The sequence below is a fragment of the Leptolyngbya sp. NIES-2104 genome, from assembly GCF_001485215.1.
Classification (GTDB): Bacteria; Cyanobacteriota; Cyanobacteriia; order Leptolyngbyales; family Leptolyngbyaceae; genus Leptolyngbya.
Genome location: NZ_BBWW01000001.1, coordinates 4587150 through 4697518 on the forward strand (window position 1 = coordinate 4587150; position 110369 = coordinate 4697518).

Consider the following 110369-nt stretch of genomic DNA (forward strand, 5'->3'; position numbering starts at 1 on the left):
ATCGAAGTTTTTTACAAAAAGACAAGGTATAACTTTGCGTTTATATCAGTCGCAGCAGAAGATATGCCTTTAGGGAGAGGAGCGTTTAGAGCGTTTAGATGAAGCCTAAACGTGCTAAGAGTAGTGATTCAGTTTGTAGCAATTTTTATGCGTTCTCAAGTTATTTTTACGGCATCTCCCGAATTTGCTCAAGTTGCACTAAATGAGATTCAGACGCTCGATCGACAATCAAAACTAATTCAGTGGCTCGATTCAGGTATCGGACTGATTGAGCTAGATACACCATTTTCTAATCTCGCGGCTCAAATCTCGATGATCAAAGCAGCATTCATTCGGCACATTTGCCCGGTGATGGAAACAGTCGCGATCGAGAACCTACAAAGCGCGATCGCGGCTCAGATTGCTTTGTTTGATCGAGCTTCAACACTCTCTGTTCAAATCCGCTCAAACACTAAGGATATCAATCGTTCTGAACTGAGAAATCTGCTCGTTGATGATCTGATTGCAGCAGGCTTAAAGGTAGAAGCAAAAGATCCAGCGCAAATCATCTCTATCTTTTGCACTAAAGAAATTGCTTATCTCGGATTTTCTCACGCCGTTGAAAATCTCAGTAATTGGGCAGGTGGAATGCACCGATTTGCTCATGAAGCAGATCAAATCTCTAGAGCCGAATTTAAGCTACTAGAAGCGATCGGTGTTTTCAATCTGCAACTTCCAGCAGAAGGACTCGCGCTCGATCTCGGTGCTAGTCCCGGTGGTTGGACAAGAGTACTGAGAAACCGAGGACTCTCTGTAGTTGCAGTTGATCCGGGTGATTTAGCAGAATCATTGCAATCTGATTCAAACATTACGCATTCTCGGCAGCTTGTACAGCAATACTTACCGAATTGTCGCGATCGCTTTGACTTAATCGTCAACGACATGCGAATGGCTCCGGTCGATTCTGCAAAAAATATGATTGCTGCTAGTTCAGTGCTAAAAGAAAATGGGCTTGCAATCATGACGCTGAAACTACCCAGTAAAGGGGTGAAGACTGTGATCGATCGTACGACCGCGCTACTCGAAAATAACTACGAAGTGATTGGTATCAGAAACCTATTTCACAATCGCCAAGAAGTTACAGTCTCGCTGGCAAAGTCAGAATAAACGCGGTTTGCCCTGATTTAGCTTCATCGAGTCTCAAATCGCCTTGATGAGCGCGAACAATCTCACGAGTGAGACTCAATCCTAATCCGATTCCTTCGACCTTGCGAGTTCGAGCCGGATCGCCCCGGTGGAACCGATCGAAAATACGATCGCGATCCTCAACTAGAATCCCTTTAGAAGCATTTGCAACTTTGATCTGAACCATTAAACCGACTAACCGAGCATCAATCTCAATCCAGCCGTCAGCTAAATTGTATTTGATTGCATTGCTAAAGAGATTTTGTAGAACTTGATGCAGTAAATCTCGATCGCCGTGCACCCACAACCCTGGAACAATATTCGCTTACAATCAGATGTGGTGCAAGTAGATTAATGTCTTCTAGCATTTCGACCAATAGCTTAGAAACATCTACCTCAACCCGATACAAGCTCATCTGTCCACCATCAGCAAGCGAGAGTAACAAGAGCTTTCGCATAATGCTACCAAGCCGCCGAACCAGAACAGTACACATTCAGAGGTAGATGATGAGTCTTCATCTTGCTGCTCTCGGCTTGTTCACTCACTTAAATTTAAAACCATGAGCACTCTAAATTGTCTAATGAGTCGGCGAAATACACTAAAATTTTTTGGATCAACTACGATCGCGCTTCTTGTGGGCTGTCTCCCTAAGAGAACTACCGTTGCACAAAATACCGTGGCACCATCTTCGGGCTGTGTTGTACGACCAGAACAAACCGAAGGACCTTACTTTGTCGATGAAAAGCTCAATCGCTCAGATATTCGATCAGATAGCAAAAGTGGCGCTATCAAAGCGGGAGTTCCCCTTCAGTTAAAACTACGAGTGACACAGGTTAGCGATCGCAGTTGTACCCCGATTCAGGGCGCGATCGTGGATATTTGGCACTGTGATGCTACAGGGGCTTACTCGGATGTCAGCGATCGACGCTCCGATACCACCGGACAAAACTTTTTACGCGGCTACCAAACAACAGATAGCAATGGAACCGTTGAATTTCTCACCATCTATCCAGGTTGGTATCAAGGTCGAACGGTGCACATCCATTTCAAAGTTCGCAATGCTAATCAAGAGTTCACGTCACAACTGTACTTTGATGATGTGCTGACCGATCAAGTTCAAGCGCAGTCTCCCTACACAAGCAAAGAACAGCGAACTGTAAGAAACGATCGAGACGGCATTTTTCAAGATGGGGGTAGTCAATTGCTGCTATCTCCAACGAAAACAAATCAAGGCTACGTTGCAACCTTTGAAATTGGTTTACAGGCAGCTTAAATCGATCGACTGAAATCTAAAAAGAAACCTCCCAACGCTGACGGGGCGTGGGAGGTTGTTTAAGATATTCAATTGCCGCGGTGAATATCGATTTCGGAAAAACTCTTATGCCTGACGTGAGTAGTACTCAACGACTAGCAGTTCATTAATTTGCAGCGCAACCCATTCACGATCGATCACACTATTCACTTTTCCGGTCATCTTGTTCTTATCGAACTCCAAATGACTCGGTAAGTTGGACAGCCCCGGATATTGCAGATTCGCCTCGACTAACTTGCGAGAACGATCGCGATCGCGCACTGCAACCACATCTCCCGGACGACAGTTGTAGCTCGGAATGTCCACAACTTTGCCATTGACAGTCACATGACCATGATTCACTAACTGACGAGCACCCGGAATTGTCGGAGCCATTCCCAACCGAAACACGGTATTATCTAACCGCATTTCCAACAGTTGGAGCAGTACTTGTCCGGTCGAACCTGCTGCACGACGTGCTTTTCTGACATACCGAAGCAATTGTTTTTCGCTCACGCCATAGTTGAATCGCAATTTTTGCTTTTCTTCTAGACGTACCGCATATTCTGAGCGTTTTTTGCGGGCTTGTCCGTGTTGTCCCGGCGGATAAGCACGACGGGCGGATTTGCGGGTGAGTCCGGGCAATTCTCCCAGACGACGGGTGATTCTGAGGCGTGGTCCTCGATATCGCGACATTGAACGTTCCTCGTTGAACTCGAAGATTTAAACAACTTTTCTAGTATAGTACCTAGTCGGTGAAGCCGATAAGCCGGAATTTATTTTTCTCATAACTTCTTGGTGTTAAACTCGGATTCACCGGAATTAGAAATGTCGTATGTCTGAACTGAACGATAGCGAAAAAATCGAAATTCTTATTGATCAAGTGGGTCGCATGACCGAGAACATCACTGAACTGCGGATGGGAATGCAGGCGAGTGTCATCGATCTAAGAGAGAGTGTTGCTGAACTGCGATCGGGTACGCGGGAGAGTATGGCTGAACTGCGAGAAGGTGTCGCTGAATTGCGAGAAGGTGTCGCTGAGTTGCGAAGCAGCGTAACTGAACTGCGAGAAGGTGTGGCAGAATTGCGAGAAGGCATCGCTGAACTGCGGGAAAGCGTCGATCGAGGTTTTGAAGAAGTACGATCGGGTTTTGATGAATTACGATCGCTCGTCACAACCGGATTTTCTGAACTTAAAGCCGTATCCGAACGGCAAGAACGTAATATTGATCGATTAGTCGGCATCGTTGAAACGCTGATTCAAGCTCGATCGAACTAACCCTTCAATAACGTCACTAAATGCACAAGTTCTGGCAAAATCAACTTCTCTACAGCGAGTTTCACTGCATTAGATGAGCCGGGAAGCGAAAAAATTAACTTACCCGAATACACACCCGCGATCGCTCTTGATGCCATTGCCCTCGATCCAATTTCGGCATAGCTCAGAGATCTAAAGATCTCTCCAAATCCAGGCAGTGTCTTCTCAAGTAATTGTTCGATCGCGTCGTAAGTGGTATCTCTCGGTGCGATTCCAGTTCCACCGCTGAGAATAATTGCCTCGACATCAATTTCTAACTGCGATCGAATTTGATCCGGTTCATCGGGCACGATCGCGTAATGGGCGATCGTATGTCCCGATTGTTCTAAAAGGTGCTGAATCAGTTGCCCGCTGCGATCGGTGTCTCTTGTGCGCGTGTCGCTGATGGTAATGACAGCACAAGAAACGGAAATTTGTCGATCGTCAGGATGAGGTTGCACTAGGACTTTGTAAACCCAAGACCGTTTGATTCTGCGTAGCGATCCATAAACCGCATAAAGCGATCCCAATCTTCGACCGATTTCATGATGTACAACGCTTCAAGCGCCGCAGGTTGACCATTGATAAATTTGGCTTTTACTTCGCGAGAGATCAGTTCGCCTTCTTCATCGATCATGTACATTCCAGTGATGCTATCGGTATTTTCAGCTTCTAATGCTTTGGGTTTATCAAAGATAAAGGTTGCGGTTCCGTTTGTGCCGTCTTTTGAGCGCGTTAGACGAACATCGGGAATCGCTTCTTCGGTAATGCCTCTTGAGAATTGGATTTCAGCCATGATGTGCGATCGATGAGTGGTTTTTGGATTCGATCTATTCTCCCATCTTTGCTGAACTTAACAAAATTTTCAGTCTCGCGATTTGAGTTTTAACCACGATCGAATTTCTTTCAAGACCCAAGCCTGCTCGAAATCAGTGAGTTCTTCGCCAAACTGATGCAGTCGATATCCGGTGCGATACGGACCGGAAGTAATCGTAATCAGTCCATTCGCGTCGCGGCGAACTTCTCGGATGTCGCGAGTGATTCCGGTCATGCGGTTACTCATTGCATTGAATCGCTGCGTTTCGACGATGAATTCTCGGTGATCGAATTTCACGTAAGTCCGCTGAAATCTAGGATTGATAAACATAAAAAAGACGATCAAGCCTAAAATCAAAATCCAGATTGCAGAACTGAGTGCATTCATAATCAGCATTATCACGAACATCGGAACCGCGAACATAAGAATTGGTAATGCCACACCTGCCATCATCAGCCCAAGAATTTCTGAGCGAGGGTCATCGTCTTGAGCATGTTTAGGAATGACGATTTCTAGACGTTTTTTCGATCGCTGTAATTGAACCCGCGTATTTTTCGGACGTTCAACGGGTGGAAAAGCGATCGGAGGTTCTGAATTTAAGCGATCGAGTGCTTCAATTGCAGATTGAAATCGCTGTTCTAAATCAGGGTGAGTGAGCCGATCAATCCAATCTGCCAACGCTGGAGAGATGGTCACGAGATTACGCCATTGAATGCGGAGTTGTCGCTGGGGTAAATCTGCTGGACACACTCCAGTTAATAAATGAATTAATGATGTGCCCAACGCATAGAGATCAGAAGCAGGAACCGCCCGCCCGCCAAATTGTTCGATCGGCGTATAGCCATAAGTTCCAACCACCGTAAACGTTGTGCCTTCAACATTCGGGCGATCTTGAACGGCTCCGAAATCAACGAGATAGATCTGTTGATCAGCTCCCAAAATTAGATTGCTTGGTTTGATATCTCGGTGCAGAACGGCTGGATTGAGACTGTGCAGATCGCGCAAAATCGTTAGGACTTCGATCGCAATTCTTCGCACTTCGGTTTCTGAAAATCGCTTGCCGTCTTGGATTAATTGTTTTAGCGAAGTTCCGGGAATGTAGTCTTGAACTAAACCGAACCAGAGAATGCGATCGTCGATCGAAAACGAGTCTCGACATTTAGGAATTCGTAGATGATCCAACTGTCGTAAGATTTGAGACTCACGCTCGAAGAGTTTGAGATCGTCCCACTGCGATTGTTCTCCGAATGCTAAGAGCTTCAGTACCACAGGTTCAGAGTTGGCGGAAAGATCGGCAGCAAGCCAAGTTTGTCGTCCGGCTCCGTGACCTAACTTTTCTTTGAGTTGATAGCGATCGTACAGTATTTCACCCGCACTCAGCATCGATTCCAGGCTCCCTAATCGGCTTATAGCGATCTTCGCTCCCGATCATAGCGATTCCATCTTTTCTTTAGCTGAAAGTGGGAAGTTTGATCACAAACTCAGTCCCCTGTGGCGAAACTTCGTAACAATCAATCGCTCCTTGATGCTGTTCCACAATGGTTTGGTAAGAGATCGCTAATCCCATTCCCGTCCCTTTTCCGACTGGCTTCGTGGTGAAAAAGGGATCAAAAATCCGCGATCGCACATTGGATGTAATTCCAGTTCCAGTATCTCGAATTCGGACTTCTACTTGGTCGGTGTGTTGTTGGGTGTGAATCTCGATTGTCCGATGTTCAACGCCTTCGAGTGCCTCGATCGCATTCGTGATCAAATTCATCCACACTTGATTGAGTTGCCCTGCATAACATTGAATCGGTGCAACAGTGTCATAGTGCTTGGTGACTGTGATCTTTTGCGACTTGATTCGATGCTGTAGCAGTGTGAGCGTTTGCTCAATTCCTTCATGTAGATCAACCGTTTTCAAATCCGCTTCATCGAGTCGAGAAAACGATCGTAGCGATTGTACGATCGATTGAATCCGAGTAGTTCCGGTTCGCATCGAGGCAAAAACACTATCGATATCATTAATTAGGAACGTGAGATCGATTTCGTCGATCGTGTGTTGAATTTCAGCGGCGGGTGACGGGTAGTGTTTCTGATAAAGCCGAATTAATCCGATTAGATCTTGCGTGTAAGTATTCGCATAACTCAAGTTTCCATGAATAAAATTGACTGGATTGTTGATTTCGTGAGCAATTCCAGCAACAAGCTGCCCCAAACCTGACATTTTTTCGCTTTGAATCAGTTGGGTCTGTGTTTGATTTAAGCGCAATAACGTCGTTTCTAGCTCCTGATTTCTTTGCACCAGTTCTGCGGTTCGCTCGGTCACATGATGTTCTAATTCTTCATTCGCTTGCTCTAGAACTTGTTTCGCACGTTTTAGATCAGTGATGTCGGTGGCAATTCCTCCAATGCCAAAGGCTCCCAGATCATCGAACAGCGGAAATTTAACCACGATCGAGGTTCGGATTTCGCCGCCACGCGGTTCTAATTCCTCGATCTGAATTGGAACGCCTGCCGCTAATGCGGCTCGATCGGCGGTTTGAAATGATTTTGCCGTTTCAGCATCAAACAAATCAAGGTCAGTCTTGCCCAAATCGCGTTCTCGATCGAAGTTGAATCGCTGAACGAATTCTCGATTCAGTAAAATATAGCTTCCGTTTGTGTTTCTATATTCTTTAACGAAGATACTAGCGTTTGTATGATCAATAATGTTTTTCAGTAGATCTTGATTCTGCTGCAATTTTGCGACTTGGCTCGACAGAGAATCGATTAATTTCTCGCGTGATTTTCGTAGATCCAGTTCAATTTGCTTATGTTTTGTAATATCAACAATAATTCCGCAAAAAGTCGCCTTATTCTGATGAATTTCGGTTAGCTCTGCTGAGATTTGAATCCATTTCGAGTCTGATTCGATTCGTCCTTCAAACTGCCAATCAATCGCACGATCGACTGCTTTTTTCAAAGACCAGCGAAAGCGATCCGCATCTCTTGGATCAATTCGATCCACGAACGCTTCAAACGTTGAGCCAAAATCGCGATCGCTAATGTAATCAAGCTGGTAATCGCTCTCGATCGCGCTTAACTGGAAAATAACACTGGGAACTTTTGCCGCGATCGCTGGAATATCAATTTCTATATTTGGATTAAAATTCATGCGAGACAGGGAACCTTAAAAACACCTCTATCGTTCCCTGAAAGTTTTGCGCTACCACCATTTTCGGGGGTGATTTAGCCAGCGATTTTGCTTTGGTGGCAGTGTAGAAATTCCCCGACCTCTAAGAAATGTCCAAGTTGTTTCATCCACGATTCCAGTTGATCGTAAGCGCGATCGTTCTTGAAAATCTCGCACCGCTGCTTCGGTTTCTTCATCGAATTGACGGCTGCGACTAATCGTATAACCGTGTACTAATAACAAGCCTTGAAGTTCACAGACATCCGCGCCCCAATATCCCAGCTTCAGCGATCGTGTTCCAGGTTGCACCAGAGAAGTCAACGCCATCCAAGTTTTTTCACCCACCACTCCATCGATTCTCAATCCCTGCTGATGTTGAAAAGCTTTCACGGCAGCTTCAGTATATCGATCGAAGTCTCCGTTCAGTCTCACCTCAAATCCATGCGCTCGTAAAAGTTCTTGCAATTCCATGACTCTGCCGCCTTGATCCCACGGATAAAGTGTTAATAAATCAGACGGTTCTAGATTCATGTCGAGATCCCTTCAGCGCATTGTTTCTAGTATGAATCGAGAAAAACACTTTCGATTGTTTGTCATGCAACATTCTTGAGTCGTTGTTGTCGCCAGAACAATCCAAACCAAGCCGACAGCATCATCGTTAGCCCGATCGCACAAACACCCGTCCATTGTGCCCGATTCCAAGCAGATGTCGCTAAATATGATCCCAGCGCACCCCCCACAAAGTAAAGCATGATGTACAGCGCATTCAACCGACTATGAAACTCAGCAGGCAATCGATAAATCGTCGCTTGATTAGAAATCTGCGTAGTCTGCACACCCAAATCTAAAAGGATCACACCCAAAATTAAGCCCAATAGCTGTTTGCCAAAGATCCAGAACACCAAAAACGAAGTCGTTGTCATCAGAATTCCGAGCTTTACAGTAAAGCCTGGACTCCGACGATCGGCAATTTTTCCCACGATCGGAGCAGCTAATGCGCCCACGACTCCGATTAATCCAAACAACCCAGCAATATCACTACCATATTGATACGGCGGCTGAGCTAAGAAGAACACAAGCGTGCTCCAGAATACGCTAAACGCCCCGAATGACATCGCCCCAATCCAGGATGAAGCTTGCAGTGTAGGCTCTCGTTTTAGTCGCTCAAACATCGATCGTAACAATGCTGGGTAAGCCATTTTCAAGCTCGACTGATAGCGCGGGAGTTGTTTAGAAAGCACGATCGCAAGTAAAACCATGACTCCACTGCCGAGCCAGTACATCGCTTGCCAGCCCAGTCGCGCTCCCACAAATCCACTCACCGTCCGCGCTACCAAAATGCCGATAAACAATCCGCTCATCACCATTCCAACCACTTTTCCACGTTGGGCTGGCTCACACAATTGAGCCGCAAATGGAACCAAAATCTGAGCCGATACCGCACTGATCCCGATCGCAAAACTCGCCACACTCATCCACACCAAATTCGTCGCCACTGCTGCCAGTAGTGATGAAATCGCACTACAAATCGTCATCGTCACGATCAACCGTCGCCGCTCTAATCGATCGCCCAACGGCACAATCAATAAAACCCCGATCGCATATCCCACCTGCGTCAACATCGGAATCGCGCCCACCTCAGCGGCTGACACTCCAAACTGTTGAGCAATCTTCGCTAAAAGCGGCTGATTGTAATACAAATTTGCGACCGATGCCCCCGACGCGATCGCCATCATCCAAACCAACGAAGCCCGCATAGTTTCAAACTCCGAACAATGTTGAGGGTTATAGCAGAATTGTGCAGACTGCGCCTGTATCGATCGTGCAAAAAATTAGTGAACTATCCTGGAGAATGAGAGTCACCCTGTAAAGAATCAGGGGAAAGATCAAAAAACTCGATTGAGTCTAAGCTATCCCCGTTAAACTGATTTGTGTCCCGAACCCCTTTGTTTTGCCGAGGAGAATGCGCTCATGGCTCACGCGCCAATGACTATTACAACGATTAATCCGATTCAGTTTGGTACCGATGGCTGGCGCGGCGTGATTGCTGCTGATTTTACGTTCGATCGCGTGATGCAAGTTGCCCCGATCGCGGCTCAAGTTTTATCTGAAGTGTATGGTGCAGAAACCGGAAGCAACACCGTGATCGTGGGCTACGATCGCCGTTTCTTATCCGAAGAATTTGCCCGCACTGCCGCAGAATCGATTCGCAAAATCGGCTTTGATATTCTGTTTTCTGAAAGTTTTGCCCCGACTCCCGCCTTTAGTTGGGCAGCGAAGAAACTGAATGCGTTAGGCGCGATCGTCATTACGGCAAGTCACAATCCTGGTAACTATTCAGGTTTGAAAGTGAAGAGCGCTCATGGGGGATCAGTTCCACCCGAAGTCACGAAAAAGATCGAAGCACTGCTTGCAAAGAACGAACCTACTCCTGAAAAGACACCCGGAACTTTCAGCGTGTTTGATCCCTGGGAAAGTTACTGTGAAGGACTGCGATCGCTCGTCGATACCACTGCAATTAAGAGCGCGATCGAGCAAGGGAAAATTACGGTTTTCGCAGATGTCATGCACGGTGCAGCCGCAACTGGATTAGCACGATTGATCGGAACTGAGATTCATGAATTAAACAGCGATCGCGATCCCTTGTTTGAGGGGGGAGCACCGGAGCCGTTACCGAAGTATCTCCCGAAAATTCTGCACACGATCGCGAACTTTGATGGGAATAGTCTTGCAGTGGGATTAGTGTTCGATGGGGATGCCGATCGAGTGGGTGCTGTCGATGCGAAAGGCAATTTCCTCAGCTCTCAAATTCTGATCCCGATCCTGCTCGAACATTTAGTCGGTAAAGGATTTAGCGGCGAATTTGTCAAAACGGTGAGCGGTTCGGATCTGATGCCTTTGGTCGCGAAACTCTACGGATTGCCTGTGTATGAAACCCCGATCGGGTACAAATACATTGCCGATCGCATGCTCGAAACCAAAGTGTTACTCGGTGGCGAAGAATCGGGCGGAATCGGTTACGGGCATCACATTCCAGAGCGCGATGCGTTACTGTCTGCCTTGTATGTGCTTGAAACTGTTGTGCAGACGGGAACGGATTTAGGTGAACTGTATCGACGACTGCAAGAGAAAGCTGGATTTATAGCGGAATACGATCGGATTGATCTTCCGCTTGCCAGTATGGAAGTTCGCGCCAAATTGTTAGAGCAATTGAAAACTCAACCGCCACAAACGATCGCTGGAAAAGCGGTTGTCAGTTGCCAAACCGATGACGGTTACAAATTCCGATTAGAAGATCAAAGCTGGTTATTAATTCGTTTTAGTGGAACTGAACCTGTGCTGCGATTGTATTGTGAAGCGGCATCGATCGAGCAAGTTCACCAAACCCTGAATTGGGCGAAGGACTGGGCGAGCTAGCGCGATCGTAACATCACGAAGACCGTGGGATCGATCTCGAAATCCCCGTAGAGACGCGATTAATCGCGTCTCTACAACGCCATCAAATCAAACTAACCGACTTGAACCTGGTTTGTGTCTACCGATGCCGCTCCATTTACGCCGCTGGCAACCTGCACCATCTTGGTCAGAACATCCTGACTCGGAACACTGCCCTTGAGCACCACCGTTGTTCCCAACTGTGCCACCCACAGCGTATTCACATCATCCAACTGCGGATCTTGGTCGAATGCCAATGCCACACGTTTTGCTAAACCGCTCTGATCATACTGTCCATCCAATCCCACCCGTTCAGGCGGAATTGTGTCACCGACTTGAGCTTCAGGGGGAGCAGATGCCACCGCATTAGGAGCAGGCTGTCCACTCACCGCCTGTTCAGGGTTTGCAGGCTTTTCTTGCCCAAAAAGTCTTTGTAACCAACCCATAACAATTCTGACTCCAAATATCACTCTACACAGACAATTGAGCGATCGAGTCTCAAAAATGTCCATCGCTCTAGAGAAGGATTAGACCCTGATCGCATCCGTTTTTCACCTTATCGATAAAATTCTTCGGCTTCAAGATATTTCAGAAATTCTTTCGTTCCTGGGTGGACAAGACGGAACGATCGTTGCACGATAGAAAGATCAAATGTTACTCAACATACAGCAATGAAGCACACGCTGTCGGTTTTAGTCGAAGATGAAGCCGGGGTTCTGACTCGGATTGCCGGGTTGTTCGCCCGTCGGGGTTTCAATATCGAAAGTTTGGCGGTGGGACCTGCTGAACAAATGGGCGTTTCGCGGATCACGATGGTCGTTCCGGGTGACGATCGCATTATCGAGCAGCTCACGAAGCAACTCTACAAGCTGATTAATGTGATCAAAGTTCAGGACATTACCGAAGTGCCTTGTGTCGAACGGGAACTGATGTTGCTGAAGGTGAATGCGGGAAGTTCTACGCGATCGGAGATTGTGGAACTGGCGCAGATTTTTCGGGCGCGGGTGGTGGATGTTGCTGAGGATTCACTGACGCTGGAAGTGGTGGGCGATCCGGGGAAAATGGTCGCGATCGTTCAGGTGCTGCAAAAATTCGGACTGCGAGAAATTGCGCGGACGGGTAAGATCGCGCTGAGTCGTGAATCGGGTGTGAATACGGAATTTCTTAAATCGTTAGAAGCGAAAGTTTAGAGGGTGACTCTTGGCGGAGGGGGTTAACACACCCCCTTTGAATGAATCCACGATCGAACACTTTCAAACTCAGTGCAAGATTGATCAATTCTGTGTTGCAGCAAGCTGATTCTGCACAGGTTTTCTCAACGCCTCAGCGACTAGGTGAATCGATCGCGAATCCGTCACCATCCAAGCATGAAGCGGCACCGGGATTTGGATCGATTCGCCCACAGGTAAAACAGAACTTTTTGCAGGTACGATAATGCCGTCGAGCGGTGTCCAAATCGACGTGAAATTAATTCGATCGAGCATTCTCACATCTCGATTCAGGTCGTTCAAAAATTCACTGTTCGGGCGCATTTGCACACAGCCTGGACGCTGAGAAAGATAAGCCGCGATCGTGCCATTATGCGGCGCTGAGATGCTGACGAATCGCTGAACGCGACTGATGCCCTCTAACCGCTGCACATAGTAGCGACTGACTAATCCACCCATACTAAAGCCAACCAAATCGAAGGGCTGACCCGCAGGTAATGTCAGTTCGATAAAGTCAGCCAACTGTTGGGCTAATTGGTCAAGGTGACAATCGCCATTCGCCGGAAGCAAATCTAATCCGTACGTCTGCCATCCCATCCGGTCAAGCTGTCCGGTCATTGTTTTGAACAGCGAAAAGGTATCAGTGATGCCATGAACTAACACAACGGGATTGAGAGGCATAGGAGCAGAGAAAAAACTTTCCTCTAAGCTACTGTCTTTTGCGCGAATTGGCACAGCGAAACAGACAGCCGATCGAATGTCCTATTCGGCAATTTCGTCTTGCGATCGCTCTGTTCCATTGCGGCGTTTTGATTTCGGAATCGATTCAGGATCGCGAACCGAGGGCGGCTCTTTCAAAATGGCAATCAAACCTGAAAATCCTGTTTCTAAATTGGTACTATTGAGCAACTGAACCACCGAAGTTGAGCCAATCTCTTCGATCAGCGCAATGATTTCTGCTTTCATGCGATTTTCGAGTTCTGCCCGAAACTTTTCTGCTACCTCTGATCGTCCAGATTCTACTAGGAATCGTTCAGCCGGAGTTGAAATTTGTTCGAGTACGATCGCAAGTTTTTCATCGAAAAATTGACAGGTTACTTTTTCAGGACGCTGCCCAGTTCGCTCTCGATAAAGCGCCTGAAGTCTTTGTCCAATCGTGCGTTCAATCTGTCCACGGGTTGGATTGTCATTTGTCATGTTAATCGATGAATCCATTAAAATTTAGTTAAATGATTTTCGGAAAAGAATTTAATCTAATGTCAGAGTAAAAACTTTGAACCTGTTTCTCCTCTATCGACAGAAAGGATTTTGAGGTAGGGCGATGAGTACGATGACCCGTTATTTCTGCAAGTTGAGAGTGTTTTATGTTGATTCGATCGTGGTTGAAAGTTGGTTTAATCTCTAGTGGATTGTGGTTTGTAGCTCCTGCGATTTTGCCGATTCAAGCCGCACCGTTTCAAGTCGCTCAAGCCCCAAAACAAACGGCTGAGTCTCAGGTGAATCAAGGGTTAGTTTTCATTCAGCAAGGCAAGCTCAACGAAGCGATCGCGGCTTTTCGTCAAGCCATTCGGATCAATCCGAAGTTAGCGGCGGCTCACTACAATCTCGGTTTAGCGCTTCGACAAGCCGGGCAATTACAGCCATCTGCGGATGCGTTCTATCAAGCCACGAAAGCCGATCCGAATTTTGCCTTAGCATATGCGAATTTGGGTGCGGCACTGTTAGAAGGCGGTAACGCTAAACAGGCGCGGGACTATCTGACACGAGCGATCGAGCTTGATCCACGTTCAGGAGTTGCACAGTACAATCTCGGTTTGGTACTGATGCAGGAAAAGAACTATGGTGGAGCCGCTCAAGCGTTTCAGAAAGCTGCAAATCTGAGCGCGAATGCACCAGAACCATTGTTTCAATTAGGGCAGGCTTATCAGCAGCAAAGAAAACCCAAGGAAGCGATCGCAGCCTTTCAACAAGCAATCCAGCGAAATCCGAACTATGTGGAAGCGCATTATAGTTTGGGGTTGATGGAATACTATCAAGACAATCTCGATCGAGCGTTGAATGCCTTTCGTCGATCGACTCAAATCAATCCAAAGTTTGCAAATGGTTATTACGCAGCGGGTTTGGCATTTGTGCGACAAGGGAAAACTGCCGATGCAGAACGGGTATTGAAATATGCCAAGGATCTGTTCGCGGCGCAAGGAAATTCCGCTTGGGCGCAGAAAACCGAACAGCAATTGCAGCAGATTGAACGGATTGGACAAAGACAACTGCGATCGCCGTTACGGTGATGGTTGATCGATCGCGGAAATGGTGTAGAGACGCGATTAATTGCGTCTCTACGGGAGAAATCGAACATTACCCAAATCGTCGGAATTACACTGAATCATTGTGGGGTGGGCATCCTGCCCGCCACCGGGGGTCAGGCAAGATGCCAGCCCCACAGTTATTGCAACCGGAATTACAATCGCGATGCCCGCAACGCCGCCCCAATTAATCCCACCTGCGGATTTAACACAATCTGAACAGGCACCCGTTCCATCAACGATCGCATTCTTCCTTTCAGCGCAAACGCCCTGAGAAAACTACCTTCTTCCATCAGCGGCAAAATCTTCGCAGCAATGCCACCTGCAATATACAACCCACCATACGGCAGCAATTTCAGCGCTAAATTTCCGGCTTCTGTCCCGTACGCTTCCACAAAGAGCGCCATCGTTTGCTGAGACAATCGATCGCGATTCTCCAATGCTGCCTGAGAAATCACAGCAGCAGGATCAGCCGTCTTTTCACTCTTCCCGATTTCCGATTCCCAAACGTTCATCAGTTGAGCAATCTCTGGAGACTCCGGCGCAAAATTGCGATCGCGCAAAAACTGATAAATTGCCACAATGCCTTGCCCAGAAACCACTCGCTCGGCTGAAATTCGCTCTATGTTCAGCTTTTCTAGAAGATAATGCGACAGTTGAAACTCTAATTCGGTTCTAGCAGCAAAATCAACGTGTCCGCCTTCAGAACCATACACCTGATACTCTTTGCCGTTGTGAATCAGATAACCTTGTCCTAATCCGGTTCCCGCTCCAATTACCGCGATCGGGGCATTCTTTTCCGGCTTGCCTGCCTGCAATGTGTGAAGATCCGATTCTTCTAGCGCTAAGATGCCGTATCCGATCGCTTCAAAGTCATTAATCAGCGAAACTTGCGAAATCGATAACTGTTCCGATAAGCGATCAGTTTCCAATGTCCAGCCGATATTCGTCACTTTACTGGTATTGTTTACGACTGGACCTGCAATCCCAAAGCAAGCTTTTTCTGGTTGAAACGTCTTTCCCGTTTCCGCCTGAGCTTCCTTGAGAAACGTCTTCACCATCGGCACCAGATCTGGAAATTCATGGCTCGAATACCGCTTTTCAAATAGACTACTCCGAGCCGTTTCTGTGTGATCAGCATCCGCTTCGACCAATCGTAAAATCGTTTTCGTCCCGCCAATATCTCCAGCCAGTAATTGCGACATCCTTTATCCTCCGAATTCTTAGCTAATCTACTCGCCATCCCAATACAATTGCAATTGGAGCATAGATAGATAAAACCGATGGCTATTTCTTCGATCGCAGATCTCAGAAAGGATTACACCAAAGAAACCCTCAACGAATCTGAGGTTGATCCGAATCCGTTTGTACAGTTTCGGCGCTGGTTCGATCAAGCGGTGAATGCAGAACTCCCCGAACCGAACGCGATGACGGTAGCAACCGCTTCTAAAGATGGCATTCCGGCTGCACGAATTGTTTTACTCAAAGCGCTAGACGATCGCGGTTTTACCTTTTTCACCAACTACAACAGCGCGAAAGGCAAAGAACTCGAAGCCAATCCCCAAGCAGCATTAGTGTTTCTCTGGACAGAACTTGAACGCCAAGTCCGGATCGTTGGCACCGTCGAAAAAATCACATCTGAAGAATCGGATGGGTACTTCTTCAGCCGCCCTCACAATAGTCGCTTAGGGGCTTGGGCATCGAATCAGAGCGAAGTGATTCCGAACCGCGATGTATTAGAGCAAAATCTAGCGGCGTTGAAACTTGAGTATGAGAATCAAGAAGTACCGCGACCGTCGCACTGGGGAGGATTTCGGGTGATTCCGCGTGAGATTGAATTTTGGCAAGGTCGATCAAGTCGATTACACGATCGATTACGCTACCGATTTCAAAATGGTGCTTGGATCATCGATCGACTTTCCCCGTAGGAGGTAACACAATGGAACTGACACTGCCCCTCAAGATGAATCTGGAGCACGTCCATCTGACCGATGAGCAATTTTTTCAGCTCTGCATGGACAATCCCGAATTGGTTCTCGAACGTAACGCTAAAGGAGTCTTAATTGTCATGTCACCTGTTGGAGGAGGAAGTGGAAAGCGAGAGGCAGACTACATCACAGATTTAAATATTTGGAATCGTCGAACGAATCTTGGGGAAGTGTTCAGTTCTTCAACATTGTTTAAGTTACCAAATGGAGGCGATCGCTCTCCCGACGCGGCTTGGGTTGAACGGTCTCGATGGCGATCGCTCAGTTCCGAACAGCGTCAGAAATTTCCACCGATTGCGCCTGATTTTGTGATTGAACTGCGCTCCCGAACCGATAAACTCACTGACCTCCAGGAAAAAATGGAGGAATATCTAGTAAGTGGGGTTCGTTTGGGTTGGTTATTCAATCCGCAAGATCAACAAGTCGAAATCTATCGACAAGGACAAGCAAAAGAAGTCCGATCGCTACCCACATTTCTGTCCGGCGAATCCGTTTTACCTGGGTTTGAATTGCAGGTTGATTTGTTTACAGACGATTGATTTTTGAATTCACGATTCGTTATCTTTGAGAGCAACGTTTGTCCTGGATGCCAAAGATGTCGATCGATCTTCTCGTCTTCAGTGTGACCGTTGATCCGACTGCGATCGCGGGTGCGTGTCTTTGGGCATTGGCGCTGTATCTGGGTTTTTCACCGATTAGCGACTGGACGATCGAGCAACTGAGCCGCTGGTTTAATTTTGCTGAACGATCGCTGTATTCGTCGATCGAGGAATTTGAAAGAACGCGATCGGCAAGAGAATCTCAAAACGCTTTCTACGCCTCGATTTTGAGCATCTTCCCATTTCTGGGTGTGGGAGCCGTGTGCAATTTTGGAGTCGAACTCGGTTTGGGGAGAAGTTGGGCGATTAGTATGGGAGTGCTTGCCTGTATTGGGTGCGGCGTGTATGAATTAGGTCGCCGCGACGGGCAGAACTCTTAACTTAAGATCGTCAAGGCGGCGAGAGTCCGGGATAATGTTTCTGGAGAGTACCCCCTTGATTATGAAGTTTCGCTCGTTTCTCAACATTGTTGCTGCGATCGCTGGTGTCTTATTCGTGGTCGCCACGATCGGGTTTAGCTGGGTTTTTTCTCAGAGTCCACTCGGTTTGCTCAAAGGTAGCCCGAAAAGTACACCGACCGCTGCCATGTTTGTTCCAAAGCAAGCTCCAGTGATGGCTTCATTGTTGGTGAATCCCGATCGATTAGAGAGTTTGCGGCAAGTCGTGGCAAAACCGGGCGATCGAGCCGCTACCCGTCAGGAATTTGAGCAATTTACTCAAGGCGTTTTAGGCAGTTCGGAATTGAATTATCGCCGGGATGTGCAGCCGTGGTTGGGCGATGAAATAACCGCAGCCGTAACGACGTTGGATATCGATCGAGAAGAATCGAACGGGAAAGAGGCAGGATATTTGCTGGCATTAGCAACAAAAGACACGGAGCGATCGAGAGAATTTCTCCAAGTGTTTTGGCAAAAACGCGCCATTACGGGAACCGATTTAGCTTTTGAAGATTACAAAGGCACCAAGATTATCTACGGTAAGGTTGAATCGGATTCTGTCCCGATCACGGTTGCGAGTGCGATCGTGGGTCGCCAATATGTGCTGTTTGCCAATAGTCCGAAGGTACTCCGAAACGCGATTAACAACGTACAAGCAGCGGAACTCAATTTAGAAAATTCGAGTGATTATCAAACTGCGATCGCATCGCTCGATCAAGGACGAATCGGAGTGATTTTCGCCAATCTTCCAGCATTGGCAGAATTGAACGGGAAAGAAATTACGGATACCGCTTCGAGTGCAGCGATCGCGCTTGGTTTAGATCGCAAAGGTTTAATTGCAGAAACCGCGATTATCCGAGCAGGAACCGACGCGAATTTATCAAAACAATCTCTAGAGGCGCTGAAGTATATTCCGGCGGTTACACCGATTTCTGCATCAGGTGTGAATCTCGATCGCTTGTGGTCGGGTTTATCGAGTGATGGAACGATCTCGAAATGGGTCAATTCCCCGATCGAATCGCTCGGCAAACGTTGGAATCTCAACTTGCCACAAGACATTTTTAATTGGGTGAAAGGTGAGTATGCACTAGCGCTCATTCCCGGCAATACATTGGATTGGGTATTTGTGGCAGATAAAACCGCAGATCCGGGAGCAGAAAGCGCGATCGCTCATCTCGACGAACTCGGCAAAGCACAGGGCATCACCGCTGGAATCATTCAGATTGGCGATCAGCCTGTTTCTGTGTGGACAAAACTTGATTCAGCCAATGCGGACAAGAAAATCGATGCGGAAGTGGTTGGCGTGCATACCACGATCGGGAAATACGAAATTTTCACGACTTCCATGGATACGATGAAAGCGGTGCTGAATGCGAAGAAGGATGTCCTGGCGAATAGTAAATCGTTTGAAAGTGCGATCGCAGCGTTACAAAAAGAAAATGCTGGATATTTGTATCTGGATTGGAAGACGGCGCAACCGATTTTAGAGAAGCAATACCCGATTTTGAAAGTCGCAGAATTGGCAGGAGAACCAATTTTTGAGCATTTGAGATTGCTGACGATTAGCAATTATGGCAATCGATCTGGAGTTCAACGCGGCGGTGTTTTTGTGCGATTGAGTTAGTTCGATCGTGATAGATAATTGTGTGCGCTGCGTTGCTTGGTGTTTCGCCCCCTAAATCCCCCATTCTGGGGGACTTTGAAGTAGAAAAATCTCTTTAACTTTGGGAAACTTTCACACTCAAAGTCCCTCACTTGTGGGGGATTTAGGGGGCAGAAGCTGCAAACAACGAAGCGAAAAAATTCAACACAATCCAAACAAGCGAAGCAGAAACCCCGATCGAGATTTCTGCTTCGCTTCAATACAGAAACTTTTCTGTCAGAAAACCTAGTACAGGTCTTCCTCTTGGTGAGTCAAGATCGTGCAGTCCGAAGTGGGATAAGCCACACAGGTCAGCACATAACCTGCTTGGATTTGATCATCATCCAAGAAAGACTGGTCAGATTGATCGACAGTTCCTTCGGTGATCTTGCCAGCACAAGTCGAGCAAGCACCCGCACGACAGGAGTAAGGCAGATCCAGACCTTGCTCTTCAGCCGCATCTAAAATGTACTCATCATCGGGAACATCGATCGTGGTGTTCAGCCCTTCAGCTTCGTTGATTAACGTGACCTTAAAAGTAGGCATTCGGTGATCCTCTCTAGTAATAGCAGCGGCAGGATTGCCGGAAAATTTGGGACTTAAGTTTTCTCAATCAGTCTTGAGTCCCTTAAGTTCTTTTCAATTCTGATACTACGGGAAAACTCAACCGTTAAACCCGCCATTTGACCGGATCGGTGAACGCGATTCCTAATAAATCACCATCATTTAATCTACTTATACTTATAGGACGATCGATTGGAGACAATCGAGGGTTACAATCCGTTACCCCGATTATTTGTAATAGCTGAGCGTTGCAAATCTATCGGTAGCATCGATCAAGGCAGTGAGAATTCCCGTTTCCATCATCGAGTGCCCCGCATCCGGAACGATAATGAATTCCGCATCAGGAAGTGCTTTATGCAAGTCCCAAGCCGAAGTCATCGGACAAACGACATCGTATCGCCCCTGAACAATTACCGTTGGAATGTGCCGAATGCGATCGCAGTTTCTCAACAGTTGATCATCGGTTTCAAAAAAGCCCCGATTCATAAAGTAGTGACACTCAATTCGTGCAAACGCATCCGCGAATTCATCTTGGGAAAACTTGCTTTGCAAATCTGGATCGACGATTAATCGGCTAGTACTGCCTTCCCAAACTGACCAAGCTTTTGCAGCGATCGCTCTTATTTCCGCATCGTCACTGGTCAATCTTCGATAGTAAGCTGACACTAAATCATCGCGTTCTTCAACGGGAATCGGTGCTAAATACTGCTCCCAAGCATCCGGGAAAATCCAGCTTGCTCCTTCTTGATAAAACCAGAGAATTTCTTTGCGTCGTAATAGGAAGATGCCGCGCAGAACGAGTCCTAAACAGCGATCGGGATGGGTTTGACTATACGAGAGCGATAAAGTGCTGCCCCAACTCCCTCCGAAGACGACCCAGCGATCGATTTGGAGATGCGATCGTAATTTCTCAGTATCACTCACTAAATCCCAGGTTGTGTTCTCTCTAAGTTCAGCATGGGGTGTACTTTTCCCGGCTCCGCGCTGATCGAAGAGAATAATCCGCCATTTTTCAGGATCGAAATACTGTCGGTAGGTTGTAATCGTACCGCCACCGGGTCCACCATGCAGAAAGACAACAGGCTGACCGTTTGGATTGCCGCTTTGCTCATAGTAGATCGTGTGCAAATCGGAGACGGGGAGCATTCCAGATTGGTAGGGTTCGATCGCAGGATAAAGATGACGCATGAGAAGAGATGGGCTAACTAACTGTAGACCATGATAGTTTCCTGCAAGTCTTAGCTTCTATGCGCTCTAAAATTCCGGTTGGATTTTTGTTTTTGACCAGTATTGTGTTTATTGGATTTGGCGATCAGGTTTTGCCGCCTGAGATTGGGCGGTATAGTTTTCAGGTGCGAAGCTCGATCGATCAATGGTTGGTGAATGCGGTTCCGAATTGGCAACCGAAGACGAATCCGTATCGGAGAACCGAGGACGCGATTCAGGACACGAAACAATCGAAGTGAACGATCACGGCAACCAGGGATATTTGCGAAAATCAGGCTTGCGTTTTTCCAAAAATGCCTGTTTGCCCTCAGACCCTTCCTCGGTCATGTAATACAGCATCGTGGCATTTCCAGCGAGTTCCTGTAGTCCAACCTGTCCATCACAATCAGCATTCAATGCCGCTTTGAGACAGCGAATCGCGATCGGGCTTTTCTCTAAAATTTCTTGCGCCCACTGAATGCCTTCTGCTTCGAGTTGATCCACGGGCACAACGGTATTCACCAGTCCCATCTCTAAGGCTTCCTGAGCGTTGTACTGACGGCAGAGATACCAAATCTCACGCGCTTTCTTTTGTCCCACAATCCGCGCCATATAACTCGCACCAAATCCACCATCGAAGCTGCCGACTTTCGGTCCGGTTTGTCCAAAAATTGCATTATCCGCCGCGATCGTCAAATCACACAGTAAATGCAAGACATGACCACCCCCGATCGCATATCCCGCCACCAGCGCAATAATCGCTTTCGGCATTGATCGGATGAATCGCTGCAAATCCAATACATTTAATCTAGGAACGCCTGCTTCATCGACGTATCCAGCGTGACCCCGAACACTTTGATCGCCTCCAGAGCAGAACGCATATTTTCCATCGGTATGAGGTCCGGCACCTGTGAATAGCACAACTCCGATGCGGCTATCTTCCCGCGCATTTGCGAACGCATCATAGAGTTCTACGATCGTTTTCGGGCGAAAGGCATTCCGCTTGTGGGGACGATTGATCGTGATTTTAGCGATGCCATCGGCTTTGTGATAAAGAATATCTTCGTAGTCTTTAACGCTCGTCCAGTCTGTTGTCATAGTGAATTTGCAAAGTGTTTTAAGTTCGTTTTTCGCCAGTTGGCATCTGAGATGCGATCGGTCTTCAATTCCAGCACTCGGATGCCCTGATCGGGAAGTAAGTGAATGCGATTGCGTAATTGCTCCCAAGTTTCGATGATTTCATGTTTGACCTCGTATGTTTGACAAAGTTTGGCAAAATCAATGTTTTGCGGAGTGGCGAAGAATTCTTCAAACGGCGGATCGAAAGGCGCGATCGGTAACATACCAAAAATTCCGCCACCGTTGTTATTAATCAGAACGATGGTGAGATGTCCTTGAAAATGCGATCGAATCAAGAATCCATTCGTGTCATGTAACAGCGCTAAATCTCCGGTCAACATCACCGCTTTCTGATGATGCGCGATTCCTAAAGCGGTTGAAAGTGTGCCATCAATTCCATTTGCACCGCGATTAAAAAACGGTCGAATGTTCAAATCATTCGGTTTCCAGAAATACTCGGCATCGCGCACAGGCATACTGCTAGAGATGAATAGCGGCGTTTCAGGCGGCAGGAATTGCGACAATATCCAAGCCGTTTTGCCTTCAAACAATGCGGTTTCTTGGATAAAAGCTTGATCGATCGTCTGTCGCATATTCGATTCTGCATTGAGCCAATCTTTGAGAAAGTCAGACGGCAGCAGTGTGAGAAATGAATCGATCGATTCAACTGCGATCGGAATATGCACGGTTTTGCCATGAATCGGATCAAGACTGCGATCGCTTGGATCGATCACAAATTGCAGCGGTTGAGTCGCATCCAACCACAAGCGAACTTCTTTACTGGTCGGCATTTCTCCGATTCGCAAAACAATCTCCGGCGCAAGTTTCTTAGCAAGCTCTTTGTTTCTTAAAATCGTGTCATAGGTTGAAATCAAATAAGGATTGAGACTGGCATAATTTCGCAGAGGAGAAAGGGCTTCCGCTAGAACGGGTAAAGAGAGCGATCGAGATAATTGCGCGATCGCTTCACAATATCGTTTCGGATCTTTCGGCTGTGCAACTCCTGCAATGATGACTCCTCGACGATCCTCAAATGAGGAGAATAATCGACTCACGGCAAGCTGTTGATCAATCGCCCAACCGGATACACCGAAATGCTCAAAGAAATCGTCCGGCAACTGATCGGGCATTCCCGATTGTTCGATCGGAGCTAACGGCTCCCGAAAGGGAAGATTCAAATGCACAACTCCTGGAATCGGATATTGTGTCTGCTGCATTGCGTTCATCATTGTCTGGCGCAAATATCGCAGCATTGATAATTCCGTTGAAGGAATCGCAATTTCACTGTAGAAATTCACATACGAGCCGAATAGTTTTTGTTGATCGATCGCTTGTCCCGCATTGCAATTTCTCAGTTCCGGTGGACGATCTGCGGTCAGAATTAACAACGACACTCGACTCTCACGCGCTTCCACCACGGCAGGAAAAAAATTTGCGCCCGCTGATCCAGACGTGCAAACTAAAACCACAGGATTATGAGTTCTTCGGGCAATTCCGAGCGCAAAAAAGGAAGCTGATCGCTCATCTAAAACGGGAATCGCTTCGATCTGAGGATGACGCGCAAAGGCAACCGTCAACGGAGTCGATCGAGAACCGGGACACACGATCGCCGTTCTCAATCCCGATCGTGCTAATGTCTCAACCAGCACCGAAGCCCAAAGCGTATTCACATTGCGAAAATCTAAATTCATTGCAGCGATTGAACAAACATTTGATGTTCAGGAGATTGAATTCCTGCCTGAACGGTTTCTAAAACTGCAATCATGTCGCCGTTTAGGATAGCAGCGACATTTAGCCACAATCCTGGAAAAACTTGCGATCGAATGATGCCCGTTTCATCCAGTGATAGAGTTTGATATTCGCCCTCTACAAGTTGAAACCAATCTAAACGACGCTCATAAGATTGCCAGATAATATATTCCTGCACACCATTACGGCGGTAGACTCGTTTTTTTGTTCCTGTATCGATCGCAACGCTACTCGCGGCAACTTCAATCACTAGCTCAGGAGCGCCCGTCAAATAATCATCACTATCAATTATCACGCGCCCACCCCGATTTTGCTCAAGAAACAACACGAGATCTGGCTGTGGTTCGTTGTCTAAATCTAAGCGAACTGTCGGATTATCACCGAGCCGAACTCCAGGCGTAAATGCTTTGTAAATCGATAACACCGCATTCAGATTACTATGAGGTTCCGCATGAGATTCAAAGCGTAACGCTGCTGCCACGTAAACCACTCCTTCGATCAATTCAGCTTTTTTAATGTGAGGTGAGGCAGTATATCGACGCTCAAACTCTGGACGAGATAAACGATCGCCGTTCTCCAAAGGTGGAATTTTGCTCAAAAAAGTGTTCATACGATGGCATTCAGTAAAGCTTTCAGTTTGAGTTGAACTTCAGCGAATTCCTTCTCTGGATCTGATCCTGACACAATTCCCGCGCCTGCGAAGAGTCGAGCACGATTTCCTTGCAGAATTGCCGATCGTATTCCTACCGCAAATTCGCCGTTCCCTTGAGCGTCGATCCACCCAATCGGAGCCGCATACCACGATCGCTCAAACGCTTCAAACGATCGCAGATGTTCACAGGCGATCAATTTTGGGGCACCCGCAACCGCAGGAGTCGGATGAAGTTCTGCAACCGCATCGAGTAGATGTAAATTCGATTTGATTGTGGCTCGAATGGGAGTTTGTAAGTGCTGAATATTTGGAAGTTGTAGCAGTCTGGGCGGTGAAAACTGCGGCGTTAAGTTCAGATTTCTTAAGTGTTGAGCGATCGAATCCACGACGACTTGATGTTCGTGTTTTTCTTTCTGACCGTTGAGCAAAGTTGCTGCAAGTCGAGCATCTTCGGAGCGGGTTTTGCCACGGGGAACTGATCCCGCTAAGGCTTCGGTGAATAAGCGATCGTGTTGGATTTTGACAAGTCTTTCTGGACTCGCACCGATAAAGGTCGCATTTTTGCCATTACTCGCAGAGAAAACATAACAGTTGGGATAGCGCGATCGTAGATTGCTCAATGATGAAACGAGATTAAACGGTAACGGTGAGGTGACATCTAACGCATCCGCTAAAACGATTTTATTAAAATGCTGCTGTTGAATGAGTTTTAATGCTGCGGTGACAGATTTTTGATAATGACCGGAATGTGAAACGGATTGCTGTTTGAAAAAAGGTTTTGGGGAATCGATTGCTAAGCGAATCACATTGTGTTTAATCGATCGAATTTTCTGAACTGTTCTTAAAGTCTCGTTTACTGCGGTTTTTAGATCGGTGTCATTTAAGATTTTTAAGTTTGCGACGATCGTCGATCGATTCTCAATTCGAGAAATTTGCCACGATGGAAGAAAGGCACGAGCAGCGGGAAATTGCGAATCGGTTGTGCGATCGAAAAAAGCAAAGTTGCAAAAAAAATGCGCTCCAGAGAAGTCAGTATCGCGTCCAAGGTGATGAGTTTTAGCGAGTGCGGTTTCAATCGATTGTTTGAGATCGACAAAGCGATCGCGACCTTCAGCCTGAAATTCTAATGCCGTATCAAATGCTAAAACCGCTTGATCGTTTTCAAAATAGAAATGTGTTTGATTCGGTTTGACCAATGCTTCTAGAACGGCTAGAAGATCGATCGCTTCAACAGGGATTGAAATGCTGGCGATACAGTAATCGATTGATTGAGAGATAGATTGTTTACACCTGAGAAGAAATTGGTAGAGTTCTTGAGAATCAAGCTGTGACTGAAGCTGAATCGCAGGCATAACAATCGTCCCAAACATCGGCAATCATTAGCCGATCTTAAATCACGGAGTGATCTACCCTTTGTAATTTGTAATGAAGTGAAGCAATTTTCGCCCAGTTCATTACGAATTATGAATTAGCTCAGGAATGATTGCCCGATCGCCTACCACCCTCAACCGAAACACATCCGGCGGCACAAACGTAATTCCTCGACGGGCAGGACGCACCGATCGATCGAGATTCGTTTCAAATTCATACCAAGACAGCACCGTTGCCAAAACCAACTTCATTTCAAACAACGACAACGCCATGCCGACACAACTCCGACTGCCACCCCCAAACGGCAAATATTCATAAGCCGAAAACTTTCGCTCTAAAAAGCGATCGGGATTAAAACAATCCGCCTGCTCATACGTTTTCGCCCGTCGATGCGCCAGATAAATACACGGAATCAAAATCGTTCCCGGCTCATACGTAAAGCCCTCAATCTCGATCGTTCTTTTCACCTTACGCGGTTGAGAAATCAACGCGATCGGATAAACCCGCAACGCTTCCTTACATACCGCCGTCAAATACGGAGCCTGCGACAATGCCACCGGATCGGGATTCTCACCCAACTGATCCAATTCTTGCCGTAAGCGATCGAGCGATTCCGGATGCCGATGCAACCAATAAAACGCCCAAGTCAGCCCCGATGCGGTCGTTTCATGTCCGAGCAACAACAGCGTCATCAATTGATCATGTAATTCCTGATCGCTCATTGATTCGCCTTGTTCGTCTCGCGCCATCATCAGCACCGAGAGAATATCCGTTCGATTCTGCAACGATTGAGAACGTCGATCGCTAATTTCCGCATAGATCAACGCATCGATCTGTGCCATCTGCTCTAAAAACTGTCCCCAAGGACTCCAACGCCCCAAATTTTGCTGAAGCATCGGGAAAAAGAATTGCGTTGAATACAGCGGCGAAGTAATTGCTTCTAACAATTCCGCTAACAATTGCTTTAATCGCTCGTATCTCACACCCGGAACTAACCCAAACACCACTTGGAGAATCACTTGCAGCGAAATTTCTGACATTTCTGCACGAACTGCGATCGCATCTCCGACTTTCCAATCAATCATTCGTTTCTGCGTCAACTGACAAATCAAATGCCCTTGACTGTGCAACTGTTCGCGATGCAGTGCAGGCATCAATAACTGTCGCTGTCTCTGATGTCGCGCTCCTTCCTGCATAATCAGCGATTGATTACCGACCAAGGGACGAAACACATGAGTCACTTTGCCAAACTCAAACGCATCAGCCAGCGTCGTAAACACCGCTTGAATCGCATCTGGATTACTGAGAAATACCACTGGGGGGGATTTTAGCCCCAGCACTCGTGTCGTGAAGGTATCTCCATATTGCGCCGCAGCCCGATCGAAAAACGAGATCGGGTCAGCCACAAGCGACAGAGTTTGAACAAGAGCAGGCGATCGCAATCCGGGCGGTAACATCATTCCAATTTTCGGCAATACACGCTGTTTCTAGTGTAGAGAATTCAGATTTTCCAACGTTGGAAATTTCAAATTCTTCAAACGATCTACAGCACCAAATGATGGTGCATCGCAAACCGCACTAATTCAGCCCGATTGCTCGTCTCAGTTTTCCGCAGCAAACTACTCACATGCTTCTCCACGGTGCGCGAACTCAGATGAAGTCGATCGCCAATTTGAATATTTGACAGTCCATCACTCAAGAGCGCTAATACTTCTTTTTCGCGATCGGTAAATGTAATCTTCAGATCAGAACTCGGTCTTTCCCGTTCTGCCTCTGAAGTTTCAAACTCTTGTCTCGATCGCCAACTCGCGCCGATCATTTGACTACGATCGAGCAAGTTCCGCACAATCGCCCCCAATTCCGGCAATTCAAACGGTTTCGCTAAATAAACATCACAGCCAAGCTGATAGCCACGAACGCGATCGTCCGTATCCGTGCGTCCAGTTAGAAACACGATCGGCAACAATCGCAATGCAGGTTTTCGCCGGACTTGACGAACCAATTCGTAACCATCCATTAACGGCATCGAAACATCGGTCACGAGCAAATGAGGCTGATACGTTTCGAGGAGTGCGATCGCATCTTTGCCATTTTCAGCCGAAACCACAGAATAACCCGAACATTCTAGATAGTCACTGATCGACAAGCGGGTTCCTAAATCATCTTCAGCAACGAGAATCGTGAGGGGCATGGAACACAAGTGAACGGTGATATGCCAATTATCAGTGGCATAGTCAGAACAAAAAACAGTTTACTAAGCAAGGCTTGAATGATAAAGCTTTTGAAGTTGAAGCGCCTTACTCATATCGTACGGGATTAGTCGGCGCAGTGGGCGATAGTCTCGATCCATAGGAGCACTATGCCGCAGAACTGCATTGACCAAAACACAAGGCGAACCGCTGAGATTGATTGCACCGTGGGGCACTCCGGGCGGAATTTTCACCACTTACGGTTGCAATTCGCTTAACGGAATGTATTGATACTTACGATTTTGCAACACAACTAAAATGAAACTGCCCCGCACCACAAGTAATTGATCGGTTTGCGTCCGGTGAACAAATAAATCATCGATCGTGCCTGCGGGAATATTCACCAACATTGTTTCATGGCTCGATTGCGGTGTGTAAAACTCTGCCATGCCGCCTTTAATCGATTCAAGCGGAAAAATTTCAACTTGCGTTTTTAAGCTCATGACCGACCTCCGTCGCTTTTCTTCAGTTTAAGCAACGAAATTTTTAATTTTTGTACTTACTATCAAAAAAGCGCACGTTTTATGGTAAAGCGAATTCTCTGAAAATGAATTTAATCAATACGCTTGACTTCTAGCCGTTAGCACATTAATACTATTTATAGTACTATCGTACTAGAGATTCACTTGCCCTAAGGAGCCGCGATGACAGAAGTGAAAACAGAAAGCCAATCCACCCGGATCATGCAAACCCAACCGACCGTCAAACGGCAGACCACAAAGTCGATCGCTGATCCAACGCGCACCAGTGAATCGATCCCAACGAGTGACGAGTCTACCACCGAAGCGCCCCCCACCAAAAAACGCCGCACAACGAAAACTGAAAAACCCCCCACCGCAAAACGGCAAGCAACGAATAAAACGCCAAATCAATCCGCTTCCACCCGCGTCAAACTCACTTGGGAAGCAACCCCCTCAATTGAAGCTGTTCTGATTCAATTTAACGAGCAATTAAACGCAACTTGGGCAGCGATCGACGATCTCAAAGCCACCGTCGAGAAAATGCAGGAACAGGACGGAACGCGATCGACTTCCTCGAATGTGCAATTGCCGCTTGAACGTCCCGCACAACCGCCCGTTAGACCGCCTCAGCCCTCGATTCCCACCTTCCGCCCCACAACACAGATTCCGGTCGGTCGGACTCGTCGCCGTAAATCCATGCAGCGCGTCATACAGCGATTGTTAAAACTCCCCGATCAGAATTCTGGAATTGCGATCGATGCTGCTCTTTGGGTGTTCGCCGCAGCAGGATTGCGAGTCGGTTTGAGCTATCTTGTGACCTTGCTCCCGATTCTGAAATTTCCGGTAATTCTGTTGATGTTCGTTCCCGCATTACTTGCAGCTTATGCAGCACTGTTTATTCCTCAAGCCAATCGGATTGGAATCTACCGATTGTTACTGGTGACATTGGGATTGTTCGTTGGAGGAAAACTATGATCGAAAAACTCAACTCCAATCAGTTACTCGCGGGAGTTGCAGGAATTTTAGCGCTCGGAATCTTTTTTCAAGCAATGGGACTACCCTCGTTTGGAAGTAAGGAAGCAGCTTTGGAATGTCAGGGAGCGGTGCGATCGCAACAATCGACTTCCAAAGACGACCTCGCCCGACTGATTCAGATTGACACCGGAAACTCAAAAGAAGCCATTCGCAAACTGCTTAAAGAGCCGTACTGTGTCCTACCCTCGATCTCTGTGCGAACGGGAGCACCGACCGATCGCGAAGTGTACCGAGTTGCCTCTGATGCCCTAGAGAAAGCCACCTCCCAAACCTATCTCGTTGTTTCGTATGAAGGCAATCAATACCAGGGCTACCGCTTCTGGATTCGCTAAGTTCGCAGGGGTTCTACTCCTGATGTCCGGTTGTTCTGCGGCAAAACCCGCTGAGAACACCATTCCAGAACCCAAACTTTACCAAAGTTGGCAACTCAAACCCGGAGACGACATTGCTGGAGCAAAAGTGATCGGAGGACTCGGAGATATTTCGATCGCGCTGAACGGCAAATCCGTTTATGCTCCATCCGATGGGAATACGTACATTGATAAACGCGGCTGTGTGTACTTTTCTGGTGCAGATACGCCCGCTTATCTATTTCGCCTCTGTGGACTCGAAAAACCCAAGCTTGGAGCATTGAGCGAGGGAGACAAAATTGCGACTGGACAAATGCTGCAATTTGCGACTTTGCTCAAACAAGCCGACAACAGTTGGGCACTCGTCGAACCTGATAAAAGCCTCTTGCAACGCACCCTAAAGCCACGATGAAAAAGATTGTTTCCCTGATGATGAGCGTGATTGTTCTCACGTTATCTGGAGCAAGATCAACGCAAGCTCAAGGATTACTCAATTTCAACCCAAAAGCCTCTCAATCTGCACCGAAGCTATCTAAGGCTCAACCTGCACCGATCGCACAAAAAGCAACTAATAAACCCGCGATCACGTTCCAAGTTCCTGAAAATGATCCGGTTGCAGTTACTCCGGTTCAGCCAGTGTTTCGACCCGTTGAGAATGACGATCGCTTAGTCGCTATGGCTCCCGATGAACTATTCGACGGCGGTTCCAATTCTCTCGTTGCTAGAGCAGTTGGAAGTGCTGAAGGAACTCGCACACCGGATGGCAACAAAACTTGGGCGTACTATGGACACACCGATCCGGGAAATGGGGTCTGGAATATGGGCAGCTTTTCTTATCAGCATGGGGCAGGTTCGCCAGATGAAGCCGATCGTCGTCAACTCAGCCGATTACGCGGACAGTACAACATGATCGAACAATCGGCGCGTTCTGTCGGACTGCGGCTCGGATTAGAAGAACAATTAAACGGAATCGATCTAGCAAATCAGGCTCCCCTTGCAGCATTAGAGCGAGGCGGATATGTCGATCGATTAAGAGAAGCTTATGCCCAAGGATTACGCGGTTCCGAAGCGGTTCTACAAGCGCGGACTTACTCGTATATCAACCCCCGCACCAATCAATGGGATGCTCCTGGACTGGGAAATAATTTTCATAGCATCAGTCGCGATCAGGCGCGGCGGCAGAATGCGATCTATGATGCGATTCAGAATCATCAGCAGCAAATTGCTCGATCGCGATCACAAGATAATTCTAAACTCAGCCAGATTCCTGAGAATCCTTAAATTAAAGGCAAGAGTTTTTCAAATCAAAAAATCCGGAGGCACACTGAAGATATCAACCCAATCTTCACTACACCAAGGGATAAGGTTATGACTCAAGCAAAAGAAGGGATCACGATCGAACAACGCCTTGACGAATTGGTTAATCAAGCTCATTCAGCCTGTGGCGAAAACGGCATGATGTCCGGTGAATGTGCCACCGCTTGGGATGCGGTCGAAGAAGTTCAAGCTGAGATTGCCCATCGTCGATCGGATGTGAAAAGTACGCTTAACGTCTACTGCGATGAGAATCCGGATGCGGCTGAATGTCGCATTTATGACGTTTAGACGATCGTTGTTTCGATGCTAAATCTCCTCCAATTGGGTGAATCAACTGGGCGAGGTTATGCAAATTCCGCCTTTTTACAATGAAAGCATCCGAAACGAAAGAAGCAAGTCAAAGCGCCTTGGAACTCTCCATCTAAGCGCAAATTAACCTCTCTGAAGCAGAAAAGCGACGCTTTAGCAATTGCATACACCTCTCAAGCAGCGATCGACGATCGCTGCTTTTTTCTTTGTAGTTCCAATGGGCACACTAAGCGAGTGTGTTTATTCCCCGATCATGACCCATCCTCTACACCCGGACTCGATCGAGAATATCCTACAAAAACTGCCACCCGAAGCGAAATCCTGGGCGGAAAGCTTACCTTGGAATCATCGCCGCTACGTTTTATCGCTCTGTCACTTACTGTGTGCTGCCACTCCAGAAGTCAGAGCCGAATTTTTAGACGAATACACCGCGAATGGACTAATTTCTAAACTCGTCGAAAATGAAGAAATTCGTCAGAAAGTCACACTCAACTTAGACCGATTTCAGATTAAAACCGAACTCACCGAAACGGCTCTCAGAAACTACATTCGTCAGTTCTATATCCATTCCGCTCAAGATTCGAGAATTAAACCAGACTTAATTCTCGAATCGGCATTGCGAGTTGTCGCTAGCACCGAGGAACGCAATCATATCTACAATTACATTCTCGGTTTTGAACTGATCAAACTTCTATTTCGGATGAGTTGGCTCCAGCATGAACGCCTGTATCGACTGCAACGCAATCAAGAAGAATTTATTGCGCTCTACCTGAAACCGATTCAACAAACCCATCGACTAAATCAAATCATTGTGCCGAGGGATGAAAATCTGTTCTTCGCGCGTCGAGATTATTTTGTGCAACTGCCAGAGATTTCAGACAAGAAATTAACCGAGCTGGCGATCGCAACTTTCACCACGGACATTATTAGTAATTTCGGCTTTTCTGTGATTCGACATCCGGACGCGATCGTGTACGATCCCGACTATATTTTTCAGGTTGATATGGAAGCAGCATTTGATTGAGATTTGACGATCGCATTTGAGCCGAACTAGGCTAAAATCATCCAAGTGCCTGGAGAGGTGGCAGAGTGGTCGATCGCGTTCGACTTGAAATCGAATGAACCGAAAGGTTCCGTGGGTTCGAATCCCACCCTCTCCGTTCTTATAGCCGAGCTTCGATTAGCGCCTGTCCAGTCAAGCTGAATGGGCGAACTTCGGTAATTTTGACTTTGACTAATTTTCCGCGCAGTTCGTCGATCGAGCCTGCAAAAAAGGTCAATCGATTGCCGCGTGTCCGTCCCATGACCTGAGTCGGATTCTTCGGGTTTTGCGCCTCGACCAAGACTTCCTCAATTCGTCCTGCATAGCGTTGAGAACGTTCGGCTGCCATTTGCGACACTAATCGATTGAAGCGCTGTAATCGATCGGCTTTCACTTCCTCAGATAACTGATTCTCCCAAATTGCGGCAGGGGTTCCCGGACGTGGAGAATAAGCGGCAGTATTGATCAAATCAAAACCAATGTCTTCCACGAGTTTTAGCGTATTTTGGAATTGCTCTTCAGTTTCGCCGGGAAATCCAACGATCGCATCGGCACTAATCGACGCATCGGGCATATATTCGCGAATCGTATCGATAATTCGACGATACCGCTCGTGCGTATAGCCGCGAGACATTGCCCTTAGCACTTCATTATCACCCGACTGAAATGGAATATGAAAATGCTCACAGACCTTCGGCAACTCAGCACAAGCGCGAATTAATCGTTCGGTGAAATAACGCGGATGGCTTGTCGCGAAACGAATGCGATCGATGCCTTCCACATCGTGCACAAAGTAGAGCAAATCCGTGAACGTGTGCAGGTGTCGCCCTTCTGGAGTTGCACCCGGTAAATCGCGTCCATACGCATCAATGTTCTGACCGAGCAACGTAATTTCCTTGTAACCCTGAGCGGCTAACGATTCAATTTCTGCCCGAATCGCTTCAGGGGTGCGAGACTGTTCCACGCCGCGCACACTCGGAACCACGCAGTATGTGCAGCGTTCATTGCAGCCGTAGATCACATTCACCCACGCGGTGACTTCACTATCGCGTCTTGGTTTCGTAATATCTTCGACAATGTGAATCGGATCGGTTGCAACGACCTGATTTCCGTTAAACACTTGTTCGAGCAAATCTTCGAGCTGATTCGCGTATTGCGGACCCATAACTAGATCGAGTTCCGGGACGCGACGTAAAAGGCTCTCTCCTTCCTGTTGCGCGACACAGCCAGCAATCACGATCGTAATATCAGGATTTTCTTGTTTGCGTTGCGCTTGCCGTCCTAGATACGAATAAACTTTCTGCTCCGCATTATCGCGAATCGTGCAGGTATTGTAGAGAATTAAATCAGCTTCATTCGGTTCTTCTGACCATTCAAAGCCCATTGTTTCTAAAATTCCAGCCATGCGTTCGGAGTCTGCTTTGTTCATTTGGCAGCCGAATGTCGTGATGTGATAGCGACGAGAAGCAGTCATGGGCGACAAGAGGGAATAAACTCAGACCCTCATTCTAGATTGATTCTGTAAGATTTGTAGCGAATTGAAAAAAGAGCGATCGTACTTAATTAGGTCGATCGCTCTCCTCAACTCTTCAGCCTGTCGTCTAGGCTTCAGCCGTACTTTTCGCTTTGTTTCTGGCGCGTCTCACGCCACCGATAATTCCCGACACGATTAGCCCAGGAATCGGCGTGAATGCAAATGGAACTGGAGTGATCTCAGTGGCATCGATCCTGAAAGCGTTTCTAAGACCATTACCCTCGCCCCAATTCAAAGAGCCATTACCCGTGAATTTGTATCCCTGAGATGACCATCCTGAGCCGTTTAACGCAGTCGGCAGATCGCCAGGAAGGGCATTCCCGTTTGCATCTTCGAGTGCAACACCGTCTTGATCGACTGGACCATTTTCAAACCAGTTGTAAGTACCGCCACTCAGATACAGCCAGTAGGTTGTGTTGGGTGACAATGTGGTAGTAGCCGTGGGAGTGAAAATGAAGTTCCGCCGTCCTCCATTTCCGGGCAGGGCAGTTGTACGAGACAGCGAAACCACAGTCGTTCCAGGATCGCCATTGTTGTTAGAGCGAAGTTCGACGATCGGAACATCTCCCAAATCAAGGCTGACTAATCCTAACGTGACGGTGTTGAGAGTCCATTCTCGACTATTGGTGGTAAAGCCTACAGCTTTTCGCTGTGGAGAGGACTGTCCAGTATTTGGATCAACGTTGCTATCGTTAATCACAGTAGAGTTGGTATTAGTAATCGGAAGAATGTTGTTGCCAAACACCGCTAGTGCATGAGCTGGGATCGCCCAACCCATAGAAACGATCGCTGCTCCCGTCGCACCCAAAGGCAAGAGACTTGTTTTATGTTTCATCGTTGAATTACAGAGAGTTTGCCTGAATCGTACTGTCAAAAACTGAGGCGGTAGCTCGAAAAAATGCTTAATTCGATCGCGAAATTTACCCAGATCCTCGTGAAATTACGATCCTTGATCCGCAAAATTCACGAGGCGTTTTGGGCAACCTGGCATTCGTAGTCGAATTCCTTATGAATCTATGTTGGCTCCAACCTTCAAGCTCAGACTGAAACAATTCTCGATCGTCATTTTGTTCATCTTCCTGTTCTGGTGCAGTCAGATGACGGATGCCTTGGCTGCTCAACCCAAAACCTGTCGCATGGGCACATACATCACCGCACTCCGTGACCTAGAACCTGCCACAAAAGCGTTTGGAGCAGATTTTTGGCTCTGGAGCGTGTGCCCATCCAAAGACTTAGATCCAATCAAAAACATCGAATTTGTCAACGCAGTCAAAATCGAAAAAATGTACAACAGCGTTACCGAGCGCAAAGACAAAACCGGAAATTTTCAAGCGCAAGATAAAGTGTATTGGACACAGGAAAAAATCAAAGCCACACTCGCGCATCCTTGGGACGTGCGAAACTATCCCTTCGATCGACATACGCTAAAAATTCAACTCGAAGAATCTACCTTTGATACGTCTGCTTTCGTGTATGCACCTGACCTTAAAAATTCTCGTTATCGGAACAAAATGCGGGTCGAAGGCTGGCGAATCACAGACTTTCAGATCACTCCAAAAACAAGCCTGTATGAATCGACTTTTGGTGATCCAGAGCTAACGACCGGAAGAAGTGAATACACTGGCATGGACATTGAGATCAAAATTCAGCGCTACAAAGTCATTACGTTTCTCAAAGTCACAGCGGGTGTTTATGCAGCCGCATTGATTACTTTGCTGTCGTTCTATTTTACGGACAGTGGATTCCTTAGTTCGCGAATCGGTTTACTGAGTACAGCAATGTTTGCCACGCTTGTGAATATCCGAGGCATGGAAAATATTTTGGGGCGAACTGAGCAATTGACCTTAGTTGATAAAATTCACATTACGACTCTTATGTATATCTTTTGTGCGGTTGCAGCCTCGATTTATTCTCATTGGCTAGTCGAGAGAAAACGCGCCGAGCAAGCATTAAAGTTCGATCGACGATTGTGCTTCCCGCTCTTTACCATCTCTTTCGCGATCGCCAACGGCTTACTGATTTTTCAAGCGATTCTTAGGGGTTAGTTTGTTGCAGCGATCGAATTGCGTTTGCTGCTTCTTGTTGCGCTTTTGGATTGTTCTGCTGTTGATAAAGCCGTTCCGCTACTCGATAATCTTTGAGCGCTGAGGATTTATCGCCTCGTCTGGCTGCCAGATTTGCTCGATTAAAATACGCATCTGCCAGCGCTGGATCGAGCCGGATTGCCTCGTTATAGTCAGAAAATGCCGCATTTACATTGCCATTGTTCGCGTATTCGATGCCGCGATTGTAGTAGAGATTGGCGGCGCGATTGGCGGGAGTCGGGCTGAGATTGATTGCATTCGTGTAGGCTTCGATCGCTGCATTACGATTTCCCGATTGTGCTCTCTGAGTGCCTTCATTAAACCAGCCTTCTGCACTGGCGATCTGAGGACGCGATCCCGGAAAAGGCTGGAACAATGCCCAAAGCACCGCACCAAATAAAGCTAACACCGCTAAGCTTGCTAATCCTAACCGGACAAGTTCCGGCGAAATGTTGCGCTCTTGCAAAAATCGAGAAGCCGGATCATTAGCAGGTTCAACTTCTTCATCGGGCGATCGCAGTAATCGCCGCTCACGGAGAAACTGAGTCAGTCGATTCCCACCCGAACTTTCAAGCGGTGTGTCGCTTTCCACGGTTGCCTCAACTGGAATCGCGACAGGTTCTTCAGTTACAGGTTGAGTCACAGCAGGTTCAGCCACAAATGTCACAGCCGGAATCGGTTCAGTCGCAAACGGATTCGCGGGCAGTTCAAATTCTTGGCGAAGCTGTAATAACTCAGCTTGGGTATTGTCGCTGAGTGGAGATTCCCGCTGACTGACTTCTTCGCGAATGCGATCGAATTGTCGCTGTTTTTCCTGCATCAATCGATGCGGCAACATCGCATCTTCTCGAATCGCACTGGCAACCGCTTGTGGAATGCCTTCTTTGACCTGACGCGCTTGCAGAATGTTGTGACCGACGATCGAAATTTCTCCCTGACTTGCAAGCGCGATCGCTTGTCTACGAAATTCGAGATAAGGCGCATACACAATCACCATCGCATAGCCGTCTCCTTTGCTGTGAAGCGTGGGAGACAGTGCAGGATGTGTGTATTCCAGATGTTTATCAATGTACGAATGCAGTTCGCTGACGTTAACGGTTCCATCGAGCGGCTGATTCGCGCCACCATCCGCCATTCCAGTTTCTAAAGCATCAAGTAGAAATTGCGTGTATGTAGAATACCGTTTGGATTTGTGTTCGATCGAATAATCGATCAAGGTCGGTGAAGTTAGTAATGCCCGACGAACGCTGCTGAAATCTTGTGCGATCGCTTGAAAGTCCTGATCTGAAATCATTCCTTTCGCAAATGTGCCTGTGAAACAACAGTCGAGAACGACGACTTCTTGATGCGATCGACAAGCTTCGAGTTCAGATTTTAATTCAGAAAGTGAGTAACCCGTAAGTTCTAAATTGGCTCGAATCGTATCGCGACAAGGGAAAAAGAGTTGTCCTTGGTCATTTAGGATGGCGTGACCAGAAATGTAAATTAGTGCGGTTTCTTCTGGATCGCGCAGAGTGCAAAAAGTCTCGATCGTTTCTCGAACTTGTCTGAGGGTCGGATTTGCCAGCATCATGACATCATCCGTTCGACTGGCACCGATGTCTGGACGACGAAGCAGTTCTTGAAGGGCTTCGACATCGTGAGTGGTAGCAGACAGAGCAGAAATACTGGAATCATCAAATTGTCCCAGGTTAATCAATAGTGCTTCTGTCATGTCAGTTCCCCGATTTGCAATTCAAGTGCTTCTTCCAGCGATTGTACAGAATTTTATCGGATTGAAAAGTGAATTGATGTGAGCGGACTGATAAAGTGAATCGCGATCGTTTTCTCCACCGCGAACTCCTCGACTACTTTATCCAGTTGCGCGTTTAGCTTGGCACATCGTCTCGCCGTTATCATAAGAATAAAACTACAAACAAGTTACTATGTTACAAACAGAAATTCTGAAAAGCCTGCAACAACTACCTGAGCCGCTTCAGCAAGAAGTGTTGCACTACGTCGAATTTCTCAAGGCTCGATATGCTCAAACCCCTTCAGAAGAAAAGCCTAAAAAACGGGGTGCACTTGGCTCATGGAAAGGCAAAATCATCATGTCAGACGATTTTGATGCTCCGCTAGAAGATTTCAGAGACTACATGTAAGACCACACCAGACGATGAACTTATTGCTTGATACCCATACCTTCCTGTGGTATTTGCAGAATGATCGAAACTTGAGTCGCACAGTCGCAGAAATTCTTGAATCTACTGAAAACACGCTTCATGTCAGCATCGTCAGCCTGTGGGAGATTGCGATAAAACTTGGACTCGGCAAGCTAGATCTGCAATCTTCCTTCGATGATTTGCGAAATTCATTAGATGAGTTTCAGATTGAAATCTTACCCATTCAATTTGAGGATATTCAGCAGTATCTTAACCTTCCACTTCATCACCGCGATCCGTTTGATCGAATGCTCATCGCTCAAGCCGTCAAACATTCCCTTGTCCTCGTCAGCCGAGACACAATCTTAGATGCCTATCCGATTCAGCGGCTCTGGAGTTAGAGCGGTTTCGGAATCATCCCCAACCGATCGATAATCAGTTCTTCATCGTGCGATCGCTCTGGATTCGGAGCCGTTAGCAGTTTCGCACCCGTAAAGATCGAATTCGCACCCGCAAGGAGCAGTTCTTGAAGGGCTTCAACATCGTGAGTGGTAGCAGACAGGGCAGGAATGCTGGAATCATCAAATTGTCCCAGGTTAATTAATAGTGCTTCTGTCATGTCAGTTCCCCGATTTGCAATTCAAGTGCTTCTTCCAGCGACTGTACAGAATTTTATCGGATTGAAAAGTGAATTGATGTGAGCGGACTGATAAAGTAAATCGCGATCGATTTCTCCACCGCGAACTCCCCGACTACTTCGCCCAGTTGCGCGTTTAGCGTGTCTCATCGCCACGCCGTTATTATGAAAATAGAATTAGAGGAAGATTATGTTGAAAACAGAAATTCTAGAGCGACTTGAAAAACTGCCGGAATCGCTTCAACAGGAAATCATCCACTACATTGAATTCTTGAGCGATCGATATGCCGAAAAAACCGATGAAGCGATCGCTCCGCAGAAAAAGCGAAAAGCAGGACTGCTGAAAGGCAAAATCATCATGTCAGATGACTTCGATGCTCCTCCAGAAGACATGAAAGATTATATGTAAGGTTAATTTTGAATGCTACTTGATACGCATACACTACTCTGGTTTCTCAGCGACGATGAGAATTTGCCTTTCTCCGTCAAACAGCAAATTGAGGCTACAGATACCGTTTTTGCCAGCATTGTTTCTCTCTGGGAAATCGCTATCAAACTCAGCATCAACAAACTGACTTTACGCACTCCTTTCGAGTCTCTCGATTCAGATATTGCTGCATCAGGAATCACAATTTTCCCGATCGTTTTTCAAGATACAGCTATCTATCGTTCTCTTCCACTCCATCACCGCGATCCGTTTGATCGAATGCTCGTCGCCCAAGCCATCAGACATTCCATCGTCCTCGTCAGCCGAGACACTATCTTAGATGCCTATCCGATTCAGCGGCTCTGGAGTTAAAGCGGTTTTGGAATCATCCCCAACCGATCGATAATCAGTTCCTCATCGTGCGATCGCTCTGGATTCGGAGCCGTTAGCAGTTTCGCACCCGTAAAGATCGAATTCGCGCCCGCAAAGAAACACATCGCTTGCAGTTCATCGCTCATCTCGGTTCGACCGGCGGACAAGCGCACCATTGCAGACGGAAAGAGAATTCGAGTCGTGGCAATCATGCGGACAAGGGCAATTCCATCGATCGGTTTTGCAGTCTCTAAGGGTGTTCCATCGATCGGAATGAGCGCATTGATTGGAATCGATTCGGGGGGCGGATCAAAAGTGGTCAGGGTTTCGAGGAGCGATAAGCGATCGTCGATCGTTTCTCCTAATCCGACAATGCCACCACAGCACACCGAAATTCCCGCATCGCTTACCGCTCGAATCGTTTCAAGTCGATCTTGATACGTCCGAGTGCTGATAATTTTGCTGTAGTACTCCTCAGACGTATCGAGATTGTGATTGTACGCAGTCAATCCTGCCTCTTTTAATTGCTGTGCCTGATGAGGTTTCAGCATTCCAAGTGTGCAACAGACTTCTAAATCTAAAGCCGCAACTTGCCGCACCATTTCCAAAACGCGATCGAACTGTGACCCGTCTCGCACTTCTCGCCAAGCTGCTCCCATACAGAACCGCGTCGATCCGCCTGCCTTTGCTGCCTTCGCTTCTTCTAACACGGCATCGATCTGCATCAATGGTTCCGGCTTTAGTCCCGTATTGTGATGCATACTCTGAGCGCAATAGCCGCAATCTTCAGGACAAGCCCCGCTCTTGATATTGCCCAACGTGCAGAACTGAACGGCTCTGGGATCGTGATGCTCTCGGTGAACCCGCTGCGCCTCAAATAACAAATCCGGAAACGGCTGATGATAAATTTGGGCGATGCGATCACGAGAAGAAACAGCAGCAATCATAAGATTCAGCCAAAGCACGATTCTTTATCATCATCGATTCTGACCTGAGATACAATCTCCACTGCCCCGAATTCTTAAAGTGGCGATCGTTCCATGTACAATTCCATGACTATGACCCGTACCCCTTTACGCCGCTCACCTGCGCGATCGCGTCGATTTCGGATTACGCTCACTGACTTACTGTGGGCGCTGATTGGGCTGATGTTAACGATCGGGGGAACGTTGTTACGGGCTTCGATAGCGGGTGTGTCTTGGAATTCGCCATCGGTTCCCCTCTATTTTCTCGGTGTGAGTTACCAGATTGGGGCGGTGTTGCTGATTGGGTGCTTGGGTGGAAAGAATGCGGCTGTGATGTCACAGATCGCTTATCTGGCGTTGGGACTGGCAGGGTTTCCGGTGTTTTCTCAGGGTGGCGGAATTCAGTATTTGAGCGCACCGAGTTTTGGGTATTTGCTGGGATTTGTTCCGGGGGCTTGGGTGTGTGGACTTTTGGCATTTAAAGCGCCGCCTCGATTGGAATCATTGGCGTTTAGCGGATTCTGTGGCTTGATTGTGATTCATGCGATCGGCATTCTTTACTTAATCCTCGGCTCGATGTTGCAGTGGATCAAATTAGAAGGATCTCTTTGGCAGGCATTTCTCACGTATTCGATCAATTTATTGCCGGGACAATTGGCGGTCACTTGTGCGATCGCAGTTCTCGCTTTCCTACTACGGCGCATGATGTTTTACTAAGCGCGTCGATTTTCTGTGAGAATTGGGATCTTACTCTCGCCATCACATCATGCTGAAAAATCGCTTTTTCTGGATTGCCGCGATCGTGGGACTGATTCTCGATCGCGTGACCAAGCTAATCGTGGTGAAAACGATGGCGTTGACGATTCCGCCTCAAGAAATTCGCGTGATTCCCGGCGTGTTGCACTGGGTTTATGTCGTGAATGACGGAGCGGCGTTTGGGATTTTGTCGGGCAGTCCGGTGCTGAGATGGTTATCGCTGATTGCAAGTGTGGCGCTGATGGCTTGGGCGTGGTTTGGACGACGCATGGCGCGATGGGAACAGTGGGGCTATGGACTGATTTTGAGCGGGGCACTGGGGAATGGAATCGATCGCTTCGTTTTGGGGCATGTGGTCGATTTTATTAAAGTTCCGTTCGTTTACGTGCCTTATCCGAATCCGTTTCCGCGCTTTGTGTGGATTCAGTTTCCGATTTTTAACTTAGCCGACATCTTTATCAATCTCGGTATTATTTGCTTATTGATTGGAATTTATCGCACCCCTGATCCACAAAAAAATCCTAACTAAATCCGTAATATCCACAGGGATCTAATAAACTTTCCGTGAATTCTTCCCGGTTGACGAAGCGAACTCGGAGAAAACAGAGTAGTTGTCAGTAATCACAATGAATCTCGCGATCGCGATTGCCCGGTTGGAATTGACAACTTAGGGTATGCTGATTCGCGAGATCAAACGCCACCTCGCGCCAGGTTGAACCCAGCATGACGACTAATCGATTTCTCAAACAAGCTATGCGCGTTTCGCGATCGTACTCGCTGCGCGTTTCGCGATCGTATTCGCGTCATCTTCCGCATCGAGCCGGTCACTGGTTTAAGTGGCTTTCTCCGGGTCTGCTGGTGAAACGCTGGATGTTTATCAGCGTGAGCGGAGTCCTGATGGTGCTTTTGGGGATCGCAATCTGGAGCCGATTGACTCCAGTGTTCTACATCATGCAGTTTTCTGGCGATTTGCTGGAACTCATGACGCGATTGATTCCAAATTACATCAGCGGTCCTTTGGTGCTGATTGCGGGGTTGCTGCTCGTGTTCTGGGGGCAAAAACGCACATTTGGATCGATTACCGAAGTGCTGATGAGCGATCGAGATGAAGAACTGGTCGATGTGCTGCTCAGTCATCGGAAGCTAAATCGCGGTGCCAAAATTGTAACGATCGGCGGCGGAACGGGATTATCAACGCTGTTGCGGGGATTAAAGACGTTTAGCGCGAATATTACCGCGATCGTGACAGTTGCGGATGATGGTGGTTCATCGGGACGATTGCGGCGTGAAATTGGCGTGTTGCCTCCCGGAGATATTCGCAATTGTATCGCGGCTCTAGCAGACGAGGAAAAGCTATTAACCGAACTGTTTCAATACCGATTCAAAGCGGGTGATGGACTGGTTGGGCACAGTTTCGGAAATTTGTTTCTCACGGTGCTAAGTGACATTACTGGCGATTTTGAACGAGCGATCGCAGCGAGTTCTAAAGTGTTAGCAATTCGCGGTCAAGTCTTACCTGCAACACTCAGCGATGTGAAACTCTGGGCGGAACTCGCAGACGGGCGATACATCGAAGGCGAATCGAATATTACCGAGGCGCGAGGGAAGATCGTCAAAATGGGCTGTAAGCCTGCAAATCCGCCTGCATTGCCGAAAGCGCTAGATGCGATCGAGGAAGCTGATTACATTGTGATTGGACCCGGAAGCTTATACACGAGCGTCATTCCGAATTTATTAGTGCCAGAAATTGCGGATGCGATCGCGGCTCGACAAGTCCCCTGCATTTACGTGTGCAATATCATGACGCAACCGGGAGAAACCGACGGGTATTCGGTGGCGGATCATATTCGGGCTATCGATCGAGCGTGTGGACGGCGCTTGTTTGATTCGGTATTGGTGCAAAAAACGTCTCCTTCTGCCAAAGCGCTCTTGCGGTATGCTCAGGAACAATCTCACCCAGTCGATTTGGATGCGGATGCGGTGGCACAATTGGAACGGCAGGTGATTCGCGCCAACATCATGATCGAGGATGCGGAAACGGGCTATGTGCGCCATGATTCGCGGAAATTGGCGCGGGTGATTTTCCGCTGGTACGAACGAGCGCGACAATGAGCTTGAATAGAATAGGATTGTGAATTAAGGGCAAAACCCATGACGTTTCACCTCGAACTGCCGTCAGACCTAGAGCATGAACTTTGTGAAGAAGCCTCTCGATTGAACTTGCCCCTGAATGAGTACATTCTGCGGGTTCTGAGCACAAGACCAGACTCGGAAAGTTTGCCGAAATCAGGGGCAGAACTGGTGCAATATTGGCAGCAGGCAGGCGTGATTGCTTCGCGTCCAGAGATTAACGATAGTCAATTTTATGCCCGAAAGCTTAGACAGCAAGCAGAGACACGAGAGCGGTAAAAGATGTATTTGGTCGATACGGATATTTTGATTGATATTCAACGAGGGCATCAACCCGCGATCGATTGGTTTAAGCAGTTACAAGAACTTCCTAGCATTCCTGGTTACGTGGTGATGGAACTGATTCAGGATGCTCAAAATATGCAGCGAGTTCGGAGCGTCCTAAAACTGGTAGCTCCTTTGTCGATCGTGTGGGCGACTGAAATGGATTGCGCTCGTGTTTTATCAGACTTCACGACTTATCACTTGTCGAACGGGTTAGGGCTACTTGATGCGCTGATTGCCGCTTGTGCTGTCGGTCGAGATGCTAAACTCTGCACATTTAATCTCAAGCATTATCAAGTGATTCCAGGTTTGGTCACAGAGCAACCTTATTCACGTTAGCCTATGACAACGATCGACTTAAAATCCGCCAACGATACGCGATCGCTCGGTCGCCAATTCGGTCAACAGTTACCCGCCGGAACTGTCCTATTACTCTACGGCGATTTGGGCAGCGGTAAAACTTCATTCGTTCAGGCGTTAGGGGAAGGCTTGGGAATTAAAGACTCGATCGAAAGCCCCACATTCACCCTAATTAACGAATATCTCACCGGACGAGTGCCGCTCTATCACTTCGATTTGTACCGATTAGAACCGCAGCAAACCGCAACGCTTTACCCAGAAATTTACTGGGAAGGAATCGAAGTTGAACCGGGAATTTGTGCGATCGAATGGGCGGAACGATTGGCATACAAACCGGATTCTTACCTCGAAATTTCACTTAGCTATCAAGACACCGGACGAAAGGCAGAAATTCGCTCGATCGGGTCTGCGAGGATTCCGAATTTAGAGATCCACACCTAGAATGAAGAGAGTTGCCCAATCGAAGCGCTCGTCTTATGTCTCACACTCCTGCAAAAATTTGTATTCTCGGTGGTGGTTTTGGAGGTCTCTACACTGCACTCCGATTACACAATCTGCCTTGGACAAAGACCGAGAAACCAGAAATTACGCTCGTGGATTCCCGCGATCGCTTTGTCTTTTCCCCTTTACTCTACGAATTGGTCACAGGCGAACTGCAATCCTGGGAAGTCGCGCCACCATACGAAGAGCTACTCGAAGGCACGTCGATTCGATTCCGTCAGTCGGCGGTGACGGAAATCAATCTCGAAACGAAACAGGTGCGGATCGAAGATGGCGGACTGCTCGATTACGATCGCTTAGTGCTCGCAATGGGCGGCGAAACTCCGATGGACATGGTTCCGGGTGCGGCAGAATTCGCGATTCCATTTAGAACAATTCAAGATGCCTATCGATTAGAAGATCGCCTGAGACAGTTAGAAAATTCAGATGCTGATAAAATTCGGATTGCGATCGTCGGTGCTGGGTATAGCGGTGTTGAACTTGCTTGCAAATTGGCAGATAAATTAGGCAATCGCGGACGAATTCGATTGATCGAACTGTCGGATCAAATTCTGCGATCGTCTTCTCCCCATAATCGAGAAGCAGCCACGAAAGCCCTCGAAGCTCGTGGAATCTGGACGGATTTAGAAACATCCGTCGAGGAAATCACCGCTGATAGTATTTCGCTGCTTTACAAAGGCGTGGTAGATACGATTCCGGTTGATTTAGTCCTTTGGACGATCGGCACTCGCATCCATGAAGTCGTGAAGAATCTGCCCCTCAAACAGAATCCACGCGGTCAAATTATCGTAACCCCAACTCTGCAAGTGGTGGATCATCCTGAGATTTTCGCGATCGGGGATTTAGCCGACTGCAAAGATGCCGACAATCAGCAAGTTCCATCGACCGCACAAGCCGCATTCCAGCAAGCCGATTACACCGGATGGAATCTTTGGGCATCGCTGAGCGATCGACCCCTCTTGCCCTTCCGCTATCAATATCTTGGCGAAATGATGACATTGGGCATCAATGAAGCCACCTTGACCGGATTGGGCATTCAATTAGAGGGAACTGCTGCCCATCTGGTTCGCCGTTTAGCCTACCTGAATCGAATGCCGACCTTGAGACACCAATTACGAGTGGGATTTAACTGGATTACTCGCCCGATCGTTACCGCATTAACTCAAAACCAGGAATAATAATCGGTGTGTATTCCTTGTTGAGTTTGAGATTGTAAAGTCATGAAGCGTCCCCATGTCGTATTTTTTGATGCGGTTGGTACATTGTTTGGGGTGCGAGGTAGTGTGGGTCAAGTTTATCGGGAGATTGCCCAACAGCACGGCGTGGAAGTCGATGCAGGAGTAATCGATCGAGCCTTTTACGAAGCCTTCAAAGCCTCGCCGCCCTGTACGTTTCCGGGTGTTGATGTGTTAGAAATTCCCCAGCTTGAACAGCAGTGGTGGAATACGATCGCGCAACAAACCTTCGATCGGGCTGAGGTTCTCGACAAGTTCGAGGATTTTTCCAGCTTTTTCTCGGATTTGTATTTCCACTTTGAAACCGCTAAGCCCTGGATGATTTATCCAGACACGTTGCCAACCCTGCAAAAACTCAGAAGTCTCAATATTCCGCTCGGCATTCTCTCGAATTTCGATTCGCGATTGTACAAAGTGCTCAGAGCGTTAGATTTGGCGGATTATTTCGATTCAGTCACGATTTCGACTGAGGCGGGAGTGGCGAAACCTGATCCGAAAATTTTCTCGATCGCGCTTGCGAAACATCAATGTGATCCTGAAAATGCGTGGCACATTGGCGATAGTTTGCAGGAAGATTACGAGGCGGCGAATGCAGCGGGATTAAGGGGGGTTTTGCTTGATCGATAAACGGATTTCGATCGTGTGGGCACGATTTGGAAAAGTCCAATACGATTAATTCTGCGTTTACCCGACGACGTAGAGACGCGAACACCAAAGGTGCAGCGAAGCTCCTAATCGCGTCTCTACCCGGATTTCGGGGATTACCCCACCGATTTCGCACATTATTCCGCCGGTTTTGATCCCGTCATCCCCATAATTTCGTAACCCGCATCCACGTAAATCACCTGTCCCGTAATCCCGCTCGACAAATCACTGCACAAAAATGCCGCCGCATTCCCGACCTCAATCTGCGTCACGGTCCGACGCAACGGCGCAACTTCTTCGACGTGGTGAATCATATCGAGAATGCCACCCACCGCAGACGAAGCCAACGTCCGAATTGGACCCGCTGAAATTGCATTCACTCGAACATTGTTTTGACCGAGTTCCGAAGCAAGATAGCGCACATTCATTTCCAAAGCTGCTTTCGCGATTCCCATCACGTTGTAGTTCGGAATCACTTTCACGCCACCTAAATACGTCAAAGTCACGATACTACCGCCCTCAGTCATCAACGGTTTCGCGGCTCCTGCCAACTGAATCAGCGAATACGCACTAATATCCAGTGCAGTTTCAAAGCCCTTCCGAGACGTTTTAGAAAAATCACCCGATAAATCGTCTTTATTCGCAAACGCCAAACAGTGAATCAAAATATCAATCTTGCCCCACTTGTCCCGCACTGTATTAAATGCGTCCTCAATCTGAGCATCATCTTGCACATTCAGCGGCAGAAACAAGCTCGGATTCAACGGCTCCGTGAGTTCTGCGACTTTCTTTTCTGCTTTGCCTTTCTCGTCGGGTAGATACGTAATGCCAATATTTGCGCCTGCTTTGTGGAGCTGTTGAGCGATGCCCCATGCGATCGATCGATTGTTCGCGATTCCCGTTACAAGTGCATTTTTTCCAGTCAGGTCTAGCATGGTTCTTCTACCGTGGTAAGCATTTATGAGGATAGCAGCAAAGGGATCGCCCCAAACGAAAACTCCGACCTCATCAGAGAAGCCGGAGTTCTGATTCTTTAGTAGTCTAAATTAGCTTGCGCTACCACCGACACCCGATCCAATGGTGCGATCGTCAGGCTGACCTTTGCGATGCCAGCTTCCATCTTGACTCCGGGCAAATCCTTGCTTGATGCTATTCCATGCCACTTTGATTGCAGCTTCACGGCTCAAACCATCTTTCTGAGAATTCTTAAATGCAGTCAAGAACACCTGATCCGAGCCGTCTAAAAGCTGATCGGTCACTTCAGCAGGCAGTTTTTCATTCTGTTCGTCAACATCATCCCGCTTGTCTGCAATTTGATCGGGAGTCGATTTTGAGGTAGATAAGTTTGCTTGCTGTTCAGGAGTCTGAACAGCATTAACGGCTTCAAGCTGGTTATCTTCAGCGCTGATTTGAGGATTTGATTGGGTTCTTTCGCTTCCGGTTGGCATAATGAATAACTCCTAGAATATTAAATCTGGAATCATCCTATGGGGATCAGCTTGCTCACACATCTTTCAAAAGAAGGTTTGTCTTAGCAAGGATCTCTATCCGGATGGGGAGTTGATTTCTACGGATTGCAGTAGGGACAGTACATTGGATCAGCTTTCTGTTCAGAAATTTTCTCTTGTGCAAACCCGCACTTTGAACAGCGATCGACAGACACTAAAATCAAATCCGTCGGACTCCCACACCAGCTACAGGGCAATCCCCGTTTCACTTCTGCTACGGTAAATCCAGGCGTTCCACACTCCGGACAGCAGTGTTTCAACTTCTTTATTAAATCTAGAGTAGCTTTCGCGATCGCTTTCATTCGCGTTGGATTGTTCATCGCTCTCATATCCGTTTCGAGGTGAACTTTTCCACTCGAAACCGCTGCTTTTAACTGATCAAAATCTCCAATTCCTTTCAAAATCTTTTCTTGATCAATCACTACTAATTTGTGCTCTGGAAATCCTATTTTCATTGCAAATTGATAAGCCTCATCGTAATTAGAAACAGTGCGATGATTGAAATTTGTTTCGGTTGAAATCGATTCTCCAACAATTTCTAAATCATTCAATGTATCAATTAAGATCACGATTTCGCGATTACAAGGCAGCATCGGAAACGAAGGATGCGGGGCGAAACTGCCTTCAGACGCGATCGCTAAATCTCCCCCGACCCGTTCAAGTGCCGCGAATGCCTTTTTTCTTGCAGCCTCTAATTGATCACCCGATCGAGCGATTTCTCGTGTAAATGTGCCAAAGCGATCGGTATTGAAATCTGTTGGAACTTGAACTTTCAAACCGAATTCCGATTCGAGAATGGGCGCGATCGCTTCCTCCTTGCGGTGCATTGTTGCCAGTACAGCAACTCGATCGTTGAACATCATCAAAACGCTCCTGACAGTCCATTCTCATTTTGCGGTCAAATCGCATCACAGAACTTCAGAATCACAGATCCGGTTCATCGCAAATTGGGTTATGATGATGCTTCTGAATACTTAATGCGTCTAAATAGATCGTTGCGAATGAAAAACGCCAGCGATCGGAAGGTGTCGGCTGCACATTAAAGTTGTGTGCGTTGCATCGAAAGGAGGCAAATTTTAACGGAGACAACTGGGAAACGTTTAGCATGGTCAATCAGAACACTTTGGACGTTGGTTTTACCCACGAGGATTTCGCGGCTCTGCTGGATAAGTACGACTATCACTTCAGTCCAGGAGATGTCGTCGCCGGAACCGTGTTTAGCTTAGAGCCAAGAGGCGCATTGATTGACATCGGTGCGAAAACGGCGGCATATATTCCGATTCAGGAAATGTCGATCAATCGCATTGATGCCCCAGAAGAGGTGCTGCAATCAAACGAAACACGCGAATTTTTCATCCTGGCGGATGAGAATGAAGATGGGCAGTTGACCCTCTCGATTCGCCGCATTGAATATATGCGGGCATGGGAACGGGTTCGCCAACTCCAGGCGGAAGATGCCACGGTACGATCGCTCGTGTTTGCGACAAATCGTGGTGGTGCGCTGGTTCGGATTGAGGGCTTACGTGGATTTATTCCCGGTTCTCACATCAGCACTCGTAAACCCAAAGAAGAATTAGTCGGTGAAGAGTTGCCTTTGAAGTTCCTAGAAGTGGACGAAGAGCGTAACCGTCTCGTTCTCAGCCATCGTCGGGCACTGGTTGAACGCAAGATGAACCGTTTGGAAGTGGGCGAAGTCGTGATCGGAACGGTTCGCGGAATCAAGCCTTACGGTGCGTTTATCGATATCGGCGGTGTCAGCGGTCTGTTGCACATTTCCGAAATTTCGCACGACCACATCGATACGCCTCACAGTGTATTTAATGTGAATGACGAAGTGAAAGTCATGATCATTGACCTCGATGCGGAGCGCGGGCGGATTTCGCTTTCGACCAAGCAGCTTGAACCAGAACCGGGTGACATGGTGAAGAACCCGCAAGTGGTTTATGACAAGGCTGAAGAGATGGCAGCGAAGTACCGCGAGAACATGAAGCAACAGGCTCAAGGTGCTGCAATTCCTGCGATCGAGATTCCGGTAGCGGTTGAAGATGCGCCTGTCGCGACCGAAGAAGTTGAAGCAATTCCAGAAGCGATTCCAGAAGCGATCGAAGCTGAATAGTTTCGATTCGTAATTAACACAATCACAGAGGGAGCAATCCCTCTTTTTTATTGGTATGGTGACTATTGTTTGTAATGGCGTTCAGTTTGAAAATATCGAGGCTGTCATTTTCGATAAAGATGGCACACTGGCAAATTCTCACCAATATCTCTGGCATTTGGCAGAAAAACGGGCGGAATTGATTGATGCAATCGTGCCTGGTCTAAAATCCAAAATTCTAGCGACCTTTGAATGTGGTAATCCAGCCGGATTAATGGCGATCGGAACACGAGAAGACGATGAGATTGCGATCGCATCTCTTCTGAACCGTGCCGATGCGCGATCAATTGTTCAATCCGCATTTCAACAAGCCGATCAACAATTACCCCGCAAAGCAACATTGACTCCGCTATATCCTGAAATCGTTGAATTACTACAATCTTTGAATTCCTTGAAGCTTGGAATTCTCTCTAGTGATATTGAACCGAATATTAGAGATTTTCTTGAGGAATATCAACTATCGGCTTACTTTCAAGGAATGATTGGCGCACAGCCAGGAATCAGTAAGCCGAACCCGAAATTATTGTTTTTGATTTGCAAAGTCTTGAATGTTGAGCCTGAGGCGGCGCTAGTGATCGGAGACACGATCGCAGATACGACATTAACGCCTCGATCAATTGGCGTGACTTGGGGCGGAAATACGATCGCGCAATTAATCGGAGCAGGCGCGATCGCACATTATCCCTCTGATATTCGACTAAGCCACACGTGAGTGCGACTGTGTGTAGTTCGCCACTTTGTCCAGTAGCTCATCAAAATCGATCGGCTTGCGGATCAAATCATTTGCACCTACTTCACGGTAGGGCTTCTGGAAAAATTCATCGTGTGCAGTTAGAAGCACGATCGGCATTGACGCAAATTTTTCATGCTGGCGAACTTGGCGCGTCACTTCGTAGCCATTCAATCCCGGCATCATGATATCGAGCAAAAGAATATCGGGATTAATTTGTTCCAGTCTATCTAAGGCAGCCTTGCCGCTCTGTGCAGTTTCGACGATATAGCCCTCAGACTCTAGAACCGTCTGGAGCAGAACTAGATTATCTGCGATGTCATCTACGACAAGAATTCGATGATTGTTCAACAGCATGATCAAGGGTTTTGTTAAAACGGCTTTGGGCAAACACGGTTAGAGCGCTTAGTCTACCAGGATACTCTTTCGTACGGAGTCGATCGCTCTAACTCTAGGTAGATTGTGATGAATCGATTCACAGTGATTAAGTCATGAAGCGATCGAAGTTTCCTCCGTAATTGGCGCAGGAAACTTCGGGGTTTTCGCAGAAAGATAGCTCCGGAATAGTCGATCGAATCTTTAGACCGCGCCAATTTACGGAAACTTCTATAAAGAATTCATGAAGATCACCGTACACTGACTCAGAATCGTTCGATTTTTCCTGAAATCTCCGGGGAAATGCGTACAGGCTAGATGTCCCTCCATCGGCTGAATTCTTCATGTTAGAACTCATCCCTTCGCTGTTTGCTCAACAGCAACTGAAGCAACCAGCAGTCCCGGTACAATCGATCGAGCAATCTGCAACTCAAACCCCGACTTCTGTTGTAACTCCAACCTCTGCGATCGCGACTCCGGAATCCGTGTTCGTTTCGATTCCCGCAACCCCTACCCCCGCTCCAGTCCCTACCCCCAGCACCGTGACCCCGATTACGTCAAAACTTTCTCTTCCCCAAGTTCCTCAAAAACCAGTTCCCGTCACGCCCCAAACTGTCACGACTCCACAGCCTGTAGAATCGTCAGTTGTCACCGAATCGAAACCCGTCACCAATTCCATAAAGAAACCCGTCACAGTCAATCGAACAACTCCCGTAAAACTCACTGAGCGATCGCGTCCTGTTCCTTCAGTGACCCCGACGAAGAAACCAGCCGTTCAGACCGTCCCCAAAATCGAAGCAGCAGGCATCGAGATCCCCGTCCCAAAACCCGCCACCCAAGCCGCTCCAAAAACTCCGACGACAGCCATTGAAATCCCGGTGCCCAAACCTCCGATTCAAGCGGCTCCGACCACTCCCAGCCAGGCACAAAAACAGCTTTTAGAACAACGTCTTGCCGACATCGTATCGAGAGATCGAGAAGCAAAACAAGCTCAACAGCGTGATACCTTAGTCGCTCGTGCCTACAGTCTTGCCACTCAGCGACGATTTGCCCAAGCGAGAAAACTGCTTCAAGATCCAAGCATTTCAGCCGAGATGCGCGATCAGATTTTGAGCAATATCAATTCGCTTGAATCTGCAAGTCGCACAGTCGGTGTAACTCCGATCAAAGAACCTGTTAAAAAACCTGCTCGTCCAACTGTTGCAGCCCGAAAACCTTCTACCAAAGTTGCAAGAGCGCCTCAAACTTCTCCACGACAACAGGCAATTACAATTCAAGTTCCGAGAGCGATTCAATCTCTACCGATTCAACGTCGATCGCCGATTCCAAATTCGACTTCTCCGATCGCATCCGACGATTCCACAGGTCAATATATCGATCAACTCGTCACCCCTCCAAAAAATCTCCAAGCCTTCAACCGCAACTTACCGCAAACCACAGCGAAAGGTCAGATTGTCTACCCCTTACCCGAACCTGTCCCCGTCACCTCTGGATTCGGTTGGCGGCGGCATCCAGTGACCGGGGTTCGACGATTCCATGCAGGAGTCGATTTAGGAGCCGCACAAGGAACCCCTGTAATTGCATCGCGTGGGGGGAAAGTCACCGTTGCCGATCGCATGGGCGGTTATGGATTAGCGATCGTCATGCAGCAACCTAACGGCAAGCAAGACACCCTCTACGCTCACCTGTCTCAAATCTATGTTCGTCCAGGCGAGAAGATTCAACCTGGAATGATCATTGGACGGGTGGGAAGTACTGGACTTTCAACCGGACCGCATTTGCATTATGAAGCGCGCCAAATGACAAATTCGGGCTGGACTGCTGTGAATCCAGGAGCACAGATCGAAGCAGCACGAGCGAGACTCGTACAAGCTCGACAGCAAGAAGAGCGATCGACCTCGACGGGTCAAGGAGGTTAAGGCTGCATCTGTGAAAAGTTCGATTGTCATTCTGTCAATAGCAAGAGTCAAATCTTGACCCCATAGAGATAGGAAAACTTTCGGTGCAGTTTCTAGTATGAAGGAACGTTAATCAAAAACGTGTTGGAGCTACTACTAATTCGGAGTACATACCATGCAAACTCGAAACAGCACTGACTTACCTCCTGTTGCTACTGAATACAACGGTAAAGACCGCAACGCATTTCTATTTGGTTGGAATCCTCAAGCAGAACTTTGGAACGGTCGCTTGGCGATGATCGGCTTCTTGGCATATCTGCTGTGGGATTTGGCTGGATTTAGCGTGTTGCGCGATGTCCTACACTTAATCAGCTATCGATAAATCTCGAACCTAATTGTTAAAAAGCTCCTGATGTTGGCTCATCAGGAGCTTTTTACTGTCATCAATCCAAAGATAGAGATGTACGAACTGAAGCATGGAAGCGTAATTAACTTTCATCTACAACAATTCATAGAACTTGCTCCATTTTAAGGATAAAAAAGAAACGCAGCACGTACAATATTAGTGAATTGTTGGCTTAACAAGTCTGAGAACGCAAATGGTGAACAGAAAATCCAATGCGGCAGTCAAGGTAAAAACAACGATGCTCGATCAAGCAGCATCATTGTTAGATGATCTGCCTGAAAAACCGGAAGCAACGGTTTCACTTCGACAAGCGATCGAACTTTTACAAGATGACCTTAGAAGTTCGCTCGATAAAGGCTACGGATACGAAGAGCTTGCAGGTGTGCTTGCAGAACAGGGAATAGAGATAAGTCCTTCGACGTTGAAGCGCTATTTGGCACTGAGTCAGAAAGAATCGGGTCGCCCTCGCAGAAGACGCACCCGACGAACGAAACCAGAAGATGAAGAGTGAAAATCAAAAGACCACAGAAATTATTAAACTGTGGTCTTTTTGTTGTTATTGAAGGTTTGATCGCTTCGTTGCAATTCCGCCCCGGAATGGAATTCGGGGCTAATAGTGCGAAGTCCACTGAAGGGGACTGAAGAACGATCGCTTTATTGAACACCCAACAATTTGTGAGTTTGTAAACTGATTCGCCATTCTGGATGTCGTTTGACATACTCGAAAATTAAATTCAAGCTTTCCTTGTGACTCCATTCGGGCTGTAAATAGCGAATCACACGATCGCTAACTTTCTCAGATTCTCGCTCCGCCCATTCAAGGTCTTTCGCTTCAGAAATGACGATTTTCAACTCATCAGCATGAGCATAAACACTTTCATGCGGTGGCTTGGATTGTTTCGGGGAGAGCGTTACCCAATCGAACTCACCACTAAACGGATGTGCACCGGATGTTTCTAAGTGCAATCGTTGTTTGGCTTGGTGAAGTGCTCTAGTTAATTCTGTGAGGTCGTGCATCAGAGGTTCGCCTCCCGTGATGACCACGATCGCACTCTTTGCCGCCGTTGCACTCTGAACTAATTGCGCGATCGACTGTTGCGGATGACGTTTCGCGCTCCAAGATTCCTTGGTATCACAAAACCAGCACCCGACATCACACAGCGCCAATCGGATGAAAAACGCACTCGTTCCCGTCCAAGCACCTTCACCCTGAACAGAATGAAACGTTTCGACGATCGGAAATGTTTTTTCAATCATCCTCATACTCCGCCCACGAATTCGGAGTTTCAGAGACAGCAACTTTTAATTTGATATCAGCGGGAAGCTCTTTCTTGGTTTTGTCATAGATATATTTGGCGATCATTTCTGCGGTCGTTTCGTATCCTTCTGGCAGCACTTCGTTTAACACACAGTGATCGAGTCCGCCTTTGAACACATCTTTTTTTGCCCATCGCAACGTTCTAAAATCCGCAACCATCACTGGATGTGGGCAATATTCGGACGCATGAAGCTGAGGCGCGATCGCGCTAATTTTCACCGTGTAGGTATGTCCGTGCATCCGACCACAAGGACCGTTATAATCGCGAATCCAATGCGCCGCACTGAAGGTAAATTCTGTTGATAAAGTCCACTTAGGCATAAGGCTGGATCAAATCGTTGCTCATCTATCCTAGAAGATCGCGATCGCGAAAGATTTATTAAACCACGATCGCGCTTGTAAATTTACTCTTCAGACCGAGTGAGCGACCCTTTCATAAAGATATTTCGCAGCACAATCAACAACAATCCAACCGCCATAAATGCCAGTCCTAACTGCTTGCTCTCATTCGAGGCAAAGCCAATCAAACCGATGTTCAGCAACAATGCCAAAGCGGGAACAAACCCTGGAACTCGAAATCCTGAAGATTGAGGAGCTTGCCGTTTGATCACGAGCAGCGAAACATTCACCAAACAGAACATGACTAGAATCAAGGTTGCGGTCGCTCCAGCTAACAGTTGAATCGTGCCTGAGACGGCAAGCGCGATCGCGAGTGGAACAATCACGAAAAAGGTGCGATACGGTGTCGATCGTTCTGGATGCAATCGACTAAACCAAGCAGGCAACAGTCCTTCCCGCGACATGCCATAAATCAATCGCGATGCTGTGACGAAGTTTAATAGCGCGGTATTAAGCACTGCGAATGCTGCAATGATCGTGAAGGTAATCGGTGGAATCGCAGGCTGAGCGCGACGAACCACATCGAGCAAGGGAGCTTTTGAAGCTGCCAACGTCACCGGATCGAGAACTTGAACAGAGAGCCAGGAAACGAGAATGTAAACGACTCCCGCGATCGAGAGTGCAAGTACGATCGCTCTTGGCACATTGCGTTCTGGATTTTGCACTTCTTCTGCCACATTCACCACATCCTCAAAGCCAATAAAGGCATAGAACGCGAGTGCTGCTCCTTGAATCACTGCAACCCATCCGACTTCTTGCGGTGTTGGAGTGACAGGAGCCGTTGCCACATTTCCACCGAGTAGGAAAAGCGATGTTACCAGAATGACGATAATCAGCCCCGAAACTTCGAGTGTGGTACACAGCACGTTCAAAGCTGAAGATTCTTTCATTCCTCGAAAATTTACAAACGTCAGACCTGCAAACAACGCGAGAACGATTAGCCATTCAGGAAGCCCCGGAGCCACCGCAAGCACATATCCGGCAAAGGCTCTAGAGATCGTCGCCATCGAAATAACGCAGGTGCAAAACATCAACCAGCCCACCAGCGTCGAAAGCCAATCGTTGCGAAAGGCTCGATGCACAAAGTAAGCGACACCTCCACTTTTCGGGAATCGACTTCCCATCTCGGCATAGCTCAACGCCGTAAAAGCAGCTACAACCATCGCCACTACAAACGAAGCCCAGACTAAACTTCCAGAGATTCCAGCAATCCGACCCACGACTGCATAAATTCCCGCCCCTAGAATGTCGCCCACACCATAGATCACGAGCGTGGGTAATCCAAAAACGCGCTTGAGTGAATCCGCTTCTGCATTCGGTTCCATAAGCCTGCTTGCACCTATACTTTCCGTCAGTATAGAGGGTACAAATAGACCCTCTTGTTGAATTACTTACAAAGCTTTAGGTAACACAGATGCAAATTGATCCGCCTAATCATGCCTTGATTTTTCGCATTGTCTGAAAGAGTATTTGTCTCAACGATTTTGGCACCAGAGAAAGTGTAAGTCCAATATAGGCTTTCGTCACCGAGGCAGACTGACCGAGCCGCACTAATTCCCGTCCGCGCTCTGTTTCCCCAATTTCAATTAATCTCAGTCCAAGCAACAATTGTGTTTCAGCAAGGCGCGATCGACGAATTTCTTCCAGTCCCGACGTAAACCGGAAATTCTCTAAATAGCTCAGCTTGTCTTTCAAGTAGGGAATGGCTCGATCGAGTCCTTGCTGCTCTGGATGTACCCGATATTCCATCAATCGCTGTGGAAGGTAATAGCCTTGTTTTCCAGCTAGTATTAATCGCACAAATAAATCATTGTCTTCACAGTTCTGAATATTTGGGCGCATATAATCAACGTCCTGTAACGCCTGCATTCTAAATAGCGTTGCACCGATTTGAAAACTCTGTTTTACAAATACTGTTTCTAAGAGTGCTGGAGGAATTCCTTCTGATAGTTCAGTTCTGCCCCATTTTTGCGAATTCTTTTCGGTGAATTCAAGATCTCGCTGATTGTCGGAATCGATGATCCAATGATCCGTTCCAACAAAGTTGATCGCTGAATTTTGATCAAGAATTTCGCTGGTTTTCTCTAGAAATTCTGGAGCTAAGCGATCGTCATCATCGAATTTGATGAAATACGTTCCGGTCGCGGCTTCATAGCCCGATCGCATATTGTTACTTTTACCAACATTGCGAGGATGACGAATGTATTGAACACGCGGATCAGTGTAGCGTTCCATCAGTTGCGGAGTTCCATCTTGAGAGCCATCATCGCAGATAATCAGTTCCCAATCTGAAATCGTTTGAGCGAAAACACTGTCGATCGCGAACGGCAAAAAGTGGGCGCGATTATACGTAGGGATACAGACACTAATTTTGGGCATACCGAGAGCAGATTAGTTTCCCTCAATATCGACACGATCGAGCCATGAATATCCTCATGTTGTCTACAACGTTCCCTTATCCCCCAACCAAAGGCGGAACACAGGTTCGGACATTTCACTTACTGAAGTATCTCAATCAAGCTCACAATGTTACGGTTCTCACTCAGCGAAGTGCAGATGTGAGTGATGCTGAGATTAAAGCACTACGGGAATTCACAGGCGAATTAGTCGTATTTGAGAAAGCGCCTCAAGCTTCAAGTAAGCTACAACGATTTGCAGAGTTTCTCATCAAAGGAACGCCGCCGAGTGTGCGATCGAACTTTTCCCCAGCAATGCAAGCTTGGATTGATCAACACATTGAGAAATTTGATGTCATCACTTGTGAACATTCAGTGAATGAAATCTATGTGCGCCCGGAGTTTCAACAGAAAAAGATCGTGAATGTTCATAGCTCGGTGTATGGCTCTTGTAAGAATCAATTACAGACGGGAACTTCTGAGAATCAATTACGCGATCGTATCAATCTTCCACTTCTAAAACGCTACGAGAAACGCTACTGTCAGAAATTCACAAACATTGTAGTTACAACTGATGACGATCGCGCTCAATTACAAGCGTTTAATCCGACTGCTGAAATTGATGTGATTCCAAACGGTGTCGATTTTGCAGCATTTCCTTATCGCACCAATGATCTAGGTGGTCATCATCTGATCTTCATTGGTGCAATGGATAACTTAGCGAACATTGATGCAGCAAAGTTTTTGAGCTTAGAAATTCTGCCGCAACTTGAGGCAATTTATCCCGATGTCACACTGTCGCTTGTGGGCGCACGTCCGACCGCAGAAATTCAACAATTAGGCAAAAAGAACATCACTGTAACTGGGCAAGTTGAATCGATCGCGGATTATTTACATCAAGCGACCGTTTGCGTGATTCCGATGCGAACCGGATACGGAATCAAAAATAAAACACTCGAAGCAATGGCAGCAGGAATACCGATCGTGTCAAGCGATCGAGGTTTAGAAGGTTTGCAATCCGAGCATCGCGCACTTCGAGCGAATTCAATCAATGAATATGTTGCAGCGATTTCGTGGTTGTTTGAAGATGGGAATTTACGATCGCAACTTTCGCAAAATGCGCGATCGCTCGTCGAAACTGAATACACTTGGGAACGGGCAGGGCGGCAATATTTACAGGTTTTGGAGAGATCCTCACAAGTCGAGATTTGACGCGGTAAGATAAGTCTTTGCTTGTATACGCCACCACAATAAAAATTGCCATGAGTACCGGGACATTGTTCGATAAAGTCTGGGATTTGCACACCGTCGGGGTTCTGCCATCGGGACAAACTCAACTATTCATCGGGCTACATCTCATTCACGAAGTCACCAGCCCGCAAGCGTTTTCAATGTTGCGAGAACGCGGACTAACAGTTCTGTTTCCCGAAAGAACCGTTGCCACCGTCGATCACATCATTCCGACTGACAATCTCGCTCGTCCTTTTCTCGACTCAATGGCAGAAGAAATGCTCCAAGAGCTTGAGAAAAACACATCATCGAACAATATTCGCTTTTATCCGGTGGGTTCCGGTAGCCAGGGAATTGTTCACGTCATTGCACCCGAACAAGGATGGACTCAGCCCGGAATGACGATCGCGTGTGGAGACAGTCACACTTCAACACATGGCGCATTCGGCGCGATCGCATTCGGCATCGGAACCAGCCAAGTCCGCGATGTGCTTGCTTCTCAAACTCTGGCACTTTCAAAACTGAAAGTCAGAAAAATCGAAGTGAATGGCAATCTCAACCCTGGCGTATACGCAAAAGATGTCATCCTCCACATCATTCGCAAACTTGGTGTAAAGGGCGGTGTTGGATACGCCTACGAATTCGCTGGAACAACCTTTGAACAAATGAGCATGGAAGAACGGATGACCGTTTGTAATATGTCGATCGAAGGTGGTGCCCGTTGCGGATACGTCAATCCTGATCAAATCACCTACGATTATTTGCAAGGTCGCGATTTTGCTCCAAAAGGCGAAGAATGGGAAAAAGCGATCGACTGGTGGAATAGCCTTCGCAGTGATGCTGATGCTGTTTACGATGACGTGATCGTTTTCGATGCGGCTGATATTGCTCCCACTGTGACTTGGGGTATTACTCCAGGACAGGGAATCGGTGTTAACGAAACGGTTCCAACTCCGGACGTAATGCCAGAAGATGAACAAGCGATCGCACTCGAAGCCTATCAATACATGGATTTGCAACCGGGCAAACCATTGCAGGGAACGAAGATCGATGTGTGCTTTATCGGAAGCTGTACGAATGGGCGAATTTCTGACCTGAGAGAAGCAGCACGAGTGGCTCAAGGGCGACGAGTTGCAGACGGCGTGAAAGCGTTTGTCGTGCCGGGATCAGAGCGGGTAAAATCCCAAGCGGAACAGGAAGGACTCGATCGTATTTTCACAGAAGCCGGATTCGAGTGGCGCGAACCGGGTTGCTCGATGTGTTTGGCAATGAATCCAGACAAGCTACAAGGTCGGCAAATCAGCGCATCTTCATCGAATCGCAACTTCAAAGGACGGCAGGGATCGTCTTCGGGTCGTACTTTGTTGATGAGTCCGGCGATGGTGGCAGCGGCAGCAATCACCGGGAAGGTGACAGATGTGCGTGAATTGATCTGATGGAAAGCGATCGCGACTGGCAACAAGATCAACTGTTGAGCAGTGGCGAGATTGCTAAACTAAAGCAATCAGAAATCGATGTTCATGAACTCAAAGGCGGACGAGGCGCTAGTAAGCTCGACCTTTACAAAGATAAAGATGGCAATATCTATATCTTTGTAAAGGTGGAAGCGGTGTAGGAGAGCCAACAGGTCTAAACATCAATGATTTCTGATTGCTTTATGGTTGGAGCAAATGAGATGAATGCTGAAGTGTATGCAGAATTCAGTTTAACGGGAATCAACTTGAATCCTGAAGAGGTGACATCGAAAATCGGAATTCAACCGACCAAAACATGGTTAAAAGATGAGCTAATCTCACCGAAAGCAAAGATCCGTTATCAGCAGAATGGGTGGAAATTACGATCGCATTTAGACACTTCCGACGATTTAGAGGAGCATTTCCGAGTTGTTCTAGATCAACTTAAACAAGGCTGGCAACCTTTAGTAGAAATGTGTTCGGTCTATGATGCCGAATTTTGCGGTGTAGTTTATACATCTGGCGATCGTCCTACGATCCACTTTGATAAAGAGATTCTCAAAGCTGTTCTACAACTGAATGCAGAAATTGATGTTGATCTCTATGTTCTGCCACTTGAGTCATGAGCTACAAACAGCAAATCACTGATTTTTACAACGCTAGAACGAATTACGATAATGATGTAACTCGGAATCGAGCGATCGCACTTTTCGACTATGCCAGCCCACAGATCGGACAATCCGTTTTAGATGTTGCAACGGGGACGGGAAATATTGCGATCGGAGCCGCGAAAAGAGTCGGCGCAAATGGTTCTGTGATTGGAATCGATATCGCTACAGAATTACTCAAGATTGCTCGACAAAAAGCACAGAATTTATCCAATGTTCAGTGGATTGAAGTCGCTGTCGAAGAATATCAGCCTTCAATTCAGTTCGACGCGATTTATTGTTCTTTTGCGATCGTCCTTTTCTCCAACATTCCCGCAATTCTAAGCAACTGGTGTCGCTCTCTCAACCCCAGTGGATTCATTGCTTTTACTTGCTCGTCTGAAGATTCTTATTTTGCATTGTCGATCGTCGAAGCCTGTGCAAAACATGGTGTTATCCTTCCGAATTTGCATGAACTATTAGGAACACCGGAGCGAATTCAGCAGGTATTAACTCAAGCAAATTTCACTCAAATTGAAATTTATCCGCGTCAACTCGGAACTTATATGACATTGGAAAAAGCTCAGAGCCGTTGGAATGGAAGATTTTGGCTGCATCAAGAGAATCCATTGTTAGAGCTAGAACCGGAGAAGATTCAGCAGATCAAAGCGAGTTACGATGCAGCGATCGCGCAATTGGAAAGCGATCGAGGAGTCTGGCACGAAGAACTCATTTATTATGTTGTCGCTCGAAAGATTTAGTACACTTCATCGTGAGAACCAATATCGATGAGTACGATCGCTTCTTCTGTTTCTTCGTCCAATTGCTCAAATTTGAACACAATGCGACAGTCATATTCGACTGAGCAAGCCCACAAACCTTTTAGTTCACCCTGAAGTTTGTGAGTTTTGAGTGAGGGTGTGAAGGGATCGGTTTCTAAGAGCGATAGGACCTCAGTGACTTTCGATCGAAGATCAGGACGATTTTTTCCACGTTTTTTCAGAGCGCGACGAAAGCTTTCATCAAACAGTAAAGTTCTCATTCCTCATCCCCGAAGATGTCTGCCATGATTTCGGCAGCCGTCCCGCGTTTGGCAGTTCCATTTCTGACAGCTTCCAGGGTCTTTTCTGCATTTTGAGCAATCTCCTGACGGCGTTTGAGGATTCGACGCTTTTGAATCAAATCGATCAACACATCTTGTTCCTCTTCTGAAAGGTCTTCAACCAATTCGACCACGGTTTGAAAGGAAATCGCTTGACTCATTGGAATAGTTTGTTGAATGTCGTTGACTCGATTATACGAAGTCGCTTCATTGATGTTTCGCGCCGAATTCCTTTCCAGGGTAAAACAGCAACGAACGATATAAGGATCTTCTTAAGCCGATCGCTCAATCCATTCATCAATCTCCGAAAAATCATTACAGCCTGTCACTTCCATCAGCGTTTGCAGCATGGAGAGGTCTTGTTTTTCCCATTCCGCCAAGATTGAATTGCGATCGTCTTCCGGTGGAAAGTATTTGTAAATCCGCAATCCGCCGCGTCGTCCATCAGGAGCCACCGCACGACCTGTACAGGTGAGTTTGACTCCGATTTTGCCAAGTAGGGTTTGAACAATAGCGATCGGGGCGAGCTTCTCGGTCACAGTGAAGTTAAACAACGCTTTCATATCGTCACGGCATTCTAAGGCAGTCGTGGCAACGAATTGAACGAGATCATCAGTCGCGAGAATTCTTTCGCCAGGTTTGAGGAATTCGGGGATTTTTAGCGATCGTAATGCCTCAACTTGAGCCGTTAAGAGCTTCACGTCCTGAATCGAGATCTTTCCATCTCCTCGTTCTAGATGATCTTCAAGTTCCTGCATGTCGTGTAGGCGAACGTATTCAGGATTGCGTGTTAGATAGTAATACAAGCGCAGTTGGGTATGCCAGCCATCATCATCTTTAAGTTTTATCTCTGGTGTAATCGTTTCTACGTTGTATTTCTGTTTTAGTTCGTGTTTACGTTTGCTGTAACGTTTCTGGATCGTTTGGTTTGCTTGTTCTTTGAGTTCGTAGTATTCTTCAGGTGTAATTTCGGGAGAATCGGAAACCGCGATCGCTTCAGCCGTTTGGTTCCGAGTCCGAATCGCGGAAATCACTTGAGCAATGCGATCGCAGACTTTCAGATCGTGCCGCGCTTCTAAGAACTCAAATCCTGAAACCGTTAGAACGCCAGATTTTAGATTGTCGATCGTTTGTTCGGTGATCGGCAACTGTCCAAACATTTTGGTTAAATCATCGGTCACTAAGGTGACAGAATGCCCTTCGAGTAACAATCCATTCCGAAATTCACGACGATATCGCCAGAGAGACGCATTCACTCGTGCCGCCATTTTTGCCCAGGTGCGAAGTGCGATCGGATTACTCTGCTCATCCAAATCGAAATCGATATCTTTTAGTAGTGCAATGTTGTACTGAACTGATTTCTTCACCGATTGCGCCACATCTCGATAGTTACAGCTTCCGTTGCCGATTTTTCCAGGTCCAAAGTGTGCTGCCCAGACATAGCGGGGAATCGGTTCGCGGACTCGTGCTAGAGCTTGCCGGGATTCAGAATCGGGAGTCACACCTTGAAAGATTCCGAACACGCCTTTGAAATGATTGCGAATGTCGATCGATACTCCAGTTCCGATCGTCGGTGTCGCTAAAACAATATCGTAATCACCAACGACATCATTGATTTTTTCAGCGATATGATAGGCAGCGTGATCAGGATCAGAAACAGTTTCGCTATCAATTCTGAGAATGCGTTTATCAGAAAATTGTAGCTTGAGATAAGTTTCTAGATTCTTGGAACTCCAACGCCCGCGCACTTTTTGAGAATCGAGACAAACAAAGATCGCCCCAGTTTGCAAGACCGATTCCATTCGATCGATTAACGGTGCAGGGTTCTTCGTGTCGTACAGCGAAACATCCCAAGCAATCTCAGGTTTCCACTCATTCACGACAACCCAAGGAGTGACCGGAGTTTCTGCCAATCCGCGCAGATAATCAATACTGACATCAGACAAATCCGCGTCTTGTGCAATCACTAAGCCGCCCGTTTCGAGAACAGTTTCAATCAATTCGCGCAGTGTTTCCAAAATTCTGACGCGCTGATAATAGCAAGTTGCACTATTCAAAGCGTGCCATAACACTTGTTCGACTTCATCGAGAATGACGATCGCGCCTTCCCATTCTGCCGGATTAAACCGCGCCTTGGAATTCGGATGCAGCGAATCAATACACAGTCCATAGCTATCTGGATTCTCGGAATTGAGCGCGTCAGTGATCCAATCAATTCCGATACTTTGGCAGATTGCTTTACCGAGTTGGATTCGATGCGTGATCACGAGAATTTTACGATCGCACTCTTTAATCAATCCTTGGAGCGCCGTCGTTTTTCCAGTTCCTTTTGCACTTTTAATACAAGCTAAACCGGATTCTGGATAAGGCAGATCGCCCAGATACGGCTGATTTAATGTAAGGGAAGGTGAATAGGTTAGTGACCATAATTGTGATGCTTGCCAGAATTCGAGCTGCGTCGCTGATTCATATAATTTTGTAAACGCATCAGCACCACGAGCGACAACGAAATCATCAACGCCTTTTTCAGCACCCGGTAGTGCAATAACTTTAACTTGACAGCCAGCATGGGTTAAGAGTTGTCCTAAACGAGTAGTAGCAAGAAAAATATTTTGTAAGGTTCTCGGCTTCGTTTCGTAATCGAAACAGATGTGAAACGATCGTTGATCCGTTGCAAAATGTCCGAGTTCTGCAATCAGTTGCCGAGTCTCACGGCGATACCCACTAAAGATGCCCGGAAGCGCGATCGCTGGATACCCCAAACTAAGTAAACATCCGGCTTTTTTCTCACCTTCAGTTAAGACGATCGGTAAATTATTTCTCCAGACCCATTCCCAAAAATTCGTTGCGCCATTGATTGCAATCTCAAATCGTTCTGCCACTTTCATCCAAATTCGCATCGGGATATCTAGCAGAATCAAACGGCTCGAACCTTTACCAAGACTCGGACTGAGGTATTTTGCAGGCTTGTTTTTTTGTCGATCGACGACCGGCGTATCCGGCTTAAACCGTCCCCATTCCATACGCTGCCAGTGATTCAGCGGATCAACACCACTCACCCACCAGCCGCGAACCGATTCCCGCGCTTGATTTCCAAACCGGGTCACTTTCCAGTTGAGAAGTTCAGCGATCGGGTAATTCGCCTCACGGGTAAACGGATCAACTTCAGTGTCTTCAAGCGTTCTCACATTTCGGTGAATGATCTCCGGATCAACACCGCTCATCAACCATTCTTGTTCGTGATCGGAAGCGAGGTTACCACCGATCGATTTTGCTGCTCCAGAGGGAGCAATTCTGAGGGAAGTCACCATCAGCCCTGCTCCTTCTGGAATAAATTTGCAGACGAAACTAGCGCAGAAATGCTGCACCTGATACAATGCTTAGACATAGAAATCAAGCCCAATCTTTTTTGGGCAAACAAGGTTATCAACCCCTTTAGCTGACTGTGGTAGGGAAGCTTTAGGGGTTTTGCTTATGGAGTCGAAATTCTAGATTGGCAACGTTGTAGCGGTGGTAGTCGCCCAAAATCGCACAATCCCATTCGAGACAAACAAGGTTCCGTCAGGCAATGGTGGTAGACATCTCCGACGTGGAAAGCAGATTAACACTGATCCAGTCGAGGCTCAAGAGGGTGTGGATCGCTGATCCGCGAAAGTTACAGGCGATGAATACGGGCGCGTTAGCAGGAAAACGAGACGGCGGACGGATAGGCAAAGAGGCGAAAAGTTTCGAGTTTGCGGGTGGATCGATCGCATAAAATAAGGAGCGCGGAGCGCCTGGATCATTGACGCGAGAGTTACAGAAACCGCGATCGAATTCGGACGCAGGCGTTACAGGACTCCGTAAACTTACTACTACTGGTGGCGTGAGATTGGGTTATCCCGACACTAGACCCCTAGATATAGCGTTCACCCTCTAGACAAAACTCCGGGGGTAGTGCACTATATGTGGGGTCTAGAATCTCCACAAGCGATGAAACTACTAGAAGCAGCTTTTCCAGTCGATAGCCAACTCTTGATGGTGTTGCCCAGAGCCGGGGCATCGGTGCGAAATCCAGATGTGCGATTGCCGATTTTGCGATCGGATGTGGACGGCTACTATTTGGAAATGCGAGTCGAAGCGGATGTCCAAGACGAAAGCGAATTTGCGGTGATTCGTCGTGTGCCACTAGAGAATTTGACCGAAGAAGAATTAGTCGAATTAAAAACCGAATACGCCAAACTGGACTGGACAGCCTGTGTGCAGAAAGGGGTGAGTAATGGATTAGAAAGAGTTCAAGATCGCCGCATTCAAAGAATGTTTATGGCGTTGATGACATTTCTGAATCCGCGTCAGATTTCGATCGTGCTTTATCTCTACAAATTGGCAGCCCAACAGCAGAACGGCGGAACGGTGACGTTTCGATCGAATGACTTACTTGAAAGCTTGGGATATACGCGGACAAAGGATGGCGGGTTTGCGTCGAAACTGCGATCGCAACTCAATCGTGATCTTGTCGCACTTCATCGCACCGAATTAGTGTTAGCACAATCGTTTAAAAAGATGAATCAAAATCGCAGTGCAAAAGTTGCGATTAAGAGCATTCTAAGAATCAAAGATTATGAAGTTGACAATGCTCCTAGAGATTTTGATATTACAAAAGCCGCAGATTACACATATGAGTTGGCTGATTCTTACACAATCTCTTTAGAATTCTTTGACGGTTCTAGAAATGGTGATTGCGTTCTTTTTTCCAATCAATTTGACATTACTCAGCGACTGGGAAGCAATGCAAAATGCGATTACAAAACCAAGCTTTTGATCTATTTAGCCAGTCGGATGAAGTGGGACAGCTTGACCGATGGACAATTTATTTCCGTCTCAAAACAGTATTTGTTCAAGAATCTCGACTTGTTCGGCAGCAATTCCTCTCGAAATAATCAGATTTTCTGGCGCACCGTAGACGAACTGAAAGAAGATGGCTACCTGCTCGGCGCACAAGAACTTTCAGGAAAGAGCCGAATTTCGACAATTCAATTTCAAATTGATTCTACGAAATTGAAGTGTAAGTAGGCTCCCGCCCCGGTTTTCCCTACCAAGCAAAATCAGTGTTCACGCTAAAATTTAGAGGAATGAACATTGAGAGTAAAAGCAAATGGTGTTATTTGGATTTGGCAAAAAGCTCAACCTGCCCTCACCCGATGAAGCGCTAAAAGGTCGATCGACGAAAATGCCCGTCCCCGATAAGCATTTCGTCAATGGTCATCCGTTGCAGCCTCCTTTCCCCGCTGGTATTGAAGTTGCTGTGTTTGGTCTGGGTTGCTTCTGGGGTGCAGAGCGCAAATTCTGGCAGCAAGAAGGCGTTTACTCAACTGCTGTAGGGTACGCCGCTGGAATCACTCCAAATCCGACTTACCAAGAAGTCTGTACAGGTCAGACCGGACACAATGAAGTGGTCTTAGTCGCTTACGATCCCAAAGTGATTAGCTATGAAAAACTGCTGAAAGTGTTCTGGGAAAGTCACGATCCGACTCAAGGAATGCGCCAAGGAAACGATGTTGGAACTCAATATCGATCGGGTATTTATGTCTACAACGATGAACAGCGCCAAGCCGCAGAAACATCCTTGAAAGTGTACCAGGAAGAACTCGCAAAAGCAGGCTACAAACCAATTACGACCGAGATCTTAGACGCGCCTGAGTTCTACTACGCAGAAAACTATCACCAGCAGTATCTTGCTAAAAATCCAAATGGCTACTGTGGTTTAGGCGGCACGAAAGTCTGCTATCCGGGAGCTTGATCCACATCTTCACGAGTTGGCTCCATTGCAGTTTGAGCCGCCTCGAAGACTGGACAATATCCATCCGGGGTCACTTTGAAGTTAAACAAGGGTGATCCCGGATTCCAACATCGCTGCCCTCGGTAATGCCGACAGCGGAAACAGCAATCTTTTTCACTACTATCCATCCAAGCAGGCGATCGCTCATTGTTCTGCGTCATTAGTTCCCGCTGAGTCAGTCCCCGCAACACGAGATCCTGACCTTGCCAGCGAGCTTCGATTAGTCCCGTATCAGAGAGCGATCGCCATCTCGGATCATGCGTAATTGCATCCGGAAGCGTAATCGTGACGACCGTTCCAAGCTCTGTTAATTCCCCTTCGTAAGTCGTTTCTGGGGGTGCAGGTTGTAGGAAGGTTTCCCCGATCGGTAACTCAACTAAACTCCCGGACGCGGGAGAATGCAGATGATAGCGATTGTGCAGTTCATCTAATCCGGTTAAATCTACGAGGTAGTTCGGATCGCCATGAACAAAGATGACGTGTTGGGGTCGCAAGTTGTGAATAAACTGTGTCGTACTTGCTCCATCACAATGCTGCGCTAACACATACGTTTCAATGTCATACTCTGGCGAAATCTCGATCAAGCCTTCTTCCAAATGGTGCGGTAGCAGAATTAACCAGCGTTCCGGCGAATCTTCGCAGAATTCTTGCCAGTCAATCGAGAAATCCGTCAGCACAATACAAGGCGATCCACCGACGAGCGATCGCTGTTCTGGATGCAATCTTCTAACTCTAGGACGGATGCGATCGTCCCAAAATAACGATTGATGTTTGGCAAAATTTTGAACCGAAGTCGGTAAATGCGGTAAAAGTTCCAAATACGCATCACACCCAGAAGCAACCGTTCCATCGACCCAAATATCTAAGTCACGTCCGGTAAATAGGTGATGACTCCGGAGCAGCATTAATAGCTCTTGTCCGAGTCCAACCATTGGCAACGGGAGAAGAATCGATTGTCGATCGCTTAATGCCCGACTAATTCTTTCTGCAATCTGATTTTCCTGCTGTCGTCGATGTGGAAATCTTGCTGTTCCGTAAGTTCCTTCGACAATCACCACATCTGGACGCAATCCCCGCAATTCTTCGAGTCGCAAGCCCTCGACCAATCGCGAATTCGATAAAAAGAAATCCCCAGTGTAGAGAATGGAATGCGATCGACCTTCTGGCGGCGTGTAAGTTAATAAAATCGCAGCCGCTCCTGGAAGATGCCCCGCTGGAAACAATTCCGCCGTCAATCCATCTTGAAACTCGACAGGCGATCGCCAAGGAAGCGCATGAACAAACTGAGGAACGCGCCCCGGTTCATCCAACCAATTGAGCGGTAAAAGCTGTGTCGTCACCTCACTCGCGTAAATCGGCATCTGAGGAAAAGCGCGATGCAAATTTAGCAAACCCTGAGCGTGATCCGAATGGGCATGACTGCACAACACAACATCTGCGGGCGCGGAGACTTCCAAACTATCACCCGAAAGTGCAGTCAAATCCGACAGCCCACAATCTAGCAAAATTCGGTAAGGACCCATCCGAACGAGAAGACAAACTCCCTCGTCTCCATGCCCTGCACCGTAAGGGAAACACTCCAATTGCGTCACGAATCCATCCTAGAGAAACTCAGAATTCAGCCCGACAGAATTCGGAATTCGAGGATGGAGTTGGTCTACCTCGACTTCCGCGTTCGAGGGTCTATTTTAATGTGCGGAGCCGTTGCCATGATAGTTATCGGTATCATAAAAACCATTGCGTGTTCCAAAGAACAGACAAGCGACGGTAAAAACGCCAGAAAGCACAAGCAGAACGAGTTTTACATCCATAATCGCTGACTACCTTTTTGATCTAGTGTACAAGGGTAAGAATGAGAACTGATGCTAAGAATCTTGAACAATCCTAAAGTCAGTTCGCTACTAGCTTAGAAAATCACAGATTGATCTTAGATTCTCCCAAAGATAGAAGTCTTGTCGATCGTACGAAAGTTCGCGATCGTCTCATTGAGGCTTAATCAACTGCCCTCGATCGGTAAACCTGACCGATTTAATTCTTAGTGCCGGATTTTGCGTCAACGTCCGCCGCACACTTCCAAATAGTGCCAACTGTTCACAATTCGCAAGTGAAGTGAGCGATCGACGCGCCTTCGGAATTGGACGAAAATCGATCGTTGCGACTCCAGACTTAACTCTCACGCGATAGCCCGCCACATCTAGACTTTCGCTATTCGCTTTTAAGAGCGTTTTCGCGATCGCTTGCGTCACGGGTTGATTTGCCGGAACCCTTTCTTTCGTCGTGACAAATTCATTGCACTGATTATCAAGCTGGAAAATATTGATCGCGATCGTCTTTCCGGTGGGCTGCGGAGACGGTTTTGGGGTGGATGCGACTGGAGAAGGCGAAACTTCGATTCGGATCGGTTCGGGAGACCGACAACCGCTGAGTATAAAAAATACCAAATTGAAAATGAGAAACCCTCGAATCATTTGTGTTGAAACTTTTCCTGTTTTTGGATGCGTCATTGGAAAGAGGAACTATACCAACTAGGGTAGACCATCGATCGAGTCCACTTGCGCCAAAAGACGGTATTTTCCGCTCCGTGTTCTTGGAGACATTGTGAAAAACCAGCTTCAGGGTTAGCATGGAATCAGCGATGCCCAGTAGGGGTATTGATGTTGCGTTCTTACACATTCATGGACGAAGTCCATTTATTCAACACAGCAAACCTTTCCTAGCGTGGATGCCTTGGGTCTTCCAGCGCGAGGAAGATCAAGGAGGGAAGTTAAATGCTGACTCAAGACAGTCGAGCAACGCTCGCGGGTATTTCGGACTTAAACCGCTTGAAGCTGGAACTTAATGAACTGCCTGCGATCGATGTAGGCGATTACATTACTGATCTCGAACCCGAACAGCGGGCAATCACATTTCGTTTATTGAATAAAACTCAGGCGACGGATGTTTTCGAGTATTTGCCACCAGAGGTCAGAGAATCACTGATCGGCTCTCTGCAAAATATTCAAGTTCGGCATATCGTCGAATCGATGCGCCCAGACGATCGAGCCGAATTATTCGATGAGTTGCCTGCGGGAATCGTCAAACGTCTCGTTCAACAACTCAGCCCTGAAGAACGGCAAGCAACCGCAACAATTTTAGGGTACGCCGAAGGAACCGCAGGTCGGGTTATGACCACGGAATATGTTCGACTGCGGGAAGGTTTGACGGTTGGCGAAGCTCTGAACAAGATTCGATTGGCTGACCGAGACAAGGAAACGATCTACTACGCTTATGTGACCGACAATAACCGCAAGCTGAAGCAGGTTGTATCTTTGCGGCAGTTGGTATTCTCGATTCCAGATACGAAGATCGAGAATATTGGCAGCGATCGCGTGATTCGAGCGCGTACCGACATGCAGCAAGAAGAAGTGGCGCAATTGATGAAGCGCTATGACTTGATCGCGGTTCCGGTCGTCGATCGAGAAGATCGGTTAGTCGGAATTATCACCGTCGATGATGTCGTCGATATTCTCGAACAAGAAGCGACCGAAGACATTCAAAAACTCGCGGGTGGCGGTGGAGATGAATCGTCGCTGTCAAGCCCGATCGAGAAACTGAGAAATCGAGTGCCTTGGTTGCTTGGAATCATGGGACTCTACATCGGAGCATCGAGCGCGATTTCTCCGTTTCAATCGACGATCGCAGCAGTTCCCGTATTAGCGGTGATCATGCCCTTGTTCTCGAATACGGGCGGAACCGTTGGGATTCAAGCATTGACCGTGACAATTCGATCGCTCGGTGTCGGAGAAGTCACCTCAAAAGACACGATGAAGATTTTGAAAAGGGAACTTCTTGCCGGACTAGGAACCGCACTAGCATTAGGAATCACGATGTTTGTCCTCTCGCTGATTTGGACAAAGCCAGAAGAACGATGGGTTGGGGTTGTTGCTGCGATCGTCATGGCAACTAATAGCTTAGTAGCAGTCACACTCGGAACCTTACTTCCAATGGGATTAAAGCGATTAAAGCTTGATCCGGCATTAGTCAGTGGTCCACTCGTGACAACGCTGCTCGATTCGATCGGCTTTATTACATTCTTGACGCTGATCACGTTTAGCTTGAATGTGTTGAAATTGGCAACTTAGGGATGTTGACTAACTTGTGGGGTAGGTGTCCTCACCTGCCCGAACTGGCAAGATGCCAGTCCCACAAAAGTTGCAGTCTACTTCATTCTCATGCCTGCCCTGCTGCAAAGATTTGCTGTGCTGTGAGTTGTAGCGATGGAAAAGTCGGAGAAATTAAGCGCTCATCTCCACGAAATAACCGTTTCTGATATTTCTCTGCTACAAGTTCGCAAATTGTTAATGTGGGCTGCTTAGGGTAGCCAATGTAATCTCGTCCGCCAAGACCCAGATAATCCACAATCCAGAGTTCAGGAATTCCCAACGCTGCGTAGTCTTCAACTTTACGGGCGTAGTCATTCTCCCAATTCTGGCTTACGACTTCGATCGCCAGTTTGATCGAAGTTCCCAACGTAATGATTGATTCTTGTCGCCAGAGGGGTTCTCTTCCTAGTGCGTTTTGGTCGAGCACATCAACATCAGGACGGAAAGCCGTGGCAGTTCCAAGCAGACGGACTAAACAGCGTTGAAGAATGAAGAACGGTAAATCAGCTTGATCGATCGCAACATTCAACTTCCGCGATACGAAAGCAGCAACTTGTTCATGCAGTCCAGTGGGTTCCAAATCAACTAATTCTCCATCGATGAGTTCATATCGATCGTGGTTGCCGTATTGCTCGATAAATTGCTGAAATGTAAGCGATTTTGTCTCAGTCTGAAACATAGGTTGTCTTATCCTGAACTAAATTCATCCTACTGCTGATTCTATGAAGATCCTATCATCATTAAAAAAGCGATATGCTGCTAGTGCAATTGATCTGATTTCAAAATGCTGGATCTCACGAAGCTTGCTCAACAGATGCAGGGAATTAGTCAACAGTTAACGCTAGAGGCAACTGCGACTCGGCAAAGACTCGATCGAGCAAATTTGCTTATGGCACAAGCGAACGATCGACAATCTGAACTCGTTGAGCAGCACGAACTGTGGCGTGATCGATTAAGTTTCACGGCTGCAATCCCGATCGAACCCTTAGACACTCGCATCGAAATTGATCCCGCTCCTGCTGCTCATACAGTGATTGCAACTGATGGATCGCAAATTGCACCCAGCCATCATGAGATTGCTTATTGCTATTTAATCAATGTCGGTCGGATCATTCTGCACTATGGACAGAGTAAGCTACCGCTGTTAGATAGCTTGCCTGAAGTGTTCTACCGTCCTGAAGATCTCTATGTTTCTCGGCAGTGGGGGATTCGCACTGAAGAATGGATGGGCTATCAGCGAACCGCATTAGAAGCGCAAATTCTGGCAGAACTGGGACAAGCCTTGAGCGATGAAATGAATGTGCCAACGATTTCGCTAGTTGATGGTTCTCTAATCTATTGGTTTTTGGAACAGATGCCCGCGGAGGCACGCGATCGCATTCTCACACCGATTCTAGCTGCTTGGGATCAGTTAAAAGCGATCGGGGTTCCGCTAGTCGGCTACATCAGCGCATCGAGAAGCGGCGAAGCGATGAACTTTTTACGGCTTCAAAGCTGTGCTTATCTGGCTCCCGATTGTGCGACGAATTGTAGTGAAGTCGTCGATCGAGCACCTTGCCAAGTCCTAGACCCGCTAAAAGATGCTGCAATTTGGGGAATGTTGCTCCAACCGGGTGAGCGGAGTCCTTTGTGGAAAAGTTCGGCTCGGATTCAAGAGTTTTACGGCGATCATGCAGTTCATTTTTGCTATGTGAATGTTGGAAGTGAAATTGCACGGGTGGAAGTTCCCGCATGGGTGGCGAAAGATTCTGTGATGTTGAATTCGGCATTGAGTTTAGTACTCGCTCAAGTGCAGAAAGGCTATGGATATCCGGTGGCGTTGGCTGAAGCGCACAATCAGGCGGTTGTTAGAGGAGGCGATCGCGCTCGATTTTTTGCCTTGCTCGAACAACAGATGATCAAAGCAGGTCTACGCAATGTGGGCACTTCTTACAAAGAAGCGCGGAAGCGAGGGAGCATTGCCTGACTACAGATTAAGATTGCGCCTTAAGTTGCGCGTTCTTGCTGCTCAAATTCAGCAATGATTTCGTCGATCGCATCCGCTGAAATATTCTCTTGGTCGGATTTTGCATACACCGTAACCAGGATGATTGTCGTCGCGACTTGCACATAGTAAATAATTCGATAGCCACCACTTTTACCTTTCTGGTTATCGCTGTTCTGAATTCTGACTTTGAAGATGTCGTAATTCGCTCCGGCAACTTTATCACCAGGTCGATCTCCGTTTTGAAGTTGGAAAAGTAGCGTCTGTAAATCTTGCTTAATGCTTTGATATCGCTTGGCTAATTTCTTGAGTTTGCGATCGAACTTGGCTGTGGTTTTAATTTGAATTTCGGCAGAGTTAGCTATTTCAAGCATCGGGGCTAACAGCCTATTGAGCAGCGTTGTGAAATTTGTGAGCAATTTGAATCGCTTCTGTGAGAACAGCTTCTGCCTCAGAGAACCTGCCTTGCTCTTTGTACAGACTGCCCAAGGCGTTAAGGCTAATCATGAGTTGAGTCAGATTATCGTCGTGTTGGGCAGTTTGAATGGCTCCCGCAGAAACAGCAGTGATGGAATGAGATTCGCTGTCATCCAGTTCGCTGAGTAGTTCAGAAACAGGGCGAGTATTTCCTGAAACAACATCTGCCCACCCTTGCCGAAAGCTTTCTACGGCTGATTCTCTCAGTTCTTCATCTTCTGAGTCATCAACCAGAACAATCACTTTGATTACAGAGTCTTGAGGAATCTGCTCAAGCGGAAGATTTGGCAGAGCTATCTTCCCGTTTTGATCAATTTTGGCTGGAAGCTCAAACGCCTTCATTGGAACCTACTCTTTGATTTTCCATTATTTTAATTGGCTCAGTCAGATTTTGTATCAATTGAGGCGGGTTGTCGGATTATTGTGACGATCGCGCTCGATTTTGCGCTTTACTTGAACAACAGATGATCAAAGCAAGTCTACGGAATGTGGGAACCTCTTACAAAGAAGCTTGGAAGCGGGGTAGTATTGCGTAGAATGAGGAAAAACGCTGAGAGGTTCACATGAATACAGAACTTAAAGTCAGCCAGTCAAATCTGTACCAAACAGATTATCAATTGTGGATTCAGGACACCGTTGAGAAGCTAAAACATCAAGATTATAGTCAAGTTGACTGGGAGAATCTGCTTGACGAGATCGAAGATATGGGAAAAAGCGAACGGAGAAGTTTAGCCAGCAATTTAACGATCGTCTTATTGCACCTTTTGAAGTGGCAATATCAATGCGATCGTAGATCAGAAAGTTGGAGATTGAGCATTGTCGAACATCAGATCCGAATCGAAGAAGCGCTAGAAGATTCTCCGAGTCTTAAGAGATATTTAGAAGAGATTCTTGAGAAGCAATACCGTAAAGCAATTCGGCTTGCAAGTGCAGAAACTGGATTGCCGTCTGAAACATTTCCTAGCAAATGTCCTTATGTGATCGACAAAGTTTTAAAAGCCGATCTATCCGAATTCTCGTAGTAGCTCAATCGCTTTCTCTGCTTGCACACTTGGAACAAAAAGATGATCGTGATAGTAAGCCGAAATCGCATTGACGCTAATTTCGTGTTCAGCAAGTTTTTGAGTAATTGCTGCTAAGAATCCAACCGCTTCTAAACTAGAGTGAACCGATAATGTAATGAGGCGAAAAACTGAATTGTAGGAGATGTTTGCTTGATTGGCTTGTTGTCGATCGAGAATTAATGTCAGTCCTTCCTCTTCACGAAATGCACAAATCGGATCAAGTTTTAGCCAATCCGTATTCTGAGAATCAAGACTACAAAAAACATATTCACCATCCCGAAGAATGGGATTCATTGACTTTAGTAATTCAGATAAATCTGTTTCTCCTGACATTAAAATTCCGCTTCATCGGTTAGCGTTTCAATTAATAAATCTACCTGTTTTTGCCGTTCTGCTAAAAACGATTCACATTGGCGTAAATAGTTAACTGCCGCAGAAAACTCTTCAAACACATCTGCTAATTCCAATTCACCCGATTCAATCCGCGTCAAAATGCGCTCGACTTTCGCTACTGTCTCTTCGTAGTTCCAAGAAGATTCAGCAGCAAGACGAGGCAATTTTTCAGGTTTCGCATTTGAGGATTGATTCATTAGAAAAGTCGATCGCTAATTCATTTATATCGTCTTATCTTCAGACTCGACTGATACGCTGGTCACAGTAACACCAATTTGCCCTTTTCCAAGCTGAATCGTTAAATTTTCGCCCGCGTGAACGTCTTCGGTCGATCGCACAATTCTCGATTCTGATCGCACGACCGCATATCCCCGTTTTAAAACTGCCGCCGGATCAAGTGTGGTCAATTTTTCCTGAAGCATTTCACAGTGCTGCTCAGCCGTTTGAAACCGTCTCTGCGTCGATTGAATCAATCGTTGACGCAACCATGAAACGACCTGAGCTTCTTGTTTCAAAGACCGATCGAGCTTCAATCGAGAAATACGATCGCGCAATCCACTCAATCGATCGTGTTCCACACTCAAATATTGCAGCACTGCCAAATTCAAAGATTGAAGTCGATCGTGATGCAACTCATACAAATCCGACAAACAAGGAACCGCCTGTTCTGCCGCCGCTGTGGGAGTATGCGCCATCACATCCGCTGCCAAATCGGAAAGCGACTCGTCTCTTTGGTGTCCGATGCCTGCAATGACTGGAATCGAGCAGTTTGCGATCGCCCTTACAACATCTTCATCATTAAAACAGACCATATCTTCGATCGCACCGCCTCCTCGTGATAGAATTAGTACATCTGCTCTTCCATCCCGCTCGACTCGTTTGATCGCGCTTACCATCGAGGCGGGTGCTTGATCTCCTTGCACTAATGCAGGCGAAAACAGCACTCGTAAACCGGGATACCGTCGCTTGAGCGTTCTTTGAATGTCTCCCCAGGCGGCGGCTTGCGGTGAAGTCACCACTGCCACGGTTTGCGGATGAGTCGGAATCGGGCGCTTGCGTTCCGGGTCAAACAGTCCCTCGGCTTCGAGACGGTCTTTGAGTTGACGCGATCGTAAAGCGCGTAAGCCTTCCCCCGCTGGAAGTGCTTGCCAGACAATCAACTGATAGCTGCCTCGATGCGGCTGCACATGCACACGACCGAGCAAAATCAACTGTTCACCCGGAGCGGGTAACGTCGTTAACTTATGCAACTGACTATTCCAGACCACACATTGAATCGTCGCTTTGGCATCCGGATCTTGCAGCGTGAAAAACAACCCGCTGCGATACCGCGTCGCACTCGACACTTCTCCGGTGAGCCAGACTTGGCGCAGTTGATCATCCTGCTCGACCAGCGACTGAATGTAAGCCGTAAGACCCGCCACCGTCAGGGCGGTATCCGGTACCAACAAATTCGGCAGTTTCGAGGTCATACTCGTTACCCTAGAAGAAGAAATACGAATTGTGCTGAGAGCGGTATCCTCTCTATGCTACAAAGTTTGGCAATTAGGTGATAGTTCGATCGCATTTCGGCTACAATTGCCCATCCCGTTCCGTCCCCACTCTCTTTTTTCACATCACTTTCTGAGGCGCTAATGGCAGCTAAAACAACAACTGAAACGAACGATAAGCAAAAAGCCCTAAGTCTCGTTCTCACCCAGATCGAGCGCAACTTCGGGAAAGGCAGCATCATGCGCCTGGGCGATGCCACCCGAATGAAAGTCGAAACGATTCCGACGGGAGCCTTGACGCTAGATTTGGCGCTGGGTGGCGGTTTGCCGAAAGGTCGGGTGATCGAGATCTACGGTCCTGAAAGTTCAGGTAAAACGACGTTGGCGCTTCATGCGGTCGCAGAAGTGCAAAAGGCGGGCGGCATCGCGGCATATGTAGATGCTGAACATGCACTTGATCCAAGCTACTCAGCGGCGTTGGGTGTAGACATTGCCAACCTGCTGATTTCCCAACCGGACACGGGAGAGTCGGCGCTAGAAATCGTGGATCAATTAGTGCGATCGACTGCCGTTGATGTCGTGGTCGTAGACTCTGTAGCGGCTCTCGTTCCCCGCGCTGAAATCGAAGGGGAAATGGGTGACTCTCACATGGGTCTGCAAGCACGACTCATGAGCCAAGCGCTACGGAAGATCACAGGCAACATCGGTAAATCGGGCTGTACGGTTATCTTCATCAACCAATTGCGTCAGAAGATTGGTGTCACCTACGGTAGCCCGGAAACGACCACAGGCGGTCAAGCGCTGAAGTACTACGCTTCGGTGCGGCTCGATATTCGCCGGATTCAGACCTTGAAGAAAGGAACCGAAGAGTTTGGAACTCGTGCAAAGGTGAAGGTAGCGAAGAACAAAGTCGCGCCTCCCTTTAGAATTGCAGAGTTTGACATCATCTTTGGTAAGGGAATCTCGACTTTGGGCTGTCTGGTTGACCTAGCTGAAGAAACGAGCGTGATTGTTCGCAAGGGTGCTTGGTACAGCTACAAGGGTGAGAATATCAGCCAAGGTCGCGATAATGCGATCAAGTACATGGAAGAGCGTCCAGAACTTGCGAAGGAACTTGAGATCCAGGTGCGCGAGAAGTTGGAAATGGGCGCTCAGGTGTCTGCGAATTCGGTCGGTCAGGTCGATGAGCATGACAGCGAAGAGGAACTCTTGGACGAAGAGTAGGAAGATTAGCGATCGTTTGTTTTGGGCGATCGTCTAACTTTTTCAATCTTTTAGGTGGGCACAACGCCCGCCTTTTTTATTCGTTTGCGTTGCCTTGGTGTGGCATATTATACGAGTTGCCATACACGTCTAAGTATGAGTGAGATTTGGTTTGTTCGTGCTGGTCGAGAAAGCGTCTACGCAGAAGAATTTATTCAGAAGAAAATTGTTGCGATCGGATCGCCAGATTTAGGTAAAGTTGATGAATCGGTGACGAAAGCTGATCTGATACTGCTGTACGAGCAAGCATATTCTACACAGTCAGTAGGTACTGTTCAGGCAAACGTAAGTCAGATTCTGCGTTTCATGCGAGAAGTGAAAGTGGGTGACGCAGTCATGACGCACGATCGCAACAAGCAGATGTACTATATTGGTGTCATCACATCTGAGTATCAGTGGAAACCTGAAATCATTGCAGAACTACCGCGCATACGAGAAGTCGAATGGAAATATCAAATTCCGCGTACGTCGTTGAGTAGCGATACGAAGAACTCACTGGGCGCAATACAAACGCTCTTTCTGATTAAAGGAAAGCCAACTACAGAGATACAGTCAAAACAACAAGCAATTCAACAAGCGCCTTTTGCTTCTCCGGTCCTGTCCCAAACTCAAGATCAGAATGATCTTGAACGCGAGATTCGTGCAGAACTTTTGGAAAAGTCCGAACAAGCGATCGAGGATAGAATTGTCCGCCTACAGTGGGAGCAAGTCCAAGAGCTTAGTGCTGGCATTTTGCGGGCAATGGGCTATCGCACAACAGTTTCACCACGCGGCTCAGATCGAGGTGTGGATGTGTTTGCCTCGCCTGATGGTCTGGGTCTAGAAGAGCCACGAATTTTTGTAGAAGTAAAACATCGCCCAAATACCAGCATGACTTCGCAAGATATTCGTTCCTTTATCGGAGGTCGTAGCGCAGGCGATCGCTGTCTTTATGTGAGTACAGGAGGATATACGAAAGATGCACGGTATGAGGCAGATCGATCCAGTATTCCAATTACATTGCTTGGAATTGTAGAGCTACGGAGACTGTTTGTTGATTACTATGAAAAGCTCGACGAGGAAGTCAAAAGCTTGATCCCACTCAAGCGGATTCACGTTTTAGCTGATTGATAGAATGATTGCCAAAACGGATTCGTACAATCAGAGGCAGACCAGACATGGATCTCGACGAATTGCCAGGAGCAGAGTTTGTTTTACCTGGACTAGAGGCGCTTCACAGGGGCGAAACCACGATCGAATCTTTACTAATTGAAATCGCAGCAACGCGCTTAACTCAAGCAGGAATCGCGATTCCAATGGAGCACCTTACAATGCCATAATCCAAGAAGTAATTAGGACATTGGCTTATGCAAGATGCAGCATCTTTAGCAGCAGAAATTGTTCAAGGAAAGGGATATGTTGTGCTGCCAGAGCTATTTACAGGTAGAGAAATCTCTGAAGCGAGGTCACACCTTCTTAAACTTGCGGCAGACGAGCCAGCAGGACGCTTTTTGAAAACAGGTGAGCGATCGCGCTTATACAGATTGTTGAGCGAAGCAGAGATTTTTGCACAAATGGTACAGCATCCACAAGCGATCGAAGTGGTCGAAGCCATTTTGGGAAGCGATATGACTTTAGGCGGCTTTTCTGCTCATATTCTCTATCCAGGTGCAACAAATATGGGAGCACACGTAGATTATCCCTATTTCACAATGACTCCTCCTTATCCAGCGACACCTGTTCTGGAAGTTCAAGCCATCTGGATGATGGAAGACTTTACAGAAATTAACGGTGCGCCTTTATTTGCCGCCAACACTCAAAAGCTTTGCCAATTCCCAGATTCAAATCAGTTTGCACAATCCGCGCAAAAAGTTACTGGAAAAGCGGGGTCGGTTGTGCTGTCTCACGGTCTCTGTTGGCACGACACATCGACCAATCATTCCAGCGAACCGCGTGTTTCAGTCCTCGGAAATTATAATCCTAAGTTTATTCGACCTTTGGAAAATCCAGCGCAGCAGCTATCACCAACATTTCTAGAACAAGTCAGCCCAAAACTGAAACAGCTACTCGGCTATGAGTTTCAATCTGCTATTTTCAAGGATGTACAGCGATTACAAGCAACGCACCAGAACAAAGCAAATCAATAAGCCGAATCAGTTCGGCGCTGCATTCAGCTTGCCAACAAGCGCGATCGCATACAATACAACTATTCTCTAGTCCCCTGTCCCTATGTCTCAAGCCACCAATCGAGTCTATTGGACAACTGAAGATCTGAAGCTTTTGCCTGAAAGCAGCAATCGCTACGAAATTATTGATGGACATTTGCTCATGACTCGTGCGCCGCATTGGAAGCATCAAAAAGCGATCGTTAAAGCTTCCAGAATTCTCGATACCTGGTCAGAAACCAGCCAATTAGGGGAAACAGTGGCGACTCCAGGTGTAATCTTCGATGATGCCGATAATGTGATTCCTGATGTGATTTGGATTAGCAATGAGCGCTTAGCAGTCGGAGTTGATGAAGAAGGACATTTTACGATCGCGCCAGAATTGATCATCGAAGTGCTCTCACCCGGAACGCAGAATGAACGAAGAGACCGAGAAACAAAACTAAAGCTGTACGCAGAACGTGGAGTGCAAGAGTATTGGATTCTCGATTGGCGCACCCAACAGTTAGAAGTTTATCGCCGTCAGGATGCGCTTCTAACACTGGTTGCAACTTTGTTCGCTCAAGACATGCTATCTTCGCCACTTTTAATAGGATTCAATTGCTCAGTCGCCGAGTTTTTTCGCTAAATCTCTCTTCAGCCGTATGAATTTCTAAGAATCTTGTAGAATAGTAGTATTAGGCACAGAAAAAGATTCGGACATGCTCTAAGGCATGGTGACAGGTTTGAAGGTGCCTCCTGCAATCACTTCAATTGAGGAGGAACTCTCATGAAATTATTGAATCGTCAAAAGCTGGAAAAGAACCGCGCATTGGTTGATCCCGAAGCAATGCACAAAGAACCTGAAGGGCATGTTCACCCGAACTATCGCCATTGGGTGTATTTGAGACGATCAAGCGATCGCTAAACTGCTTCTCTGACTAGCTGGGCAGTACGTTCAGCACTATCAATGATCGCGATCGACTTTGCTTGATTTGACATCATTGCAAGTCGATCGCGATTTTCTAATAGTTCCAGAACGACTTTCTGAAGCTGTTCAACACTCAATTCTGACTGTCGATACATTTCTGCTGCACCTGCATTCACCATCACTTTTGCATTAAACGCTTGATGATCTTCTGCGGCAAATGGGAATGGAATTAGAATTGCTGGTGTTCCAGTCACAGTTAATTCTGTAACTGTTCCGGCTCCAGAGCGACTGATTGCTAAGTTCGATCGCATAAACAATGCTGCCATGTCCTGATAAAACGGCAGAGCTAAATACTGTGGATGCTGCAAGCTTTTTGCCTCTGGATCATTCTCTCCCGTTAAATGCACCACCCAAGCTCCTTTCTCAAACCAAGCAGGCGCAGCTTGTCTAACCAATTGATTCATCGCTACTGCACCTTGACTACCACCGACCACAACAACCAGCGGCACACCTTCAGGAATTGGTAAATCTAAGGGTTCTGAGAGAGCAGATCTAAACTGCGATCGTACTGGCGTTCCAACAACTACAGTCTTCGCCTTTGGAATCGATTTTGCAGCCATTTCAAAGCCGATCGCAACTAAGGTACACCAAGGCGCAAAGAAGCGTGTGACTTTCCCCGGTAACGCATTCGACTCGTGCAGAATGACAGGTAACCCAAGCGATCGAGCCGCAATGATCGCAGGTGCAGAGATATACCCGCCTGTTGTAAACACACCCTCAAATCGACCTTTCTGCAAAATTTGTCGAACATTCCAGATCGATCGGATCAATCGAGATAGAACTTTGAATGTTCCGAATCCAAGTTTTTGTTGAAAGCCTGCAACTGAAATGTAGTGAATCGGATAGCGATCGCCAATTAACTGAGACTCTAAGCGATCGGGAACACCGAGCCATTCAATCTCAAAATCTGAAAGTTGTTCGGCAACCGCGATCGCAGGAAACACATGACCACCTGTACCACTGGCAGCGATCAAGAGACGGCGCTTTTTATTGATCGAACTTAAGGACGATTGCACGATTAAAACTCAGCGATTCACGAAGGGCATTCTACCGCAATCTGAAGGGCAGAGTTTTGTTATGCGATCGCAAAATCTGTATACTGCCGCAAATGAGGAGGATGAAAGGCAAGCACAAGATCGCTCTCAGAGACACCAACGTATAGATAATCAGTGACCACGCCTGATTCTGTCCAGTCTTCCTCAATCCAAATTTTGTCGTTATAAATTCGGACATGGATAATTGTGTTCTTAATTCTCTTATCTAAATTTCAGCCCATGTCCAGCAAAAGGTAATTGCTGCTAGTGTCATCAAAAACAGTAAAAGTTTCCACATTTGTAGAATCAGATTTAGATGCTAGGCGGCAATACTCCGTTAGGATTTTTTTTGTTAAATCTCTGTAGTAAGTCAGCTTATCCATCGTTCAATCACCTCTGTATTTGCATTAAATATCAGTAGGAATTTGATGAGAATTATAGTTTAAACGCGAAGCGCGATCGCTCTTTCAAACGATCGCGCTTCATTGTTCAGGGACTCAGGTTAGTAATCGAAGTCACCCATACCACCGCCAGCACCTGCGCCAGCCGCAGCACCGTCTTTCGGTTCAGGCTTGTCTACAAAACAATACATTCGATCGTTAGCAGCATTACTACGCTCAAATATCATACAAATCCTTGAACCAGGCTACGAATCGTTGCGCTGTCGGATGCTCTGGCTTCAGAATTTTTTCCTGAATTGCCTGATGAAGTTGTCTTCCAGGTGGAGCTTGCCAAGCAAGCCAAGTATAGAGATTCGCTTTGTCTGTATGCGTCTGTTTGAATCGAGCAGATTTAGTCTTTGCAATGCCAGTTGCTTCTTGAGCATATTGCCAAAGTTCTTGCTGCTCAGTCTCGATTAGATGAGCAAGAAAAGTTTCTAGCATCCCTTGTAGACGATTATCGGGCATCATCCAAATCCCAAATCTGATTGGATCACCAATTGAGTTTTGCGCCTGATGTACTAATCCAGTTTCTGGGAGTTCTTCGGGAATATCAGGAATACTTCTGCAAACAGCGTTTCGGACACTTTGCCACCGAGAAACAGGCTGATCATCAGCATCAATGACAATTCCGAGAGCCTGTAAGTTGGACGTATCGATCTGTGCCTGAATAACAACCGGATCAGTTAGCTGCTGATATCCGTCTAGCGCCTCAATATAAACAATCGGATTGTGCTGCTCGACCCATTGAATTCCACTCTTTTCGATTAGTTCGGGAATGACTCGCTTATCCTCATTTCCTTCGACTATAAGCTTCCTTGGTACAAGTCTCTTAGCCACGCTCAACGAACCTCAATTTCCTGATCAGCCGCAATCATCATTTTGCGTCCGCTAAAGATAACTGAGCGATCGCGTTCTCGTTCAATTCGATGAATCGTAATTTCATTCTCAGATTCTTCGAGTCGCCCTGCTTCAGCTAGACTTTCCCAGCAATCTCGACTATGAGTAGTCGCAAAAACCTGTATATCTAGCCTTTGTGCAATCTGTAAGATCATCTTCCACATATCAACCATCACGGTGAAGTGCAGCCCAGTGTCAATTTCATCAACGAGTAGAACCCCACCTTTTGCTCCAACTGCTGATATTGCAAGTCCTAGCATTCTCCAGATACCATCGCCCATGCTGCCAATTGGAACTCGCTCGTTTATGCCTGTCAGCTTCACAATAAATCCAGTACGTGAACCAAAAATTGTGCTTTTTTTGGAGCTTATGGGCGCAATTCTTTCGATTCTGGATTCGATCGTGTGAAGGGCTTGATTCACTACTTGTTCTTCGGGTGTTAGAACCACAAAATCTTCAAACATCTCGATCATACTCTGCGCTGACAACGAAAATGGTGTAATAAATTGAGTATTAATTGGCGCAGGAATATTGATTGGAATATCATACGGCTTTCGTTGAGGAGACCGTACTCGGTTTGTAGAAAGACCAAAATTCGCAGAAAGCGGCGAGTAGAACAGATTAAGTTCAGTGTCAAGTCTAGAAAGATTTTCACTTTGAACCTCTTCAGTATCTGGTTCAAGCTTCCACTGCACTAATAGACTGAAGCCTGAGGCATTTGGTTCTTCTAGTTGAGAGTCGAAATCGCCGTATGTCCCATCAAGCGACACTGTTAACGTTTCACAGTCCTCAGTATGCGAACCAGAAATTGAGATATGACTTGCTGATTGAACTGTATGACCGTAAAAGAGATGCTGAATATCAAGATTTTGACTTTCCGTTAATTGTCTATTCAAGCTGTGGTTCTCGCTTGAGGAATATTCGCCTCGATTTGTCATTATTCCAATCAAAGGCTCAAGGTTTGCTCGTGAGCAAAGAAGTTGAATCGCTTCCAAAATAGAAGTCTTTCCGCTATTGTTTCTACCGACCAGCAAATTTACTCTATCAAGCTGCTGAAGCTCAAAAGCTTTGAATCCTCGAAAATTTTCTATTTTTAGCGCTTTGAACATAATCAAGCGGACAGGAAGAGAACTATTGATATCAGGATAAGCGATCGCACAATTTTCCGCTAAAAAAGCGCGATCGCCCTCTCAAGAACGATCGCGCCTTCTGTTTTATAGACTCAGATTAGTAATCGAAGTCACCCATACCACCACCAGCACCCGCGCCAGCCGCAGCACCGTCTTTCGGTTCAGGCTTGTCAACCACAATACACTCAGTTGTCAGCACCATTGCCGCGATCGAGGCTGCATTCTGAAGTGCAGAACGAGTCACTTTCGCAGGGTCAACGATACCAGCTTCGAGCATATCAACGAATTCACCCGTAGCTGCGTTGTAACCAACGTTGAATTCTTTCTCTTTGACGCGCTCAGCAATCACTGCACCGTTTTGACCAGCGTTTTCAGCAATGCGCTTCAGAGGAGCAGTCAACGCACGAGCGACGATTTGTGCTCCGATCAGTTCTTCACCTTTGAGGTTGCTAGAAGCCCAAGATTCGAGTTCGGGAGCCAAGTGAGCCAAGGTTGTACCGCCACCAGGAACAATTCCTTCTTCGACTGCTGCTTTAGTTGCGTTGATCGCATCTTCTAAACGGAGCTTACGATCTTTCATTTCAGTTTCAGTAGCCGCACCGACTTTGATCACTGCAACACCACCCGCCAATTTAGCTAAGCGCTCTTGCAGCTTCTCCTTGTCGTAGGAAGAATCAGTCTCGTCCATTTGACGACGGATTTGCTCAACGCGAGCTTTCACTTGCGCTTCATTACCTTCAGCAACGATCGTGGTGTTGTCCTTGGTGATGGTCACACGGCGAGCTTTACCCAATTGATCAAGCTTAGTGGTATCGAGCTTCAGACCTGCATCTTCGGTGATCAGTTGTCCACCCGTCAGAACTGCAATATCTTCGAGCATTGCTTTTCGACGATCGCCAAATCCAGGAGCTTTGACCGCAGCAACATTCAGAACGCCACGCAGACGGTTTACAACCAAGGTCGCGAGTGCTTCTTTTTCAATGTCTTCTGCAATGATGATCAAAGGACGACCTGCACGAGCGACTTGCTCAAGAACTGGAACGAGGTCTTGAACTAAGTTGATCTTCTTGTCGGTGATGAGGATGAAGGGTTCTTCGAGAACGGCTTCCATGCGCTCGGTGTCGGTTGCGAAGTAAGGCGAGATGTAACCTTTATCGAAGCGCATCCCTTCGGTGACTTCGAGTTCGGTGGTCATCGATTTGCCTTCTTCAAGCGAGATCACGCCTTCTTTGCCGACTTTATCCATTGCCGAAGCGATCATTTGACCGACTTCCTCATCGTTTCCAGCCGAGATGGTTCCGACTTGCGCGATCGCTTTGGAATCCTCAACCTGACGAGCATGAGCCGCAATCTTGTCAACCAAGAAAGTCGTTGCTTTGTCCATACCGCGCTTCAGAAGGATCGCGTTTGCTCCAGCAGCAACGTTCCGCATTCCTTCTTTAACGATCGCATGAGCCAAAACAGTTGCAGTCGTGGTTCCGTCTCCAGCCGCATCATTCGTCTTGGAAGCAGCTTGACGAATCAAAGAAACGCCTGTGTTTTCAACGTGATCTTCGAGTTCGATTTCTTTTGCGATCGTGACCCCATCGTTTACGATTTGCGGTGCGCCGAATTTCTTCTCTAGCACCACGTTCCGTCCTTTAGGTCCCAAAGTGACCGCAACGGCTTCTGCCAGAATGTCCATGCCTCGTTCAAGAGCACGACGAGCATTTTCGTTGTAAATGATGCGCTTAGCCATAGTGTGTTGAAAGCTTTGTGAGGTTTACAGATTGAGAGAACTATGAAACGACGGCAAGAATGTCTTTTTCAGACAGCAATACATAATCGTCGCCACCGAGTTTGATATCGGTTCCGGCGTACTTCGAGTACAGCACTTTGTTACCGATTTGAACTTCCATCGGTTGGCGATCGCCTTTCTCGTTGAGCTTGCCAGAACCGACCGCGACAATTTCACCGACTTGGGGCTTTTCCTTTGCGTTATCGGGCAGAAAAATGCCGCCTGCGGTTCTTTCTTCCGCTTCGCTCACTTTCACGAATACGCGATCGCCCAACGGTTTAACGGTGGACACGCTAAGAGAGATGGCTGCCATTTACAAATCCTCCAACAATCTAGATGAGCAAGAAACGATCAAATACTGACGGTTGAATAATCCAACCGGGTCGCCTCTGCTGGTAATTTTTTCAACGTTTACCAGTCTACAGGCTTTTGGAGTTTTGAGTTAGCACTCTCGCTCCCTGAGTGCTAATTTAGCGAAGCCAGCGATCGAATGCAACTTTAGAAAGAGTACGGCTTACCGAACGGAGGATTTGCGGATGAGGGAGTGCGTTATCTTGAGCGAAATTACTGTGTTCGTTTTATGCAGATTCGAGCAGAAAAGCCAGAAGATATCGAAGCGGTTCGTCAGGTAAATATTGCAGGATTTGGTCGATCGAGTGAAGCAGATTTAGTCGATCGATTGCGAAGTGTTCGTCCTACGCTTTCTTTCATAGCGGTTTCATCTGGACAAATTGTTGGACATTTGTTCTTTAGTCCAGTTGCGATCAACGGTCAATCTAACAATTCTCTGATGCTTGGACTTGCACCTTTAGCAGTCCTACCTGAGTTTCAGAGACAAGGAATTGGAACAGCGCTGGTTGAATATGGATTGAAAGAATGCGATCGATTCGGGTGTAAAGCTGTCGTTGTATTAGGCGATCCAAACTATTATTCGCGCTTTGGGTTCATTTCAGCTAAAAACAAAGGGCTGAAATGTGAATACACAGTGCCCGATGAGGCGTTTATGGTTTTGGAGTTGGAAAGCGGTGCATTGGATGGCTGTTCTGGGACGGTGAAATATCGATCGGAGTTCAACGAGCTTGAGTAAGAGTCTCTTCGCTGCGATTCTGACTCGCCCCGAATTCCATTCCGAGGCAGGTGAACAACGGAGCGCGAAAAACCATCAAATTCACGCTAAAAAACTGACCAAACTCAAAGCTCGATCGAGCCTCAAATCTGGTCAGTTCCAAGTTTGAAAATTAAGCGCAAACTTGATTTAATGCGGCTGCGACTTCTTCCATCGATTGATCACCATCGATCGTGACCATCTTCTCACGCGATTCGTAGTAGTGAATCAATGGAGCCGTTTGCTCTCGGTAGACTTCGAGACGGCGGCGAATCGTTTCTTCGTTGTCGTCTTTGCGTCCACGGCTCAGCATTCGGGTGACAAGCACGTCATCGGGCACATCGAAATTGATCACACGATCGCATCCTTGATTCAGTTCATCCAGCAGCACATCAAGGAATTCTGCTTGTGCCACATTGCGCGGAAAACCATCGAGAATCCAGCCGGATGCAGCATCGGATTTCCCTAAACGTTCGCGAATCAAATCAATCACCAGTTGATCGGGTACCAGTTCACCGCGATCCATGTATCCTTGAGCCTTCACACCGAGCGGCGTTTGAGCAGCCACCGCCTCCCGAAGAATGTCTCCGGTGGAGATATGCGGAATCTGGTGGGAGTCAGCCAAAAATTTCGATTGAGTCCCTTTCCCGGCTCCGGGAGGTCCGACAAAAATCAGTCGCGCCACTATTCTTTCACCATTCCTTCGTATCGTTGAGAGATCACATATGTTTGGATCTGTTTTGCCGTGTCGATCGCCACACCTACAAGAATCAACAAGGATGTTGCTCCGAAGCCTTGAAAGACTTTCACCGGAGTTGCATTCTCGATAATCGAAGGCACGATCGCAACGATAGCTAAGAAGATAGCACCTAAGAAGGTCAAACGATTCAAAACGCGCTCAACATACTCGGTGGTCGCTTTTCCAGGTCGAATGCCCGGAATGCTCGATCCCATTTTCTTCAAGTTCTTCGACATGTCATCAGGCTGCATGATCAGCGACGCATAGAAGAAGCTAAAGAACAGAATTAGCACAAAGTAAAGAAGATTGTGCCAAATCGAAGTTGGACCGAGATAGGTACTAATGAAGTTCGCCACGTTTGCATTATTAAACGTTTGAGCGATGATCACGGGAATCGTTAAGACCGTAGATGCGAAAATGATCGGCATCACACCGCCTTGATTGAGGCGTAGAGGCAGATAGCTGCTTCTTTCGAGCATCATTCGTTTGCCGACTTGCCGACGAGCGGAAATAATCGGAATTCGGCGGGTTCCTTCTTGAACGAACACGATGCCAACAACCATTGCCAAGAAGACGAGCAAGAGAATCACAACACTACTCACCACTGCTCGATCGCCTGTTTGCGCTAGGTCAAAAGCTTGTCCCAACGTATTCGGCAGCGTCGCCACAATGTTGAGGAAAATCAACAGTGATGCACCATTTCCGACACCGCGTTCTGTGATCAGTTCTCCTGCCCACATGACGAACATCGATCCAGCAGTGAGGGCGAGAACGGTTTGCACCACAAAGAACGGACTCCAAGACTCAGCAAACGGACGCAGTAAGCCGATCGTTAAAAGTGTACTTTGGACGATCGCCCAACCTGCCGCCGTATAGCGCGTGTATTGTGAAATCTTGCGTCTTCCCGCTTCACCTTCATTCTTCTGCAAATCTTCGAGCGTGGGTATCGCCGCTGTCAACAGTTGAATAATGATCGAAGCGTTAATAAACGGCAGAATGCCAAGGGCAAATAGACCCAACGTTCTCAAACCGCCGCCAGCGAATAAGTCTACGAAACTTAATGCGCTATTGCCTTGAATGGCTTGGGAAAAAGCGGCTCGATCGATGCCCGGTATCGGGATAAAAATTCCCAATCGGACGAAGATCAAAATCCCGATCGTTAAAAGTAATCGTCCCCGCAGTCCAGCCGCCTGTGCCATTTGGACAAAGGTTTCCTGAGCGGTAGGCGTTCTATCTCGACTTTCGACCATATTAAGGAATTCCTCGTGAGCGCAATGCGGACTTGCGATCGATTCACAAATCCGATTGAAATAAAGTGGGTTTTAAGCGTTCTCTCAGCACAAAATCGCCCGAAAGAACGACGAACATTCTATATTTTAGCGGCTCACGAGTGAAGCCTGACAGAAAGATACCGAATGCGATTAGATTGAGAAGTCGAGTGCGCGACCGCTCTTAGGAAGAATGGCTGAATTCCAATCAAGATGTCTCACGAAGGCAAAAAAGAATGGGCAAAGACTTGAGCCAAACCTTGGATTGATTTCCAAGATATAGGGACGATCCTGCCAAACTTTATAATTAACGCAGCACAGCCCTTCAAAGCCAATGCTGCTCAATACGGCAGAGAACACATTAAGATACGGGCAAGGGCAAATTTTTCGATAGATCGAGTGGTCTTTGCCCTTGATTGGCATTTCGGTTGTAAATCCATACTCAATATTGATCGAACACACGATTCTTTGATCCTTGAAGACAATGTGCGTAGCGTATTCATGGCTTCCCTGAACGAAGGCTTGGGAGAAATAATCTGGATGATTTAATCTATCCGAAAAATCCTGCTCTTGCTCTGCATCGAGAATCAGGTAGCTATGTTTTCCCCATTGATCGATTCGCTTTTTCAAAATGTAGGGATAGCTGAATTCGCCTCCCACTGTTGGAATAAAGTCAGCGAATCCTTTCTCAATCAACGTTTGATTAAATGCGACTTTATCATCACAGAGTAAGAGCGTTTCGATACTGGGAATAGGGATAGGATTATTGACGATCAAATGGCGAACTTCATTCAAATATTTCAAGTCGGAGATTGTCAACGGCACGACGAGATGATGAGCTTTGATGCTGTCGGGTGAAAGCTCTCCAAACGTAATTTCATGCTGCGTCAAGTTAAAGCTAGGGCTAATTGCTTTCTGCCATAGCTCTACATCTGAAAACAGAATTTTCAGCTTTGATTTAGAAGCCAAGCGAGACTGAAGTGACTCATTCAGAATAAATAATTTGTCAGTTAATTTGCTCGCGATTTTTGCAGATGAGTGTGTTGGACTGTAGGACTGCACTTTCATAATAGCGATCGACAAAATGGAAAATACGTCAGAATGCTACAAGCAGACTAAGTGCAAATATCTACGCGAGCTAACGAGAAAACAGATTAAGATACCATACGCTATGGCGTTGTAGCCATTTAATTAAATCATCATTTTCAAAATTGAAGTAACAAATTTATCTATCAATGTGAAGTAAAGATGGAATTAATCCGGACGATCGTCTGTGAAGCGCTCGATCGATGCGGTCATTCCTTCTGAATAGGGTTCTAACACCGTCGCTGCAACCTGAAGATCAGCCAGTGCTTGACTAAATTCTTCTGTGTCTGGATCTGCCACTTCTAGGATTTGGATTGCTGCAATTGCTTTCTCAAGCTGGGGGCGGTACTCTGCCATGTGGCGCTTGAGGCTGATAAACGATCGTTGAGAGGTCGTGATCATCGGCTGAATCTCCTTATTCTAAGTATCGGTTTCTTTCCAACGATCGACACCCACACAATCAATCTCAAACTGATCCAATGCCCGCGCCACCACGAAATCGACTAAATCTTCGATCGATTTCGGGTTGTGATACCAAGCTGGAATCGCCGGAACAATTCGCGCTCCTGATTCCGCTAATGTGGTCAGATTGCGTAAATGAATCAAACTAAATGGCGTTTCTCGCGGCACAATGACCAATTTTCGCCCTTCTTTAAGCTGCACATCCGCCGCCCGTTCGAGCAAATCAGAGCTTAATCCGGCTGCAAGTTTACCGACCGTACTCATACTGCAAGGGATTACGAGCATTCCTAATGTACGGAATGATCCACTGGCAATATTCGCGCCGACATCGCCCCACGAATGACAGGTAAGCTTGCCAGCAAATTCGACTCCTGCTTGAGAACGCCAGAATTGTTCTTGCTGGACGGGTTCCGGTGGCATTCGGATATTGAGTTCGGATTGCCAAACCATGTAGGTCGCTTTCGAGGCGACAAGCTCGATCGCGTAATCCGCTGATAAAAGATACTTCAGTGTGCGGACGGCATAAATCAGACCCGAAGCCCCGGAAACCCCGATAATCAAAGGACGTTTACTCACAGCGAAATCCTAAATAGAAAATGCGGGTGTGATTTCCCGCACTTTCTATTATTCCTCACCAAATTCGTCATCGGGAGTTTCAGTCTGGAAGTCCGATCGCTCTTCTTCAAGGTCTTCATCAGTCGCTTCACTGCCACCACCGACAGCGATGAGATCGATTTGCTGGCGGTAGTAGTCAACGCTCTTGACTTGGACTTCGATCCGATCGCCTAATCGATATTGTTTGCGATTTTTCCGACCGACTAGGGTTTGCTGACGCGATCGGAATTCGTACCAGTCATCTTTGAGCGAACTGACGTGAACTAGACCTTCGACTAGGAGTTCTTCGAGTTCCACAAACAATCCATAAGATTGAACTCCGGTGATCAGACCGTGGAACACTTCGCCTGTACGCTCTTTCATCAGTTCGGCTTTCTTCAAGCCTTCGAGGTCATTCTCAGCATCTTGAGCAATTTTCTCGCGTTCAGTTAAGTGAACCACAACGCCTTTGAAATGGCTCTCAAGTTCTTGATGTAGATCGGTAGGTAGAACGTTCCAATTGATTTGACCGTGACAAGAACTATGGCGCAGATCGACGCTATCTTTCACGCGGGAGGAACGTCGATCGCGTCCTTCTTCAAACACGGCATGAAGCGCTCGATGCACCAGCAAATCGGGATAACGACGAACCGGAGAGGTGAAATGAGTGTAGCCTTCGTCTAACGCCAAACCAAAATGCGCTTTGGGTTCAGTGCTGTAGAACGCAGGCTTCATCGTGGAAAGCAACAAGTAAGTGAGAACTCGCTCTGCATTCGATTCTGCAAACGCATGAGTGAAGTTTTGATAGTCTTGGGGGCGAACTTCTTCTTCCTGTTCAAGCTTCAGTTCGATTCCCATACTGACCGCAAGTTTCACCAGTTCTTGCACTTCTTCGAGATCAGGAGTAGGATGCACTCGATATACGCCCGGAATTCCTAACGCTTTCAGGTGAGAAGCGACAGTTTGATTGGCGAGTAACATCAATTCAACGATCATCGAGTGAATCGGAAGTGTGGAAGAAACGACAACCGCACCGAGAACGCCTTCGTCATCATAGTGGAACTTGCTGAAGGTGAATTTGCCTGCTTCTTCTGGCGATTCTGAACCGTCAGGACGAGCATAGATTTTTTCTGGCAAGTTCAGTTCAAATGCACCGCGTTTACGGCGTTGGTCTTTGATCGCGTGACTTAATCGATCGAGTTGTGCCAGCAGTTCAAAAATCGGCTCGAATTCTTTCAATTCTTCCGTATGTTGATCAGCTAAAATCGCCTCTGCTTGTTCATAACTCAGTTTGTAATCGACTTGAATCACAGAAGGCTGAATCTCGAATTCGATCACTTGTCCCGATTCATCCAGCGTAATCAAGACGGAAATCGCAAGCCGATCTTTTCCAGGTTGCAGTGAACAGAGATTTTCGGTCAGTTGTTCCGGCAGCATTGGAATCACTAATTCACCGAGATAAGCCGAAGTTCCGCGTCTTTGAGCTTCTCGATCGAGCGATGATGCTGATTCCACATACCGCGCCACATCCGCGATATGAATCCCCAATCGCCAATTTCCCGCCTTTGTTTTCTCCAGCGTAATTGCATCATCCGCACTATCTTCACTGCTGGCTTTGATTGTGAGCGTTGTTAATCCACGCAGATCAACGCGCATTTTCATTTCCGTTTTTGTCACCTTATTCGGTAACTCTTTTGCAGCCGCAAGAACGGTTTCCGAAAATTCACGCGGTAAATCATGTTTGCAGCAAACAATATCAATATCTGCCGCGTCATCATCTGCGCCTAAGACTTTTGCAACTTTACCAAGGGGTGCATGTTGTCCGATCGGGTAACGTTTGATCTGCACATGCGCCAAATGATCGATCGCTTCATCGAGCGTTAATCCGTTTTCATTCACCTGCAATTCAAACAACAAGCGATCGTCTAACGGAACGGCTCGAAATTCTCCAGCCTCATTTCTTTTAATTCTTGCCAAAACAGATGGATTCGCTCTTTCAAGAATCAATCGAACTTCACCTTCAGGACTGCGGCGGCGGCTCCCTTCTTTCGTCACGCGGACTAAAACACGATCGCCATTCCACGCATGATTTAATTGGCTCTCACGGATATAGATATCTTCAGAGCCTTCCGTATCTTGAATCGCGAAACAAAAACCCTTACTCGAACAGCGTAACTTTCCTTCCACCACGCCATCTTCAGTCATGCGGCGATATTTTCCGCGTTCTTTGACCAAGACACCGACCTTTTCTAGAGCATCAAGCGCAATCTGGAGGCGGCGCAGGCTCGGTTCGTCGTTGCACTCTAGCTTTTTCTCTAAAGCTTTGGGAGCGACTAATTTATCGTCTGTGAAGTTAGCGAGTAACTCAGCGATCGAGAATTCCATGAAGCGATTTGTCCTCGTGTGTTGAACGGAGTGGTCAGAATATCAGCCCTGTCATCGTCACTGGTCGCGTTTGAGGCAGTCCTCATGCTGACTTTGCGCGATCGACAACTCAACAAGCCGATGAGATTCCCAGTTTTAGCAGGTGGGAGAGCTGCGAACGGGTGCAGGCGACTGATAGGAAGGGGTGCGAAGCTCCGAAGTTGACCCAAAATCAACGGATTCGGAAGTTCTATTTCCGCATAAGAACACGCTGCTTTGAGAATGCGAAATGTTGCCCGGTGTGATTCATCGCTGTGGGATGAAGTCACTCCTTTTTTGCGCGGTAGCCATGCGCCACACAACAAACGCGATCCCCTTTCTATTCTTACTCAGGTTGGGCGTGTTGACACATCGATTCTCATGAGAAATGCAATTGAGGGGTTTAATTTCTGAATTGATTTGCAGTTTTTCTACTCGTTCCCCGATCGCGAACTTGAGCTATATTGCGAGGACAGATTGAACACTAGGAACGCAATGAAAAGACTTAAACAATTCATGGGCTGGATACTAATCAGCCTTGTTTTATTTAGCTGTTCTGCTCCAGTGCAGGCAGACTCGAATATTGATCCGAAATTTGAAGCTCAAGTTTTAGAAGTGATTAAGAAAAATCCACAGGCGATTCTCGATTCGGTGCAGGCTTATCAACGCACTCAACAAGACGAACAGCGCAAAGCACAACAGTCTTTTATGCAGGAATTGCAGCAGAATTCCAAGGCAGTAATTGGTCAATCGCCCACCAAAGGCAAAGGGAAAACGGTTTTAGTCGAATTCTCTGATTTTCAGTGCCCGTATTGTCAAGCCGCAGCGGGAACGGTTCGGCAATTCGTGACAAAGAACAGCGATCGCGCCACACTGGTTTATGAGCATTTACCACTCACGAGTATTCACGCTCAAGCACTTCCAGCAGCGAAAGCAGCTTGGGCAGCCGGACAGCAAGGGAAATTCTGGGAATTTCATGATGGACTGTTCGCACAGCAGAAAGAATTAGGAGAGCCGTTGTATGCGAGTTTGGCGAAAAGCTTGAAACTAGATGTAGGGCGGTTCGATCGCGATCGCAATTCTGCATCCGCCGAAGCCGCTATCACTCAAGATTTGCAACTCGCGGAAAAACTGGGAATCAATGGAACGCCGTTTTTTGTGATGAATGGTCGTGTATTCTCTGGAGATGTTGAACTCGCCGCATTAGAGCAAGTTCTCAATCAAGCGCAATAGATGGAAGTGAGAAGTGAACATGAAACGATGGATGTCTTGGCTTTGGGCGGTTCCCGTTGCGATTTCAGTTTCGACGAGCGCAATTGCCCAAACACCAAATCGACCGTATGCCCCGATTCCGCTGACACCAGGCAGAGAAGTCAACGATCGCTTATCGGATGCGGATATTCCCACCGGACAGGGCAATTTTGCGCGGGATTATCTTGTGCAATTGCAGGCGGGGGATCAAATTGCGATCGATTTGTCCTCGGATAGTTTTGATTCGATCGTGATGTTGATGACGACGAATGGATCAACCGTGGCAGAGAACGATGATGGACCGGATGGCACGACAAATTCGTTACTGTTTACTCGAATTGCGCGAACTGGAAATTACATCGTTCGGGTGAAAGCGTTTGGAGAAACCGCAGGCGGACCTTTTAAGCTGAAATTAACGCGATTAAGACCTGTGCAGTAAGTCAGTTTGATTAGTCTTCTCACTTCGTTGCTAACCCGCCCCGGAATGGAATTCGGGGCGGACAAACAACGGAGCGCGAGAAATCATCAAATTTACAATCAACAAAAAGAGGCAATCCAAACCGGGCTGCCTCTCATCGTTTGAATCAGTTAAAAATTAGTGTCGCTAAACCGCTTCAAAGTTCTTCTCACCCGTCCGAATCCGAACCACTTGATCCACTGGAGTAATGAAGATCTTACCGTCTCCAATTTCTCCCGTTCGAGCGGCAACGATGATTTTATCAACCACCATATCCACCTGATCATCTTCGACCACGATTTCGATTTTGAGCTTTTGTAAAAACTCAACCGTGTATTCAGATCCCCGGTAGCGCTCAGTTTGACCTTTCTGCCGTCCAAACCCTCGGACTTCAGAAACCGTCATTCCGACAATTCCAGCGTTGACTAATGCAATTTTGACTTCATCGAGTTTAAATGGGCGAACAATCGCTTCAACCTTTTTCAAGCGCTTACACTCCTTAATCCTAATTTCTATCGTTCGGGCATGACACTATCTATCATTGTTCACAAAAAAGATTTTGTAACAACGAATACGATCGATAGCCAGTTTACCCGATCGCAGTGCTGATCTTCGAGTTTCGCACGACCCGCGAAAAATCGGAATTCTCAGTAGCAATTCGTAATTTGAGTGTTACGAATCAAGACGTTACTTGGAGGAAGGAGCTAACAACGGACGCACCAACAAGAAGCCTGCACCAAAGGCACTGATAACAATTAAGCCAATCACAACCGCCAGCATCCAGCCGTTTAATTCGATGTAAGACTCTTTTTCTGGCTTGATTTTGCGACGGGGTTTGCTGTCTTGTTCGATGATTAGCTTTTCTTCGATCGGTTCAAGTGGCTTCAGTTCCAAATGGGGCGGGAGCGGTTCAGCGACGGGTTCAGCAAGCATCCGAGGCGGCATTACTGGAATGTGAAAGGTTGGCTCTTCGATCGTCAAATCCACACGAGGAGCAGACGGAGCCGTAGAAGGCTGAATCGCGTTCGAGAATTTGCGAAGTTGGAGGGCGGCTTGTACCGTTTTTTCGATCTCTTGACGCAATTGTTGATTTTGTTGAGCCAACTTCTGATTTTCAGTTTTGATTGACTCCATTGCGGTTTTGGTTGCCTGAAGTTCTGCAACGACTTCGCGATACACCGAGATGGGGACAGCAGGAGCGTGTGCAACCGATGTAGGAGGCAAGTTAACCGATCGAGGTGGCGTTTTTTGCGTCATGGGGTTCATAGCTGTAAAAGTAATCCGAAAAAGCTCGAAATGGTGATGCCTCAGAATAGCTGCAATTGAAGCAATCAACGCACTTTTAGTCAAGTTTTTTGCAGAAAAATTTTCAATAAAAGCTGGAGATTCGGGGATTGCTGAGAGAATCGCTAAAAAATCAGTTGTTTCAATCGTGCATCCGTGTAAATCCGATTGCTAAGATCGATCAGGTTATTTTCTCTCAATTCAATATGACACAAGCGCAAGAACACCCGGAAGTGAAGTACGGGGAACGCCTGATCGAAGAAGGCAAGCTCATCACATTTCCCAATCCTAGACCCGGAAGACGGTACACGATTTCGATTACGCTGCCAGAGTTTACGTGCAAGTGTCCGTTTTCTGGCTATCCCGATTTCGGCACGATCTATGTCAACTATGTGCCTGATCAACGGGTGGTGGAGTTGAAGGCGATTAAGCTCTATATCAATAGTTATCGCGATCGCTACATTTCCCACGAAGAAGCCGCAAACCAAATTCTCGATGATATGGTCGAAGCTTGTAATCCGTTAGAAGTCACGGTGAAAGCCGACTACACGCCGCGTGGGAATGTTCACACCGTGGTTGAAGTCACGCATCAGAAACAGGCGTAATCACTGCCCAATCTGGAATAGAAACTTGGGCAGACTAGCGCTGAAGTTTCTATTCCCATCCCCGTGAATTCACCTGTAAAGTCTTCCTCAAATCGATTCCTCGAATTAGATGTTTTGCGCGGAATTGCAGCATTTAGCGTCGTTCTGTTTCACTACACTAGCCAGTACGCTACGTTATTTCAGCATTCCTCAGCGCTCTGGTTTTACTTCGCGATCGGGCGGCATGGGGTGGAATTATTTTTCATGATTAGCGGCTTTGTGATTCTGATGTCGCTGGAGCGGACAAAGCGCGGATTAGATTTTATTGTGGGACGGGCAGCAAGGTTGTATCCGGCGTACTGGGTTGCGATCGCGCTGACGAGTATCGTGGTCGCGATCGCTCAAATTCCGACGCTGCAAGTGACACAGATCGAAGGATTGGTCAATTTCACGATGCTGCATGGATTTTTCAAAGTTCCTCATGTCGATGATGTGTACTGGACACTTCAGCTTGAGTTGTGTTTCTACGGGTTGATGTTTGCTGTGTATCGGTTGCAATGGCTGAAACACATTGAGAAAGTAGTGATTGTTTGGTTGTCGATCGCGGCTTATCTAGCTTTTAAGACTTATACGGCGCGATGGGGCACGATCGTCGAAGTGCCTGAGTTTTCCGGTCGTGTTGGCTCGATGCCGCTGATGGTTGCAAGCAGTAAACTGAATTTTGTTGCAGAGATCAGGGATTTATTTCGAGAAGCTTTTCTATTCAAATACGCGCATTTATTCACGTTGGGAATGGTGCTATATCGTATGAAACAAAGCGGGTTAACTTGGCAACGGGGAGCCACGATCGCGGTTTGTATTCTGATGCAAAAGATTGCTTACTCTTCCGAAACAAACTGGGAAACGACGCTATTCGTTGCTGCGTTCGTTCTTGTGTTTCATCTAGCGCTTCAAGGTTATCTGAAATGGATTTGCACTAAGCCGCTGATTTTCCTGGGAACGATTTCTTATAGTTTGTACTTGGTGCATCAGAATATTGGTTACGCCATGATCCGATCGCTGTATCAAATCAACGTTGATCCGAATCTCAGCATTTTAGTAACGACGATCGCGATGATGTTGATTGCCACTGGAATTACATTTGGTGTTGAACGCCCTGCAATGAAATGGATTCGCGATCGATACGAACTATGGAAGGCGACGTAAGAATTTCAGCCAAAGCCACCCTGCAGAACAACCCAAACCGTAAGGTGGGAAGTCTGACCACAAAAACGTATTTCCGAGGACTAATCGACCAGGAAGCGTAGCGCGGATGGCTTGGAGAAAAGGCGGCTTCCAGAGTTGCAGAAATTCGATCGCGCAAGAGAAGAGAAAGACCCCGATCGCAGTTTTCGCGATCGACATTTTCGGAAACCAAAACTGCACCAGTGCAATAAAGAAAATCTGGTAAGCGATACTGCCAAAGACATCGCTAAACCAGTCTGGAAACATTGGAGAGAATCGCACAAAGTAACCGAGCGGAACGATAAATACGATCGTCAACAGTAAAGAAAGGCGATAAGGCATGAATTAGGTCTGAGCGAGTTGGCTAGTCGGAGTAGACTCCGCTCCATTTTGGTCGATCGCATCCAAAATGCCCAAAAATTCCCGCTCGAATGTGACCTGAGCGCGATTCGTTCTGCCTCCGATATAGATTGCTCCCTCTTGTTCTAAGCCCCAAATCTGAGAGTGAGACACATAGCTAAGGATCACACCTAACATCAACAAACCGAAACCGAGATAGACGATCGGGATTCCAGGATCAGCTTTGATTTGTAGCCCGGTGCTACCAATTAGATCCACGATCGACAATCGCACCCCTTTCACCTCAACCGCCATTCCTTTCCGAACCGTTGAGATTAGCTTTCCGTCCATGTCATAGATCAACAGCAACCCCTGTAAGTCTTTCGCAACCAGGGAAACGCCATCGCTCATATCCGGTTTCAACGGGAGCCAAGTACCCCAAATTCGACCCCCCACGGCATCGAGTTTCGCCATCGGGGACTGAAGGACTGGACTGTTATTGAGTCGAACTTGAATTGCAGCGATCGACCAATCGGCTTGATACATCGTCACGCCGTTGTGTTTCATCGGTTCGTTGACGTGAATCGTTTTGCGATCGACTTCTTTCCCGTCTTTATCCAACACGGACAAATCCGAATAAAACTGATCAATCTCGCCGGTCGGTAAGTAATCAATCCAAAAGCGATTTACTTTCACCGACCAATCTTTTGGAATCTGTGGAGCCGCCCAAATCCCAGCATCAACGACATTATCAATTTTGAACCTACCGCCGCTCGGAACCATTTCCTGAGCAATAAAGCCCGTCGTTGCACCAATCACACCACCCACCAGCACCAAAATCATTGCAGCATGAACAATGATCGGACCAATCCGCCCCACAATTCCTTTATGTGCATATAGCTTTTCACCTTCTCGGAAAATTTTGTATTTCCGTTGTTCCAGTAAAGTTGCAAGCTGATTGATGTCGCCTTTCGGAAACTCTGCACTCAGCGCAAACTTACGAAATTGGCGGGGCTGACTGTAAAAGTTCCAAGTGCGAGAAAACCAGCGCAGAGCGGGTAATTGACGGGTAAAGGTACAAGCGATGAGACTCGCACCGAACAGAATGAGTAGAGCTAAATACCACCAAGTTCGATAGACATGATCAAGCCCTACGACCAGTAGCACTTTCCAGGTAAGGAATCCGAATAATGCAGGATGTTCCGGATAGTTCGCTTGATAAAACGCGATCGATTGCCCTTGCTCGATCACCGTTCCCGTAATACTGAAAACCGCGATCGCTAACAAAAGCACGATCGCCAATTTCAAATCTGCGAGAACAGGCAATAGTTCTTTCTTAAAATACCGTTTTGGAACCGCTACGAATTCTGTAAAAGTCATATTTAAAATGCAAATCGCGACACTAACGAAAACACACCAAACCCAACCAACAAAGCACCGCTAACGGGTGTAATCCAACCCGACCAGCGCCGCAATTCTAGTAATTTTTTAATCGCTGCCGTGAACGTTCCCGCTAATATCAACGGTGCAACATAACCAGCGGTGTAACACAGTAAAAGTGAACCGCCCAGAATCGGATCTCCGGTTGATGCAATCCAAGCCAGAATCGTTGCTAACACTGGAGTACTACATGGTGAAGCGACTAATCCGAACGTGACTCCTAAGAGATACGATCGCACCCCCGCAGGCAGTTCTTTAGAAATCCAATCCGTTCCCCCGATTGACGGTAGCGCAAACGGTAACGCTTCTAATAAATTCAATCCCATCAAAATCGCGATAACGCTCACGACGATCGGTAAACCGATTCCAACCTGTCCATACACTTTTCCAAGCAATGTCGCCCCGATTCCCAATCCCGCTAGAGTCGTCGCCAATCCAAGCGAAAACCAGGTCGATTGTGCCGCCGCTTGCCAGCGAGATTTCGCCTCATAGCCGCCGATATACCCGATCGTAATCGGCAACATCGACAACGTACAAGGAGTCAGACTCGTGAGCAATCCCGCTGCAAAAATTACACCAATGCTCACAGGCGTAATGTGTGCGAGTTGGGACGAAACTAAGCGATCGGCAAATTGCGAAAGCTCATAAAGTTGGGTTTGAAGCGTCTCGAACATAGGACTAACTGAGGAATATTAAGCGATTTGAAGCGCCTCTAATATTCTAAGAGTTAGCGTGACGGTCTGGGCTTCATTCGTCGGGTTCTCGCTTCAGCAAATGAAATCACTTTCGGATTGTCGATCGACATTACCCGCGCTTCGCTACTTTCACGCGCCACCCGAATCAACAACGCCGCACACACCAAACTCGACACCATCGAATTCACACCGTAGCTGAAAAAAGGTAACGGTAGTCCAGTGGTCGGCAATGCGCCCGTTGCGACTCCGATATTAAGCAGCGATTGACCGACGAGAATCACCATAACCCCGATCGCGACTAATCGATGCACCGCATTCTTCGCCTGCCGCGCCACAATCAACGCGAACGTTGCATAAACCACCAACATCAGCATGAACAACACGCAACCAATCAAGCCGAACTCTTCAGCAAACACCGCGAAAATGAAATCGGTATATTGAATCGGCAAATAAAATAGCTTTTGTTGCGATAAACCAAATCCGACTCCGGTTAATCCACCAGACCCGATCGCTAACAAACTCTGAATCAACTGATAGCCATCTTGCAGCGGATCAGACCAGGGATTCAAAAACGACATCACCCGCCGCCGCTGATATTCCCGAATGCTAATACTCAAAAGCGCGAGAAACAAACCCGCCGCCGCGGTTCCACCCAAATATAAATAAGGGAGTCCCGCCGCGAGTGCCACCAGCCACAAGGTGACTCCACAAAGCGCAGTCGTACTTAAATTCGGTTGCAGTAAGATTCCGATCAACAATAAACAAAACAATCCGAGCCAAGTCAACCGGACTTTCCACGTCAGCCGCTCCCACTGCCCAAAGATTCGTGCACTCTGCAACACCAGAAACGGCTTGATCAACTCAGACGGCTGAATCAAAAATTTTCCTACTTCAAACCAGCGCTGACCGCCATTCACCTCGCGCCCGATCACCGTCGTTAGCAGAATTCCAGCCAGTAAGCCGATAAATGCGAAGCTCGAAATTCCCTGGATGTACCGTAGCGGGGAATGAATCAGCACATTGAAGAGAATCATTCCGAGCGCGATCGCTAAAAGTTGCCGCTTGAAGTAGTACAAACCATCGCCGAGCGCGTCTCCGACCGGAAACGAGGCACTATACATTACCGCTAGTCCAACAAACAACCAGACGAAGGTCAACCAGCGCAATAATCGGGGCGTGATTGCCCAATCCATCGCGGTTGTGTCAAAAAACGGAATGAAGTGCCGCCAGTTCATCGATTTGCTAACTCCGATCGCAATTTTTCCAAGTCATCGAGTAGAAACACCGTCAATTGTCCCGAATAAGCCTTACCGTTCTCGGTTTGAGCGACTTCGATCCAGTACGCGAACCGCTCTCCCCGCCGCAATTCTCCCTGCTGTGCTGCAAGTTGAGTATTCTGTTTAATCACTGCTTCTTGAATGCGGTCTTCGGTTGGGTAGTTTTTGACGAGTTCAGCCTGCTCAAAATCGCGTGCGATTTCTAATCCGTAGATCGATCGCACCGATTCCCGCAGTCGATTTAATGTCACTCCATTTCGCATATCAAATAGAGACAGCATTTCACTGCGAATGATACGCCCTCTGGGTGCCAGTCTCGCCAATTTTCCGGGGGGCATGACCGAGGCGTGAAAGGTCATCTGTTGGGCTGCGGTATTGATCCGCCGCACTAAAAATTTCTCATTTGGACTGGGGCGAACGGTTGAATTAGACTGCATCCAGACCGCAGCTTCATCAAGGGTTTGTCCAGGGATCGCTTGGGCAGGAGTCGCCATCAGCATCAATCCACCCATCATCAAGCCAATCTTTTTCATGGTTCTACTCCAAAGAAGACAGGCTTATCATTCACGGCTCAATTGCGACTTTGATCACTTTGCGCTGTTCCATATCCTGGAAGACTTGTTCGAGGTTCTGCAACGGTTGTCGATCGCTAACCAGTAACTCAAATGGAATGGTTCTACTCGCCAAAAGTTCAAGTGCCGATCGCACAAACTCCGGCGTATTATGAAACACCCCTTTAAGCGTCAGTTCATTGTAGTGGAGTTGTTCGGTGTTGACGGAAATTTTGGTTTCGCGTGGACAACCCCCAAATAAATTGACGGTCGCACCCGGACGAGCGCACTCGATCGCAGTTTCCCAAGCACTCGGAACCCCAGTCGCTTCGATCACAATATCGGCTCCCCATCCGTCAGTGAGTTCTTTGACCGCTTCTGGGACGTTGGGAATTTGCCGATAGTTAAACGTTTTCGCGGCTCCGAATTTTTTGGCAATTGCTAATCGATCGTCATTTCCACCAAATACATAGAATTCGGTTTTTGGAGCCATGACTGCAACGAACATTAAGCCGATCGCACCATCACCGAGAAGAACGATTCGATCATTCGGTTTGTAGTTCGATCGAGCAATTCCATGTAAGACACAGGCTAAAGGTTCGGTCATCGATGCGATCGCATCAGGAACATGATCGGGGATCGGTAATAGGTTGTGTTGAACGATCGCGCTTGGAATTTTCAAATACTGGGCGAATGTTCCGTTGTTAAAGCTTAAATCAGTGCAAAGTGAAAATTCTTTGCGCTGGCAGAAGAAGCAGGATAAACAAGGAGCGGAATTGTTCGCAACGACGCGATCGCCGATTTTCCAATTTGTGATGGATTTGTCGATCGCCACAATTCGCCCTGCTGCCTCATGTCCAAACAGCGTCGGCGGTTTCAACATCTTCGCGTGTCCGCCCCGTCGCCAGACTTTCAAATCTGTTCCGCAAGTCGTCGCGGCTCCCACTTCGATCACGATCTCCCCATTTCCAGGCGTGGGATCGTCGATCGTTTCTAATCGCAAATCTTCTTTTCCGTAAAGTAATGCGGCTAACAAGGGCAGTTTTCTCACTTCAATCAACGACCGAATCTTACAATGGCAGTAGCGCTCAGGAGAATGAAGCATGACGCGATCGATTCCCCAAGTTTCCCTATACGAACAAGATTTCGCTTTATGGATTGATGATACGGCTGCAAAACTCAAGGCTAGAAAGTTTGATCAGCTAGATATTGAGAACTTGATCGAGGAGATTGAAAGTTTGGGACGTGCGGAAAAACGCGAATTAAGAAATCGTTTCGTTGTTCTCATCGCACACATTCTCAAGCGAGTGTATATCGACAGCGCGTATGATAATGGCAATTGGATGGTGACGATCGGAGATCAACGTCGAGAGATTAGGCTGCTCTTAGAGTTCTCTCCAAGCTTAAGCAATTTTCTCACAGAAGGCTTTTCGGACTGGTATCTCGACGCTTTAAGAAAGGTGAGATCGGAATATGCCAAAGTTAAATTTCCTGATGAATGGCAGTTTAGCCAAGATATTGACGCAATTTTGAATGAGACATTTTGGAAAGATTAGGCTTTCTTTCTCACAATGTCGATCGCAATTTTTCCACCAAAATCTGGAATCGGTGCAGCAGGTTTTGTTAATTTCACTTGTACCTGAGAAACTTGCTCGAATTGCAGAATTGATTGCGCGATCGCAGTTGCCAATTTTTCTAATAAATTGAATTTCGATGTTTTGATCAATTTCTGCGTCACTTCAATCACATCACAGTAATTCAACGTGTCAGATAAGCGATCGCTGTCTCCTGCCTTTGCCAAATCAATCCAAAGCGTCAAATCCACTTCAAACCATTGACCTAGCACCTGTTCTTCTGGCAGTGCGCCCGTGTATCCGTAGCCTCGAATCTGAGTTAAATGTATGCAGTCCATTACGGTTTGAAGTTGTAGCCTTTACGCACATAGTAGTTTTTGATCCAAACTCCGAAGCGTTTCACAGGAACGGTAATCGGTTCAGAAGTTCGATCGAATTTCGAGAGTACCATCAATTCCGCTGGATACCAATCATCTGAGAGAATCACAGCATCTTTGCCCTGTAATGGTCTTGGATCGCGGTACCAGAAATCGAATTGATCAAGACGATCGCTAATTGCAATCACATTCCGATTGTTCATTTGATACGCCAACGCTGAAGCAGAACGATAATCAGATGTAACTAGCAATGGATTATTTAGGGTTTGAGATTCGGATTGTACGATCGTAGCAACTTCTTTCCAGCCAAACAACATTCGAGAATCTGGGTCAGCATCTTTGCTAATCAGTGCAGAGAGCGGTAACACCGTATAGTGAATGACGATAATTACTGAAATTATCAATCCATAGATCACATGAGGTTTCGGTTTCTTCAACACAAACGGCAACAGAGGAAATAATAACAAATAAGCTGTGATATTCCAGTAATACAATGCCGCTGACATTAGAGAAATTATCGTTAGTAGGATCGAAGAAATTGCAAAAATCCAAAATGCAACGATCGGATAAATTGAATTGACCGATAAGCGAGTTTTGAGTAATCGATAAAAGCCAATCCAGCAGAACGGAGAAACTATAAAAAACGAAACAAGTGTGAATCCAAGAAATGGACCGATTTTGATTCCTGAAACAACTGGATTAACGCTACGATCGACATAATATCGAAGCGACTGAAAATCATTATAAACATTCCAAATCAGAATCGGAATCAGGCAAGTTAACACGATCGCAATTCCGATATAAAGCCGTCGATCGCGAAACAAAGGACGCAATCGAGCCTGAGTCATCAGTGTGGCAAAAAATCCGAGCGCGACAAAAACTGCATTGTACTTGGAGAGAAATGCGAGAGAAAGCGCGATCGCACTTCCATACAATCGCCAAGTTTCTCCACATCCATCTGAAAGATAACTATCCAAAAATCGAACAAGTAGATAGGCAGAAATCAGCGAGAACGTAATCAATAAATGATCATGCCAAGCAAGCGCTAGAAATATAAAATAGAGTGGTGTAGATAACACAAGCAGCGTAACCACCCGAACATTTAGATCTTTGTGTAGATATCGTACAATTAGAAAATAAGTATAAAAGAAAGCGAGACTACTTAATAAGTTCGGCAATCTGAGGGTGAATGTCGATCGACCAAAAATCGCGCTGAATATTCCCTGAATCCAAGCCTGCAACGGTGGATGATCATAATAAGACCAATCGAGATGCTGTCCCCAAAGCCAGTAATAAGCTTCATCTGAATTCGGAAATGCTGCAAACCAGAAGATTAGACGTAGCAGCAAAAAAGTAAGAAAGAAGAAAATCATTCGATAGCTAGTGGAACCACGACACCCGGTTTTGCATGATGATCGACTATATTATCGTTCGGATTGTGCCGCGCTAATTGCAATAGAGACGAGGTAAACGATGCAGCCAGTAGATTACACAACGCTGATGGCGATTTGTGCGGAATTACGATCGCAGTGGCTCCCCGCCCGATTCGAGCAAGCCTATCAACGCGATCGCTTCACCGTTCTCTTAGCGCTCCGAACTCTAAAGAAACGCGGCTGGCTCGCGCTTTCATGGCATCCCCAAGCCGCCAGAATTCACATGAGCGATCCGCCTCCACGCGATCCCGATACGTTTACCTTCAGTCAGCAATTGCGGCATCAATTAGGGGGACTCGCGTTAGTGGATATCCAACCTGTTTCACCGTGGGAAAGAGCGATCGATTTACAATTCGCACAGCGTCCGGGTGAACCTGCTCTGTGGCATCTCTATGTCGAGATCATGGGGCAATATAGCAACGCGATTTTGGTGAATCAAGAGAATGCGATCGTGACCGCAGCGCATCAAGTTAGCTCAAATCAGTCGAGTGTACGCCCGATTCAAACAGGTCAACCCTATGAGCTTCCGCCCGCTCGACTTGATCCAGCCCCAAACTTACAAGAAACTATAGAAAAATGGCGATCGCGGATCAGTCTCGTTCCTGATTCGATTCGCAAAAATCTTGTCAAATCTTACCGGGGTCTGAGTTCTGCACTCGTTCTGTCCATGTTGGAAAAAGCAGAATTAGATCCGAATCGATCGACTGAGACGCTGACAGATTCAGACTGGAAACAATTATTTGAATGCTGGCAGTTTTGGTTAAGCGCGATCGACAAAGAACAATTTCACCCCGGATTCACATCACAAGGCTATACCGTGATTTGGGGCGACGATTCGGTCAGCGTTCAGAAAATGATCGATCGCTATTATCGCGATCAGTTAAATCAGCAAGAATTCACTCAACTGAGACACCAAATTACTCAGAAGCTCAACAACGTTTTGGGGAAACTGCGATCGAAAGCCGCAGAGTTTGAGAGCCGATTGGATCGCTCTGATCGGGCTGACCAAGCAAAACAGCAAGCTGATCTATTAATGGCGAATCTGCACCAATGGGAACCCGGCATGAAGGCGATCAAGCTTGCTGATTTTGAAACGGGTGAACCTGTGAAAATCCCGCTTGACCCTGAGAAAAATGCAGTCCTGAACGCTCAAGGATTCTACAAGCAACATCAGAAATTGAAGCGGACTCGTGCAGCGATCGAACCTTTGCTTGCGAACGTTCAAACTGAAGTCACTTATTTAGAAGAGATTGAAACCGCGATCGCTCAATTTGAGAAATACGAAACGCCAGATGATCTCAAAGGACTCGAAGAAATCCGCGATGAACTCGTGCAAGAAGGCTATCTCGAAGGTTCGGAATATCGAAAAGCTGCTACTCAACAAGATTCCGAAATTCAGCCGTACCGCTACAAAACGCCGAACGGCTTCGAGCTTCTAGTTGGACGAAACAATCGCCAAAATGATCAACTCACCTTCCGAACCGCGACCGAATACGATTTGTGGTTTCACACTCAGGAAATTCCGGGCAGTCACGTCTTGCTGAGATTGGAACCGGGCACGATCGCAGACGAAACTGATCTTCAATTCACAGCAAATTTAGCGGCTTATCACAGTCGCGCTCGTCAAAGCGAACAAGTTCCGGTGATTTACACGGAGCCGAAGCACGTCTACAAACCGAAGGGCGCAAAGCCTGGAACCGTGATCTACAAACAAGAGCGGGTTATTTGGGGACAACCGCAGCGGGGCAGAGAAATCGCGATCGAGACTAAACCTATCAGTTAAACTTTTCACGAATCGAATCTACCATTAGTAGGAAATATGCCCGAGAACCATGAAGTTTCGTGACAAAAGTTTTGTGTATGTTGTTACAATGTTCAGCAGATAGGGATTATTACCTTATGGAACCCGCTGCAAGTTGGGAAACGCGCAGAAGGGTTTTCTCCAATGTGAAACGACAACAGGTTGATCCAGAGCCAGCTTTGCAGAAAAGTTGGCTCTTTTATTTATATCAGTAACAAGTTGATGCCAATTGTAACGGATGTGACTACTGAAGAATAGATTTTCCAACGATCCACAGCATTGAAATCAATAAACCCGATCATCAATGTAGTTAATAATACGCACTGCTCTAAAAGGATGTTTGAAAAGTTGTTCGTTGCAACGTCCCGCCCTGAAATGAATTTCGGGCTAACGGTGGAAAGTCTACTTCAGTAGACTGGGAGGCAGTTTCAGTCTCTTAGTCCTTTTCAAAGGACTTGCGCCGATTAGCCCGAAATTCATTTCAGGGCGGAGGGCAATCGAAGCGAAAAGACTTTTCACACTTTTCAATCACCCTCTAATCTTAAAACAAAGTAAATCAGGAAAATGAGACTCATTCTCAATGTAGGATAGAATGTGTCTTTCCACTCGGCATGTTTTCCACTATGAGAAGGAATCCAAATCATTCTCCGCTTGTCAGACTCTTTGCCGCGACGCTCTTTGTTTCTGGGGCTGCTTTTGGCGCATTTCTCATAAGCTGCGGACAATCCACCTCGCCTCAAGCCCAGTCTTCTCCTGCTGTCAGCCCCTCTCCCGCTGCAAATACAGAAAATCGATTGCGTGTCGTTGCTACGTTCCTGCCGATATACCTGTTTACGAAAGCAGTCGCGGGAGATGCTGCCCGAGTCGATATTTTGATCAAGCCTGGAACAGAGGTGCATGATTATCA

At 47.0% G+C, this 110369-nt stretch carries 127 protein-coding genes, 1 tRNA gene and 1 pseudogene (1 of these 129 only partly in view); 61 read left to right on the forward strand and 68 right to left on the reverse strand.

Annotation, left to right across the window (positions count from 1 at the left end; all coding sequences use genetic code 11):
- Positions 1-147: 147 nt before the first annotated feature.
- Positions 148-1146, forward strand: a complete 999-nt coding sequence (locus NIES2104_RS21995; RefSeq protein WP_059000359.1) for an SAM-dependent methyltransferase — start codon at positions 148-150, stop codon at positions 1144-1146.
- On the opposite strand, the gene NIES2104_RS22000 is transcribed toward NIES2104_RS21995, so the two are convergent.
- A complete protein-coding gene (locus NIES2104_RS22000) occupies positions 1118-1465 on the reverse strand; it encodes a sensor histidine kinase KdpD (RefSeq protein WP_263971010.1) in 348 nt (115 codons plus the stop codon). The two genes, NIES2104_RS21995 and NIES2104_RS22000, sit on opposite strands and share 29 nt — an antisense overlap.
- A gap of 376 nt (positions 1466-1841) precedes the next feature.
- On the opposite strand from NIES2104_RS22000, the gene NIES2104_RS22005 reads away from it, so the two are divergent.
- On the forward strand, positions 1842-2438 hold the full coding sequence (locus tag NIES2104_RS22005; RefSeq protein WP_263971011.1) for an intradiol ring-cleavage dioxygenase: 597 nt from the start codon (positions 1842-1844) through the stop codon (positions 2436-2438).
- A gap of 105 nt (positions 2439-2543) precedes the next feature.
- Here the strand turns inward: NIES2104_RS22005 and rpsD are convergent, their stop codons facing one another.
- Positions 2544-3152 carry a 30S ribosomal protein S4 gene (rpsD, locus tag NIES2104_RS22010; protein ID WP_059000361.1) on the reverse strand — a complete coding sequence of 203 codons (609 nt, stop codon included), beginning with the start codon at positions 3150-3152 and terminating at the stop codon, positions 2544-2546.
- A 139-nt stretch (positions 3153-3291) separates the two neighbouring features.
- Here rpsD and NIES2104_RS22015 point away from each other — a divergent pair, with 139 nt between their 5' ends.
- Positions 3292-3735 (forward strand): hypothetical protein, encoded by a 444-nt coding sequence (locus NIES2104_RS22015; protein WP_059000362.1) that lies wholly within the window; start codon positions 3292-3294, stop codon positions 3733-3735.
- Here the strand turns inward: NIES2104_RS22015 and NIES2104_RS22020 are convergent.
- From NIES2104_RS22020 to NIES2104_RS22045, 6 genes are all read right to left on the reverse strand, one after another.
- Positions 3732-4214 (reverse strand): molybdenum cofactor biosynthesis protein B, encoded by a 483-nt coding sequence (locus tag NIES2104_RS22020; RefSeq protein WP_059000363.1) that lies wholly within the window; start codon positions 4212-4214, stop codon positions 3732-3734. The genes NIES2104_RS22015 and NIES2104_RS22020 overlap by 4 nt on opposite strands.
- Positions 4214-4549: a photosystem II reaction center protein Psb28 gene (psb28, locus tag NIES2104_RS22025; RefSeq protein ID WP_059000365.1), complete on the reverse strand. Its 336-nt coding sequence runs from the start codon at positions 4547-4549 to the stop codon at positions 4214-4216. The genes NIES2104_RS22020 and psb28 overlap by 1 nt, the downstream gene beginning before the upstream one ends.
- A 69-nt stretch (positions 4550-4618) precedes the next feature.
- Complete coding sequence (locus NIES2104_RS22030) at positions 4619-5953, reverse strand: serine/threonine-protein kinase (protein ID WP_059000367.1); 1335 nt, start codon at positions 5951-5953, stop codon at positions 4619-4621.
- Positions 5954-6020: 67 nt separating this feature from the next.
- Positions 6021-7709, reverse strand: a complete 1689-nt coding sequence (locus tag NIES2104_RS22035) for an ATP-binding protein (protein WP_059000369.1) — start codon at positions 7707-7709, stop codon at positions 6021-6023.
- Positions 7710-7760: 51 nt separating this feature from the next.
- The gene (locus NIES2104_RS22040) at positions 7761-8258 is read right to left on the reverse strand and encodes a peptidoglycan-binding protein (protein ID WP_059000371.1); all 498 of its coding nucleotides are present in this window, start codon (positions 8256-8258) and stop codon (positions 7761-7763) included.
- A gap of 62 nt (positions 8259-8320) precedes the next feature.
- Complete coding sequence (locus tag NIES2104_RS22045) at positions 8321-9484, reverse strand: MFS transporter (protein WP_059000373.1); 1164 nt, start codon at positions 9482-9484, stop codon at positions 8321-8323.
- A gap of 214 nt (positions 9485-9698) precedes the next feature.
- Here NIES2104_RS22045 and NIES2104_RS22050 point away from each other — a divergent pair, with 214 nt between their 5' ends.
- Entirely contained in the window at positions 9699-11144 is a 1446-nt protein-coding gene (locus NIES2104_RS22050; protein WP_263971012.1) for a phosphoglucomutase/phosphomannomutase family protein, read from the forward strand.
- Between the two features lie 92 nt (positions 11145-11236).
- Here NIES2104_RS22050 and NIES2104_RS22055 read toward each other — a convergent pair whose 3' ends face one another.
- Complete coding sequence (locus NIES2104_RS22055) at positions 11237-11608, reverse strand: BON domain-containing protein (RefSeq protein ID WP_059000375.1); 372 nt, start codon at positions 11606-11608, stop codon at positions 11237-11239.
- Positions 11609-11833: 225 nt separating this feature from the next.
- Here NIES2104_RS22055 and ilvN point away from each other — a divergent pair, with 225 nt between their 5' ends.
- Complete coding sequence (gene ilvN, locus NIES2104_RS22060; RefSeq protein WP_059000376.1) at positions 11834-12352, forward strand: acetolactate synthase small subunit; 519 nt, start codon at positions 11834-11836, stop codon at positions 12350-12352.
- Positions 12353-12436: 84 nt separating this feature from the next.
- Here ilvN and NIES2104_RS22065 read toward each other — a convergent pair whose 3' ends face one another.
- Positions 12437-13051 (reverse strand): triacylglycerol lipase, encoded by a 615-nt coding sequence (locus tag NIES2104_RS22065; RefSeq protein WP_059002003.1) that lies wholly within the window; start codon positions 13049-13051, stop codon positions 12437-12439.
- An 81-nt stretch (positions 13052-13132) separates the two neighbouring features.
- Positions 13133-13567 (reverse strand): DUF2294 domain-containing protein, encoded by a 435-nt coding sequence (locus NIES2104_RS22070; RefSeq protein WP_059002005.1) that lies wholly within the window; start codon positions 13565-13567, stop codon positions 13133-13135.
- A 167-nt stretch (positions 13568-13734) separates the two neighbouring features.
- On the opposite strand from NIES2104_RS22070, the gene NIES2104_RS22075 reads away from it, so the two are divergent.
- The gene (locus tag NIES2104_RS22075) at positions 13735-14658 is read left to right on the forward strand and encodes a lipopolysaccharide assembly protein LapB (protein WP_059000378.1); all 924 of its coding nucleotides are present in this window, start codon (positions 13735-13737) and stop codon (positions 14656-14658) included.
- 170 nt (positions 14659-14828) lie between these two features.
- Here the strand turns inward: NIES2104_RS22075 and NIES2104_RS22080 are convergent, their stop codons facing one another.
- Positions 14829-15878: a glucokinase gene (locus NIES2104_RS22080; protein ID WP_059000380.1), complete on the reverse strand. Its 1050-nt coding sequence runs from the start codon at positions 15876-15878 to the stop codon at positions 14829-14831.
- 78 nt (positions 15879-15956) lie between these two features.
- On the opposite strand from NIES2104_RS22080, the gene pdxH reads away from it, so the two are divergent.
- The 4 genes from pdxH (at position 15957) to NIES2104_RS22100 (ending at position 19321) form a co-directional block, all read left to right on the forward strand.
- A complete protein-coding gene (pdxH, locus tag NIES2104_RS22085; RefSeq protein WP_059000382.1) occupies positions 15957-16601 on the forward strand; it encodes a pyridoxamine 5'-phosphate oxidase in 645 nt (214 codons plus the stop codon).
- A gap of 11 nt (positions 16602-16612) precedes the next feature.
- Positions 16613-17200 (forward strand): Uma2 family endonuclease, encoded by a 588-nt coding sequence (locus NIES2104_RS22090; protein WP_059000384.1) that lies wholly within the window; start codon positions 16613-16615, stop codon positions 17198-17200.
- Positions 17201-17256: 56 nt separating this feature from the next.
- Complete coding sequence (locus NIES2104_RS22095; protein WP_059000386.1) at positions 17257-17640, forward strand: hypothetical protein; 384 nt, start codon at positions 17257-17259, stop codon at positions 17638-17640.
- A 61-nt stretch (positions 17641-17701) separates the two neighbouring features.
- Positions 17702-19321: a DUF3352 domain-containing protein gene (locus NIES2104_RS22100; RefSeq protein WP_059002007.1), complete on the forward strand. Its 1620-nt coding sequence runs from the start codon at positions 17702-17704 to the stop codon at positions 19319-19321.
- A gap of 264 nt (positions 19322-19585) precedes the next feature.
- Here NIES2104_RS22100 and NIES2104_RS22105 read toward each other — a convergent pair whose 3' ends face one another.
- Together NIES2104_RS22105 and pip are read right to left on the reverse strand one after the other, a co-directional pair.
- A complete protein-coding gene (locus tag NIES2104_RS22105) occupies positions 19586-19885 on the reverse strand; it encodes a ferredoxin (protein ID WP_059000388.1) in 300 nt (99 codons plus the stop codon).
- A 246-nt stretch (positions 19886-20131) separates the two neighbouring features.
- Positions 20132-21091, reverse strand: a complete 960-nt coding sequence (gene pip, locus NIES2104_RS22110) for a prolyl aminopeptidase (RefSeq protein WP_059000390.1) — start codon at positions 21089-21091, stop codon at positions 20132-20134.
- A 59-nt stretch (positions 21092-21150) separates the two neighbouring features.
- Between pip and NIES2104_RS22115 the strand changes: the two genes are divergently transcribed.
- Positions 21151-21369 carry a hypothetical protein gene (locus NIES2104_RS22115; protein WP_059000391.1) on the forward strand — a complete coding sequence of 73 codons (219 nt, stop codon included), beginning with the start codon at positions 21151-21153 and terminating at the stop codon, positions 21367-21369.
- A gap of 4 nt (positions 21370-21373) precedes the next feature.
- Here NIES2104_RS22115 and menB read toward each other — a convergent pair whose 3' ends face one another.
- The 7 genes from menB to NIES2104_RS33560 form a co-directional block, all read right to left on the reverse strand.
- On the reverse strand, positions 21374-22207 hold the full coding sequence (gene menB, locus NIES2104_RS22120; RefSeq protein ID WP_059000393.1) for a 1,4-dihydroxy-2-naphthoyl-CoA synthase: 834 nt from the start codon (positions 22205-22207) through the stop codon (positions 21374-21376).
- Complete coding sequence (gene menD / locus NIES2104_RS22125; protein ID WP_059000394.1) at positions 22204-23919, reverse strand: 2-succinyl-5-enolpyruvyl-6-hydroxy-3-cyclohexene-1-carboxylic-acid synthase; 1716 nt, start codon at positions 23917-23919, stop codon at positions 22204-22206. Before menD ends, menB begins: the two co-directional genes overlap by 4 nt.
- Positions 23916-24587: a Uma2 family endonuclease gene (locus NIES2104_RS22130; protein WP_059000396.1), complete on the reverse strand. Its 672-nt coding sequence runs from the start codon at positions 24585-24587 to the stop codon at positions 23916-23918. The genes menD and NIES2104_RS22130 overlap by 4 nt, the downstream gene beginning before the upstream one ends.
- A complete protein-coding gene (locus NIES2104_RS22135; RefSeq protein ID WP_202815104.1) occupies positions 24584-25999 on the reverse strand; it encodes an isochorismate synthase MenF in 1416 nt (471 codons plus the stop codon). The genes NIES2104_RS22130 and NIES2104_RS22135 overlap by 4 nt, the downstream gene beginning before the upstream one ends.
- Before the next feature lie 84 nt (positions 26000-26083).
- Positions 26084-27460, reverse strand: coding sequence for a cytochrome P450 (locus tag NIES2104_RS22140; RefSeq protein ID WP_192843616.1), 1377 nt, complete (start codon positions 27458-27460; stop codon positions 26084-26086).
- An 83-nt stretch (positions 27461-27543) separates the two neighbouring features.
- Positions 27544-28191, reverse strand: a complete 648-nt coding sequence (locus NIES2104_RS22145) for a response regulator transcription factor (RefSeq protein ID WP_059000399.1) — start codon at positions 28189-28191, stop codon at positions 27544-27546.
- 255 nt (positions 28192-28446) lie between these two features.
- Positions 28447-28692 carry a hypothetical protein gene (locus NIES2104_RS33560; protein ID WP_263971013.1) on the reverse strand — a complete coding sequence of 82 codons (246 nt, stop codon included), beginning with the start codon at positions 28690-28692 and terminating at the stop codon, positions 28447-28449.
- A gap of 201 nt (positions 28693-28893) precedes the next feature.
- Here NIES2104_RS33560 and NIES2104_RS22155 point away from each other — a divergent pair, with 201 nt between their 5' ends.
- The 7 genes from NIES2104_RS22155 to NIES2104_RS22185 all read left to right on the forward strand — a co-directional run bounded on the left by NIES2104_RS22155 (position 28894) and on the right by NIES2104_RS22185 (position 32881).
- Positions 28894-29685 (forward strand): hypothetical protein, encoded by a 792-nt coding sequence (locus tag NIES2104_RS22155; RefSeq protein ID WP_059000401.1) that lies wholly within the window; start codon positions 28894-28896, stop codon positions 29683-29685.
- On the forward strand, positions 29682-30077 hold the full coding sequence (locus NIES2104_RS22160) for a hypothetical protein (protein ID WP_059000403.1): 396 nt from the start codon (positions 29682-29684) through the stop codon (positions 30075-30077). Before NIES2104_RS22155 ends, NIES2104_RS22160 begins: the two co-directional genes overlap by 4 nt.
- 22 nt (positions 30078-30099) lie before the next feature.
- Positions 30100-30507 (forward strand): hypothetical protein, encoded by a 408-nt coding sequence (locus tag NIES2104_RS22165; protein WP_225895272.1) that lies wholly within the window; start codon positions 30100-30102, stop codon positions 30505-30507.
- Positions 30504-31376 carry a hypothetical protein gene (locus tag NIES2104_RS22170; protein ID WP_059000411.1) on the forward strand — a complete coding sequence of 291 codons (873 nt, stop codon included), beginning with the start codon at positions 30504-30506 and terminating at the stop codon, positions 31374-31376. The genes NIES2104_RS22165 and NIES2104_RS22170 overlap by 4 nt, the downstream gene beginning before the upstream one ends.
- Positions 31377-31463: 87 nt before the next feature.
- The gene (locus NIES2104_RS22175; RefSeq protein WP_059000414.1) at positions 31464-31700 is read left to right on the forward strand and encodes a Calvin cycle protein CP12; all 237 of its coding nucleotides are present in this window, start codon (positions 31464-31466) and stop codon (positions 31698-31700) included.
- 274 nt (positions 31701-31974) lie between these two features.
- Positions 31975-32745, forward strand: a complete 771-nt coding sequence (locus NIES2104_RS22180) for a hypothetical protein (RefSeq protein WP_059002011.1) — start codon at positions 31975-31977, stop codon at positions 32743-32745.
- Positions 32746-32796: 51 nt separating this feature from the next.
- Positions 32797-32881: transfer RNA gene (locus tag NIES2104_RS22185), tRNA-Ser, on the forward strand.
- 3 nt (positions 32882-32884) lie between these two features.
- On the opposite strand, the gene miaB is transcribed toward NIES2104_RS22185, so the two are convergent.
- Positions 32885-34237, reverse strand: coding sequence for a tRNA (N6-isopentenyl adenosine(37)-C2)-methylthiotransferase MiaB (gene miaB, locus NIES2104_RS22190; protein ID WP_059000416.1), 1353 nt, complete (start codon positions 34235-34237; stop codon positions 32885-32887).
- A 127-nt stretch (positions 34238-34364) separates the two neighbouring features.
- Positions 34365-35132, reverse strand: a complete 768-nt coding sequence (locus NIES2104_RS22195; protein WP_059000418.1) for a choice-of-anchor R domain-containing protein — start codon at positions 35130-35132, stop codon at positions 34365-34367.
- 181 nt (positions 35133-35313) lie between these two features.
- Here NIES2104_RS22195 and NIES2104_RS22200 point away from each other — a divergent pair, with 181 nt between their 5' ends.
- Complete coding sequence (locus NIES2104_RS22200) at positions 35314-36342, forward strand: hypothetical protein (RefSeq protein WP_059000420.1); 1029 nt, start codon at positions 35314-35316, stop codon at positions 36340-36342.
- On the opposite strand, the gene NIES2104_RS22205 is transcribed toward NIES2104_RS22200, so the two are convergent.
- Positions 36332-38095 carry a tetratricopeptide repeat protein gene (locus NIES2104_RS22205; RefSeq protein ID WP_059000422.1) on the reverse strand — a complete coding sequence of 588 codons (1764 nt, stop codon included), beginning with the start codon at positions 38093-38095 and terminating at the stop codon, positions 36332-36334. The two genes, NIES2104_RS22200 and NIES2104_RS22205, sit on opposite strands and share 11 nt — an antisense overlap.
- A 211-nt stretch (positions 38096-38306) precedes the next feature.
- Here NIES2104_RS22205 and NIES2104_RS22210 point away from each other — a divergent pair, with 211 nt between their 5' ends.
- Both NIES2104_RS22210 and NIES2104_RS22215 read left to right on the forward strand, forming a co-directional pair.
- Entirely contained in the window at positions 38307-38522 is a 216-nt protein-coding gene (locus NIES2104_RS22210; protein ID WP_059000424.1) for a DUF2281 domain-containing protein, read from the forward strand.
- A 14-nt stretch (positions 38523-38536) separates the two neighbouring features.
- On the forward strand, positions 38537-38923 hold the full coding sequence (locus tag NIES2104_RS22215) for a type II toxin-antitoxin system VapC family toxin (protein ID WP_059000427.1): 387 nt from the start codon (positions 38537-38539) through the stop codon (positions 38921-38923).
- Here NIES2104_RS22215 and NIES2104_RS33565 read toward each other — a convergent pair.
- Positions 38920-39141 carry a hypothetical protein gene (locus tag NIES2104_RS33565; RefSeq protein WP_059000429.1) on the reverse strand — a complete coding sequence of 74 codons (222 nt, stop codon included), beginning with the start codon at positions 39139-39141 and terminating at the stop codon, positions 38920-38922. The genes NIES2104_RS22215 and NIES2104_RS33565 overlap by 4 nt on opposite strands.
- Before the next feature lie 208 nt (positions 39142-39349).
- Between NIES2104_RS33565 and NIES2104_RS22225 the strand changes: the two genes are divergently transcribed.
- Positions 39350-39568 carry a DUF2281 domain-containing protein gene (locus NIES2104_RS22225; RefSeq protein WP_059000431.1) on the forward strand — a complete coding sequence of 73 codons (219 nt, stop codon included), beginning with the start codon at positions 39350-39352 and terminating at the stop codon, positions 39566-39568.
- A 12-nt stretch (positions 39569-39580) separates the two neighbouring features.
- Complete coding sequence (locus NIES2104_RS22230) at positions 39581-39958, forward strand: type II toxin-antitoxin system VapC family toxin (protein ID WP_059000433.1); 378 nt, start codon at positions 39581-39583, stop codon at positions 39956-39958.
- Here the strand turns inward: NIES2104_RS22230 and bioB are convergent.
- A complete protein-coding gene (bioB, locus tag NIES2104_RS22235) occupies positions 39955-40905 on the reverse strand; it encodes a biotin synthase BioB (protein ID WP_059000434.1) in 951 nt (316 codons plus the stop codon). The genes NIES2104_RS22230 and bioB overlap by 4 nt on opposite strands.
- Positions 40906-41016: 111 nt before the next feature.
- On the opposite strand from bioB, the gene NIES2104_RS22240 reads away from it, so the two are divergent.
- The 8 genes from NIES2104_RS22240 (at position 41017) to NIES2104_RS22275 (ending at position 46856) form a co-directional block, all read left to right on the forward strand.
- Positions 41017-41640: a biotin transporter BioY gene (locus NIES2104_RS22240; RefSeq protein ID WP_082690060.1), complete on the forward strand. Its 624-nt coding sequence runs from the start codon at positions 41017-41019 to the stop codon at positions 41638-41640.
- 49 nt (positions 41641-41689) lie between these two features.
- Positions 41690-42208 (forward strand): signal peptidase II, encoded by a 519-nt coding sequence (gene lspA, locus NIES2104_RS22245; protein WP_059000435.1) that lies wholly within the window; start codon positions 41690-41692, stop codon positions 42206-42208.
- 194 nt (positions 42209-42402) lie between these two features.
- On the forward strand, positions 42403-43791 hold the full coding sequence (gene yvcK, locus NIES2104_RS22250) for a gluconeogenesis factor YvcK family protein (protein WP_082690061.1): 1389 nt from the start codon (positions 42403-42405) through the stop codon (positions 43789-43791).
- A gap of 39 nt (positions 43792-43830) precedes the next feature.
- Complete coding sequence (locus NIES2104_RS22255) at positions 43831-44088, forward strand: hypothetical protein (RefSeq protein WP_059000436.1); 258 nt, start codon at positions 43831-43833, stop codon at positions 44086-44088.
- 3 nt (positions 44089-44091) lie between these two features.
- Positions 44092-44472 (forward strand): PIN domain-containing protein, encoded by a 381-nt coding sequence (locus tag NIES2104_RS22260; RefSeq protein ID WP_059000438.1) that lies wholly within the window; start codon positions 44092-44094, stop codon positions 44470-44472.
- 3 nt (positions 44473-44475) lie between these two features.
- Positions 44476-44934 (forward strand): tRNA (adenosine(37)-N6)-threonylcarbamoyltransferase complex ATPase subunit type 1 TsaE, encoded by a 459-nt coding sequence (tsaE, locus tag NIES2104_RS22265; RefSeq protein ID WP_059000440.1) that lies wholly within the window; start codon positions 44476-44478, stop codon positions 44932-44934.
- 35 nt (positions 44935-44969) lie between these two features.
- Positions 44970-46172 (forward strand): NAD(P)/FAD-dependent oxidoreductase, encoded by a 1203-nt coding sequence (locus tag NIES2104_RS22270; protein ID WP_059000442.1) that lies wholly within the window; start codon positions 44970-44972, stop codon positions 46170-46172.
- Positions 46173-46214: 42 nt separating this feature from the next.
- Positions 46215-46856: an HAD family hydrolase gene (locus NIES2104_RS22275; RefSeq protein ID WP_059000444.1), complete on the forward strand. Its 642-nt coding sequence runs from the start codon at positions 46215-46217 to the stop codon at positions 46854-46856.
- Positions 46857-47011: 155 nt separating this feature from the next.
- On the opposite strand, the gene fabI is transcribed toward NIES2104_RS22275, so the two are convergent.
- The 3 genes from fabI to NIES2104_RS22290 form a co-directional block, all read right to left on the reverse strand.
- Positions 47012-47809 (reverse strand): enoyl-ACP reductase FabI, encoded by a 798-nt coding sequence (gene fabI / locus NIES2104_RS22280; protein WP_059000446.1) that lies wholly within the window; start codon positions 47807-47809, stop codon positions 47012-47014.
- Between the two features lie 111 nt (positions 47810-47920).
- Positions 47921-48322, reverse strand: a complete 402-nt coding sequence (locus NIES2104_RS22285) for a ChaB family protein (RefSeq protein ID WP_059000448.1) — start codon at positions 48320-48322, stop codon at positions 47921-47923.
- 119 nt (positions 48323-48441) lie between these two features.
- Entirely contained in the window at positions 48442-49245 is an 804-nt protein-coding gene (locus NIES2104_RS22290) for a zinc ribbon domain-containing protein (protein ID WP_059000449.1), read from the reverse strand.
- Between the two features lie 242 nt (positions 49246-49487).
- Between NIES2104_RS22290 and NIES2104_RS22295 the strand changes: the two genes are divergently transcribed.
- Positions 49488-50498: a 30S ribosomal protein S1 gene (locus NIES2104_RS22295; protein ID WP_059000451.1), complete on the forward strand. Its 1011-nt coding sequence runs from the start codon at positions 49488-49490 to the stop codon at positions 50496-50498.
- 55 nt (positions 50499-50553) lie between these two features.
- The gene (locus tag NIES2104_RS22300) at positions 50554-51249 is read left to right on the forward strand and encodes an HAD family hydrolase (RefSeq protein ID WP_059000452.1); all 696 of its coding nucleotides are present in this window, start codon (positions 50554-50556) and stop codon (positions 51247-51249) included.
- Here NIES2104_RS22300 and NIES2104_RS22305 read toward each other — a convergent pair.
- A complete protein-coding gene (locus NIES2104_RS22305) occupies positions 51235-51624 on the reverse strand; it encodes a response regulator (RefSeq protein WP_059000454.1) in 390 nt (129 codons plus the stop codon). The genes NIES2104_RS22300 and NIES2104_RS22305 overlap by 15 nt on opposite strands.
- Before the next feature lie 362 nt (positions 51625-51986).
- Here NIES2104_RS22305 and NIES2104_RS33080 point away from each other — a divergent pair, with 362 nt between their 5' ends.
- The 3 genes from NIES2104_RS33080 to NIES2104_RS22320 all read left to right on the forward strand — a co-directional run bounded on the left by NIES2104_RS33080 (position 51987) and on the right by NIES2104_RS22320 (position 54457).
- The gene (locus NIES2104_RS33080) at positions 51987-53561 is read left to right on the forward strand and encodes a M23 family metallopeptidase (protein ID WP_059000455.1); all 1575 of its coding nucleotides are present in this window, start codon (positions 51987-51989) and stop codon (positions 53559-53561) included.
- A 154-nt stretch (positions 53562-53715) separates the two neighbouring features.
- Positions 53716-53922 carry a chlorophyll a/b-binding protein gene (locus NIES2104_RS22315; RefSeq protein WP_059000457.1) on the forward strand — a complete coding sequence of 69 codons (207 nt, stop codon included), beginning with the start codon at positions 53716-53718 and terminating at the stop codon, positions 53920-53922.
- Positions 53923-54139: 217 nt separating this feature from the next.
- A complete protein-coding gene (locus tag NIES2104_RS22320) occupies positions 54140-54457 on the forward strand; it encodes a hypothetical protein (protein ID WP_059000459.1) in 318 nt (105 codons plus the stop codon).
- 143 nt (positions 54458-54600) lie between these two features.
- Here NIES2104_RS22320 and NIES2104_RS22325 read toward each other — a convergent pair whose 3' ends face one another.
- The 4 genes from NIES2104_RS22325 to NIES2104_RS22340 form a co-directional block, all read right to left on the reverse strand.
- On the reverse strand, positions 54601-55203 hold the full coding sequence (locus NIES2104_RS22325) for a 7-carboxy-7-deazaguanine synthase QueE (RefSeq protein WP_156427020.1): 603 nt from the start codon (positions 55201-55203) through the stop codon (positions 54601-54603).
- Positions 55196-55585, reverse strand: a complete 390-nt coding sequence (locus NIES2104_RS22330; protein ID WP_059000462.1) for a 6-carboxytetrahydropterin synthase — start codon at positions 55583-55585, stop codon at positions 55196-55198. The genes NIES2104_RS22325 and NIES2104_RS22330 overlap by 8 nt, the downstream gene beginning before the upstream one ends.
- Positions 55586-55668: 83 nt before the next feature.
- Entirely contained in the window at positions 55669-56988 is a 1320-nt protein-coding gene (locus NIES2104_RS22335; protein ID WP_059000463.1) for an APC family permease, read from the reverse strand.
- Positions 56989-57097: 109 nt separating this feature from the next.
- Entirely contained in the window at positions 57098-58042 is a 945-nt protein-coding gene (locus NIES2104_RS22340; RefSeq protein WP_059000464.1) for a glycosyltransferase family 2 protein, read from the reverse strand.
- 44 nt (positions 58043-58086) lie between these two features.
- On the opposite strand from NIES2104_RS22340, the gene NIES2104_RS22345 reads away from it, so the two are divergent.
- The 5 genes from NIES2104_RS22345 to NIES2104_RS22365 are packed head-to-tail and all read left to right on the forward strand — an operon-like array spanning position 58087 to position 62151.
- Entirely contained in the window at positions 58087-59271 is a 1185-nt protein-coding gene (locus tag NIES2104_RS22345) for a glycosyltransferase family 4 protein (protein WP_059000465.1), read from the forward strand.
- Positions 59272-59321: 50 nt separating this feature from the next.
- Positions 59322-60725, forward strand: coding sequence for a 3-isopropylmalate dehydratase large subunit (gene leuC, locus NIES2104_RS22350; protein WP_059000466.1), 1404 nt, complete (start codon positions 59322-59324; stop codon positions 60723-60725).
- Positions 60725-60904: a polymorphic toxin type 33 domain-containing protein gene (locus NIES2104_RS22355; protein WP_202815105.1), complete on the forward strand. Its 180-nt coding sequence runs from the start codon at positions 60725-60727 to the stop codon at positions 60902-60904. Before leuC ends, NIES2104_RS22355 begins: the two co-directional genes overlap by 1 nt.
- A gap of 24 nt (positions 60905-60928) precedes the next feature.
- Positions 60929-61369 carry a DUF4279 domain-containing protein gene (locus NIES2104_RS22360; protein WP_225895273.1) on the forward strand — a complete coding sequence of 147 codons (441 nt, stop codon included), beginning with the start codon at positions 60929-60931 and terminating at the stop codon, positions 61367-61369.
- Positions 61366-62151, forward strand: a complete 786-nt coding sequence (locus NIES2104_RS22365; protein WP_059000467.1) for a class I SAM-dependent methyltransferase — start codon at positions 61366-61368, stop codon at positions 62149-62151. Before NIES2104_RS22360 ends, NIES2104_RS22365 begins: the two co-directional genes overlap by 4 nt.
- On the opposite strand, the gene NIES2104_RS22370 is transcribed toward NIES2104_RS22365, so the two are convergent.
- The 3 genes from NIES2104_RS22370 to NIES2104_RS22380 form a co-directional block, all read right to left on the reverse strand.
- Positions 62148-62432, reverse strand: coding sequence for a type II toxin-antitoxin system mRNA interferase toxin, RelE/StbE family (locus NIES2104_RS22370; RefSeq protein ID WP_059000468.1), 285 nt, complete (start codon positions 62430-62432; stop codon positions 62148-62150). The two genes, NIES2104_RS22365 and NIES2104_RS22370, sit on opposite strands and share 4 nt — an antisense overlap.
- On the reverse strand, positions 62429-62653 hold the full coding sequence (locus tag NIES2104_RS22375) for a hypothetical protein (RefSeq protein ID WP_059000469.1): 225 nt from the start codon (positions 62651-62653) through the stop codon (positions 62429-62431). Before NIES2104_RS22375 ends, NIES2104_RS22370 begins: the two co-directional genes overlap by 4 nt.
- A 111-nt stretch (positions 62654-62764) precedes the next feature.
- On the reverse strand, positions 62765-65803 hold the full coding sequence (locus NIES2104_RS22380; protein ID WP_059000470.1) for a plasmid replication protein, CyRepA1 family: 3039 nt from the start codon (positions 65801-65803) through the stop codon (positions 62765-62767).
- A 634-nt stretch (positions 65804-66437) separates the two neighbouring features.
- Here NIES2104_RS22380 and NIES2104_RS22390 point away from each other — a divergent pair.
- Together NIES2104_RS22390 and msrA are read left to right on the forward strand one after the other, a co-directional pair.
- Positions 66438-67544 (forward strand): hypothetical protein, encoded by a 1107-nt coding sequence (locus tag NIES2104_RS22390; RefSeq protein WP_225895274.1) that lies wholly within the window; start codon positions 66438-66440, stop codon positions 67542-67544.
- Between the two features lie 82 nt (positions 67545-67626).
- Positions 67627-68271 carry a peptide-methionine (S)-S-oxide reductase MsrA gene (gene msrA, locus NIES2104_RS22395; RefSeq protein WP_059000472.1) on the forward strand — a complete coding sequence of 215 codons (645 nt, stop codon included), beginning with the start codon at positions 67627-67629 and terminating at the stop codon, positions 68269-68271.
- On the opposite strand, the gene NIES2104_RS22400 is transcribed toward msrA, so the two are convergent.
- Together NIES2104_RS22400 and NIES2104_RS22405 are read right to left on the reverse strand one after the other, a co-directional pair.
- Positions 68256-69902 (reverse strand): MBL fold metallo-hydrolase, encoded by a 1647-nt coding sequence (locus tag NIES2104_RS22400; protein WP_059000473.1) that lies wholly within the window; start codon positions 69900-69902, stop codon positions 68256-68258. The genes msrA and NIES2104_RS22400 overlap by 16 nt on opposite strands.
- A gap of 390 nt (positions 69903-70292) precedes the next feature.
- Positions 70293-70778 carry a GerMN domain-containing protein gene (locus NIES2104_RS22405; protein ID WP_192843617.1) on the reverse strand — a complete coding sequence of 162 codons (486 nt, stop codon included), beginning with the start codon at positions 70776-70778 and terminating at the stop codon, positions 70293-70295.
- A gap of 300 nt (positions 70779-71078) precedes the next feature.
- Here NIES2104_RS22405 and mgtE point away from each other — a divergent pair, with 300 nt between their 5' ends.
- Positions 71079-72431 (forward strand): magnesium transporter, encoded by a 1353-nt coding sequence (gene mgtE, locus NIES2104_RS22410; RefSeq protein WP_059000475.1) that lies wholly within the window; start codon positions 71079-71081, stop codon positions 72429-72431.
- Between the two features lie 88 nt (positions 72432-72519).
- Here mgtE and NIES2104_RS22415 read toward each other — a convergent pair whose 3' ends face one another.
- The gene (locus tag NIES2104_RS22415) at positions 72520-73131 is read right to left on the reverse strand and encodes a Uma2 family endonuclease (protein WP_059000476.1); all 612 of its coding nucleotides are present in this window, start codon (positions 73129-73131) and stop codon (positions 72520-72522) included.
- Between the two features lie 105 nt (positions 73132-73236).
- On the opposite strand from NIES2104_RS22415, the gene NIES2104_RS22420 reads away from it, so the two are divergent.
- On the forward strand, positions 73237-74418 hold the full coding sequence (locus NIES2104_RS22420) for a DNA double-strand break repair nuclease NurA (RefSeq protein ID WP_059000477.1): 1182 nt from the start codon (positions 73237-73239) through the stop codon (positions 74416-74418).
- 20 nt (positions 74419-74438) lie between these two features.
- Here the strand turns inward: NIES2104_RS22420 and NIES2104_RS22425 are convergent, their stop codons facing one another.
- Positions 74439-74810, reverse strand: a complete 372-nt coding sequence (locus NIES2104_RS22425; protein ID WP_059000478.1) for a type II toxin-antitoxin system RelE/ParE family toxin — start codon at positions 74808-74810, stop codon at positions 74439-74441.
- 13 nt (positions 74811-74823) lie between these two features.
- Entirely contained in the window at positions 74824-75255 is a 432-nt protein-coding gene (locus NIES2104_RS32460; RefSeq protein WP_059000479.1) for a tetratricopeptide repeat protein, read from the reverse strand.
- Positions 75256-75476: 221 nt separating this feature from the next.
- Here NIES2104_RS32460 and NIES2104_RS22435 point away from each other — a divergent pair, with 221 nt between their 5' ends.
- Positions 75477-75935 carry a DUF29 domain-containing protein gene (locus NIES2104_RS22435; RefSeq protein ID WP_059000480.1) on the forward strand — a complete coding sequence of 153 codons (459 nt, stop codon included), beginning with the start codon at positions 75477-75479 and terminating at the stop codon, positions 75933-75935.
- Here NIES2104_RS22435 and NIES2104_RS22440 read toward each other — a convergent pair.
- From NIES2104_RS22440 to xseA, 3 genes are read right to left on the reverse strand one after another with little or no spacing between them, the layout of a single operon-like run.
- Entirely contained in the window at positions 75918-76310 is a 393-nt protein-coding gene (locus NIES2104_RS22440) for an ACT domain-containing protein (protein ID WP_059000481.1), read from the reverse strand. The genes NIES2104_RS22435 and NIES2104_RS22440 overlap by 18 nt on opposite strands.
- Positions 76310-76567 (reverse strand): exodeoxyribonuclease VII small subunit, encoded by a 258-nt coding sequence (gene xseB / locus NIES2104_RS22445; RefSeq protein WP_059000482.1) that lies wholly within the window; start codon positions 76565-76567, stop codon positions 76310-76312. Before xseB ends, NIES2104_RS22440 begins: the two co-directional genes overlap by 1 nt.
- Positions 76568-76591: 24 nt before the next feature.
- Entirely contained in the window at positions 76592-77842 is a 1251-nt protein-coding gene (xseA, locus tag NIES2104_RS22450; RefSeq protein ID WP_059000483.1) for an exodeoxyribonuclease VII large subunit, read from the reverse strand.
- A 162-nt stretch (positions 77843-78004) separates the two neighbouring features.
- Between xseA and recA the strand changes: the two genes are divergently transcribed.
- The 6 genes from recA to NIES2104_RS31940 all read left to right on the forward strand — a co-directional run bounded on the left by recA (position 78005) and on the right by NIES2104_RS31940 (position 82174).
- Entirely contained in the window at positions 78005-79084 is a 1080-nt protein-coding gene (gene recA, locus NIES2104_RS22455; protein ID WP_059000484.1) for a recombinase RecA, read from the forward strand.
- A gap of 135 nt (positions 79085-79219) precedes the next feature.
- Positions 79220-80233: a restriction endonuclease gene (locus NIES2104_RS22460; protein WP_059000485.1), complete on the forward strand. Its 1014-nt coding sequence runs from the start codon at positions 79220-79222 to the stop codon at positions 80231-80233.
- A 47-nt stretch (positions 80234-80280) separates the two neighbouring features.
- A complete protein-coding gene (locus NIES2104_RS31935; protein WP_156427021.1) occupies positions 80281-80442 on the forward strand; it encodes a hypothetical protein in 162 nt (53 codons plus the stop codon).
- A gap of 27 nt (positions 80443-80469) precedes the next feature.
- On the forward strand, positions 80470-81249 hold the full coding sequence (locus tag NIES2104_RS22465) for a phytanoyl-CoA dioxygenase family protein (protein ID WP_059000486.1): 780 nt from the start codon (positions 80470-80472) through the stop codon (positions 81247-81249).
- Between the two features lie 82 nt (positions 81250-81331).
- Positions 81332-81895: a Uma2 family endonuclease gene (locus NIES2104_RS22470; protein WP_059000487.1), complete on the forward strand. Its 564-nt coding sequence runs from the start codon at positions 81332-81334 to the stop codon at positions 81893-81895.
- 141 nt (positions 81896-82036) lie between these two features.
- Positions 82037-82174, forward strand: coding sequence for a hypothetical protein (locus tag NIES2104_RS31940; RefSeq protein ID WP_156427022.1), 138 nt, complete (start codon positions 82037-82039; stop codon positions 82172-82174).
- Here NIES2104_RS31940 and murG read toward each other — a convergent pair.
- From murG to groES, 7 genes and pseudogenes are all read right to left on the reverse strand, one after another.
- A complete protein-coding gene (gene murG / locus NIES2104_RS22475) occupies positions 82171-83253 on the reverse strand; it encodes an undecaprenyldiphospho-muramoylpentapeptide beta-N-acetylglucosaminyltransferase (RefSeq protein WP_082690062.1) in 1083 nt (360 codons plus the stop codon). The two genes, NIES2104_RS31940 and murG, sit on opposite strands and share 4 nt — an antisense overlap.
- Before the next feature lie 59 nt (positions 83254-83312).
- Positions 83313-83654: pseudogene (locus NIES2104_RS33085) on the reverse strand (XisI protein).
- Positions 83655-83773: 119 nt separating this feature from the next.
- A complete protein-coding gene (locus NIES2104_RS33570; protein WP_263971014.1) occupies positions 83774-83899 on the reverse strand; it encodes a hypothetical protein in 126 nt (41 codons plus the stop codon).
- On the reverse strand, positions 83889-84551 hold the full coding sequence (locus NIES2104_RS22480; RefSeq protein WP_059000488.1) for a DUF3226 domain-containing protein: 663 nt from the start codon (positions 84549-84551) through the stop codon (positions 83889-83891). The genes NIES2104_RS33570 and NIES2104_RS22480 overlap by 11 nt, the downstream gene beginning before the upstream one ends.
- A 2-nt stretch (positions 84552-84553) precedes the next feature.
- Complete coding sequence (locus NIES2104_RS22485) at positions 84554-85720, reverse strand: ATP/GTP-binding protein (RefSeq protein WP_059000489.1); 1167 nt, start codon at positions 85718-85720, stop codon at positions 84554-84556.
- A gap of 118 nt (positions 85721-85838) precedes the next feature.
- Positions 85839-87479, reverse strand: a complete 1641-nt coding sequence (gene groL / locus NIES2104_RS22490; RefSeq protein ID WP_059000490.1) for a chaperonin GroEL — start codon at positions 87477-87479, stop codon at positions 85839-85841.
- Between the two features lie 40 nt (positions 87480-87519).
- The gene (gene groES, locus NIES2104_RS22495) at positions 87520-87831 is read right to left on the reverse strand and encodes a co-chaperone GroES (RefSeq protein ID WP_059000491.1); all 312 of its coding nucleotides are present in this window, start codon (positions 87829-87831) and stop codon (positions 87520-87522) included.
- Between the two features lie 267 nt (positions 87832-88098).
- Between groES and NIES2104_RS22500 the strand changes: the two genes are divergently transcribed.
- Together NIES2104_RS22500 and NIES2104_RS32465 are read left to right on the forward strand one after the other, a co-directional pair.
- Positions 88099-88605 carry a GNAT family N-acetyltransferase gene (locus NIES2104_RS22500; protein WP_059000492.1) on the forward strand — a complete coding sequence of 169 codons (507 nt, stop codon included), beginning with the start codon at positions 88099-88101 and terminating at the stop codon, positions 88603-88605.
- Positions 88598-88753: a hypothetical protein gene (locus NIES2104_RS32465; protein ID WP_192843618.1), complete on the forward strand. Its 156-nt coding sequence runs from the start codon at positions 88598-88600 to the stop codon at positions 88751-88753. Before NIES2104_RS22500 ends, NIES2104_RS32465 begins: the two co-directional genes overlap by 8 nt.
- A gap of 3 nt (positions 88754-88756) precedes the next feature.
- Here the strand turns inward: NIES2104_RS32465 and NIES2104_RS22505 are convergent, their stop codons facing one another.
- The 6 genes from NIES2104_RS22505 to NIES2104_RS22530 all read right to left on the reverse strand — a co-directional run bounded on the left by NIES2104_RS22505 (position 88757) and on the right by NIES2104_RS22530 (position 95157).
- The gene (locus NIES2104_RS22505; RefSeq protein WP_059000493.1) at positions 88757-89308 is read right to left on the reverse strand and encodes an adenylate kinase; all 552 of its coding nucleotides are present in this window, start codon (positions 89306-89308) and stop codon (positions 88757-88759) included.
- On the reverse strand, positions 89308-90612 hold the full coding sequence (gene secY, locus NIES2104_RS22510; RefSeq protein ID WP_059000494.1) for a preprotein translocase subunit SecY: 1305 nt from the start codon (positions 90610-90612) through the stop codon (positions 89308-89310). The genes NIES2104_RS22505 and secY overlap by 1 nt, the downstream gene beginning before the upstream one ends.
- A gap of 171 nt (positions 90613-90783) precedes the next feature.
- Positions 90784-91698, reverse strand: coding sequence for an ATP-grasp domain-containing protein (locus NIES2104_RS22515; RefSeq protein ID WP_059000495.1), 915 nt, complete (start codon positions 91696-91698; stop codon positions 90784-90786).
- A gap of 186 nt (positions 91699-91884) precedes the next feature.
- On the reverse strand, positions 91885-92118 hold the full coding sequence (locus NIES2104_RS22520; RefSeq protein WP_059000496.1) for a hypothetical protein: 234 nt from the start codon (positions 92116-92118) through the stop codon (positions 91885-91887).
- Positions 92119-92136: 18 nt separating this feature from the next.
- Positions 92137-92754 (reverse strand): flavin prenyltransferase UbiX, encoded by a 618-nt coding sequence (locus NIES2104_RS22525; RefSeq protein ID WP_059000497.1) that lies wholly within the window; start codon positions 92752-92754, stop codon positions 92137-92139.
- A gap of 48 nt (positions 92755-92802) precedes the next feature.
- Positions 92803-95157 carry a ribonuclease R family protein gene (locus NIES2104_RS22530; protein ID WP_059000498.1) on the reverse strand — a complete coding sequence of 785 codons (2355 nt, stop codon included), beginning with the start codon at positions 95155-95157 and terminating at the stop codon, positions 92803-92805.
- Positions 95158-95670: 513 nt separating this feature from the next.
- On the opposite strand from NIES2104_RS22530, the gene NIES2104_RS22535 reads away from it, so the two are divergent.
- On the forward strand, positions 95671-96408 hold the full coding sequence (locus tag NIES2104_RS22535) for a DsbA family protein (protein ID WP_059000499.1): 738 nt from the start codon (positions 95671-95673) through the stop codon (positions 96406-96408).
- Between the two features lie 31 nt (positions 96409-96439).
- Positions 96440-96865 (forward strand): peptidase, encoded by a 426-nt coding sequence (locus NIES2104_RS22540; RefSeq protein ID WP_225895275.1) that lies wholly within the window; start codon positions 96440-96442, stop codon positions 96863-96865.
- Positions 96866-97030: 165 nt separating this feature from the next.
- On the opposite strand, the gene NIES2104_RS22545 is transcribed toward NIES2104_RS22540, so the two are convergent.
- Both NIES2104_RS22545 and NIES2104_RS22550 read right to left on the reverse strand, forming a co-directional pair.
- Positions 97031-97369, reverse strand: coding sequence for a P-II family nitrogen regulator (locus NIES2104_RS22545; RefSeq protein WP_059000501.1), 339 nt, complete (start codon positions 97367-97369; stop codon positions 97031-97033).
- 201 nt (positions 97370-97570) lie between these two features.
- Positions 97571-98140: a hypothetical protein gene (locus tag NIES2104_RS22550; RefSeq protein WP_059000502.1), complete on the reverse strand. Its 570-nt coding sequence runs from the start codon at positions 98138-98140 to the stop codon at positions 97571-97573.
- Between the two features lie 233 nt (positions 98141-98373).
- Here NIES2104_RS22550 and queF point away from each other — a divergent pair, with 233 nt between their 5' ends.
- Complete coding sequence (queF, locus tag NIES2104_RS22555) at positions 98374-98772, forward strand: preQ(1) synthase (protein WP_059002018.1); 399 nt, start codon at positions 98374-98376, stop codon at positions 98770-98772.
- Between the two features lie 63 nt (positions 98773-98835).
- Entirely contained in the window at positions 98836-99957 is a 1122-nt protein-coding gene (locus NIES2104_RS22560) for an acyltransferase (protein ID WP_059000503.1), read from the forward strand.
- Here the strand turns inward: NIES2104_RS22560 and NIES2104_RS22565 are convergent.
- Genes NIES2104_RS22565 through NIES2104_RS22590 form a run of 6 tightly spaced genes read right to left on the reverse strand, consistent with a single transcriptional unit; the run spans position 99940 to position 105382 of the window.
- Positions 99940-100317, reverse strand: coding sequence for a DUF2809 domain-containing protein (locus NIES2104_RS22565; protein WP_059000504.1), 378 nt, complete (start codon positions 100315-100317; stop codon positions 99940-99942). The genes NIES2104_RS22560 and NIES2104_RS22565 overlap by 18 nt on opposite strands.
- 3 nt (positions 100318-100320) lie before the next feature.
- Positions 100321-101694 carry a cytochrome c biogenesis protein gene (locus NIES2104_RS22570; protein ID WP_059000505.1) on the reverse strand — a complete coding sequence of 458 codons (1374 nt, stop codon included), beginning with the start codon at positions 101692-101694 and terminating at the stop codon, positions 100321-100323.
- 2 nt (positions 101695-101696) lie between these two features.
- Positions 101697-102428: a cytochrome c biogenesis protein CcdA gene (locus tag NIES2104_RS22575; protein ID WP_059000506.1), complete on the reverse strand. Its 732-nt coding sequence runs from the start codon at positions 102426-102428 to the stop codon at positions 101697-101699.
- A 53-nt stretch (positions 102429-102481) separates the two neighbouring features.
- On the reverse strand, positions 102482-103684 hold the full coding sequence (locus NIES2104_RS22580; protein ID WP_059000507.1) for an FtsW/RodA/SpoVE family cell cycle protein: 1203 nt from the start codon (positions 103682-103684) through the stop codon (positions 102482-102484).
- Positions 103681-104259, reverse strand: coding sequence for a hypothetical protein (locus NIES2104_RS22585; protein ID WP_072218118.1), 579 nt, complete (start codon positions 104257-104259; stop codon positions 103681-103683). The genes NIES2104_RS22580 and NIES2104_RS22585 overlap by 4 nt, the downstream gene beginning before the upstream one ends.
- 31 nt (positions 104260-104290) lie before the next feature.
- The gene (locus NIES2104_RS22590; protein ID WP_263971015.1) at positions 104291-105382 is read right to left on the reverse strand and encodes a zinc-binding dehydrogenase; all 1092 of its coding nucleotides are present in this window, start codon (positions 105380-105382) and stop codon (positions 104291-104293) included.
- Between NIES2104_RS22590 and NIES2104_RS22595 the strand changes: the two genes are divergently transcribed.
- On the forward strand, positions 105381-105833 hold the full coding sequence (locus tag NIES2104_RS22595; RefSeq protein ID WP_059000508.1) for a DUF29 domain-containing protein: 453 nt from the start codon (positions 105381-105383) through the stop codon (positions 105831-105833). The two genes, NIES2104_RS22590 and NIES2104_RS22595, sit on opposite strands and share 2 nt — an antisense overlap.
- On the opposite strand, the gene folB is transcribed toward NIES2104_RS22595, so the two are convergent.
- Together folB and NIES2104_RS22605 are read right to left on the reverse strand one after the other, a co-directional pair.
- The gene (folB, locus tag NIES2104_RS22600) at positions 105830-106189 is read right to left on the reverse strand and encodes a dihydroneopterin aldolase (protein WP_059000509.1); all 360 of its coding nucleotides are present in this window, start codon (positions 106187-106189) and stop codon (positions 105830-105832) included. The genes NIES2104_RS22595 and folB overlap by 4 nt on opposite strands.
- Complete coding sequence (locus NIES2104_RS22605) at positions 106189-107577, reverse strand: glycosyltransferase family 39 protein (RefSeq protein WP_225895276.1); 1389 nt, start codon at positions 107575-107577, stop codon at positions 106189-106191. Before NIES2104_RS22605 ends, folB begins: the two co-directional genes overlap by 1 nt.
- Positions 107578-107701: 124 nt before the next feature.
- On the opposite strand from NIES2104_RS22605, the gene NIES2104_RS22610 reads away from it, so the two are divergent.
- Together NIES2104_RS22610 and NIES2104_RS22615 are read left to right on the forward strand one after the other, a co-directional pair.
- Positions 107702-109444 (forward strand): NFACT family protein, encoded by a 1743-nt coding sequence (locus NIES2104_RS22610; protein WP_059000511.1) that lies wholly within the window; start codon positions 107702-107704, stop codon positions 109442-109444.
- Positions 109445-110085: 641 nt separating this feature from the next.
- Positions 110086-110369: the start of a metal ABC transporter substrate-binding protein gene (locus NIES2104_RS22615; RefSeq protein WP_192843619.1), read on the forward strand. Its footprint extends 712 nt past the window's final position; 284 of the gene's 996 nt are visible here — the first part of the coding sequence; it begins with the start codon at positions 110086-110088; its stop codon lies off the right edge, out of view.

Bases quoted from the DNA above. Each gene is read 5' to 3' on its own strand.
- NIES2104_RS22255 (WP_059000436.1), top strand. From the start codon at position 43,831: ATGACGTTTCACCTCGAACTGCCGTCAGACCTAGAGCATGAACTTTGT.
- pdxH (WP_059000382.1), top strand. From the start codon at position 15,957: ATGGCTATTTCTTCGATCGCAGATCTCAGAAAGGATTACACCAAAGAA.
- NIES2104_RS22055 (WP_059000375.1), bottom strand. From the start codon at position 11,608: ATGGGTTGGTTACAAAGACTTTTTGGGCAAGAAAAGCCTGCAAACCCT.
- NIES2104_RS22420 (WP_059000477.1), top strand. From the start codon at position 73,237: ATGCTGGATCTCACGAAGCTTGCTCAACAGATGCAGGGAATTAGTCAA.
- NIES2104_RS22360 (WP_225895273.1), top strand. From the start codon at position 60,929: ATGATTTCTGATTGCTTTATGGTTGGAGCAAATGAGATGAATGCTGAA.
- NIES2104_RS22160 (WP_059000403.1), top strand. From the start codon at position 29,682: ATGATCGAAAAACTCAACTCCAATCAGTTACTCGCGGGAGTTGCAGGA.
- NIES2104_RS22075 (WP_059000378.1), top strand. From the start codon at position 13,735: ATGTTGATTCGATCGTGGTTGAAAGTTGGTTTAATCTCTAGTGGATTG.
- rpsD (WP_059000361.1), bottom strand. From the start codon at position 3,152: ATGTCGCGATATCGAGGACCACGCCTCAGAATCACCCGTCGTCTGGGA.
- NIES2104_RS22270 (WP_059000442.1), top strand. From the start codon at position 44,970: ATGTCTCACACTCCTGCAAAAATTTGTATTCTCGGTGGTGGTTTTGGA.
- NIES2104_RS22575 (WP_059000506.1), bottom strand. From the start codon at position 102,428: ATGTTCGAGACGCTTCAAACCCAACTTTATGAGCTTTCGCAATTTGCC.
- NIES2104_RS22405 (WP_192843617.1), bottom strand. From the start codon at position 70,778: ATGATTCGAGGGTTTCTCATTTTCAATTTGGTATTTTTTATACTCAGC.
- menD (WP_059000394.1), bottom strand. From the start codon at position 23,919: ATGAATTTAGATTTTCGCAATGTGAATACGCTTTGGGCTTCGGTGCTG.
- NIES2104_RS22035 (WP_059000369.1), bottom strand. From the start codon at position 7,709: ATGAATTTTAATCCAAATATAGAAATTGATATTCCAGCGATCGCGGCA.
- NIES2104_RS22195 (WP_059000418.1), bottom strand. From the start codon at position 35,132: ATGAAACATAAAACAAGTCTCTTGCCTTTGGGTGCGACGGGAGCAGCG.
- NIES2104_RS22550 (WP_059000502.1), bottom strand. From the start codon at position 98,140: ATGACGCAAAAAACGCCACCTCGATCGGTTAACTTGCCTCCTACATCG.
- NIES2104_RS22095 (WP_059000386.1), top strand. From the start codon at position 17,257: ATGTCGATCGATCTTCTCGTCTTCAGTGTGACCGTTGATCCGACTGCG.
- NIES2104_RS22320 (WP_059000459.1), top strand. From the start codon at position 54,140: ATGGTGAACAGAAAATCCAATGCGGCAGTCAAGGTAAAAACAACGATG.
- lspA (WP_059000435.1), top strand. From the start codon at position 41,690: ATGCTGAAAAATCGCTTTTTCTGGATTGCCGCGATCGTGGGACTGATT.
- NIES2104_RS22115 (WP_059000391.1), top strand. From the start codon at position 21,151: ATGCGCTCTAAAATTCCGGTTGGATTTTTGTTTTTGACCAGTATTGTG.
- NIES2104_RS22200 (WP_059000420.1), top strand. From the start codon at position 35,314: ATGTTGGCTCCAACCTTCAAGCTCAGACTGAAACAATTCTCGATCGTC.
- NIES2104_RS22285 (WP_059000448.1), bottom strand. From the start codon at position 48,322: ATGCCAACCGGAAGCGAAAGAACCCAATCAAATCCTCAAATCAGCGCT.
- recA (WP_059000484.1), top strand. From the start codon at position 78,005: ATGGCAGCTAAAACAACAACTGAAACGAACGATAAGCAAAAAGCCCTA.
- NIES2104_RS22070 (WP_059002005.1), bottom strand. From the start codon at position 13,567: ATGACAAATGACAATCCAACCCGTGGACAGATTGAACGCACGATTGGA.
- NIES2104_RS22585 (WP_072218118.1), bottom strand. From the start codon at position 104,259: ATGAAAAAGATTGGCTTGATGATGGGTGGATTGATGCTGATGGCGACT.
- NIES2104_RS22540 (WP_225895275.1), top strand. From the start codon at position 96,440: ATGTCTTGGCTTTGGGCGGTTCCCGTTGCGATTTCAGTTTCGACGAGC.
- NIES2104_RS22390 (WP_225895274.1), top strand. From the start codon at position 66,438: ATGTGGGGTCTAGAATCTCCACAAGCGATGAAACTACTAGAAGCAGCT.
- msrA (WP_059000472.1), top strand. From the start codon at position 67,627: ATGGTGTTATTTGGATTTGGCAAAAAGCTCAACCTGCCCTCACCCGAT.
- NIES2104_RS22485 (WP_059000489.1), bottom strand. From the start codon at position 85,720: ATGTTCAAAGCGCTAAAAATAGAAAATTTTCGAGGATTCAAAGCTTTT.
- yvcK (WP_082690061.1), top strand. From the start codon at position 42,403: ATGACGACTAATCGATTTCTCAAACAAGCTATGCGCGTTTCGCGATCG.
- NIES2104_RS22240 (WP_082690060.1), top strand. From the start codon at position 41,017: ATGACCCGTACCCCTTTACGCCGCTCACCTGCGCGATCGCGTCGATTT.
- NIES2104_RS22520 (WP_059000496.1), bottom strand. From the start codon at position 92,118: ATGATCACGACCTCTCAACGATCGTTTATCAGCCTCAAGCGCCACATG.
- NIES2104_RS22080 (WP_059000380.1), bottom strand. From the start codon at position 15,878: ATGTCGCAATTACTGGCTGGAGATATTGGCGGGACGAAAACGATTTTA.
- NIES2104_RS32460 (WP_059000479.1), bottom strand. From the start codon at position 75,255: ATGAAGGCGTTTGAGCTTCCAGCCAAAATTGATCAAAACGGGAAGATA.
- mgtE (WP_059000475.1), top strand. From the start codon at position 71,079: ATGCTGACTCAAGACAGTCGAGCAACGCTCGCGGGTATTTCGGACTTA.
- NIES2104_RS22045 (WP_059000373.1), bottom strand. From the start codon at position 9,484: ATGCGGGCTTCGTTGGTTTGGATGATGGCGATCGCGTCGGGGGCATCG.
- NIES2104_RS22365 (WP_059000467.1), top strand. From the start codon at position 61,366: ATGAGCTACAAACAGCAAATCACTGATTTTTACAACGCTAGAACGAAT.
- NIES2104_RS22580 (WP_059000507.1), bottom strand. From the start codon at position 103,684: ATGAACTGGCGGCACTTCATTCCGTTTTTTGACACAACCGCGATGGAT.
- NIES2104_RS33560 (WP_263971013.1), bottom strand. From the start codon at position 28,692: ATGAGCTTAAAAACGCAAGTTGAAATTTTTCCGCTTGAATCGATTAAA.
- NIES2104_RS22065 (WP_059002003.1), bottom strand. From the start codon at position 13,051: ATGCCTCTCAATCCCGTTGTGTTAGTTCATGGCATCACTGATACCTTT.
- NIES2104_RS22590 (WP_263971015.1), bottom strand. From the start codon at position 105,382: ATGCTTCATTCTCCTGAGCGCTACTGCCATTGTAAGATTCGGTCGTTG.
- groES (WP_059000491.1), bottom strand. From the start codon at position 87,831: ATGGCAGCCATCTCTCTTAGCGTGTCCACCGTTAAACCGTTGGGCGAT.
- NIES2104_RS22230 (WP_059000433.1), top strand. From the start codon at position 39,581: ATGCTACTTGATACGCATACACTACTCTGGTTTCTCAGCGACGATGAG.
- NIES2104_RS22465 (WP_059000486.1), top strand. From the start codon at position 80,470: ATGCAAGATGCAGCATCTTTAGCAGCAGAAATTGTTCAAGGAAAGGGA.
- NIES2104_RS22330 (WP_059000462.1), bottom strand. From the start codon at position 55,585: ATGCCTAAGTGGACTTTATCAACAGAATTTACCTTCAGTGCGGCGCAT.
- NIES2104_RS22375 (WP_059000469.1), bottom strand. From the start codon at position 62,653: ATGAGTCAAGCGATTTCCTTTCAAACCGTGGTCGAATTGGTTGAAGAC.
- NIES2104_RS22050 (WP_263971012.1), top strand. From the start codon at position 9,699: ATGGCTCACGCGCCAATGACTATTACAACGATTAATCCGATTCAGTTT.
- NIES2104_RS31935 (WP_156427021.1), top strand. From the start codon at position 80,281: ATGGATCTCGACGAATTGCCAGGAGCAGAGTTTGTTTTACCTGGACTA.
- psb28 (WP_059000365.1), bottom strand. From the start codon at position 4,549: ATGGCTGAAATCCAATTCTCAAGAGGCATTACCGAAGAAGCGATTCCC.
- NIES2104_RS33570 (WP_263971014.1), bottom strand. From the start codon at position 83,899: ATGATATTTGAGCGTAGTAATGCTGCTAACGATCGAATGTATTGTTTT.
- NIES2104_RS22595 (WP_059000508.1), top strand. From the start codon at position 105,381: ATGACGCGATCGATTCCCCAAGTTTCCCTATACGAACAAGATTTCGCT.
- NIES2104_RS22570 (WP_059000505.1), bottom strand. From the start codon at position 101,694: ATGACTTTTACAGAATTCGTAGCGGTTCCAAAACGGTATTTTAAGAAA.
- NIES2104_RS22460 (WP_059000485.1), top strand. From the start codon at position 79,220: ATGAGTGAGATTTGGTTTGTTCGTGCTGGTCGAGAAAGCGTCTACGCA.
- NIES2104_RS22140 (WP_192843616.1), bottom strand. From the start codon at position 27,460: ATGATGTTACCGCCCGGATTGCGATCGCCTGCTCTTGTTCAAACTCTG.
- NIES2104_RS22155 (WP_059000401.1), top strand. From the start codon at position 28,894: ATGACAGAAGTGAAAACAGAAAGCCAATCCACCCGGATCATGCAAACC.
- NIES2104_RS22215 (WP_059000427.1), top strand. From the start codon at position 38,537: ATGAACTTATTGCTTGATACCCATACCTTCCTGTGGTATTTGCAGAAT.
- NIES2104_RS22090 (WP_059000384.1), top strand. From the start codon at position 16,613: ATGGAACTGACACTGCCCCTCAAGATGAATCTGGAGCACGTCCATCTG.
- secY (WP_059000494.1), bottom strand. From the start codon at position 90,612: ATGGTCGAAAGTCGAGATAGAACGCCTACCGCTCAGGAAACCTTTGTC.
- NIES2104_RS22290 (WP_059000449.1), bottom strand. From the start codon at position 49,245: ATGATGTTCAACGATCGAGTTGCTGTACTGGCAACAATGCACCGCAAG.
- fabI (WP_059000446.1), bottom strand. From the start codon at position 47,809: ATGCTAGACCTGACTGGAAAAAATGCACTTGTAACGGGAATCGCGAAC.
- NIES2104_RS33080 (WP_059000455.1), top strand. From the start codon at position 51,987: ATGTTAGAACTCATCCCTTCGCTGTTTGCTCAACAGCAACTGAAGCAA.
- NIES2104_RS22315 (WP_059000457.1), top strand. From the start codon at position 53,716: ATGCAAACTCGAAACAGCACTGACTTACCTCCTGTTGCTACTGAATAC.
- menB (WP_059000393.1), bottom strand. From the start codon at position 22,207: ATGACAACAGACTGGACGAGCGTTAAAGACTACGAAGATATTCTTTAT.
- NIES2104_RS22425 (WP_059000478.1), bottom strand. From the start codon at position 74,810: ATGCTTGAAATAGCTAACTCTGCCGAAATTCAAATTAAAACCACAGCC.
- NIES2104_RS22105 (WP_059000388.1), bottom strand. From the start codon at position 19,885: ATGCCTACTTTTAAGGTCACGTTAATCAACGAAGCTGAAGGGCTGAAC.
- NIES2104_RS22180 (WP_059002011.1), top strand. From the start codon at position 31,975: ATGACCCATCCTCTACACCCGGACTCGATCGAGAATATCCTACAAAAA.
- NIES2104_RS22040 (WP_059000371.1), bottom strand. From the start codon at position 8,258: ATGAATCTAGAACCGTCTGATTTATTAACACTTTATCCGTGGGATCAA.
- NIES2104_RS22535 (WP_059000499.1), top strand. From the start codon at position 95,671: ATGAAAAGACTTAAACAATTCATGGGCTGGATACTAATCAGCCTTGTT.
- NIES2104_RS33565 (WP_059000429.1), bottom strand. From the start codon at position 39,141: ATGACAGAAGCACTATTAATTAACCTGGGACAATTTGATGATTCCAGC.
- NIES2104_RS22355 (WP_202815105.1), top strand. From the start codon at position 60,725: ATGGAAAGCGATCGCGACTGGCAACAAGATCAACTGTTGAGCAGTGGC.
- NIES2104_RS31940 (WP_156427022.1), top strand. From the start codon at position 82,037: ATGAAATTATTGAATCGTCAAAAGCTGGAAAAGAACCGCGCATTGGTT.
- NIES2104_RS22565 (WP_059000504.1), bottom strand. From the start codon at position 100,317: ATGCCTTATCGCCTTTCTTTACTGTTGACGATCGTATTTATCGTTCCG.
- leuC (WP_059000466.1), top strand. From the start codon at position 59,322: ATGAGTACCGGGACATTGTTCGATAAAGTCTGGGATTTGCACACCGTC.
- NIES2104_RS22130 (WP_059000396.1), bottom strand. From the start codon at position 24,587: ATGAACACTTTTTTGAGCAAAATTCCACCTTTGGAGAACGGCGATCGT.
- NIES2104_RS22100 (WP_059002007.1), top strand. From the start codon at position 17,702: ATGAAGTTTCGCTCGTTTCTCAACATTGTTGCTGCGATCGCTGGTGTC.
- NIES2104_RS22145 (WP_059000399.1), bottom strand. From the start codon at position 28,191: ATGCCCCTCACGATTCTCGTTGCTGAAGATGATTTAGGAACCCGCTTG.
- NIES2104_RS22210 (WP_059000424.1), top strand. From the start codon at position 38,307: ATGTTACAAACAGAAATTCTGAAAAGCCTGCAACAACTACCTGAGCCG.
- NIES2104_RS22370 (WP_059000468.1), bottom strand. From the start codon at position 62,432: ATGAGAACTTTACTGTTTGATGAAAGCTTTCGTCGCGCTCTGAAAAAA.
- tsaE (WP_059000440.1), top strand. From the start codon at position 44,476: ATGACAACGATCGACTTAAAATCCGCCAACGATACGCGATCGCTCGGT.
- NIES2104_RS22170 (WP_059000411.1), top strand. From the start codon at position 30,504: ATGAAAAAGATTGTTTCCCTGATGATGAGCGTGATTGTTCTCACGTTA.
- NIES2104_RS22435 (WP_059000480.1), top strand. From the start codon at position 75,477: ATGAATACAGAACTTAAAGTCAGCCAGTCAAATCTGTACCAAACAGAT.
- NIES2104_RS22345 (WP_059000465.1), top strand. From the start codon at position 58,087: ATGAATATCCTCATGTTGTCTACAACGTTCCCTTATCCCCCAACCAAA.
- NIES2104_RS22165 (WP_225895272.1), top strand. From the start codon at position 30,100: ATGTCCGGTTGTTCTGCGGCAAAACCCGCTGAGAACACCATTCCAGAA.
- bioB (WP_059000434.1), bottom strand. From the start codon at position 40,905: ATGATTGCTGCTGTTTCTTCTCGTGATCGCATCGCCCAAATTTATCAT.
- NIES2104_RS22260 (WP_059000438.1), top strand. From the start codon at position 44,092: ATGTATTTGGTCGATACGGATATTTTGATTGATATTCAACGAGGGCAT.
- NIES2104_RS22470 (WP_059000487.1), top strand. From the start codon at position 81,332: ATGTCTCAAGCCACCAATCGAGTCTATTGGACAACTGAAGATCTGAAG.
- NIES2104_RS22325 (WP_156427020.1), bottom strand. From the start codon at position 55,203: ATGATTGAAAAAACATTTCCGATCGTCGAAACGTTTCATTCTGTTCAG.
- NIES2104_RS22335 (WP_059000463.1), bottom strand. From the start codon at position 56,988: ATGGAACCGAATGCAGAAGCGGATTCACTCAAGCGCGTTTTTGGATTA.
- xseB (WP_059000482.1), bottom strand. From the start codon at position 76,567: ATGAATCAATCCTCAAATGCGAAACCTGAAAAATTGCCTCGTCTTGCT.
- NIES2104_RS22030 (WP_059000367.1), bottom strand. From the start codon at position 5,953: ATGCTGAGTGCGGGTGAAATACTGTACGATCGCTATCAACTCAAAGAA.
- NIES2104_RS22205 (WP_059000422.1), bottom strand. From the start codon at position 38,095: ATGACAGAAGCACTATTGATTAACCTGGGACAATTTGATGATTCCAGT.
- NIES2104_RS22295 (WP_059000451.1), top strand. From the start codon at position 49,488: ATGGTCAATCAGAACACTTTGGACGTTGGTTTTACCCACGAGGATTTC.
- NIES2104_RS22415 (WP_059000476.1), bottom strand. From the start codon at position 73,131: ATGTTTCAGACTGAGACAAAATCGCTTACATTTCAGCAATTTATCGAG.
- NIES2104_RS22175 (WP_059000414.1), top strand. From the start codon at position 31,464: ATGACTCAAGCAAAAGAAGGGATCACGATCGAACAACGCCTTGACGAA.
- queF (WP_059002018.1), top strand. From the start codon at position 98,374: ATGACACAAGCGCAAGAACACCCGGAAGTGAAGTACGGGGAACGCCTG.
- groL (WP_059000490.1), bottom strand. From the start codon at position 87,479: ATGGCTAAGCGCATCATTTACAACGAAAATGCTCGTCGTGCTCTTGAA.
- NIES2104_RS22610 (WP_059000511.1), top strand. From the start codon at position 107,702: ATGCAGCCAGTAGATTACACAACGCTGATGGCGATTTGTGCGGAATTA.
- NIES2104_RS21995 (WP_059000359.1), top strand. From the start codon at position 148: ATGCGTTCTCAAGTTATTTTTACGGCATCTCCCGAATTTGCTCAAGTT.
- NIES2104_RS22380 (WP_059000470.1), bottom strand. From the start codon at position 65,803: ATGGTGACTTCCCTCAGAATTGCTCCCTCTGGAGCAGCAAAATCGATC.
- folB (WP_059000509.1), bottom strand. From the start codon at position 106,189: ATGGACTGCATACATTTAACTCAGATTCGAGGCTACGGATACACGGGC.
- NIES2104_RS22515 (WP_059000495.1), bottom strand. From the start codon at position 91,698: ATGAAAGTGCAGTCCTACAGTCCAACACACTCATCTGCAAAAATCGCG.
- NIES2104_RS22340 (WP_059000464.1), bottom strand. From the start codon at position 58,042: ATGCCCAAAATTAGTGTCTGTATCCCTACGTATAATCGCGCCCACTTT.
- NIES2104_RS22300 (WP_059000452.1), top strand. From the start codon at position 50,554: ATGGTGACTATTGTTTGTAATGGCGTTCAGTTTGAAAATATCGAGGCT.
- NIES2104_RS22530 (WP_059000498.1), bottom strand. From the start codon at position 95,157: ATGGAATTCTCGATCGCTGAGTTACTCGCTAACTTCACAGACGATAAA.
- NIES2104_RS22275 (WP_059000444.1), top strand. From the start codon at position 46,215: ATGAAGCGTCCCCATGTCGTATTTTTTGATGCGGTTGGTACATTGTTT.
- NIES2104_RS22225 (WP_059000431.1), top strand. From the start codon at position 39,350: ATGTTGAAAACAGAAATTCTAGAGCGACTTGAAAAACTGCCGGAATCG.
- NIES2104_RS22135 (WP_202815104.1), bottom strand. From the start codon at position 25,999: ATGTTTGGGACGATTGTTATGCCTGCGATTCAGCTTCAGTCACAGCTT.
- NIES2104_RS22305 (WP_059000454.1), bottom strand. From the start codon at position 51,624: ATGCTGTTGAACAATCATCGAATTCTTGTCGTAGATGACATCGCAGAT.
- miaB (WP_059000416.1), bottom strand. From the start codon at position 34,237: ATGACTGCTTCTCGTCGCTATCACATCACGACATTCGGCTGCCAAATG.
- ilvN (WP_059000376.1), top strand. From the start codon at position 11,834: ATGAAGCACACGCTGTCGGTTTTAGTCGAAGATGAAGCCGGGGTTCTG.
- xseA (WP_059000483.1), bottom strand. From the start codon at position 77,842: ATGACCTCGAAACTGCCGAATTTGTTGGTACCGGATACCGCCCTGACG.
- NIES2104_RS22500 (WP_059000492.1), top strand. From the start codon at position 88,099: ATGCAGATTCGAGCAGAAAAGCCAGAAGATATCGAAGCGGTTCGTCAG.
- pip (WP_059000390.1), bottom strand. From the start codon at position 21,091: ATGCGTCATCTTTATCCTGCGATCGAACCCTACCAATCTGGAATGCTC.
- NIES2104_RS22440 (WP_059000481.1), bottom strand. From the start codon at position 76,310: ATGTCAGGAGAAACAGATTTATCTGAATTACTAAAGTCAATGAATCCC.
- NIES2104_RS22015 (WP_059000362.1), top strand. From the start codon at position 3,292: ATGTCTGAACTGAACGATAGCGAAAAAATCGAAATTCTTATTGATCAA.